At 34.4% G+C, this 115,343-nt stretch carries 91 protein-coding genes and 1 pseudogene (1 of these 92 running past the window's edge); 32 read left to right on the forward strand and 60 right to left on the reverse strand.

All coding sequences use genetic code 11. The features are described 5' to 3' along the window. Positions 1 to 7,379: fibronectin type III domain-containing protein (locus ACUSJC_RS04970; protein WP_449268449.1), on the reverse strand; the 7,379-nt coding region annotated here is incomplete at its 3' end. A gap of 163 nt (positions 7,380 to 7,542) precedes the next feature. On the opposite strand from ACUSJC_RS04970, the gene ACUSJC_RS04975 reads away from it, so the two are divergent. Beyond that, the gene (locus ACUSJC_RS04975; protein WP_449268450.1) at positions 7,543 to 8,295 is read left to right on the forward strand and encodes a UDP-2,3-diacylglucosamine diphosphatase; all 753 of its coding nucleotides are present in this window, start codon (positions 7,543 to 7,545) and stop codon (positions 8,293 to 8,295) included. Here the strand turns inward: ACUSJC_RS04975 and ACUSJC_RS04980 are convergent. Together ACUSJC_RS04980 and recJ are read right to left on the reverse strand one after the other, a co-directional pair. Continuing rightward, positions 8,292 to 9,560, reverse strand: a complete 1,269-nt coding sequence (locus ACUSJC_RS04980; RefSeq protein ID WP_449268451.1) for an MFS transporter — start codon at positions 9,558 to 9,560, stop codon at positions 8,292 to 8,294. The two genes, ACUSJC_RS04975 and ACUSJC_RS04980, sit on opposite strands and share 4 nt — an antisense overlap. Then, a complete protein-coding gene (recJ, locus tag ACUSJC_RS04985; RefSeq protein WP_449268452.1) occupies positions 9,553 to 11,253 on the reverse strand; it encodes a single-stranded-DNA-specific exonuclease RecJ in 1,701 nt (566 codons plus the stop codon). The genes ACUSJC_RS04980 and recJ overlap by 8 nt, the downstream gene beginning before the upstream one ends. 180 nt (positions 11,254 to 11,433) lie before the next feature. Here recJ and ade point away from each other — a divergent pair, with 180 nt between their 5' ends. Then, positions 11,434 to 13,056: an adenine deaminase gene (gene ade / locus ACUSJC_RS04990; RefSeq protein ID WP_449268453.1), complete on the forward strand. Its 1,623-nt coding sequence runs from the start codon at positions 11,434 to 11,436 to the stop codon at positions 13,054 to 13,056. A gap of 64 nt (positions 13,057 to 13,120) precedes the next feature. Continuing rightward, positions 13,121 to 13,444 (forward strand): GIY-YIG nuclease family protein, encoded by a 324-nt coding sequence (locus ACUSJC_RS04995; protein ID WP_449268454.1) that lies wholly within the window; start codon positions 13,121 to 13,123, stop codon positions 13,442 to 13,444. Positions 13,445 to 13,492: 48 nt separating this feature from the next. On the opposite strand, the gene ACUSJC_RS05000 is transcribed toward ACUSJC_RS04995, so the two are convergent. From ACUSJC_RS05000 to ACUSJC_RS05020, 5 genes are all read right to left on the reverse strand, one after another. Next, complete coding sequence (locus ACUSJC_RS05000; protein WP_449268455.1) at positions 13,493 to 13,831, reverse strand: HopJ type III effector protein; 339 nt, start codon at positions 13,829 to 13,831, stop codon at positions 13,493 to 13,495. 52 nt (positions 13,832 to 13,883) lie between these two features. Next, complete coding sequence (locus ACUSJC_RS05005; RefSeq protein WP_449268456.1) at positions 13,884 to 14,309, reverse strand: OsmC family protein; 426 nt, start codon at positions 14,307 to 14,309, stop codon at positions 13,884 to 13,886. Further along, positions 14,294 to 16,201, reverse strand: a complete 1,908-nt coding sequence (locus tag ACUSJC_RS05010; RefSeq protein ID WP_449268457.1) for an AAA family ATPase — start codon at positions 16,199 to 16,201, stop codon at positions 14,294 to 14,296. The genes ACUSJC_RS05005 and ACUSJC_RS05010 overlap by 16 nt, the downstream gene beginning before the upstream one ends. A 2-nt stretch (positions 16,202 to 16,203) precedes the next feature. Continuing rightward, complete coding sequence (gene rsmI, locus ACUSJC_RS05015; RefSeq protein WP_449268458.1) at positions 16,204 to 16,881, reverse strand: 16S rRNA (cytidine(1402)-2'-O)-methyltransferase; 678 nt, start codon at positions 16,879 to 16,881, stop codon at positions 16,204 to 16,206. A 94-nt stretch (positions 16,882 to 16,975) separates the two neighbouring features. Continuing rightward, positions 16,976 to 18,061 (reverse strand): hypothetical protein, encoded by a 1,086-nt coding sequence (locus ACUSJC_RS05020; RefSeq protein ID WP_449268459.1) that lies wholly within the window; start codon positions 18,059 to 18,061, stop codon positions 16,976 to 16,978. 102 nt (positions 18,062 to 18,163) lie between these two features. Between ACUSJC_RS05020 and ACUSJC_RS05025 the strand changes: the two genes are divergently transcribed. The 4 genes from ACUSJC_RS05025 to ACUSJC_RS05040 all read left to right on the forward strand — a co-directional run bounded on the left by ACUSJC_RS05025 (position 18,164) and on the right by ACUSJC_RS05040 (position 22,816). Next, the gene (locus ACUSJC_RS05025) at positions 18,164 to 18,760 is read left to right on the forward strand and encodes a thymidine kinase (protein WP_449268460.1); all 597 of its coding nucleotides are present in this window, start codon (positions 18,164 to 18,166) and stop codon (positions 18,758 to 18,760) included. Between the two features lie 3 nt (positions 18,761 to 18,763). Beyond that, the gene (locus ACUSJC_RS05030) at positions 18,764 to 21,205 is read left to right on the forward strand and encodes a bifunctional UDP-N-acetylmuramoyl-tripeptide:D-alanyl-D-alanine ligase/alanine racemase (RefSeq protein WP_449268461.1); all 2,442 of its coding nucleotides are present in this window, start codon (positions 18,764 to 18,766) and stop codon (positions 21,203 to 21,205) included. Between the two features lie 44 nt (positions 21,206 to 21,249). After that, on the forward strand, positions 21,250 to 21,651 hold the full coding sequence (mscL, locus tag ACUSJC_RS05035) for a large conductance mechanosensitive channel protein MscL (protein WP_449268462.1): 402 nt from the start codon (positions 21,250 to 21,252) through the stop codon (positions 21,649 to 21,651). Positions 21,652 to 21,826: 175 nt separating this feature from the next. Next, a complete protein-coding gene (locus tag ACUSJC_RS05040) occupies positions 21,827 to 22,816 on the forward strand; it encodes an aspartate-semialdehyde dehydrogenase (protein WP_449268463.1) in 990 nt (329 codons plus the stop codon). Positions 22,817 to 22,903: 87 nt separating this feature from the next. On the opposite strand, the gene ACUSJC_RS05045 is transcribed toward ACUSJC_RS05040, so the two are convergent. The 7 genes from ACUSJC_RS05045 to ACUSJC_RS05075 form a co-directional block, all read right to left on the reverse strand. After that, a complete protein-coding gene (locus ACUSJC_RS05045; protein ID WP_449268623.1) occupies positions 22,904 to 24,955 on the reverse strand; it encodes a prolyl oligopeptidase family serine peptidase in 2,052 nt (683 codons plus the stop codon). Positions 24,956 to 25,113: 158 nt separating this feature from the next. Next, on the reverse strand, positions 25,114 to 25,587 hold the full coding sequence (locus tag ACUSJC_RS05050; RefSeq protein WP_449268464.1) for a DUF4625 domain-containing protein: 474 nt from the start codon (positions 25,585 to 25,587) through the stop codon (positions 25,114 to 25,116). A gap of 66 nt (positions 25,588 to 25,653) precedes the next feature. Continuing rightward, the gene (locus ACUSJC_RS05055; protein ID WP_449268465.1) at positions 25,654 to 26,403 is read right to left on the reverse strand and encodes a DUF4625 domain-containing protein; all 750 of its coding nucleotides are present in this window, start codon (positions 26,401 to 26,403) and stop codon (positions 25,654 to 25,656) included. A 391-nt stretch (positions 26,404 to 26,794) separates the two neighbouring features. Beyond that, complete coding sequence (locus ACUSJC_RS05060) at positions 26,795 to 29,164, reverse strand: TonB-dependent receptor (RefSeq protein WP_449268466.1); 2,370 nt, start codon at positions 29,162 to 29,164, stop codon at positions 26,795 to 26,797. Between the two features lie 68 nt (positions 29,165 to 29,232). Then, positions 29,233 to 29,583, reverse strand: a complete 351-nt coding sequence (locus tag ACUSJC_RS05065; RefSeq protein WP_449268467.1) for a hypothetical protein — start codon at positions 29,581 to 29,583, stop codon at positions 29,233 to 29,235. 13 nt (positions 29,584 to 29,596) lie between these two features. Beyond that, on the reverse strand, positions 29,597 to 31,798 hold the full coding sequence (locus ACUSJC_RS05070) for a TonB-dependent receptor (protein WP_449268468.1): 2,202 nt from the start codon (positions 31,796 to 31,798) through the stop codon (positions 29,597 to 29,599). 94 nt (positions 31,799 to 31,892) lie between these two features. After that, the gene (locus ACUSJC_RS05075; protein ID WP_449268469.1) at positions 31,893 to 32,237 is read right to left on the reverse strand and encodes a hypothetical protein; all 345 of its coding nucleotides are present in this window, start codon (positions 32,235 to 32,237) and stop codon (positions 31,893 to 31,895) included. Between the two features lie 78 nt (positions 32,238 to 32,315). Between ACUSJC_RS05075 and ACUSJC_RS05080 the strand changes: the two genes are divergently transcribed. The 4 genes and pseudogenes from ACUSJC_RS05080 to ACUSJC_RS05095 form a co-directional block, all read left to right on the forward strand. Continuing rightward, positions 32,316 to 32,954, forward strand: a complete 639-nt coding sequence (locus tag ACUSJC_RS05080) for a hypothetical protein (protein WP_449268470.1) — start codon at positions 32,316 to 32,318, stop codon at positions 32,952 to 32,954. Positions 32,955 to 33,178: 224 nt separating this feature from the next. Then, on the forward strand, positions 33,179 to 33,409 hold the full coding sequence (locus tag ACUSJC_RS05085; protein WP_449268471.1) for a transposase: 231 nt from the start codon (positions 33,179 to 33,181) through the stop codon (positions 33,407 to 33,409). Further along, positions 33,384 to 33,542, forward strand: coding sequence for a hypothetical protein (locus ACUSJC_RS05090; RefSeq protein ID WP_449268472.1), 159 nt, complete (start codon positions 33,384 to 33,386; stop codon positions 33,540 to 33,542). The genes ACUSJC_RS05085 and ACUSJC_RS05090 overlap by 26 nt, the downstream gene beginning before the upstream one ends. A 189-nt stretch (positions 33,543 to 33,731) precedes the next feature. Further along, positions 33,732 to 34,367: pseudogene (locus ACUSJC_RS05095) on the forward strand (IS3 family transposase); the annotation flags it as partial. A 73-nt stretch (positions 34,368 to 34,440) separates the two neighbouring features. On the opposite strand, the gene ACUSJC_RS05100 reads toward ACUSJC_RS05095, so the two are convergent. The 4 genes from ACUSJC_RS05100 to ACUSJC_RS05115 all read right to left on the reverse strand — a co-directional run bounded on the left by ACUSJC_RS05100 (position 34,441) and on the right by ACUSJC_RS05115 (position 41,949). Next, positions 34,441 to 35,832, reverse strand: coding sequence for a M64 family metallopeptidase (locus ACUSJC_RS05100; RefSeq protein WP_449268473.1), 1,392 nt, complete (start codon positions 35,830 to 35,832; stop codon positions 34,441 to 34,443). A 9-nt stretch (positions 35,833 to 35,841) separates the two neighbouring features. After that, positions 35,842 to 36,867, reverse strand: coding sequence for a hypothetical protein (locus ACUSJC_RS05105; RefSeq protein ID WP_449268474.1), 1,026 nt, complete (start codon positions 36,865 to 36,867; stop codon positions 35,842 to 35,844). Positions 36,868 to 37,030: 163 nt separating this feature from the next. Continuing rightward, positions 37,031 to 39,778, reverse strand: coding sequence for a reprolysin-like metallopeptidase (locus ACUSJC_RS05110; RefSeq protein ID WP_449268475.1), 2,748 nt, complete (start codon positions 39,776 to 39,778; stop codon positions 37,031 to 37,033). A 98-nt stretch (positions 39,779 to 39,876) separates the two neighbouring features. After that, a complete protein-coding gene (locus ACUSJC_RS05115) occupies positions 39,877 to 41,949 on the reverse strand; it encodes a T9SS type A sorting domain-containing protein (protein ID WP_449268476.1) in 2,073 nt (690 codons plus the stop codon). Positions 41,950 to 42,115: 166 nt separating this feature from the next. On the opposite strand from ACUSJC_RS05115, the gene ACUSJC_RS05120 reads away from it, so the two are divergent. The 3 genes from ACUSJC_RS05120 to ACUSJC_RS05130 are packed head-to-tail and all read left to right on the forward strand — an operon-like array spanning position 42,116 to position 45,318. Beyond that, positions 42,116 to 43,054 carry a bifunctional riboflavin kinase/FAD synthetase gene (locus ACUSJC_RS05120; protein WP_449268477.1) on the forward strand — a complete coding sequence of 313 codons (939 nt, stop codon included), beginning with the start codon at positions 42,116 to 42,118 and terminating at the stop codon, positions 43,052 to 43,054. A 3-nt stretch (positions 43,055 to 43,057) separates the two neighbouring features. After that, the gene (locus ACUSJC_RS05125; protein WP_449268478.1) at positions 43,058 to 44,404 is read left to right on the forward strand and encodes an HTTM domain-containing protein; all 1,347 of its coding nucleotides are present in this window, start codon (positions 43,058 to 43,060) and stop codon (positions 44,402 to 44,404) included. Between the two features lie 50 nt (positions 44,405 to 44,454). After that, a complete protein-coding gene (locus ACUSJC_RS05130; RefSeq protein WP_449268479.1) occupies positions 44,455 to 45,318 on the forward strand; it encodes a cupin-like domain-containing protein in 864 nt (287 codons plus the stop codon). A gap of 77 nt (positions 45,319 to 45,395) precedes the next feature. On the opposite strand, the gene ACUSJC_RS05135 is transcribed toward ACUSJC_RS05130, so the two are convergent. Beyond that, entirely contained in the window at positions 45,396 to 46,784 is a 1,389-nt protein-coding gene (locus tag ACUSJC_RS05135) for a dipeptidase (RefSeq protein ID WP_449268480.1), read from the reverse strand. Between the two features lie 163 nt (positions 46,785 to 46,947). Then, entirely contained in the window at positions 46,948 to 52,128 is a 5,181-nt protein-coding gene (locus tag ACUSJC_RS05140; protein WP_449268481.1) for a GEVED domain-containing protein, read from the reverse strand. Between the two features lie 129 nt (positions 52,129 to 52,257). On the opposite strand from ACUSJC_RS05140, the gene ACUSJC_RS05145 reads away from it, so the two are divergent. Then, positions 52,258 to 52,749, forward strand: coding sequence for a regulatory protein RecX (locus tag ACUSJC_RS05145; RefSeq protein WP_449268482.1), 492 nt, complete (start codon positions 52,258 to 52,260; stop codon positions 52,747 to 52,749). Between the two features lie 154 nt (positions 52,750 to 52,903). After that, complete coding sequence (thiL, locus tag ACUSJC_RS05150) at positions 52,904 to 53,959, forward strand: thiamine-phosphate kinase (RefSeq protein ID WP_449268483.1); 1,056 nt, start codon at positions 52,904 to 52,906, stop codon at positions 53,957 to 53,959. Here the strand turns inward: thiL and ACUSJC_RS05155 are convergent. The 10 genes from ACUSJC_RS05155 to ACUSJC_RS05200 form a co-directional block, all read right to left on the reverse strand. After that, a complete protein-coding gene (locus ACUSJC_RS05155) occupies positions 53,956 to 54,684 on the reverse strand; it encodes a LytR/AlgR family response regulator transcription factor (protein ID WP_449268484.1) in 729 nt (242 codons plus the stop codon). The genes thiL and ACUSJC_RS05155 overlap by 4 nt on opposite strands. 174 nt (positions 54,685 to 54,858) lie before the next feature. Beyond that, the gene (locus ACUSJC_RS05160; RefSeq protein WP_449268485.1) at positions 54,859 to 55,317 is read right to left on the reverse strand and encodes a hypothetical protein; all 459 of its coding nucleotides are present in this window, start codon (positions 55,315 to 55,317) and stop codon (positions 54,859 to 54,861) included. 25 nt (positions 55,318 to 55,342) lie between these two features. Beyond that, positions 55,343 to 56,374, reverse strand: coding sequence for a sensor histidine kinase (locus tag ACUSJC_RS05165; protein ID WP_449268486.1), 1,032 nt, complete (start codon positions 56,372 to 56,374; stop codon positions 55,343 to 55,345). A 12-nt stretch (positions 56,375 to 56,386) separates the two neighbouring features. Then, positions 56,387 to 57,607 carry an ABC transporter permease gene (locus ACUSJC_RS05170; protein ID WP_449268487.1) on the reverse strand — a complete coding sequence of 407 codons (1,221 nt, stop codon included), beginning with the start codon at positions 57,605 to 57,607 and terminating at the stop codon, positions 56,387 to 56,389. Beyond that, complete coding sequence (locus ACUSJC_RS05175) at positions 57,604 to 58,356, reverse strand: ABC transporter ATP-binding protein (RefSeq protein WP_449268488.1); 753 nt, start codon at positions 58,354 to 58,356, stop codon at positions 57,604 to 57,606. Before ACUSJC_RS05175 ends, ACUSJC_RS05170 begins: the two co-directional genes overlap by 4 nt. Positions 58,357 to 58,359: 3 nt before the next feature. Continuing rightward, positions 58,360 to 59,568, reverse strand: coding sequence for an efflux RND transporter periplasmic adaptor subunit (locus ACUSJC_RS05180; RefSeq protein ID WP_449268489.1), 1,209 nt, complete (start codon positions 59,566 to 59,568; stop codon positions 58,360 to 58,362). Positions 59,569 to 59,574: 6 nt separating this feature from the next. Beyond that, entirely contained in the window at positions 59,575 to 60,897 is a 1,323-nt protein-coding gene (locus tag ACUSJC_RS05185; protein ID WP_449268490.1) for a TolC family protein, read from the reverse strand. 153 nt (positions 60,898 to 61,050) lie between these two features. Then, on the reverse strand, positions 61,051 to 61,629 hold the full coding sequence (locus tag ACUSJC_RS05190) for a YceI family protein (protein WP_449268491.1): 579 nt from the start codon (positions 61,627 to 61,629) through the stop codon (positions 61,051 to 61,053). Positions 61,630 to 61,749: 120 nt separating this feature from the next. Continuing rightward, on the reverse strand, positions 61,750 to 63,291 hold the full coding sequence (locus ACUSJC_RS05195) for a glycine--tRNA ligase (RefSeq protein ID WP_449268492.1): 1,542 nt from the start codon (positions 63,289 to 63,291) through the stop codon (positions 61,750 to 61,752). Between the two features lie 59 nt (positions 63,292 to 63,350). After that, on the reverse strand, positions 63,351 to 64,157 hold the full coding sequence (locus tag ACUSJC_RS05200) for a hypothetical protein (protein ID WP_449268493.1): 807 nt from the start codon (positions 64,155 to 64,157) through the stop codon (positions 63,351 to 63,353). Positions 64,158 to 64,325: 168 nt separating this feature from the next. On the opposite strand from ACUSJC_RS05200, the gene ACUSJC_RS05205 reads away from it, so the two are divergent. Both ACUSJC_RS05205 and ACUSJC_RS05210 read left to right on the forward strand, forming a co-directional pair. Next, positions 64,326 to 64,907 carry a ComF family protein gene (locus ACUSJC_RS05205; RefSeq protein ID WP_449268494.1) on the forward strand — a complete coding sequence of 194 codons (582 nt, stop codon included), beginning with the start codon at positions 64,326 to 64,328 and terminating at the stop codon, positions 64,905 to 64,907. Positions 64,908 to 64,973: 66 nt separating this feature from the next. After that, positions 64,974 to 66,575, forward strand: coding sequence for an Ig-like domain-containing protein (locus ACUSJC_RS05210; protein WP_449268495.1), 1,602 nt, complete (start codon positions 64,974 to 64,976; stop codon positions 66,573 to 66,575). A 30-nt stretch (positions 66,576 to 66,605) separates the two neighbouring features. Here ACUSJC_RS05210 and ACUSJC_RS05215 read toward each other — a convergent pair whose 3' ends face one another. The 4 genes from ACUSJC_RS05215 to ACUSJC_RS05230 form a co-directional block, all read right to left on the reverse strand. Then, a complete protein-coding gene (locus ACUSJC_RS05215; protein ID WP_449268496.1) occupies positions 66,606 to 67,370 on the reverse strand; it encodes a nitrilase family protein in 765 nt (254 codons plus the stop codon). Between the two features lie 94 nt (positions 67,371 to 67,464). After that, positions 67,465 to 68,223: a succinate dehydrogenase/fumarate reductase iron-sulfur subunit gene (locus tag ACUSJC_RS05220; RefSeq protein ID WP_449268497.1), complete on the reverse strand. Its 759-nt coding sequence runs from the start codon at positions 68,221 to 68,223 to the stop codon at positions 67,465 to 67,467. A 93-nt stretch (positions 68,224 to 68,316) separates the two neighbouring features. After that, positions 68,317 to 70,326 carry a fumarate reductase/succinate dehydrogenase flavoprotein subunit gene (locus ACUSJC_RS05225; RefSeq protein ID WP_449268498.1) on the reverse strand — a complete coding sequence of 670 codons (2,010 nt, stop codon included), beginning with the start codon at positions 70,324 to 70,326 and terminating at the stop codon, positions 68,317 to 68,319. A 15-nt stretch (positions 70,327 to 70,341) separates the two neighbouring features. Further along, complete coding sequence (locus ACUSJC_RS05230) at positions 70,342 to 71,211, reverse strand: succinate dehydrogenase cytochrome b subunit (protein WP_449268499.1); 870 nt, start codon at positions 71,209 to 71,211, stop codon at positions 70,342 to 70,344. A 290-nt stretch (positions 71,212 to 71,501) separates the two neighbouring features. Between ACUSJC_RS05230 and ACUSJC_RS05235 the strand changes: the two genes are divergently transcribed. Both ACUSJC_RS05235 and ACUSJC_RS05240 read left to right on the forward strand, forming a co-directional pair. Further along, the gene (locus ACUSJC_RS05235; protein WP_449268500.1) at positions 71,502 to 72,794 is read left to right on the forward strand and encodes an aminopeptidase P family protein; all 1,293 of its coding nucleotides are present in this window, start codon (positions 71,502 to 71,504) and stop codon (positions 72,792 to 72,794) included. 115 nt (positions 72,795 to 72,909) lie between these two features. After that, positions 72,910 to 73,395: a DinB family protein gene (locus ACUSJC_RS05240; protein ID WP_449268501.1), complete on the forward strand. Its 486-nt coding sequence runs from the start codon at positions 72,910 to 72,912 to the stop codon at positions 73,393 to 73,395. A 30-nt stretch (positions 73,396 to 73,425) separates the two neighbouring features. Here the strand turns inward: ACUSJC_RS05240 and ACUSJC_RS05245 are convergent, their stop codons facing one another. Next, on the reverse strand, positions 73,426 to 74,391 hold the full coding sequence (locus ACUSJC_RS05245) for a helix-turn-helix transcriptional regulator (RefSeq protein ID WP_449268502.1): 966 nt from the start codon (positions 74,389 to 74,391) through the stop codon (positions 73,426 to 73,428). 182 nt (positions 74,392 to 74,573) lie between these two features. Here ACUSJC_RS05245 and ACUSJC_RS05250 point away from each other — a divergent pair, with 182 nt between their 5' ends. Beyond that, the gene (locus ACUSJC_RS05250) at positions 74,574 to 75,359 is read left to right on the forward strand and encodes an alpha/beta fold hydrolase (RefSeq protein WP_449268503.1); all 786 of its coding nucleotides are present in this window, start codon (positions 74,574 to 74,576) and stop codon (positions 75,357 to 75,359) included. A 56-nt stretch (positions 75,360 to 75,415) separates the two neighbouring features. Here ACUSJC_RS05250 and ACUSJC_RS05255 read toward each other — a convergent pair whose 3' ends face one another. Together ACUSJC_RS05255 and ACUSJC_RS05260 are read right to left on the reverse strand one after the other, a co-directional pair. Beyond that, positions 75,416 to 76,564 carry a cystathionine gamma-synthase gene (locus tag ACUSJC_RS05255; RefSeq protein WP_449268504.1) on the reverse strand — a complete coding sequence of 383 codons (1,149 nt, stop codon included), beginning with the start codon at positions 76,562 to 76,564 and terminating at the stop codon, positions 75,416 to 75,418. 29 nt (positions 76,565 to 76,593) lie between these two features. Beyond that, positions 76,594 to 77,052: a DinB family protein gene (locus tag ACUSJC_RS05260; protein WP_449268505.1), complete on the reverse strand. Its 459-nt coding sequence runs from the start codon at positions 77,050 to 77,052 to the stop codon at positions 76,594 to 76,596. A gap of 169 nt (positions 77,053 to 77,221) precedes the next feature. On the opposite strand from ACUSJC_RS05260, the gene ACUSJC_RS05265 reads away from it, so the two are divergent. The 4 genes from ACUSJC_RS05265 (at position 77,222) to nadD (ending at position 79,856) form a co-directional block, all read left to right on the forward strand. After that, complete coding sequence (locus tag ACUSJC_RS05265) at positions 77,222 to 77,575, forward strand: arsenate reductase family protein (RefSeq protein ID WP_449268506.1); 354 nt, start codon at positions 77,222 to 77,224, stop codon at positions 77,573 to 77,575. 184 nt (positions 77,576 to 77,759) lie between these two features. Beyond that, on the forward strand, positions 77,760 to 78,620 hold the full coding sequence (locus tag ACUSJC_RS05270; RefSeq protein WP_449268507.1) for a YicC/YloC family endoribonuclease: 861 nt from the start codon (positions 77,760 to 77,762) through the stop codon (positions 78,618 to 78,620). Between the two features lie 47 nt (positions 78,621 to 78,667). Further along, entirely contained in the window at positions 78,668 to 79,252 is a 585-nt protein-coding gene (gmk, locus tag ACUSJC_RS05275) for a guanylate kinase (RefSeq protein WP_449268508.1), read from the forward strand. A 22-nt stretch (positions 79,253 to 79,274) separates the two neighbouring features. Then, entirely contained in the window at positions 79,275 to 79,856 is a 582-nt protein-coding gene (gene nadD / locus ACUSJC_RS05280) for a nicotinate (nicotinamide) nucleotide adenylyltransferase (RefSeq protein ID WP_449268509.1), read from the forward strand. Positions 79,857 to 79,885: 29 nt separating this feature from the next. On the opposite strand, the gene ACUSJC_RS05285 is transcribed toward nadD, so the two are convergent. The 4 genes from ACUSJC_RS05285 to ACUSJC_RS05300 form a co-directional block, all read right to left on the reverse strand. After that, on the reverse strand, positions 79,886 to 81,334 hold the full coding sequence (locus ACUSJC_RS05285; RefSeq protein ID WP_449268510.1) for a nicotinate phosphoribosyltransferase: 1,449 nt from the start codon (positions 81,332 to 81,334) through the stop codon (positions 79,886 to 79,888). A 68-nt stretch (positions 81,335 to 81,402) separates the two neighbouring features. Continuing rightward, the gene (locus ACUSJC_RS05290; protein ID WP_449268511.1) at positions 81,403 to 81,924 is read right to left on the reverse strand and encodes an NADAR family protein; all 522 of its coding nucleotides are present in this window, start codon (positions 81,922 to 81,924) and stop codon (positions 81,403 to 81,405) included. Between the two features lies 1 nt (position 81,925). After that, complete coding sequence (prs, locus tag ACUSJC_RS05295) at positions 81,926 to 82,753, reverse strand: ribose-phosphate diphosphokinase (protein WP_449268512.1); 828 nt, start codon at positions 82,751 to 82,753, stop codon at positions 81,926 to 81,928. 69 nt (positions 82,754 to 82,822) lie between these two features. Next, complete coding sequence (locus ACUSJC_RS05300) at positions 82,823 to 83,506, reverse strand: NUDIX hydrolase (RefSeq protein WP_449268513.1); 684 nt, start codon at positions 83,504 to 83,506, stop codon at positions 82,823 to 82,825. A gap of 117 nt (positions 83,507 to 83,623) precedes the next feature. On the opposite strand from ACUSJC_RS05300, the gene ACUSJC_RS05305 reads away from it, so the two are divergent. The 5 genes from ACUSJC_RS05305 to ACUSJC_RS05325 all read left to right on the forward strand — a co-directional run bounded on the left by ACUSJC_RS05305 (position 83,624) and on the right by ACUSJC_RS05325 (position 89,111). Continuing rightward, positions 83,624 to 84,784: an iron-containing alcohol dehydrogenase gene (locus ACUSJC_RS05305; RefSeq protein WP_449268514.1), complete on the forward strand. Its 1,161-nt coding sequence runs from the start codon at positions 83,624 to 83,626 to the stop codon at positions 84,782 to 84,784. A 272-nt stretch (positions 84,785 to 85,056) separates the two neighbouring features. After that, positions 85,057 to 86,052: an NAD(P)H-dependent glycerol-3-phosphate dehydrogenase gene (locus ACUSJC_RS05310; protein ID WP_449268515.1), complete on the forward strand. Its 996-nt coding sequence runs from the start codon at positions 85,057 to 85,059 to the stop codon at positions 86,050 to 86,052. 159 nt (positions 86,053 to 86,211) lie between these two features. Next, complete coding sequence (locus ACUSJC_RS05315; RefSeq protein ID WP_449268516.1) at positions 86,212 to 87,189, forward strand: TerC/Alx family metal homeostasis membrane protein; 978 nt, start codon at positions 86,212 to 86,214, stop codon at positions 87,187 to 87,189. 171 nt (positions 87,190 to 87,360) lie between these two features. Further along, complete coding sequence (locus tag ACUSJC_RS05320) at positions 87,361 to 87,657, forward strand: hypothetical protein (RefSeq protein WP_449268517.1); 297 nt, start codon at positions 87,361 to 87,363, stop codon at positions 87,655 to 87,657. A 113-nt stretch (positions 87,658 to 87,770) separates the two neighbouring features. Continuing rightward, positions 87,771 to 89,111 carry a sigma-54-dependent transcriptional regulator gene (locus ACUSJC_RS05325; protein WP_449268518.1) on the forward strand — a complete coding sequence of 447 codons (1,341 nt, stop codon included), beginning with the start codon at positions 87,771 to 87,773 and terminating at the stop codon, positions 89,109 to 89,111. Here the strand turns inward: ACUSJC_RS05325 and ACUSJC_RS05330 are convergent. The 11 genes from ACUSJC_RS05330 to ACUSJC_RS05380 form a co-directional block, all read right to left on the reverse strand. Then, complete coding sequence (locus ACUSJC_RS05330; RefSeq protein ID WP_449268519.1) at positions 89,086 to 91,473, reverse strand: ATP-binding response regulator; 2,388 nt, start codon at positions 91,471 to 91,473, stop codon at positions 89,086 to 89,088. The genes ACUSJC_RS05325 and ACUSJC_RS05330 overlap by 26 nt on opposite strands. Before the next feature lie 46 nt (positions 91,474 to 91,519). Next, complete coding sequence (locus ACUSJC_RS05335) at positions 91,520 to 94,303, reverse strand: GH92 family glycosyl hydrolase (RefSeq protein WP_449268520.1); 2,784 nt, start codon at positions 94,301 to 94,303, stop codon at positions 91,520 to 91,522. 154 nt (positions 94,304 to 94,457) lie between these two features. Then, entirely contained in the window at positions 94,458 to 94,865 is a 408-nt protein-coding gene (locus tag ACUSJC_RS05340; protein WP_449268521.1) for a hypothetical protein, read from the reverse strand. Between the two features lie 84 nt (positions 94,866 to 94,949). After that, positions 94,950 to 95,969, reverse strand: coding sequence for a phenylalanine--tRNA ligase subunit alpha (pheS, locus tag ACUSJC_RS05345; RefSeq protein ID WP_449268522.1), 1,020 nt, complete (start codon positions 95,967 to 95,969; stop codon positions 94,950 to 94,952). Between the two features lie 87 nt (positions 95,970 to 96,056). Further along, a complete protein-coding gene (locus tag ACUSJC_RS05350) occupies positions 96,057 to 97,019 on the reverse strand; it encodes a bile acid:sodium symporter family protein (protein WP_449268523.1) in 963 nt (320 codons plus the stop codon). 132 nt (positions 97,020 to 97,151) lie between these two features. Continuing rightward, entirely contained in the window at positions 97,152 to 100,256 is a 3,105-nt protein-coding gene (locus ACUSJC_RS05355) for an efflux RND transporter permease subunit (RefSeq protein WP_449268524.1), read from the reverse strand. A gap of 6 nt (positions 100,257 to 100,262) precedes the next feature. Further along, a complete protein-coding gene (locus ACUSJC_RS05360; RefSeq protein ID WP_449268525.1) occupies positions 100,263 to 101,366 on the reverse strand; it encodes an efflux RND transporter periplasmic adaptor subunit in 1,104 nt (367 codons plus the stop codon). Positions 101,367 to 101,380: 14 nt separating this feature from the next. Beyond that, complete coding sequence (locus tag ACUSJC_RS05365) at positions 101,381 to 102,676, reverse strand: TolC family protein (RefSeq protein ID WP_449268526.1); 1,296 nt, start codon at positions 102,674 to 102,676, stop codon at positions 101,381 to 101,383. A gap of 72 nt (positions 102,677 to 102,748) precedes the next feature. After that, complete coding sequence (locus tag ACUSJC_RS05370; protein ID WP_449268527.1) at positions 102,749 to 104,113, reverse strand: sensor histidine kinase; 1,365 nt, start codon at positions 104,111 to 104,113, stop codon at positions 102,749 to 102,751. Further along, positions 104,110 to 104,790 carry a response regulator transcription factor gene (locus ACUSJC_RS05375; protein WP_449268528.1) on the reverse strand — a complete coding sequence of 227 codons (681 nt, stop codon included), beginning with the start codon at positions 104,788 to 104,790 and terminating at the stop codon, positions 104,110 to 104,112. Before ACUSJC_RS05375 ends, ACUSJC_RS05370 begins: the two co-directional genes overlap by 4 nt. 10 nt (positions 104,791 to 104,800) lie before the next feature. Further along, positions 104,801 to 105,157, reverse strand: a complete 357-nt coding sequence (locus ACUSJC_RS05380) for a hypothetical protein (RefSeq protein ID WP_449268529.1) — start codon at positions 105,155 to 105,157, stop codon at positions 104,801 to 104,803. Between the two features lie 151 nt (positions 105,158 to 105,308). On the opposite strand from ACUSJC_RS05380, the gene ACUSJC_RS05385 reads away from it, so the two are divergent. Further along, the gene (locus ACUSJC_RS05385; RefSeq protein WP_449268530.1) at positions 105,309 to 105,884 is read left to right on the forward strand and encodes a CvpA family protein; all 576 of its coding nucleotides are present in this window, start codon (positions 105,309 to 105,311) and stop codon (positions 105,882 to 105,884) included. A gap of 37 nt (positions 105,885 to 105,921) precedes the next feature. Here the strand turns inward: ACUSJC_RS05385 and ACUSJC_RS05390 are convergent, their stop codons facing one another. After that, positions 105,922 to 108,489 carry an adenosylcobalamin-dependent ribonucleoside-diphosphate reductase gene (locus tag ACUSJC_RS05390; RefSeq protein ID WP_449268531.1) on the reverse strand — a complete coding sequence of 856 codons (2,568 nt, stop codon included), beginning with the start codon at positions 108,487 to 108,489 and terminating at the stop codon, positions 105,922 to 105,924. Between the two features lie 356 nt (positions 108,490 to 108,845). Between ACUSJC_RS05390 and ACUSJC_RS05395 the strand changes: the two genes are divergently transcribed. After that, positions 108,846 to 110,042: an MFS transporter gene (locus ACUSJC_RS05395; RefSeq protein ID WP_449268532.1), complete on the forward strand. Its 1,197-nt coding sequence runs from the start codon at positions 108,846 to 108,848 to the stop codon at positions 110,040 to 110,042. A gap of 4 nt (positions 110,043 to 110,046) precedes the next feature. On the opposite strand, the gene ACUSJC_RS05400 is transcribed toward ACUSJC_RS05395, so the two are convergent. The 6 genes from ACUSJC_RS05400 to ACUSJC_RS05425 all read right to left on the reverse strand — a co-directional run. After that, a complete protein-coding gene (locus ACUSJC_RS05400; RefSeq protein ID WP_449268533.1) occupies positions 110,047 to 110,811 on the reverse strand; it encodes a tetratricopeptide repeat protein in 765 nt (254 codons plus the stop codon). Positions 110,812 to 110,850: 39 nt separating this feature from the next. Further along, complete coding sequence (locus ACUSJC_RS05405; protein ID WP_449268534.1) at positions 110,851 to 111,252, reverse strand: GxxExxY protein; 402 nt, start codon at positions 111,250 to 111,252, stop codon at positions 110,851 to 110,853. 27 nt (positions 111,253 to 111,279) lie between these two features. Continuing rightward, positions 111,280 to 113,040, reverse strand: coding sequence for a BatD family protein (locus ACUSJC_RS05410; RefSeq protein ID WP_449268535.1), 1,761 nt, complete (start codon positions 113,038 to 113,040; stop codon positions 111,280 to 111,282). Position 113,041: 1 nt separating this feature from the next. Further along, positions 113,042 to 113,842, reverse strand: a complete 801-nt coding sequence (locus ACUSJC_RS05415; protein ID WP_449268536.1) for a tetratricopeptide repeat protein — start codon at positions 113,840 to 113,842, stop codon at positions 113,042 to 113,044. An 83-nt stretch (positions 113,843 to 113,925) separates the two neighbouring features. Continuing rightward, complete coding sequence (locus tag ACUSJC_RS05420; RefSeq protein WP_449268537.1) at positions 113,926 to 114,957, reverse strand: vWA domain-containing protein; 1,032 nt, start codon at positions 114,955 to 114,957, stop codon at positions 113,926 to 113,928. A 4-nt stretch (positions 114,958 to 114,961) separates the two neighbouring features. Then, on the reverse strand, positions 114,962 to 115,343 hold the end of the coding sequence (locus ACUSJC_RS05425; protein WP_449268538.1) for a vWA domain-containing protein. 626 nt of this gene lie beyond the right edge of the window; 382 of the gene's 1,008 nt are visible here — the last part of the coding sequence; its start codon lies off the right edge, out of view; its stop codon occupies positions 114,962 to 114,964.

The following is a 115,343-nucleotide window of genomic DNA, read 5'->3' on the forward strand; positions in this document are numbered from 1 at the left end:
GCAATTACATCTACAGTAAATGTTCCTGATCCATAACAAATATCATCAGGAGTAAATGTATAAATATATGTACCCGTTACGCTATTTGTTATTTCTGATGGACTCCAAGTTCCTGTCAGTATATATCCTTCATAAGATTCTAATGGAAACTCTAAAGTCGCATTGGCACAAATCTCTACTCCTTCAAAAGAAACAGCTAATTTATCTGTAATTGTGACATCTAAAGTTCCTAAGGTAGCACATTGACCAGCATCAGGAGTAAAGTCATATGTAAACATTCCTATAACAGAAGTATCTATAGCTGATACCGGGTTACCTCCTTGTGTCCAAGTTCCGGAAATACCTCCTGTTGATGGCAATGAATTATTAACTACATCTCCTGCACACAACTCTATTGGTGCAAATGTTACAGGACTCTCTGAATTAATCGTTATTTCAAAATCTGAACTACCAGCACTCATACATGAAGAAGCTAAGACAGAATATGTAATTGTATATGTTCCAGGATCACTATTTACAACATTAATTTCACCTGTAATACTATTAATATCTAGTCCTACTGCTGGAATAACAGTAAATTCTCCATTTGGTGTAAATCCTGTTGTAGATGTATCTGGCAATAAATTAGCATTATCTTCACATACAGGGGTTGTATAACTAAATGTTGTTATAGGAGTATCTCCCGTTGGAACATTAATTGTAATATCTAAAGGCTCTGAATAACAATTCGTTCCTGCATCATAAACAACTAAGGTATAATCTCCTTGAGAAACGTTACCAAATGTAGTTGTTGCTTGAGTCGTTGTTGTAGTTCCATCATTTAATATATACTCATAATTTGCAGCATATAATGTATATACCCCTACATTAGTATAATCTCCAGCTGTAGAAGTCGGATTACCCCAATCTGTAAGAATCCAATCAGCAGGATCCCAAGTTACTGAAGGTAAAGTTGTTCCTACATCAACTCTTTGATAATTATAACCAATACCTGGTGTAAAAACACTACCATCAGGAGTTCCCCAAACATCAATCTCCACATCTGTAATAGTAGCTAAAGCAATTCTATCGTTATTATTTACAGAAGCTGTACAGCTTGGGAACGATAAATCTGCCACAACACCACCTTCATCAGGTCTTGTACCATATCTGATTACAACAATATCATCATTTACTAAAGTGCCACTTAAAGCTAAATCACAAGTAGCAGTAGTGCTTCCATTAAGATATATCTTAATTTTATAATTAGATAAATCAACAGTTGCTCCTGTAGCATTATATATTTCTATATAACTTAGATATCCTGGCTGACTGTTCGTTATCTCAGATATAAATAAATCTCCAGGATAATTAATTTGAGAAATTAAAGGAGACGTCACTTCTATTGTACCTGTAGGAACAGAACAAGTAGGTTGTGTAATTTCTACTTCAGCTACAGGAACTGTAACAATTGCCACATTAGCAATCTGTCCTGAAATAGTATTTGTACAACCAGTCACAGTATTAGTTATATTCACTAAAGTGACTTGCACGTCTACTGTAGAAGGAACATTCAATGTATAATTTCCAGTTACATCTAACATAACAGATTCGTTTGCTCCCCCATTAATCGTATAAACAACTTCTGAATCAGGAGTACCTGTTATTGTAAATACTGCATCACTTCCTATACAAGCAAACAGATTCGATGAAATGCTAGCTGTAGGCAGTGGATTTACTATCACTGCTGCTGTATTTGAAACTAAAATATTACAAACTGAATTATATATATTCGATAGAGCTAAATTAATAGTACCTACTGCCGGAGAAGGAACAGTGATAGTTCCTAGACCATCAGCTCCTATAGGTACTGTTAATACTGTACCTCCATTTATTGTATATCTTACATTTGTATTAGGAGTTGCGTCAATAACAAATACTGCATCTTCTCCTACACAAATTGGCAAACTTGAAATATTATTAACTGCTAATGTATAATTAGAGATTATTACAGGGGCAGGATAATTATAAGTACATCCATTTATAAACAATTCAAAATTACTATAAGTTCCATCGTTTAATCCCGTTAAAATAACTTCTCCACTACCGTTTACTGGGTAATTAACCGAACCAACAGTTGTAGTTGTTGTCCCGTCATTATAATCATAAGTTACACCTATTTCTTCTCCATTAGGGAAACCTGATATTGTTATTGTACCATTTGAAGTATCACATTGTTCATCTGTATGAGTAAATGTTGGCACAGATTGAATTCTAAAATTAGCTATATAGTTATTACCATTATTGTTAACTAATTCAAATTCTCCACAACCAGAAGGATCTGTTGCATTTCCTTCTAATTCAAAATACACTTCAACGATATAACTTCCCGGAGCATTTTGAGTTAAATCAACACTTTGAGCCAAATCTTCCCACTTCTGATCACCTTCATCACATGTTCCGCCTGAAGGGAACGTTCCTGAAGCACAAGTATCAAGTAAATTTAGATTAACTACACTAAATGTCCCTGGAGTCGTAGATGCTTCATAAATTCTGTAATACATATTTGCAGCACATACATTTGATGCAGTTCCTTTAAAGGATTTTAATTGAGCTCCTTTTAAAAGTAGATTTCCAGAATTTTGAACATATGTTCCATAATTGTTATTAGTAAACACATTTGAAATCGGACCTATAGCATCAGTAGAACCTCCTGTCACATTAAAGAACTCTCCTGGGGTTACAGTTTCACAGTTCTCTAAATAAACTGCAGTTGCATAAGCATTATACGTACAATCTCCTAAAATTTGTACCTGATATGTTACCGGAGCTATACATAAATAACTTGGATCAGGTGTAAACACATAATCATAAATTCCTGCAGGCATTGATGTATCTATCTCTGTCACAGGATTTCCTCCTAAGGTCCAAGAACCAGTAACTCCATTTGCTGAAGTAGTATCCAAAGTTGGATTAGGTTCCCCTGAACAAAGAGGAGAAGGAAGAGAAAATGCCGGTACATCATCTTCATTATAATGAATCTCTACTGTTTTAAGCAATACAGAAGCCACTCCATCACAATCTGTATAAGTTGCCTGAGCAGTAAAAGTTGCATCCTCTGTTACACAAACTGTAATATCTGCATCTGAGCTATAGAACTCATCATTCATATACCACGCAAAATCTACTGTAGAAGTTCCGTTTGGTGTAAAACGCCATGCTTCGTTTGTTGTTGTCCAAGAACCAGTATTTCTACCCGGAGGCGTAAATGCAACTGTTCCTGCTGCATTTTGTATACCTATAACACCAACACCACCTTGCCATCCTGTACAAGGTACTCTTCGCTGTACATATATATCAATTACATTACTTGATTCATACAATACAATTTGACTCGTTTGAGGTCCTGTTGAGCCCTCACAATTATATTGATTGACACCATTAACATTAAATACAAAAACTCTACAAGGTGCTTCACCGTAAATAGCATAATTAATATCCGCATTTGGAGTCACACTTGGTCTTGGATCAATATCTTGATAAACACCATAAATAGCATTTCGTATAGGAAAATTAACATTAGGTATAGTTTGACTAAAAGACCAAGTACTGAAATCTCCAGGCTGTGTATGTTGAAAACTTATTAATCCATTAGTGGAAACACTAAGAAAATCATACTTAGCACCAAAAAAACAAAAATCAAATGGTAAATTAATATCTCCAGACCATCTGTCATCACTAGAATTAGGATCTCCAAAATCAAATTGATATGAAAGCCCTTCTCCTAAAAACCCTAAAGGAAATACTGGCTCATAAGCTATCGACTCAACTGTATAAGTTTCAGTAGTCTTAGATTGAAAATAAGTAGCTGATAAATCCACGCAATTATCATTAGGACAAACATCAATTACACCATTATTATTTGGAGTATCAATTTCAACCTCAGAACAAGCAAGTCCAGTAATAACATAAAATATGCTTGATTGTACATTCCAATCACTTACTTCAGTATCGCTACAAATAGCTCTAACATATACCTCATAGAAACCTACCGGAATGTCGAGAGTTACATTTGTTGAATTTACAATGACACTTGTACCTGTTGGAGGTAAACCTGTACCAACTTCTTGATACACTACTTCCCATTGTGTTGCAGTTCCTGTTTCTTGCCAACTTAAATTGATTGGACCATTCCCACTACCCGAAACAGTTAAACCAATAGGTGTAGGACAAGATGGTGGTGGTCCACAAGTGATTGTAGCATCCCAACCTGCTCCTACAGTAGTATTATCATCTGAAACAAATTCAAAAGTTAAACAACCTGTTAGATCACTAGAAGTCATTACAGGAGGAATACTAGTACCTGAAAAAGAACCTATTAATGTTCCGGTAGTTGAATTTCCGTTATAAACATTTAAGATATCTTCCCCTCCAAAAGTTAAAGGTTCTAAATCAAAAGTATTAAATATAACCGTTACCACCTCTCCCGGGTTAGCAGGACAAATAGTGGTCACCGTGTTTTCATTACTCGCATAGTTTCCAGTAGCTCCACCTGTATCATAAAAATGATCTCCCGCACAATAATCAGGTATTGTTGTAAAAGTTGCTTGATTAGACCACAAACTTACATCTGTTCCTGAAGGACAAATCGCTCTAACATGAACATCATAAGAAGTTACTGAGTCCAAACTTGGAAAAGTATAAGAAGTAGCATTCACAATAATTCCAGTATCTGTAGGAAGCGGACTTGGAGAACCTGCAGGTAAGATAATAACCTCCCATTGTGTTGCAGTTCCTTGTTCTGTCCAAGATGCTGTAGCCTCATGAGCATTTACTCCGGAAACAATTAAATTTATTGGCTGAGGACAAGAGGGTGGTGTAGCACAAATAATTGTAGCATCCCATCCTGAGCTAGTTCCTGATCCATTTGAAGTAAACCTGAATGTCAAACATCCAGTAGGTGCTGTTGATGTAAAGTCATTAGGTAAACTACTTCCTGTCAATGTTGCAAGCACTGGTGATGCTGTTGTAGCTCCATTAAACACTGTCAAATTATCTCCACTTTGGAGATTAAATGTATTAAATATAGCTGTAACAACATCTCCTGCATCTTCAGGACAAATAGTCGTCACTACCGTCTCATTATTCCCATAGTTTCCTGTTGGCCCTCCTGTATCATAAAAATGATCTCCTGCACAATAATCAGGTGTTGTTTGAGCCTCAGCAGGACCTGACCAATTACTGGCATCGAAAGCAGGATCGTTAGGATCTGTAGTTGTAGAACAAATTGCTCTTACCCATATATCATAAGTAGTTACAGAGGATAACCCTGTTAAAGTATAATTTGTAGTAGTTGCTATTCCGCTTAAAGCAAAAGTAGTTCCAGTTGGATAAGGAGACCCCGCCGGTAAAGCTATTACCTGCCATTGAGTTGCTCCTCCACCTGTATTATCAGACCAAGAAACAGTTGCAGAACTTGAATTTGTACTCACAAGAGTAACGTTTGTTGGCTGTTGACACGAAGCAGGTGTACAAGATACCATATTTGTATACAAAGTAGTATTCTGAAGGGCACTACTATTTGAAGGCATACTGAATATCTGACTTGATGTAGGATCTAAAATTGAAATCCCTACTTGATTAGGACTAGTCCCTCCTGAATTCCAAAACAATTCAAAAGGAATATTATTACATAAAAGCACCACAACATCAACAGGACCAGCACCAGAAGTAAAGGTAGCACCTAAAGTTGCCACAACAACTCCATTCTGAATTACATTCATTGTATTTCCTTGCCATCCATTAGATCCAGAATCTGTCATTCTAAAAGTATAAGCACATTTATCGGCCAAATCACAAATACTAGTCGTAAAAGTAAAAGGTCCTGCCCAGCCACTAAATGTTCCATCTCCACAATCAGATCGCACCCAAAATTCATATACTGTTCCGGAAGTCAAAGGCGCTCCAGAAACAGTTTCTGTCGTAACATTGTAAGCCGTATTATTATTTGTTTGCGCTCCAGCAATCGTTGGTATCCCTCCCCCTGCAGTTTGAACTATTACTTCCCAAGAAGTAGCTGAACCTAATTCACCCCAAGATAAATCTGCAGAAGTCATATCTATGTTATTTGCAAATAAATTATCTGGTCTAGGACAATTCTCTTGTTGAATCTCTAAAGTATAATCAACATTAGAAACACTAGCTATTGAAGAAATAACAATATAATAAGTCTCACCTGCCACAACATTAAATCCAGTTATTTCTCTAGGGTTATTTGTATTATCAGCAACACCTGCCATACAACTTATTCCTACGTCAGCACATGATGCATATACAAACAATGAAGAATTAGCCTGAGTAGGAGTTGAAGTAATTGTCACAGCCCCTGTAAAAGATGGTGTAAATGCATAATATACATCGTTCCCTGCTAAGTAATTAGTACTGCCTCCTGCACAACCAGCTCCCTGAGGACCAGAAACACCTGATCCGTAACTACCTGTATTATCATTAGTAATATATGGCAAATCAGTTACTGGTATTGAACTTGCACAGTTCAATCCTTCTGGAAGAGTAGAAAAATTCAAAGGCCCAATCCATTCACTTGTTCCTCCATCAGAACAAACAGATCTAATATAAAAAAGATATCCTGTATCGGGATCCAAACCGCCATGAGTATAAGGAGGATCGTCACTTACGATAATACCACTCCCAGTAGGCGTAGAGAGAGTAGGAATTATTTCTATTTCCCATTGTGTTGCAGGACCATTTGGTGTCCAATTCAAAGTAACTGACGTTGATGTCGGATTAGACGTACTTAATCCTGTCGGTTCCAAACATTTTTCAGTTAATCTTAAATTATCTATAAACCATCCATCCCCATAAACAGTTGAAGATGTTGTTGTTTTTGTATACACTTTAACAAACGCTATATATACATCCCCTACATTTGCAGACATATCAACAACTTTTTCCTCATAAACATTGTAAGTTGAATTCAATTCAAATTCGTTCCAAGATTCAATTACAGTAAATGAAGCTGGATCTGTTTGTGAAGTTGTAGACAATCTCAACTCATAAACAGTCCCTTGATCTCCGGAAATGATTTGTCTAGTAAAAAAACGAAAATCATAATCAGCAGGAATAGTAACTAAAGGAGTAACTAACCAATCTTCTGAAGTTTGTCCTTGAGTTAGATTTTCTCTGTTAACAAACGCGGATTGTCCCACCCCTCCATAAGCCAAAGCAGCTCCTGGGGTTACAGTCCAACTCTGAGCAGTACCAATCCCGTTATCAAAAGAGACCCAACCGGATGGTGGTACTGTAGTTTCAAAATCTTCGGGGAGCTGGGCTAAAGTAGCAAAGCTGACCAAAGACATGAAAAAAAGTAAAAGTTTTTTCATTATGTTAATTTTTTGTTATGGTTTGATTAATTTGCCAAATTTAACAATTTAAACCAACTAATAAATAATCTTTCCAAAAATTAACATTTACCCATAATTTTGTGACATAAGCAATTAATTATTTGTTTATTTTTGCAGAAAATACAATTAACACTTACAAAACTTGAATAAACAGAAAAAAATTTTTTTTGCTTCAGACCAACATTTTGGAGCTCCAACTCCTGATAAAAGTTTTCCTCGCGAACAAAAATTTGTTAAATGGCTTGACGAAATTAAACAAGAAGCAGAGGCTATTTTTCTTCTTGGTGATTTATTTGATTTTTGGTTTGAATACAAAACCGTTGTTCCTAAAGGTTTCGTAAGGGTTCTTGGAAAACTAGCAGAAATCAGAGATTCCGGAATTCCGATTTACTTTTTTGTAGGCAATCACGATTTGTGGATGCATGATTACTTTGAAAAAGAATTAAACATTCCTGTATATCACGACAACAAAGAATTTACTTTTAATGGAAAAACGTTTTTAATCGGACACGGTGATGGAAAAGGCCCGGGCGACAAAGGGTATAAAAGAATGAAAAAAGTATTCACCAATCCTTTTTCAAAATGGTTGTTTCGTTGGTTGCATCCTGATGTGGGCGTTCGTTTAGCACAATATCTTTCAGTAAAAAACAAATTGATATCTGGCGAAGAAGATGTTCATTTTTTAGGCGAAGAAAACGAATGGCTAGTTCAATATGCAAAGCGAAAATTAGAAACCAAACCTTATGATTATTTTGTTTTTGGTCACAGACATTTACCTATGATTATTGATGTTTCCGAAAAATCAAAATATGTGAATCTTGGTGATTGGATTGGTTATTTTACCTACGGCGTTTTCGACGGAGAAAATTTCGAACTAAAAGAGTATAAAGACTAATCTTCTTTACTCAATTCTTCCAAATCTTTTTCTAAATCCAATTGTCTAAATGAAGGCGAAACAACAGCTGTTCCAAATACTGTCGCTATAGTCATACATCCACCAAAAACTACAGCCGGCACTACTCCCATTAATTTTGCAGTCAATCCACTTTCAAAAGCCCCCAATTCATTAGAAGAACCCACAAATATTGAATTTACTGATGAAACACGGCCTCGCATATTATCGGGCGTGTGTAACTGTAAAATCGTACTTCTAATAACTACCGAAACACCATCGGCTACTCCGCTTAAAAACAAAGCAAAAACCGAAACCCAAAACATTGTAGACAATCCGAACACAATGATGCTTAATCCAAAAACGGTAATGGCAACCAATAATTTTTTACCTGCATTTCGATTCAATGGAATATGAGCCGCTGCAAACATTGTTATGATTGAACCAACAGCAGGAGCTGCCCGCAAAATTCCAAAACCTTCAGAGCCTACTTTCAAAATATCTTGAGCAAAAATCGGAAGTAAAGCAACTGCCCCACCAAACAAAACCGCAAACATATCTAAAGATATAGCACCTAAAATTGTTTTATTATTAAAAACAAATTTCACTCCTTCTTTCAAACTTTGCATTACCGGTTCACCAATTTTCGGATTTAAAATAGGTTTCTTTTCAATTTTAGTTAACCAAAGTAATGCTACTAAGGTACAAGCAAATACAAAGCACATTGACCAATGCACGCCAATCCAACTAATTAAAAATCCTGCAGAAGCGGGTCCAAACATTGCTGCTAATTGCCAAGTTGAACTACTCCATGTTGCAGCATTCGGATAATCTTTTTTAGGAACAATTAAAGCCAATAAAGAAAAAATTGTCGGCCCCATAAAAGAACGCACAATTCCACCTAAGAAAACCAATCCGTAAATAGTAAAAAGTATCGTGTTTTTAGACAATGAAGCTACTAAACTTGGAACTGTAATTAAAAATAAACCCAAACTAATTACAGAAAACCCAAATAGGATTTTCAACAACAAACCTTTCTTTTCATTTTGATCGACTATATGTCCTGCAAAAAGTGACATGGCAACTGCCGGAATAATTTCCATTAAGCCAATTATACCAAGTGAAAGCGGATTTTTAGTTAAACTATACACTTCCCATTCGATAATTACAAATTGCATCGACCATGCAAAAACTAATGCGAATCGCATAGCAAGGAAAAATCGGTATTCTTTAAAACGGAGTGCTGCGTAAGGGTCTTTTTTAGCCATCAGTAGGTTTGATATCGCGTAATTGCAGTTGCAAAGTTACAACATCTCGCCATTCATTTTCTTCAATAGAAACAATTGCATCAAATTTTGAGAAATTTTTAACTAAATCGAGTTTACTTCCCAATCCAAAACCAATTGCACTAATGGAATCTGAATTATTTTGTTTTACAAAAGCTTTTAAATGGTCTTCTTCTGAACCCAGTGTTTTAGCATAACCTGAATCCGTTAATTTTTTCACTAAAAAAAGTGGCGTCATATTTTGTGGACCAAAAGGTTCAAACTGCTTTAGAATTCGCATCAATTTTGGAGTAATTTCATCTAACTGAATTTCAGTATCATATTCTATTTCAGGAATTTGCAAATCAGGATGTAACGTATTCTGAACCACTTCTTCGAAAGCTTGTTTAAACTTTTGATAGTTTTCTTCCAAAAGTGTCATTCCTGCTGCATACATATGCCCGCCAAATTGTTCTAAATGTTCCGAACACGCTTCCAACGCATTATAAATATCAAAATCTTTTACCGAACGAGCCGAAGCTGCTAATTTGTCACCACTTTTCGTAAAAACAATTGTCGGACGATAGTAGTTTTCAACCAAACGAGATGCTACAATTCCAATGACACCTTTGTGCCAATTTTCATTATACACCACAGTTGAAAAAGACTTCTCTTCATTATTTTCTTCAATCTGAAGTAAAGCTTCTTTTGTAATTTGCTTGTCTAAATCTTTCCTATCCGAATTGAATTGTTCAATTTCCTTCGCAACTTCTTCCGCTTGTTCCAAATTGAATTCGGTTAACAAACGAACGGCATAATCACCATGATGAATTCTTCCTGCCGCGTTAATTCGTGGCGCAACGATAAAAACAACATCAGTAATGGTTAATTCTTTCTTTTTTACATTTTGAACCAAAGCTTTTATTCCTGGTCTTGGATTGGCATTAATAACTTCCAATCCAGATTTTGCCAATACTCTATTTTCTCCGGTTATCGGAACAATATCTGCAGCAATGGCAGTGGCAACCAAATCTAAATACGAAACTAAATCTTGAGTCGTTTGATTTCTATTTTTTCCTAGGGCTTGAACCAATTTAAATCCGACACCACAACCGCATAATTCGTCATACGGATACGAACAATCTTCTCTTTTTGGATCCAAAACAGCAACTGCATCCGGTAAAACCTCATCGGGACGATGATGATCACAAATTATAAAATCAATTCCTTTTTCTTTAGCATACTTTACATGGTCAATCGACTTGATACCACAGTCTAAAGCAATAATCAACGAAAATCCATTATCCTCTGCAAAATCAATTCCTTTATAGGAAACACCGTAACCTTCAGCATAGCGATCCGGAATATAAGTTGCAACATTGGGTGTAATTGTTTTTAAATAAGAAGAAACGAGTGAAACGGCAGTGGTACCATCGACATCATAATCTCCGAAAACTAAAATATTTTCGCCATTTGCAATAGCTCTTTCAATTCGATTCACTGCTTTATCCATATCTTTCATCAAGTATGGATCGTGCAAATCTTCTAATGTGGGACGGAAAAATTGTTTGGCTTGCTCAAAGGTTTCGATCCCTCTCTGAACCAATAAAGTAGCGATGATTTCGTCTACTTGAAGTGCTTTTTGTAAGGCTTGTACTTTTTCTTTTTTTGGCTTCGATTTTAACTTCCAACGCATACTTTTAAAATTTAGAATTTTGAAATTAGAATTCTGCCTCTCGTCCGCTCAAGATGAAATTGTGAATTCGATTATTTTGGCTTATATAATTGCAAATGTATATAGAAAAACTTTAATTCGATTATTCTTTTTTGTCTTCCTTTGATTTTAGTTACATTTGAATTTATAAATTCAAGAAAGATGCAAATTCAAGGACAAATAGTTGATATACAAAATAAACGAATTTATTCGGGTGAAGTTACTATTGAAAATGGCAAGATAAAATCCATTATAGAAAAAGAGCATAATGTAAAAAGCTACATTATGCCTGGTTTTATCGATGCGCACATTCACATCGAAAGTTCAATGTTAGTTCCGTCTGAATTTGCAAAATTGGCCGTTTTACACGGAACGGTAGGCACCATTTCTGATCCGCATGAAATTGCTAATGTTTTAGGAGCCGAAGGCGTTTTTTACATGATTGAAAACAGCAAAAAAGTGCCGTTGAAATTTCACTTTGGAGCGCCATCTTGTGTTCCGGCAACTTCTTTTGAAACCGCGGGCGCAGTCATAGATTCAGAAGGTATTAAAGAACTTCTGACTTCACCGGATATTCACTATTTAGCCGAAATGATGAACTATCCGGGCGTTTTGTTTGACGATGAAGAAGTGATGAAAAAAATTGCTTGGGCAAAACACTTCAACAAACCTGTAGACGGTCACGCACCCGGTTTGCGAGGCGATGCTGTAAAAAAATATATCTCCGCTGGAATTACCACCGATCACGAATGTTTTACCTATGAAGAAGCTGCCGAAAAACTGTCTTTAGGCATGAAAGTGATTATTCGCGAAGGAAGTGCTGCTAAAAACTTTGAAGCCTTAATTGATTTATTACCTGAACATTTTGAAAACATGATGTTTTGTTCGGATGACAAACACCCAGACGATTTAATCATCAGCCACATTAACGCACTTTGTGCACGAGCCATTGCCAAAGGAATGGATGTTTTTAAAGTATTACAAGCTGCCTGTATCAATCCGGTTCATCATTACAATATGAATGTCGGAATTTTGCGCGAAGGCGATTTTGCTGATTTTATCGTAGTAAAAGATTTAGTTAATTTTAAAGTGCAACAAACGTATATTAATGGCGAATTGGTCGCTGAAAACGGAACGTCTAAAGTAGCTCATGTCGATTTTGAAACACCGAATAATTTCAATACTTCTTTCAAAAAAACGGAAGCTTTTGAAGTCAAAAGTTCAGCATCGAAAATTAGAGTAATTGAAGCTTTAGAAGGCCAATTGATTACGAATGAAATGCATCATTCCTCTTTAATTCAAGACGGAAATTTGGTTTCCAATACTTCAGATGATATTTTAAAAATGACGGTTGTGAATCGTTATCAAGATGCGCCACCAGCTATCGCTTTTATTAAAAATTTCGGATTAAAAAAAGGTGCCATTGCTAGTTCGGTAGCACACGATTGTCATAATATAGTTGCCGTTGGAACTTCGGATGAAGAAATTTACAAAGCCGTTAATTTATTAATCAAAAACAAAGGTGGAATTTGTGCTGTAAATGATTCAGAAGAAAAAGTTTTACCACTTCCTGTTGCCGGAATCATTAGCGATAAAGACGGCTGGGAAACCGGCAAATTGTATCAAGAAATTGACCAAATGGCGAAAGCATTGGGAAGCTCATTAAAAGCTCCGTTTATGACACTTTCGTTTATGGCGTTATTGGTAATTCCCGATTTAAAACTTTCGGATAAAGGATTGTTTAGCGGCAATACGTTTTCTTTTGTGGATTTGGAAGTAGAGTAAATTTACTATTTGTCATTTCGAACGTAGTGAGAAATCACATAAAGAATTTAACATTTAAATCATTATGAATGAATTCAATCCACAAGTAGGCTTTCACACGTATTATGTCTATATCATCACAAACAAATATAGATCCACATTTTATATTGGAATGACAAACAATCTTAAAGAAAGACTTAGCCAACATAAAGAAAATATTGAAATTGGAAATAAAACTTTTGCCTCTAAATATAATTTAGAATTTTTAGTTTTCTATGAAAAGTTTGTATGGGTCCAGGAAGCTATTGCACGAGAAAAAGAATTAAAAAAATGGCGAAGAGAGAAAAAACTTAATTTAATTAGACAATTTAATCCCAAATTTGATTTTTTAAATCATCATTTTGAATAAACCTCAACTCTGATTATGTGATTTCTCCCTTCGGTCGAAATGACAAGGCTATTTCAACACTAAAGCATTTCCTTCAAAAGAAATTCCTTCCCAACCGGTTTGCATAAAATTTCTAATGTTTTGATGATCGGTTTCTGTTGGTGTGGCAAGAACTTTTTGATAGTGTTCACCAAATAAAAACAGTGTTTCAGATGGACTTAGTTGGTTCATTTTAGCAAACGAAAACACTTTACACGAACCGTTATTGCTATTGGCTTCGTTTGTTGCAGAACCATTGGTAAAAGTAGTTGGCGTAAATTCAAAATGCGTATCGATAACGGCAATAACCACTGAAAATTCAAGAATTTCCGAATTTTGCACAGCTTCAAGTAAATTATTAATTGTCATAAAAAAATTATCTTGATTATGTGATTTCTCCTTTGGTCGAAATGGCACATTGTTAATTGTAATGATAAATCGTTTTAATTTCGATTTTAGCAAACTGGCGGAACATTTCCATTACGCCGCAATATTTTTCTACTGATAAATCTACAGCGCGTTGCAATTTGACTTCGTTTAAATTGCTGCCATAAAAATGATATTCTACGGTAACAGCATCGTATATTTTTGGATGCTCTTCGGTTAAATTGGCAATAGTTTCAATTTTGAAATCGTCGACCTCTAACTTCATTTTTTCAATTAAAGAAGCCACATCTAAACCCGAACATCCCGCCAAAGCCGAAAGCATCAAAGCCTTTGGACGCAAGCCGGCACCTTCTCCACCGTTTTCCGGTGCTGTATTGATTAATAAAGTTTCACCACTAGGATTTGTGGATTCAAACTGCATTTTTCCTTTCCAAGTTGTGGTTACTATGTTTGTTGCCATGTTATATCTTTTGGTTTTATAAAATAATACAAATCTTCAACTATATCATTTAATTTATCATTCTCAGAAACTAGTTCTTTATATGTCGTCTCTAAATCAACAAACATTTCACAAAGTTTTGATTTATATGAAGTTTTTAACGTTTCTCCATTTCCTTCAACTTTGAATGACTTATATTTTTTAATATCATTTTTATCAAATAAATCCATTATGAATCTACCTAATCCAATTGAGAAATAATCTTCATGTTTAAAGCTAATATTGTCTATTTTTTTTAAATCTTCTTCGTTAATAACCAATAGCCTTAAAAAACTTTTAATAATTGAAACTGGCAAAAGATTTTCAATTTCCTTATAATCAGTATTTTGATATTTAAAATATTTATCAGAAGATAATTTCTCTAACTCTTGTCGTCTCATTAATTTTTTCCCCTTTGCATTATCATTGTCTGCTAACAAATAAATTTTATTTGATAATGCAAATGAGTTTATTTTATCTCTAACTTCTTTTTCAGAAAATAATTCATCAAAATCTTTATCAAAAAGATAATGCTCAATTAAATTCCCACCATATTCAAAAAAAGCAAAATCAATATCTTCTTTTAAATTTTGAAGTTTATTATGAATACAATATAACTTCAAAAACTTTGAAACATATTTTCTGTCAGTAGGACCTTCAACCCAAATGGAAGAATTTGCTAAAAATACAGACGAATTATTTACTCCCAATAAATCTAACGTTTTTTTATTTGGTCTAATATTTTTTACTCTAAATTTTTCTGAACCTTCTTTTTGAAATTGATAAACTGATATTTCTTCTGAATCTAAAGAAACATCTAAAAAATGATTAGAATGTGTGGTAAAAAAATACTTATGTTTTTTTTCTTTTAAAAAAGAGTTTTTTAATAAAGTTTCAATAAATAACCTTTGTAGACCGGGATGTAAATGAGTCTCCGGCTCTTCTATAAAAAACCAAGTATTATCTTTTGCCGTAAAAATGGGAAATAAAATTAAGATTAATTGTTGTATACCATCACCAATATTAAAAATTGGAAATTCAATTTCATTTAAAGAAAAAAGAATAGTGGTATGTTCTGGCGTATTACTAGCTGTAATTTCAACTAGTTGATTTTCAAAAAAAGTTTCAGAAAGAAACTTTTCAAATGCTTTAATTTTCTTTCTTTCATTTACAGGAGAAGTTTTTAGTTTTAACAATTCATTATATAAATCCAATCCAGTAAAAACATTAGATTTAATATTATAATTTTGCTCAATAATTTTATCAAATAGATCAGTTGAAAGATTTTGGTTTTTGGTCAAATTTCTTAAAACAGGTATATACAACTTTCTTTCCCTCTTGTTTTCATTGAAAAACAAAATTGCCTTTCTAAGTCTTTCTATATTGACATTAAGTTCAACAAAGGAATGATAAAATTCAAAATTTTCTTCTAAACTATTTATTTTTGAAAATAATAAATCATTCGATTTAAATAATTCAGAAAATCTATGTTGGTTATTCATTAAATCAAATTCAACTATTGAATCTTCTTGTAATTTATTTAAAAAAGAAAAAATCCCTTTAAAATCTTCATTATTAAAAAACTCAATTAAATCAACTTCAAACGACTTCAACTTACCCAATAAATCACCAAAAGTCAACTTATCAGTCATTGCCACCAATAAATCGTCATCAATCTTGAATAGTCCTCTTAAAAATCTACTTTTACCTGAATTATTTGACCCAACAAAAAAATTAATTCTGCTTACATTTTCAATTATAGAGTCTGCATCTTTTTGAACAAAGAGGTTTTCTTTTTCAAAAAAATATAAAAAATCAGATCCTTCATGGAACTCTTTAATTTTATCACTTGATTTTCTAATATTTAAATACATTCTCACTTAAAGTTTTTCCCACCCACACAAACCACAATTTCTCCTTTTGCAGGTTTGGCTTCGAAATGTTTTAAGACTTCTTCGGCAGTTCCGCGAACGGTTTCTTCGTGTAGTTTTGAAATTTCTCTAGAAACTGAAACCGGTCTATCAGCGCCAAAGTATTGCACATATTCCGCTAGGGTTTTGTTTAATTTATGAGGTGAAACGTAAAAAATCATGGTTCGGGTTTCTTCGGCTAAGGCCAAAAATCGGGTTTGACGTCCTTTTTTATCGGGTAAAAAACCTTCGAACACAAATTTATCGTTAGGCAATCCGCTGTTTACCAAGGCTGGCACAAAAGCTGTAGCTCCCGGAAGACATTCGACCTCAACGCCATTTTCAACACAAGCGCGGGTTAACAAAAAACCAGGATCGGAAATTGCTGGCGTACCTGCATCGCTAATCAATGCAATGGTTTCGCCACCTTGCAAGCGTTTTACCAAATTTTCAACGGTTTTGTGTTCGTTGTGCATGTGGTGACTTTGCATGGGCGTAGCAATCTCGAAATGTTTTAACAATTTTCCGCTGGTGCGTGTGTCTTCGGCTAAAATGTAATCTACTTCTTTGAGCACTTTGATGGCTCTGAAGGTCATGTCTTCTAAATTACCAATAGGTGTGGGTACAAGGAACAGTTTTCCCATGTGTTAGCGATTGAACGGTTTGTTTGAGCTCTCCCGTCTTTGCAAGGCGGGAAGCGAGTAGTGAAAGCGCGCCCTGAAAGGGAACACCCTAATTTTATAAATATCTCTTTTCTACAAATTCCAAGAAACGAAGTTCATAAGCTTCATTTCCTTCCCAATTGTTGTAATCAGGTTTCACGAAACTTTCGATGAATCCTTTGGCCTCGTCAAACGAATCGAAGGTATTTAATTGCGATAATACGCGGTTGAAATCGTCGGTGCTTCCGGCAAAAAGTTTCTTTTCGAAAGCCAATCGGTCGTTGAGACCTATGTTGATTCCACCTTTATTCAAGCGATCGTTAAGCGACATTGTTCTTGGCTCTTCAAAAACGACTTCGGGCACTTTTTCAATGACAATTTCCTGAACTTTTGGTTCTTCTACTTCAATTTTAGTTTCGAAAACAGGCTCGGGCTGCTCTTCAACAACAGGTTGTTCTATTTCCGGCTCTTGCTCGAAAACAGGCTCTTCAGCTACAATTTTCTCTTGTTCTTCGGTTTCAGCTTGAGCTACAATTTCTTCTTCTATTTCTTCAACCATTGAATCATCTACCTTTGGCGATTCTTCAAATGTTAAATCGGCAACTTGTTCTATTTCCTGCGGAATATCTTCAACTTTTACAAAATCTAACTCTTGATAATCGGCGGCAAAAACATCATCAAACAAAGCTACTTGCGGTTGCGCAATAGGTTCTGTAACCGGTTTTTCTTCTGCTTCTGGCTCAGTTAGTTCAGTTTCAACTGGTTCTTCAACAATAGGTTCTTCTTCTATAACTGACTCTTCAGCTACAATTTCCGCTGCTACATTAGATTCAAAAGCTGACTCTTCTTCTACTGTTGGCTCCTCAACTTCAATTTCGGTTTCAACTTCAGTACCAACTGTTTCTTCTATATTCTCTTTTGCTACTTCAACAACCTCTTCAATAACCTTTTCAGAAACAAAGCTTTCTAATTTTTCCTCTAAAATTTCCGGTGCAATTTCCTCTTTTACGGCTTCAAAATTTTCTTCGTAAAAACGTAAAATGGTCAATTGTTCATATAATTTTTTAGCTTCTTCCTGTAATTGTTTAGTCTCAGAACGGTTTTTTAATTTCAAAACCCTATGCGCTATACTGATTAACTCTCCTTCTAACTTTTTCTTCATAACTTTATGGAATAGAAATTGAAAATATGGATGCTTTTTTAATAAATTTGTTGAAGCTACAAATGTAGCAGAATTTAATATTAATTTCCCGAAAGATACAAAATGTTTCTCGAAAATACTGTAAACCAATCTGAACAATTTGGCTGGATCGAAGTGATCTGCGGGTCAATGTTTTCGGGTAAAACCGAAGAGTTAATCCGTCGATTAAAGCGTGCCCAATTTGCCAAACAAAAAGTAGAAATTTTTAAACCGGCCGTTGATACGCGCTATCATGAAGAAATGGTGGTGTCACACGATGCTAATGAAATTCGTTCTACTCCAGTTCCGGTTGCCGAGAATATTCGGCTTTTGGCACAAGGTTGCGATGTGGTTGGAATTGACGAAGCGCAATTTTTTGATGATGAGATTGTGGCCGTTTGTAACGATTTAGCCAACCAAGGCATTCGCGTTATTGTGGCCGGGTTAGACATGGATTTTAAAGGCAATCCGTTTGGGCCGATGCCTGCTTTGATGGCTACAGCCGAATATGTAACTAAAGTTCACGCGGTTTGCACCAGAACGGGAAATTTAGCCAATTACAGCTTTAGAAAATCGCAAGACGACAAGTTAGTTTTATTAGGCGAAACCGAAGAATATGAACCACTTAGCCGCGCCGCTTTTTTTAGAGCGATGAAGAAAAACAAAGAAAACAACAAATAACGGGTGACTTTTTCTATTACAAGCATTATTTCAGCGCTTAACGCAAAAGTTGTGGGCAGTTTTGAAGATTTCAAACCTGAAAACATTTCTATAGATAGCCGTTCTTTGCAAAATGGAAATGGCACTTTATTTTTTGCTTTAACAGGTTCGCACCACGACGGTCACCAATACATTCAACAACTCATCAACAAAGGAGTTCATCATTTTGTGGTGCAACATATTCCTAGCGGATTAGAAAACCAAGCTAATTTTTTAATAGTTGAAAACACCTTGGTTACTTTGCAACAAATGGCGACTTATTACCGAAGTTTGTTTTCTTTTCCACTGATTGGAATTACAGGAAGTAACGGAAAAACTATTGTAAAAGAATGGCTTAATTTTTTATTGAGTCCGGATTACAACATAGTTAGAAGTCCTAAAAGTTATAATTCACAAGTTGGCGTTCCATTGTCGATTTTTGGCATTAATGAAAACCATAATTTAGGAATTTTTGAAGCCGGAATTTCGCAAAAAGGCGAAATGGACAAACTGGAAAACATTATAAAACCTAATATTGGAATTTTTACCTCAATTGGTTCGGCGCATGATGAAGGTTTCTTGTCGCAAGAAGAAAAAATAGTCGAAAAAACAAAACTTTTCAACCATTGTTCACTAGTTGTTTTGGAGAAAAATCCTTTGGTTGAACCACATATTTCGCAACCCAAACTCACTTGGAGTTATACCGATGAACATGCTACTCTTTTTGTAGCCAAAAAATCGACAGAAAATACAATTACTCGTCTGACTTTGGTTTACCAAGACCAAACTTTTGAAATAACGCTTCCTTTTACAGATGAATTTTCGATTCAAAATGCTATGAGTTGCATTGGCGTTTTATTGCATTTAAACATCCCAATTGCTATAATTACAGAGCGTATTCAAAATTTATACCCGATTGAAATTCGTTTGCAAGCCAAAAAAGGAATTAACAATTGCGTGATCATTGACGATTCATACTCATCCGATTATCAATCTTTAAAAATAGCTTTAGATTTTCTAGAACAACAAAAACTGTATCAGAAGAAAACCATTATTTTATCGGATATTTTTCAAAGTGGTTTACCGACTGATGTTTTGTACCAAAAAGTTTTTAAAAGCTTAAAGAGCAATCACATTGACCGCATTATCACCATTGGCGAAACCATTTCGAGTTATTTGAGCGAATTACCTCATGTGATTTCTTTTGTTTCTACTGCCGAATTTTTGAAGCAATTCAACACGCAATCGTTCCAAAATGAAACGGTTTTGGTCAAAGGCGCAAGAAGTTTCAATTTTGACGAAATTGTTGTTTTGCTGGAAGAGAAAAAACACGAAACGGTTATGGAAATCAATTTGGATGCCATAACTCACAACCTCAATTTTTACCAATCCAAATTAAAACCGGAAACCAAAATTATGGTGATGCTGAAAGCTTTTGGTTACGGAAACGGCGGATTTGAAATTGCAAAATTATTAGAACATCATAAAATTGATTACTTGGGTGTTGCTTTTGCAGATGAAGGTGTTGAATTGAGAAAAGCCGGGATTACCACTCCGATTATTGTTTTAAACCCTGAAAATTATAGCTTCAACACTATGATTGCTTACGACTTGGAACCCGAAATTTATTCGATTAGCGGTTTGCAAAGTTTTTTAAAAGTAGCTCAGGAGAAAAATATCGCGCAATATCCTATTCACATTAAGCTTGACACTGGTATGCATCGTTTGGGTTTTGAAACAGCTCATCTTGACGAATTGATTTCGGTTTTACGAAACAATAACTTCGTTATGGTGAGAAGTATTTTTTCACACTTAGCCGGAAGCGATGACCAACAATTTGACACTTTTACACACGAACAATTTAAACGGTATCGTGAAAATTCCGAAAAACTAATAGACGCTTTACACCTAAAACCTATTCGTCATATTTTGAATACTTCGGGAATTTTTCATTATCCTGAAATGCAAATGGAAATGGTTCGTTTGGGAATTGGTTTGTATGGCATTGGAAATTCAGACTATGAGAACCAACACTTGCTTAATGTGAGCACTTTGAAAAGTATCATTTCTCAAATTAGAACAGTGGAACCGGGCGAATCTGTGGGTTACAGCCGGAAATTTATGGTTGAAAAAACGACAAGAGTTGCTTCTATTCCTATTGGCTATGCTGATGGCATTCGCAGAGCTTTGGGCAACCAAAAAAGCTATGTTCTCATTAATGACCAAAAAGCTTTTATCATAGGAAATGTGTGTATGGATACTTTGATGACTGATGTAACTGATATTGCTTGTAAAGAAGGTGATGATGTTATTATTTTTGGCGAAAACCCAAAAGTAATTGAATTGGCTAAAATCCTAAATACCATTCCTTATGAAATATTAACCAGTATTTCGCAAAGGGTAAAACGCGTTTTTTACAAAAATTAAAAGATTTTACTTATATTCGTTATTGAAAACTAAAATATTTTTTTATGCTTAAAGAATTCAAGGAATTTGCAATGAAAGGAAACCTAATCGATATTGGAGTAGGTTTTGTGATGGGTGCAGCTTTCAACAAAGTTGTTTCTTCTTTTACCGGAGGAATTGTTTCTCCATTAGTTGGTTTAATTTTTAAATCAGATTTTAAAGATTTAAAATGGACTATTATTGAAGGTGTTGCTAATGCCGAAGGTATTGTTGAAGGAGAAGTTTCTGTACTTTGGGGCGAGTTCTTAACCAACTTAATTGATTTCATTATAGTTGCTTTTGTAATGTTCATGATTGTAAAAGGAGTAAATGCAATGAAGAAAAAAGAAGCTCCTGCTCCTGCACCACCAGCCGGACCAACTCAAGAAGAATTATTAGCTGAAATCAGAGATTTATTGAAAAAATAATTGTTTCGATCACGTAACACTACACTATATATTCTAACTAACCCACACTCAAAAAGTGTGGTTTTTTTATATTAAATGTTATGAATTTAAATTTTTGTTATATTTATTTAAAAATAATTTTTTCAGGTTAAAATATATTTACCTTTGTAAAATAAAAAATATTATAAATAGACAAATGAAAGTAGCAGTAGTAGGCGCTACCGGAATGGTAGGCGAAGTTATGCTTCAGGTTTTAAAAGAAAGAAATTTTCCGGTTACGGAACTCATCCCTGTGGCTTCAGAGAAATCAGTTGGTAAAGATTTAGAATGGAACGGTAAAACCTATAAGGTAGTAGGTATGCAAACGGCTATTGACATGAAGCCGGAGATTGCTTTATTTTCTGCCGGAGGTCAAACTTCGTTAGATTGGGCACCAAAATTTGCTGCTGCCGGAACTACAGTTATCGACAATTCTTCGGCTTGGCGTATGGATGCTACTAAAAAATTAGTCGTTCCGGAAATCAATGCTAATGAATTAACTAAAGAAGACAAAATTATTGCTAATCCAAACTGTTCTACCATTCAAATGGTAATGGCTTTAGCACCTTTACATAAAAAATATAAAATCAAAAGAATTGTTGTTTCAACTTACCAATCTATCACAGGTACAGGTGTTAAAGCGGTTCAACAATTAGAAAATGAATACCATGGCATTGAAGGCGATATGGCTTACAAATACCCGATTCACAGAAATGCTATTCCACAATGTGATGTTTTTGAAGACAACGGTTACACTAAAGAAGAAATGAAATTAGTGCGTGAAACTCAAAAAATATTAAACGATAACACTATTGCAGTTACTGCAACAGCTATCAGAATTCCGGTAGTAGGTGGTCACAGTGAAGCGGTTAACATCGAATTTGAAAATGATTTTGACGTAAACGAATTAAGAACTATCCTTAGCAATACACCTGGAGTTGAAGTTCAGGACAATTTGGAAACTTTTACCTATCCGATGCCAATTCATGCTCAAGGTAAAAATGAAGTTTTCGTAGGAAGAATTAGAAGAGATGAAAGTCAACCTAATACCGTTAACCTATGGATCGTTGCCGACAACCTAAGAAAAGGAGCCGCAACCAACACCATTCAAATTGGAGAATATTTAATTGCAAACGGTTTAGTATAAATTAAAAAAAGCGACTCAATTGCACTGCCCCCAAAAAGTTAGACACTATTTGAGGGCAGTGCAAAGCGCTCTTTTATTTTTTTGGTATTATATTTTCTTTATCCCCATATTGTATAAAGCAAAAGCTTGAATATCTACTTGTTCGTTAATAATTGCTTCGGTTGATTTTCCGGCACCGTGTCCGGCATTAACGTCAATCCGAATTAAAACCGGATTTGTTCCACTTTGCTTTTCCTGTAGTTCAGCTGCAAATTTAAAACTATGTGCTGGAACTACGCGATCGTCATGATCACCTGTTGTGATTAAAGTAGCTGGATATTTTACTCCTTTTTTGATATTATGAACCGGCGAATATCCTTTTAAATAATCAAACATTTCTTGACTTTGTTCACTTGTTCCGTAATCGTAAGCCCAACCCGCACCTGCGGTAAAAGTATGGTAACGCAACATATCTAAAACACCAACTTGCGGAATGGCTACTTTCATTAAATCGGGGCGTTGTGTCATTACAGCACCTACTAATAGACCTCCGTTTGAGCCTCCTTTTATAGCTAAATAATCAGATGATGTATATTTCTCCTGAATTAAATATTCGGCAGCTGTAATGAAATCGTCAAACACATTTTGTTTTTGCATCTGCGTTCCGGCATCGTGCCATTTTGTACCATACTCACCACCACCACGTAAATTTGCTACGGCATAAATTCCGCCGTTTTCCATCCAAACCGCATTAGCAATACTAAAACTTGGAGTTAAACTAATGTTGAAGCCACCATAACCGTATAAAATAGTCGGATTTTTGCCGTTTAACTTTATTCCCTTTTTATAGGTAATAATCATAGGAACTTTTGTGCCATCTTTTGAAGTATAAAAAACTTGTTTAGACTCATAATCTTCCGATTTGAAATCTACTTTTGGTTTGTTGTAAACTTTTGAATCTCCTGATTTTGGATCAAATTCATAAATGGTTCCTGGAGTTACATAATTGGTAAATAAATAATATAAAGTAGTTTCTTCCTTTTTACCGCCAAATCCGCCTGCAGTTCCAATACCTGGTAATTCAATTTCACGAATTAATTTCCCTTCATAATCATACTGTTTAATTTGAGAAACGGCATCCTTCATATATTCGGCAAAAATATATCCGGCTCCTTTAGTAGGCGATAATACATTTTCGGTTCCCGGAATAAAATCCTTCCAGTTCTCTTGTTTTGGATTTGCTAAATCAAAAGTTACGATTCGCTTATTAGGTGCTTTAAAATCGGTTACAAGATAAAAGAGCGAACCTTTATTGTCTAAGACGTCATTATTGCTGTCAAAATTATCGACAATGGTAACAATAGCACTATTGTTGGAAAGGTCTTTAATGTATAATTCATTTCCGTTAGTAGCTGTTGCTGCTGAGATTACTAAATACTTTTCATCTTCGGTCACATAACCACCAACGTATCTCCGTTTTTCGTCTAAACCGAAAACAACTTTATCTTGTTTTTGAGAAGAACCTAATTTATGGAAGTACAATTTGTGCTGATCCGTTTTAGCTGAAAGCTCGCTTCCACTAGGTTTGTCATAACTTGAATAATAAAAACCTTCGTTTTTGTACCAAGAAATACCGCTGAATTTCACATCAACTATTGTGTCGCCAACGATTTCTTTCGTTTCGGTTTTTAAAATGATAACCTTTCGCCAATCACTGCCACCTTCTGAAATAGAGTAGCCAACTAAACTTCCGTCTTTAGTAAAACTTAAACCGTCTAAAGAAGTCGTTCCATCTTTAGAAAAGGTATTTGGATCCAAGAAAATTTCTTCGTTTCCATTCTTGTCTTTTCGGTATAAAACTGATTGATTTTGGAGACCATTATTTTTGTAGAAATAAGTATAATTACCTCGTTTAAAAGGAGCCGATACTTTTTCGTAGTTCCATAGTTGTTCCATTCGACTTTTTAAAGTAGCTCGAAAAGGAATTTGATTCAGATAGTCAAAAGTTACTTTGTTTTCTTCTTTTACCCAAGCTTCGGTTTCAGAACTTCTGTCATCTTCTAGCCAGCGATAAGGGTCTTCTACTTTACTGTTAAAGTAAACATCAGTATGCTTTACTTTTTTGGTTTTAGGATACGGAATTTTTGTTTGTGCATTCATAGTTAAGGAACAAACAATAGCAGTAATGGTTATTGTTTTTTTCATTTGAAATAAATTAATTACAAAAACAAAAGTAAAAAAATGAAATCTAAAGAATTGTTAAATAAACAAATGCTGTATCAAAACGCAACATTTATTTACTGTATAGAACTAAAATTTTATTCAGTGATTTTAATACTGATTCCTTTCATAGTAGACCAACCTTCGGCATCAGTAAGTTGAATCATAAAATGATAATCTCCTGTGTCAATATCTGTTGGAATTAAAATTTCCTGTTCTGCTATGAATTCTTGGGAATTTTCAGGAATAGAAAAAGTTAACGTGACTGTCCAAGGATTTACAGCATTTTTTATTGGGTCTAAATCACAAGAATCAACCTCAGTATCGTGACTATGATGATCAAAATTATTGTGAATATTAATGCTATAGGCTCCTAATTGTTGATTATCTGTAAAAAGAGCTTTAAAAGGGATTGTGCTTCCTTTCGAGACACTAGTACAACTGTTAGGAAAAGCATCAGTAATCGTTAAATCAATTTCTGGTTTTGTGGTGTCTTTCTCATTATTATCATCATTACTACAACTTTGTATCATGAAACCTAAGATCAAGGCGAAAAAGATTGTTTTTTTCATAATGTTTGTTTTAATTAGAAAAATGACTGCTTTCTACTATAGTAGAAGCAGCCATTTTTATGAAAGTTAGTTAATAGTTAATTCATATTCTACTGTAGAAGAATTCCCTAAACTATCAGTTACTGTAAAGTGAAAATGATAATCTCCAGCGGGTTGGCTGGCAGGAATATCTAGATGTTCATGAAAGTCTGCTGTCGTTAATCCTGCATAATTTGTATAGGTTTCTTCGATAGCAGGAGCACCAGAACTATGAATCTCTATTTCAATAGTCGCTATAGGGTTTGTTGAAACTATAGTACCTTCAATATGGAGATCACTTCCTGCATTTACAGAAGAACTACCAACAGTTCCTGTGCCTAATTCGTCAATTGTAATTTGAAACAGATCATCAGTATTCGCTAAAATCGCTACTTCTGTCTCTACAGTTTTAGTATTTCCATTTTCATCAATTACGGTTAAATGCAAATGATAATCTCCAGCGGGTTGACTAGCAGGAATATCAATATGTTTGTGAAACTCAGCATTAATCATTCCTGAATAATCTGTAAAAGATGCTACAATTTCTTCAATAGAACTATCATTTTCGTTATGTATTTCAACAGTAATTAATGAAATTTTGGCAGTTGCTACAATTTCAGCCTCAAGATGTAAATCGTTTCCAGCAGTTGCATAACCACTATTTTCTAAGCCTACTTCTGTAAGTTCTATGGATATAGAGTCTGTAGATGTAGTTGAATTGTCATCATCACTACTACATGATGTTAAAAATGAAGTTAAGGCTATAAAAAGGGCAAATTTTGTGATATGTTTTTTCATGTGATTCTTTAAATTTTTAAAAGTTTTTTAATTTTAATTCTAGTGATTAGGTTGTTTCAAAAGGTGGGGCTCTCCCTTTTTTATACATTAAGGAGATGGAATTTAAATGGTCTGTAAATGAGTATATTGCCTTGTGATTTTGTGTAACGGATAGTAACTCTTTGAATAAAGAAGAAACTTCATAAAAAGAATAAAAATGAAACTTGCATATTGGGCAATCATAAGAACTCTTTGAAAGAAGAGTTGTTGATTTTGAATCATGATTGTTTTCATGTGAAATAAAAACATAATGTAATGGTCCAAATAGCAATGAGCTACAGAACAAGAAGATTAACATTAAAATACTAATCTGAAGAATTATATTTTTATTTTGATTATTCCGCATCTTGAGTTAAAAAGGTATTTTAACTAGTAAAACAATGTTTCTTCCGGGTTCAGGAACTCCAATTAAACGATAGAAACTAGTATGATTGAAATACTTTTTATTAAATACATTTTGAATTTGAAGGTTGATGTTTATTTTTTGTTTTCCAAAATTGATGTCGCTTCCTAAACCAATATTGGTCACTTGGTAGTCAGGAGTTTTGTTTTCTGGCGGTACAATATTGTTTTGAGCAGCTACATATTTGAAGTCAATCGTAGTAGAAACACGTCCAAATTTTTGATTAAATTTTTTTGAATAGTCGATATGTAAAAGTATTGAAGGTGGCGGTGAAAAAGGTAAAGTATACCCTTTTTTAGCTCCCGATTGCTGTTCAGAATACACATATTCTCCCACAATGCCAGCTGTGTAGTGATCGTTAAATTGATAGTCTAATTTCAGTTCTCCACCGTATCTAAAAACTTTACTTTCGGTGTATTCATAAATTTGATTTCCGGCTCCGTAAGCATAATCATATTCAGGTGTGGGATTCAAGTAGATGTAATTAGAAAAATAGTTTAGAAAAGGATTGACATCTAAATAGATTTTGCCTTTTTGCCAAGTAGCTCCTAAATCCAATTGATAGGCAATCTCAGGCGATAAGTTGGGATCTCCTAGTTCATAACTAAATTGGTGATAATTGACGCCATTTGATGCTAATTCTTTTGCTATTGGCATACGGAAACTTTTGCCAATATTTGCTCTTAATAACCAATGTTCTAAGTTATGATTTACGCCAACAGACCAACTAAAGTTACTGAAGTCTTTTTTTAAAGAAACAGAGCGTTGCAGGTATTCATTATTTCCGTCAATAGGAGTTGTAAACCAATCAAAATAACGTTCTGTTTTTATCGTTCCATAATCGTAACGAATTCCGGTATGAAGTATCGTTTTCGCTCCTAATCGAATTTTATCATAAAGAAAAAATCCTAAATTCGATTGGTGATAAGCCGGAATAATAAAACCCCATCCGTCAATAGCGTTGTTTTGATGCTCTGCGTTTATTCCGGAAGTGATGGTGTGGTTGTCTAAATCAAAGCTTATTTTTCCATTAAAAGAATACACGTTTTTATGAAATCCTCTCTCTAAAGTTTCTTTTATGTTTAACGTTTCAGGATAATTTGAAGGCATATATCCATGGCTGATGTAATCGCTAAATTCTTCTCTAAAATTGTTTTGATACCCCAAATCAAATTCCAAAGTATACTTCCTAAAATCAAATTTTGTGCGATTAATTACTTTGAAGTGATTTACACTTTGCGATGGATTTTGAATATCTCTATCAGAAGCATCGTGAAGTTCAGTATTCACGTTTCGAGGTTCTAATCCATGAGCATTTGCAAAAAGTCCGGTTTTAGTATTTAAATTACTGATGTAAAAAACGGAACGAAAGTTCTTTTTAATAACTCCTGATGAAAAGTGTAGGTTGAATTCATTTCCGGCAGTATTCCGCAGTCTGTTCTTGTACAAAGGTGCTCGGTACGAATAAATTGTGATATGATCTGTCGGTACTTTATAATCACCATAACCGCTGTAAGTAATTCGAGTATCAAAAAAAACAGTTTCTTTTCTTTTGAACACATTGAGCGAAGAACCAAAAAACGAATTGTTCGTTTTTCCGGTGAGTACCAATGAACCACCTAAACTATTCTTTTTCGGGATTTTATTTTTCTCTATAGCGATAATACCTCCGATAGCATCTGAACCGTATTGCAACGAAGCCGGTCCTTTTATGATTTGAACTTGTTCTACTGCATACTGATCTATTTCTAAGCCATGATCAGAACCCCATTGTTGCCCTTCGTGCTTAATCCCGTTTTCAGTTACTACAACTCGATTGAATCCTAGTCCTCTTATGATAGGTTTGGATTGCCCTGAGCCAATAGAAAGCGTGTTTATCCCTCCGATTTTCTCCAGTGATTGCATTAAGCTTCCTCCTATATTTTTTTCAATAAAGTCCTGACTAATGATTTCAAGATCTTGCGCTGTTTCTTTTTTGGTTTTTTGTACTATTCCATCACTTTTCACAACGACTTCATTGATAAAAGAAACAGAGGGTTTCATTTTAAAATCTAAAATCAAATTTTGAGTTACAACTATTGTGGTGTCAATAGGTTCGTACCCAATATAGGAAATGAATAAGCTGTGTTTCCCTTTTGGGATGCCAAAAACAACATACTCTCCATTTTGTTGGGTAATGGTGTTTTTATTTTGAATGTGTATATGACATTCCGCTAAAGGATTGTTGTTTTCGTCTGAAATTTTTCCGCTCACAGTATATTGTGAAAAAGCAGAATAGCTGCAAAATAGCAGGACTAAATGAAGATAAAAATATCGCATTTTGTTCTGTTCTGAATTAAAAAATAGAGTTCTTCATCAAGCATAATTGCTTGACGAATTTTTAGTAATTAATACAATTGAACAGAAACAGGAGGACCTCGATGAGCAAATAAACTTCCAACAAAAAAGCTAGAAGCTTCTTTACTATTGAAAGAATAAGGAATAGCTAAAGTCGGATAAAAAAAGCTGTAAGTGAAAATTTCAGGAAAAAGAAAGCTGGTAAATTTGAAATCACAAATTGGACAATCTTCTTTTTCAGAAATCTTATGTTTGAAACTTTTTTTGTGTGTATCGGGATTTGAATGACAAACGGAAACTTCCGAATGATGATGCGAAAAGGCATGCAACGACTGATAGCTAACAGTAAAAATTACCGAAAGCATCAAAATGAAATTCAATATGGCAAGCCTTTTCTTCACCGAATGAGTTTAATTAAAAATCAAAATTGATTCCTAAAACAATATTTCGTCCCATGTTGGAAATGCCGTCACTTTTTAAACGAGACAAATGATTGACATAAGTTTTATCTAATAAATTTTTAGCATTTAAAGAAACATCAAATTTCATTTTTTGAAGTTTAATAGTTCCGCCAACACCAAGGTTAACCAACGTATAATCATTAGTTTTGGTCTCAAACGAACTGATGTTATTTTGATCAAAAGTATAATTCACTTGAAGATTAGCAAATGCTTTTTGGAACCATTTCCCCAATTCAAACTCACCTCGTACTGTGTTTTTCCATTGGTTCGCCGGAATCAAAGGTAAATAGTCGCCACCTTTTTGTTCGCCAATAACTAGTTCATAACTACTCGTAAAATGCAACCAGTCAATTGGGTGAGGATGCAGGTGAATTCCGGTTTCTCCGCCATATAAGGTTGCGTTGTTTTGTGAGTATTCGTAAACAAAATTATCGTCTAACATAGTTCCGGTTGGCGAAATAAAAATGTAGTTGTTAATGTGATTGTAGAAACCATTAATGAAATATTCAAAATGCTCGCTTTTGTATTCCAAATTCAAATCAGCTTGAAAATTTTGTTCGTTCTTTAAATTTTGGTTCCCAATTTCATAACGATTGCTTCCTTCGTGAACGCCGTTTGAAGTAAGTTCTGATAAGTTTGGAGCTCTAAAACCGGAAGCCAAATTAATCCGGCTGATGATTTTTTCTGTAATGTTTGTTTTGTAACCCAAAGCAAAATTAAAGCTGTTGAACTTTTTGTCAATCGCTTCAAAGTAGCCTTCTTCACCTAGAGTTCCGTGATTAGAAGTTGATACATTTCTATTGTCAAAACGAATTCCGGCTTGTAAAACATTGGTGTTCCATTCGTAATTCGAAGTAATAAAACTTCCAAAGTCGTTAACTGTAGCATCCGGAATCAACATTTCTTCACCAAAGTTACTATTGGTTTGATGCATTCCTTGTACACCAACAATCGTTTCCAGATTATTCCATTTTGGTAAATAGTATTTGATGTTGTAATTGCCTGTTTTTAATTTCATGTGTAAAGCAATTTCATCAATATCTTCCAACTCTTTTCTGTTGTTAAAAGTGTACCCAAAATCGGCTTCTAACTTCGAATTTTTGAAATACACTTTTTGGTTTAAACTCAAAATATGATTGTCAATATCTTGTTTGGGATACAATGGACTGCGGAATCCTGAATTTTCAATGTCTTCTTCAGGTAAACCCAAATTCAATTGGTTATAATTGTAACGAATGTCCGTTGAAAAATGAGAATTAGCATAGCCAATGCCATATTTCAGATCTTTTTCAATAGAACGCGTATTGATGATTCTGTCGCCCGAAGGAATTTTGTAATCTGTTTGCGAATTGTAATTGGCACGCAATAAAAATTTCCAATTACTTGGAGAAGATTTGATGCCAAAAGAAGTATTAGTACCTTGTGTGTTTGATGCCAATTGTTGAAAGATATTTCCTTTGGTACTATTGCTTGAGGCGTATTTTTCAGGATTAAAATACAAAACACCACCAATAGCATCTGAACCATATAGCAAGGAAGCAGGTCCTTTGATGACTTCAACGCTCTCAATTCCTGAAGCGCTTAAACCTAAGCCATGCTCTTCGCCAAATTGTTGGTTTTCCAAACGAACACCTTGCGCATAGGTTAGAACTCTATTAGAACTCAAGCCTCTGATTACCGGTTTACCAATAGACGTTCCGGTTGAAATTTGGCTTACGCCCGGAATTGTAGTTAAACCATCCATCAAAGAAACCGAACCGTTCTTTTGCAAGTCCTCCATGGTTTCATGCGAAACCTTCATCACGTTTTGCGATTGAATTTTATTAAAAGCGGTGGAAACAATGACTTCGTCTAAATGTTGTTCTTTTTCTTTTAGGGTAAAATTTTGTTCTTGTACGTCTGATGAATTGAATTTTAAGGTTTGTTGTTCGTAACCAAATAAATACACAACAAGAGTAATGTTTCCTTTAGGAACTGATTCTAATTGATAATTTCCGTCCGCATCGGTTTCTGTATAATCGTTATTTTCAACCAAATGAAGCGATACAAATGGCAAAGGAGTTCCTGATTCATTAGTGATTTTACCGGATATTTTTTGTTGGCTCAAAGCCAAAGTGCTTACCAATACTAGGGCAAGTGTATATAGATATTTCATGTTATTTGTTTTAAAATGATATAAAAGAATAATTACCCAATGTTAGAACGCAATGGGTAAGTACTGTTAAAAAATAACAGTTGCTTTTTTATAATTAAACAAATAAAACAGGAGGCCCTCTGTGAGCAAATAAACTTCCGCAAAAAAAACTGGTTGCTTCTTTAATGCTGAAAGAGTACGGACTTATTTTAAAAGGAGAAAAAAGAGTGTAAGTGAAAATTTCCGGAGAAAGAAAACTGGTGAATTTGAAATCACAAACAAGGCAATCTTCTTTCTCAGAAATTACTTTTTTAAATTTGGATTGAGTGGAATCATTGTGTTCAGCACAATGCGAAACCACTTCGTGGTGATGTGAAAAAGCATGTAAAGACTGATAACTTACGGCAAATAGCACCGAAAGCATCAAAATGATATTAAGTATTGCTAGCTTTTTATTCACGATTACAAAAGTAGTATTTTTTTTTAAACATTAAGATAATATATTTGTGCGTATAACTTTAAAAAAAACACTAAAGAAATGAGAAAATTATTTTTAATTGCTTTAATTACTGTTTTTGCTTCGTGTAGCAGTGATGATTCGAACAATAATGATAATCCTGATAATCCTATGGGTACGGTTGCATTTTTTAAAGCGACAATGGATGGAAATGCTTTTCAATATGTAGAAGAAGATATTCTTTTTCCGACACATTATCATTCTTATGGGAATGGATATAATGGAAACGGATTTGATAAGTCTTTTTATTATACAGGATATATGTTGCCAATGAGTGCAATGGCTGATTATCCATCAATTGATTTAACCATGCATAATATGTTTCAAAGTACTTCGGAAAGCGATGAAACTGCGGCTTTCTACAGTACTTTTGATGATTTGCCAAATAATTTTATTACGTATGATGATGATATGAATTGGATTAAAGGAGTTAGCTTAACATATGTTGATCAGGACGAGAATTATTATACGACATTAGCTGGTAGTCAAACAGGGAGTAGAATATCATATGCAACCAAAACTAATGCTGTCGATGGAGTATTTCAAACGGTAATTTTAACAGGTTCGATTTCATGTAAGCTTTATAATTCTAATAATCCTACTGATGTAAAAGTTATAACCAACGGAACATTCAAATTGATATTTGTAGAATACAATTAAAAAAAGCGACTCATTTTGCACTGCCTCCAAAAAGTCAGACACTATTTGGGGGCATTTTTATGGAAAGAAAAGTCAAGTATGATTATGCATTTAAACTTAAATGCGTACAATGAGTTTTAGAAAAAGGTCATTCATATGAATATGTTTCACATAAAAAAGGGGTAAATGAATCCAATATTAGAAAATGGAGTAATTTCTATAAAGAATTTAATAAACCTGGTTTGTTGCCAAGACGAAACAGAAATTATACTGTTGCATTTAAGCTGCAAGTTTTAGAATCTATTACAGAAGAATATTCATCCTTAAGTGAAGCATGTTTGAAATTTAACATCACTTCGGATTCAGTTATTCTTAAATGGCGGATAGATTTTGCTACCTTTGGATTAGAAGGCTTACATTCTAAACCAAAAGGCAGACCAAAATCTATGAGTGATTTTAAACGAAAAAAAACGTAAATCTGACAAGCCATTAACAAGAGAGGAAGAACTTTTATTAGAAAATGAAGCATTACGTTGTGAACTTGCCTTTTTAAAAAAGTTACAAGCCTTGATTCAAGCCGAAGAAATAGCCAAAAAGTGCAAGCCATAATGGAATTAAGGCACGAGTTTGATTTAAAGATGCTTTTAAATCAAACAAAAATGGTGCAAAGTAGTTTTATTACTACGAAAAACAAATCACCAGATAAATATAAAGCAATTAAAGAATTAATAACGTCAATTTATCATACTCATAAAGGACGCTACGGGTATCGATATATAACTTGATGAACTTCAAAACAAAGGAATCATTATTAATCATAAAATTGTTTTACGATTAATGAAGTTATTCGGGTTAAAAAGTATTATTCGAGTGAAAAAGTACAAATCTTACAGAGGAGAGCACGGCAAAATAGCACCAAACATTTTAGAAAGAAATTTTAAAGCTACTGCTCCCAATCAAAAATGGGCAACAGATATAACCGAGTTTAATGTCTTTGGAAAAAAATTGTATTTATCACCTATTATAGACTTATTTAACCAAGAAATTATTAGTTATGAGTTATCACGACCAGTTTTTAATCAAGTAGTAACGATGTTTAAAAAAGCTTCTAAAAAAGTATCCAATACAAACAATATTACATTACATTCAGACCAAGGTTGGCAATATAAAATGAAGCAATACCAACAACTATTAAAGCAAAAAGGTATCAAGCAAAGTATGTCTAGAAAAGAAAATTGCTTAGATAATGCTATCATTGAAAATTTCTTTGGAATCTTAAAATCTGAACTTTTTTATATAAAAAAGTTCAGAACAATAGATGAATTAAAAAAGGAAATAAAACAATATATAATCTACTATAATAACGAAAAAATTAAATCAAATTTAAACAAAATGAGCCCGATACAATATCGAGCTCATTATTGTCAAAATTAATTATAAATTTGTCTAAACTTTTTGGGCAGTCTACTTTAGAGCGCTCTTTTTATTTAACATTTGAATATAACAATTATTCAACAACAATTTTCTTAGTTACTTTTCTAGCACCATCTTCAATTGTGACTAAATAAATTCCAGCTTGCGCGTTAGTCAATTCAATTGCTTCATTCACCAAACCATTTGCCTGAACTTGTTTATTCAAGATTAGTCTTCCTCTCATGTCATAAACATTTACAGCAACTTTATCTGAAATAGCTGTTAACTGTAAATTGAATGAACCGTTATTAGGATTTGGATATAATACAAAATCAATCTCCTCTTTTACATTTACATTTAAAATTTCTTTATCATAATCAAGAGCATTTCTTCCAGAGATTCTGTATTCATTATGTAAATCTATCGTATTACAGTCCCCAACAGTTGCCAAAAAATCACTTCCGTTTTTAGATGTAAAGCCATCTGTCAACAGTACTTCATTTTGGGATAAAAAAGTAACACTAATTTCTTCTCCAATTACTGAATGTGAAGACAAACTATTACTTGCCTTTCTCCAATGCATTAAATACTGATGTTTATTTATAAAATTTTCTGTAATAGCCGAATCAGTAGGACAAAGATGCTTAATTATTGTTTCTCTTAACAAATCTTGACAAACTGAGCAAAAAGACTGATTTACGTTTCTCATTTTACAGTTATTCTGTGGTCTATACCAGCCAGTAGCAACATAATTAGCTTCCTCATACAGTCCAGGAACAGTATAAGAACAAGAAGAACCGAAATAACATGTTGGTATAGGTGTTGATGAGTCAATAAGGTATTTCCATGGAATATTACTAAGTGATGTCTGGTCTGTAACATTTCTATTATAAAACAAAGGAAAATCATCGGGGTCAACCGTTGCTGTTGTTGATCCATATTCATCACCCAGTAATCCAAATGTGTGACCAAATTCATGTATCGCAACATTATACATCATTGTATTACCACAATAGCTAGAAGTAAAAGTATACTCGCCACCTCCAGCAGTATAATATTGATTGTTAAAAACAGCAATTAAATACGATTTTTCATCATACCCTGAAATATTATTAGCAATTAAATTGTCCATTCTAGTTTTGAAGGTCGTATAATCTTCAGATCCTGTTGTATTTCCTCCAGAGCACACATAAGCAGGATCAAATTGGTTAAAAGCCTTGGGATAACCATTTGTAGCTGCCACATCTCTAACTAAAATTATTCTAAAATTAGATTGAAATTCATCAAAAGGAGTCGTTGACCAAAGTTGATTAAGAAAACCTGAAACAAATGAATTAAATTCACTCATATGAGCACTATCATACCCTTGGGAAACTAAATAAATATTTATTTGGGAATTACTAGTTTCATAATACGTTTCTAGTGTGACTTGGCTATTAACTTTCGATAAAAAAAGCATAAGAAATAGAAATATAATATTTTTCATATTCTTATATTATTTAGATTTTTCCAACAATAATTGAACTAAATCCTTTAATTCTTTAATCTGTTCTTCTTGAGATTCGTTAACTTTTTTTTGCTCAATAAGGTACAACGTAAGTTCTTCTATTTTTTCTTGCTGAATTTTCGCCATTTCTCCCAAATCTATTCCACTTTCTTTGATTTCTTTTGAACTAGGAACATTAATTAAATGCCCTTTTTCTTTAATATGCTTTTCCACCTCATTTAGAGTAGGCAGATTATAATCTTCGCTAAAAACATAATCAGCCCAATTGCTTTGTAATGTAACTCGAATTTCCTCCGCAAGAACACCCCCTTTTACAAAAAGATTGTATGCTGATATATCTACACTACCAATTGAGGTAGGATAACTTGAAAAACCATACCCAACACCAACTTTTCCATTGAACTTTAATTGATTTTGAGAAAAATCTCCAAAGATCAACGGATATGCATCTTGAGAAGAGTCTATTATTAATGAATTACTTAACGTTTGATTTTCTACAACACTCTTCCCAATTATAATATTGTTAGATCCTGTAATTTCTTTTCCTGATTCATTCCCTATCATAATATTGTCATTACCTGTTGTCTCCATTCCAGCACTAGATCCTAAAAAAACATTTCCATCACCAACTGACATTTCTCCTGTTCTGTAACCAACAAATGTAACATTATTTAAAGGCTCTGGTAAAAACATACAATTGGTTCCTACTAGAGTACATGCACGACCAGAATAAGTTCCTACAAACACATTATTCACTCCCTGATCATTTAATCCTGCCCCATAACCTATACTTACATCATAAACTCCAGCTACAGATCCTAAGCCAAAAGAGACGGAATTGTTTGAAATAATACCAGAATTAGAGTTTCCTCTTTTAAAAATTACATCATAATTATTTGAAGTACCTAGATAACTAGAAGAAGAAGTCACTGTGTTTGTACTCTCTGTTACTTGAGCTTTAAAAGAATAGCTCATAAAAATAACTAATGTGGAAAATAAGAATTTTGATTTCATAAGTATATATTATTTAATTCTTAAATATACAGTTTATGTTTAAAAATATGACAGTTTATATTAAAAAATATGAGATAAAAATCATTTTTCTTTTAAAGAAAAATGCCTAATCTTTTTAAAGATTAGGCATTTTAAATAGCATAATTATATAATATATAATTAATTATTCAACAACAATTTTCTTAGTTACTTTTCTAGCACCATCTTCAATTGTTACTAAATAAATTCCTGCTTGCGCATTATTTAATTGAATAGCTTCATTAACCAAGCCATTTGCTTGAACTTGTTGACTTAAGATTAATCTTCCTCTCATATCGTAAACATTTACAGCAACTTTATCTGAAACAGCTGTTAACTGTAAATTGAATGAACCATTGTTTGGATTTGGATATAATACAAAATCATTTGTTTCAAAAGCTTCTGCTGCTAATACAGGTACACTTTCTGTATGACATAAGTTTAATGTGATTTCCTCTATTGTACCTGTAACACCATCTCCTACATTTACATCAGTTATAAAAAACAACCAACTACCTGCTCCATTATTACCATTAAATCCTGTGAATGTATCTAAAGGTGTAGTAGCTGCACCACTAATCGTATTGCTACAATTTACAGATGATCCTTCAGAATCATACATTAAATCAATATTTGCACTACCAGAACAAGATCCAGAACTCATCCTTGTTACACCTGATGACGCCCAGGGTGGTCTAATTCCATAATATAGATTTCCAACATTAGAATGTGTAAGTACAGGATTAATATTAACGTCTGTTAAAACAAAAGAATCGTCTATAGATAATGAATACCCCGTGTACTGAGAGCTACTTTCAGGAATTGGATAACTACCAAAATTAAAAACATAATCCTCGCAAATATTCTGAGTTTGATAAGTATAATTCCCGATAGCAATATTTTTCACATTAACATTAAAGAAAACATTAGCTGAAGCTTTTACCATTACTCTACAGTTAGCTGCTGTAACGTTAGGAACTGTAATTGTTTCTGAACCATCATTGGCAGTAGCAGAAACTAAAGTTGTACCCCAAGTTTGTCCCCCATCTGTTGACAATAGAATATCAACATTTGTTGCGCCAGACATAGTATTTGTATTATTCACATCCCAAGTAATAGTCTCTGCAGTACCTGGAGTCCAAACTAAATTATCAGCATTCTGAGATGTAACAGTTAGTGGGCCTTTTGTATCATCAACTGTCACAACCGCATTATCATAACCCGTTTGTCCTTGCCCCAATACATTATCTCTAACAGTTAATCTAAAATTAAGTGTTCTAGCCACTGAACTCAAAGCTTCAACAGCTATATCATCTCCTTGAGTAGTTGTTGAACCAGCCATAATAGAAGACATTGTAGGAAAATATCTAACAGGACTTATTGTTGGGTTATAAGATCTCCAGTTAGGCCCAGTTGTTTTCGTTGCAGAAGCAGCAGAACCAGCACCCGTTCCTCCAAATCCAACATTATCATATTGCTCCCAGCAATATGTCAATGTTCCTCCACCTACATCAGTTGCAGATCCAGTCAACATAAAAGGTGTACTTTTAGGAATTGTATAATTTGCACCTGCATTTACCACTGGCGCACCATGTGTAATAGCTGTTACAGTCGGACATGTCTTGTTTGTCATATTAGCTTGAACCTGAGCAATACTTACAGCATGAAAATAATCATCAGAATGTGCTTGAACATTATAATTTGTAATTCCAGCATATCCCATAATAGTAGATCCAGAACCAACTTCCATATTCACTCCAGCTCCCTCGCTTCCATAAGAAAATGTATGATTTGCACCAAATTGGTGTCCTAACTCATGAGCAACATAATCAATATCAAAAGTATCACCTTCCGGAATATCATTTGCTGGAGACGTGTAACCACTTCCTTTTTGTCCGTTAACACAAACACATCCTATACAACCTGCATTTCCTCCTCCTCCTGAAGCACCAAATAAATGACCTACATCATAATTTGACTCTCCAATAACAGAAGTTAATGTAGACTGTAGTTCAGAATTCCAGTTCTCCATACCATCATCAACATTATTGTTATTTGTATCTGTACCGGTTAACGCAGAATAAGGATCTGTTGATGGATTATAGTAAATAACATTTGTTGTATTTGCTATAATATTCAAATGAATAGCAAAATCTTTTTCAAAAACTCCATTAACTCTAGTCATAGTCGCATTAAAAGCCGCTAAAACTGAATTAACTTGAAGTCCATTTGTTGCACCAAAATAATTTGAATATTCTGCCGTACAAGACAATGCCAACCTCATTGTTAATAACTGTCCAGAGCTAGATCGCCCTGTATTCTGCAACCTTTCCGAATAATTTTCAACTAATTCTTGCTCTTGAGTAGAACATGTAAAAGGTAATTTTCCTTTTTCTTTTCCCGCTTCATAAATAGCGTAAACAGAGCCATCCGTTGATACAGGCTCTATAAATTCACTTCTTTTACCTGCTCTAAAAACTACTGTTTGAATTCCTTTTGGATCTGAGCTCAATCTCAAAATAGCTGTCTTATCATCAATCCCTTCTCCAACATAAGATCTAATTTCAGGAAATTGTGCTTGTAACTCACTTTCAAAATTAGAAGCTTCATACATTCTGAAACGATCAAATCCTCCGTTTGCGTTAGGCAACTCAATAACTACAGTCGAATAGTTCCCTGAATTTCTTTCTGGCGCATTCGACAATTGATTTCTAAAAGATAATAAATCAAGTGATTTTGTTTTATAGCTAACAGGAAAACTTTCTCTGCTAACTGATACTTTAACTTCAACGCCGCTTTTTTTGGCCTCTGTCCACAATCTTCCATTTTGACCATGAATAGAGTTAACAAAAAGAACTCCTGAAAAAAAAGCAAATAGTAATGTTTTTTTCATTTTTATGTATGGTTTTAATATAATCTAACAAATATATAAAATAAAAAAAGCAAGAGACAGTCGTCTCTTGCTTTTTTTATTTTTTTAACTTTTATTATCTATTCCACGACAATTTTCTTAGTTACTTTTCTAGCACCATCTTCAATCGTTACTAAATAAATTCCAGCTTGTGCATTAGTTAACTCAATTGCTTCATTCACTAAACCATTTACCTGAACTTGTTTATTCAAGATTAATCTTCCTCTCATGTCATAAACATTTACAGCAACTTTATTTGAAATAGCTGTTAACTGTAGATTGAATGAGCCATTGTTAGGATTTGGATATAATACAAAATCATTAGTATCAAAAGAACTGGCATTCATTGCAGACTCAATGCCAAACGAAATTGACCATTCATCATATTCTCCACAAGTTTGCGCTACAAAAGGAGTTCCATTAACAGACAATGAAAAATATCCACCTCCCCCAGTGTATCCTTCATCGTCCAAATCAGATTGACAAATCAAACCGTCACCATAAGAATCATAAATAGTAAAGGTATAGCATTCTGACGCTAACGTAATCGTTTGCTGATCTAAATTATCTGTTATTAAAACTGAACCAATTCCTGTTCCTTCACTGTAAGGACCTCCTGAAGCGACAATTGTCCCTAAAGAATTTGTCAATTCCCAAGTTACCTCTGTACCATAATAATCTGGCTGTACCGCAATAGTAATTGAATCCGTATCTAAATATGAATTTACAATAACTGTTTCCGAATCACTATCGTTGGACGTATCATTATCCGTTACCCCGTTAACACTAGTCAAACTAACTGTAAAAGTATTACTTCCTAAAGCAAAACTTACAGTAGGTAAAATAATATCAACTGAACTTCCTGTAGCTAAAGAACCTGACCAAGTGTATGTTCCTAATGTAGTTCCGTTTAAAGCATAAGCAATAGTTGCTGATGTTAAGACAGTTGTATCTCCTGCATTTTTAAGAGTCACTACAGGGGCTGTAGATGTAGCACAATCAACAAGATCTAATGTAGTAATAGATAATTTACCATCAAAACCATAAACTGTAGCATTACATACTGTTGAAGATGCTAATGTAACTCTTCTCGGTGAATTTGCCATTACAGCAGTCATTCTAGCAACTTGATCTGCTGTAAAAGTATTCATACAAGCGTCATTAGTGTAATCCATGTAATTTTCAATCATATCATTACCTGTATCATCGGGACATGAATCAATAGTTACGCAATCATAATTAGCGTCAGATGCTGCTGGTGTATCGGGACAATAATCTTGATTACTATCTGTGGTATTAACTGAACAACTAGTATTATCACCCCATATATGACGTAATCCTAACCAATGACCTGCCTCGTGCGTTAACGTTCTTCCCATACCGTATATACCTCCATTTGGGTTTGGAGTAGCAATTGAACCAATTGAATAATATGCTACCACTACACCATCCGTTGTATCTGTACCAAAATAGTCTGTCAATCCTCCTAATCCAGATGCTGTTGGAAAAGTTGCATATCCTAAAACACCTCCACTAATATTAACGGACCAAACATTAAAATAGCTATATGGATCCCAAATAGTATTTGGCTTAATAGTACCATTAATATATGTTTGAGTAACAGTACTTCCTCCATAAGTGGTTACTCTGTCAATTCCAGGTTCTGAAAGCACATTCCCATCAGGGTCAACCGCCGCCAAACAAAACTCAATATAAGCATCTGCCGCCGCAGAAAAAGGACTTCCTGCTAAATTTCTATAATCTATATTTAACTGATCTATTTGCGCTTGAATATAACTAGCATCAACATTTGTATTTCCAGAACCACTTGTAATTACGTGAAACACGACAGGTATCGTAATTACTGTAGTTGCTGCAGATTTATTATTAGTCTTTTTCTGTTTTTCAAGCTCAATTTTTGGAGCTAACCATTCTTCGAAAGCTTGATTCATTTGATCAACCTTACGTTGACCAAACTTGGCAACAACTGCTTCTACACTTGCACATCTTACAACATCATTGGGATTTGCTTGTCTTGATTGTTCAATTAACGTATTAAATGTTTTCTGCTCTTTCTTCAAAAGTTTCTTTTCCTGAGCCATTATGCCAGATGCCATCAAAAGCACCCCTACATAAAGTAAAGTTTTTTTCATAAATTATATTGTTTTTAATGATTTGGCGAACAAGCAAATATAACAAAACAGTAGCGTTTTACAAAAAATTAACATTTTTTTTATTTTTAATTCATTTCTCATAAAAAATAATTTCCTTTAATTTCAATAAATAAACAGAAATAGTATTTTTGTTAAAAATTCCGTTTTGAAAATAATACAAAACATTTCCAATTATAAATCTTCTCCCAAAAAAACAATTTTAACTTTAGGGACTTTTGATGGCGTTCATGTTGGGCACAAATCCATCATAGACAAAATCGTTGAAGAAGGAAGAAAAAGAAATCTTGAAAGTACTGTCTTAACATTTTTCCCTCACCCCAGAATGGTTTTACAGCAAGACGATTCCCTTCGTTTATTAAACACTATTGACGAAAAAGCCGAATTGTTAGAAAAACTAGGTTTAGACACTTTAATCGTTCATCCTTTTAGTCAGGAATTCTCTAGATTAACCGCTGAAGAATTCGTTAAGGATGTTTTGGTAGAACAATTAAACATTGGAAAAATAATTATTGGACATGATCATCGTTTTGGAAGAAATCGTACAGCAACCATTGATGATTTAGCCGAGTTTGGGAAAGAATATGGTTTTGAAGTCGAACAAATTCCTGCTGAAGTAATAGACAACAATTCTGTTAGTTCTACTAAAATTAGGAAAGCATTGGAAAACGGAGAAATTGAATTAGCCAATTCCTACTTAGGCTACCCTTACTTTTTAACCGGAACAGTAATAGAAGGCAAACAATTAGGCCGTAAACTTAATTTCCCTACAGCTAACTTGAAAATTGATGAAAGTTACAAACTTATTCCAAAAATAGGTGTCTATGTTGTGGAAGCCAAAATTGAAAATGCTATTTACAAAGGAATGATGAGCATCGGATATAATCCAACTGTAACTGAAAGTAAAGAAATAAACATTGAAGTTAATCTTTTCGATTTCGATCAGATCATTTACGGAAAAGAAGTCCGCGTATATTTACTTGACCGAATTCGCGATGAAGAAAAGTTTGATTCCGTTGAAATTTTAAAAAGACAACTGGAAAAAGACAAAGAATACAGTTTACATTTTTTTTCGCAACAAAATTAATACATGCTCAAATCTACCCTTTTCAAAGCTGTTGACTCTGCTCCTCTTATTATCTTTAGGATAATTTTAGGTTTTCTGCTAGCTGCAGAAAGTTTCGGTGCAATTGCAACAGGCTGGGTAAAAAGCACATTGATTGAGCCTGATTTCACGTTTTCATTCATCGGTTTAGAATGGCTACAACCCTTATCGGGAAGCGGAATGTATTTCTACTTTTTTGCTATGGGACTTATGGGTATAGCTATTATGTTAGGTTTTCGCTATAAAATCAGTATGATTCTTTATACTATTTTATGGAGTGGGGTTTATTTTATGCAAAAAACATCATACAACAACCATTATTATTTACTGTTATTAATTTGTTTTATCATGATTTTTCTTCCGGCAAACCAAGAAAAATCTCTAGATATAAAGCTGAAGTACAAAGCAATAAAGCAAACCATGCCTAATTGGATTCGGTTGGTTTTTATGATAATGGTTGGCATTGTTTACACTTATGCAGCCATCGCAAAATTTTACCCCGATTGGCTTGACGGAACTTATACCAGAAACTTATTGGCAACTGCTCCAATTTTTGATTTTATCCCAAGAGATAGTTTTTTAGGAACTTTATTCAAACAGAAATGGTTTTATTTATTCATTGCCTATGCCGGAATTTTTTATGACTTATTTATAGTTCCTCTGCTTCTTTTTAAACGAACACGAACTATTGCTTTATTAAGTTCATTGGTTTTCCATCTTTTCAACTCTATTACTTTACAAATTGGCATTTTCCCTTATTTTGCATTGAGCTTTGCTTTGTTTTTTTATCCTCCGGAACGAATTCGAAAATTGTTTTTAAGGAATACCAAAAAGGAAGAAATCAATCCGACTTTGGATTACCAAAACCAAAGAATTTTCTATTATTTATTTATTCCTTTCTTAATTATCCAGCTTTTATTACCATTACGTCATTATTTTATTGAAGGAAATGTGTTTTGGACTGAGGAGGGACATCGATTAAGCTGGCGTATGATGCTTAGAAACAGAAGTGGTTTTATTACGTTTAAAGTCATAAATAACGCAACAAAAGCTTCTGAAATTTATGATTATAGAAAAAAACTTTCTCCTAAACAAGCCCATGCATTAACTACTAAACCTGATTTTATCTGGCAGTTCTGCCAACGCATAAAAGCGGATTACCCTAATCAGGATATTAGTATTTATATCGATTGTAAAAACGCCATCAATAACGGAAAGTATCTTACTTTAATTGATCCTAATTATGATATGGCTAAAGCGCAATGGGATTATTTTTTCCATAACAAATGGATTGTTCTTCACCCTGCCAATAAAGTTTTCTTAAAACCCTAAAAAAAATCATAACACTTTAATAACTTTGCAGTCTAATTTTTTGATAGATTATGAGCGAGCTTCAATTAACTCCAATTGAACGTGTAAAGAATATCTCAAAAGAAGATTTTTACAATAATTACTTTAAAAAGCAGAAGCCGGTAGTTATAGAAGGACTTACCCATGATTGGCCGGCATACCAAAAGTGGAATTTAAATTATATTAAAGAGGTTGCAGGAGATAAAGTAGTTCCTTTATATGATGACCGTCCTGTTTCGCATGAAGATGGTTTCAATGAAGCTCATGCTAAAATGAAAATGGCCGATTATGTAGATTTATTACAATCAAAACCGACTAATTATCGCATCTTCTTATATAATTTAATGAAAGAAGTTCCACAATTACAAAATGATTTCAAATGGCCTGATATCGGTTTACGCTTGGTAAAACAATTGCCGATGTTGTTTTTTGGCGGAGAAAATTCCAAAGTGTTTATGCATTTTGACATCGATTATTCTAACATTTTGCATTTTCACTTCTACGGAGAAAAACAATGTATTTTATTTGATCCGGAACAAACACCTTTTTTATACAAGGTTCCTCATTCGTTGATTTCAAGAGAAGATATTGACTTTGATAATCCGGATTTTGAAAAATTTCCGGCTCTTAAAAAAGCTAGAGGTTTAATCTGTCATTTAAAACATGGTGATGTTTTGTACATGCCTGAAGGTTATTGGCATTACATGAAATACTTAACACCTGGTTTTTCTATGAGTTTAAGAGCATTTCCTAGCAAACCTTCTAATTTACTCAAGGCTGCTTACAATGTTTTCATCATGCGTCATTATGATAATTTTATGCGTAAGAGGAAAGGTCAGGCTTGGATTGATTACAAGAATCAAAAAGCCATTATTGATACCAATCAACATTTATAGTTTAAAAGTTATTTTAATCCATAAAAAAAGCGCTTTGAAGACATCTTCAAAGCGCTTTTTCAATTCAATTACTAATTTTATTTATTCATTTCCGTAAAATATTTATAAAACAACGGAATGGTTTCAATTCCTTTTAAATAATTGAACACTCCAAAATGCTCATTAGGGGAGTGAATAGCATCACTATCCAATCCAAAGCCCATCATAATGGTTTTACTTTTCAATTCTTTTTCAAACAAAGCTACAATAGGGATACTTCCTCCTGAACGAACCGGAATAGGCAACACCCCGAAAGAATCGGTATAGGCTTTTGAAGCTGCTTGGTAACCAATAGAATCAATTGGCGTAACATATCCTTGACCACCATGATGCGGCGTAACTTTTACTTTAACTGCCTTTGGAGCAATACTTTCAAAATGTTTAGTAAACAAGGCTGTTATTTCTTCCCAATCTTGATTCGGAACCAAACGCATTGAAATTTTTGCATAGGCTTTGCTGGCAATAACTGTTTTGGCTCCTTCACCCGTATAACCACCCCAAATTCCATTTACATCTAAAGTAGGACGAATAGAATTGCGTTCATTGGTCACATAGCCCGCTTCACCATACACGTCTTCAATATCCAATGCTTTTTTATACTTTTCTAATGAAAAAGGCGCTTTTGCCATTTCAGCACGCTCTTCAGTTGATAATTCTTCTACTTTGTCATAAAACCCCGGAATGGTAATATGATTGTTTTCATCATGAAGTGAAGCTATCATTTTTGCTAAAACATTAATAGGATTCGCTACTGCTCCACCATATAATCCGGAATGCAAATCACGGTTTGGTCCGGTTACTTCTACTTCAACATAACTTAACCCGCGTAAACCTGTTGTAATGGAAGGTTGCGTATTAGAGATCATTCCTGTATCAGAAATCAAAATAACATCATTCGCTAGTTTTTCATGGTTTCGTTCTACAAACCAACCCAAACTTTTAGAGCCTACTTCTTCTTCACCTTCAATCATGAACTTCACATTACATGGCAAGCAATTGTTTTTCATCATATACTCAAATGCTTTCACATGCATATACATTTGTCCTTTGTCATCGCAAGCGCCACGTGCAAAAATGGCTCCTTCCGGATGAATTTCCGTAGGCTTAATAACGGGTTCAAAAGGAGGTGATGTCCAAAGTTCCACAGGATCCGGCGGTTGCACATCGTAATGTCCATACACTAGAACTGTTGGTAAATTTTTATCGATGATTTTTTCTCCATAAACAATTGGATAACCTGGAGTTTCACAAAGTTCTACGACATCGCATCCGGCTTCTTCTAATCTTCTTTTCACTTCTTCAGCTGTAGTAATTACATCATGCGCATACGCACTGTCAGCACTAACAGAAGGTATTTTCAATAAGTCAATTAATTCGTTTAAAAAACGCTCTTTATTTTCCTGAACGTATTGTTGTATATTTTCCATTCTTAGATTTTGAATAGCATCAAAAGTACAAAATTGTTTCAATAGTCTATTCTTAAAAAATGTTATAAATCAGAATATTTATCTTTAAAACACAAAAAATCAAACCTTTAAACATAAAAAAAGCGACAGTTTCCCGTCGCTTTTCATTTTCTTTATTTTTAAATTAGAAAATTACTTTTCTAACTATTCTTTCATTGTTTTCTAACACAATTTCAACAATCAACGTTTGATTTGATTTTGTAATTCCATCCACTTGAAGCGAAGTAGAATTCACTGGCCTATTAAACAACAACTGCCCTAATACATTATGAATAGTAACTTTTTGAATAGCTAAAACCGGTGAACTAATATTTAAGGTTTCAGCAGACGCAATAATAATATTACTTTCATTTGTTAACACTTCATCAATACTTAAAGTATTGGTATTTGCTGTATAACGAAGAATAAATCTCGTATTGTCTTCTTCTACAGTTGCATAAAAACTATAAGGAGCCTGACGCAAATCATGAATAACATTTAATTTCGTATCTTCTAAATAAATGTCTTGACCATTTTGGAATAATCCATCTAAAGCAGCAATAGCAATACTATACGTTCCGTTTGCCGGAGCATAATATCCCATTTGAACTTTATCTTTAGCATCAAACGGTACTGTTCTACCTTGAATTGTCATTTTATCTTGGTCAATGATAGAATAGATTCTCATATTTGTTTTAACAGCTGTAACGGCATCATACATTCTGTCTTTAGCCTCAGTAGCTCCTGTTACATATCCGACTAATGTTCTATCTGAAACATTATTCGAGTTAATGATATCTAACCAAATTCTATTTTTCTCTATTCCGTTTACAACATGACCATTCGTATTAGTAATTGCCTGACGGTAAAATTGACTGTTGTCATATGCTTTACTTCTCAAAGCGTTATTGAATGTCACATTACCAGAAGCAGCAGTCCCGTCTAACATGTTTACTAAAAATGATTGACCTCCGCCAATATAACCACCAAAACCTGCTGGTCCACTAACTGTTCCTGTTCCATTATGAGTAATATAATCATTGGGAGTATAATTCGCCACAAATGTTCCATAGAAAGGATTAGGAATCGCCGTTGAAGGCTGTGTAGCATGTGTCCACAAACGAACAGCTCCTTCAATATTCGTATTTGCCAATAAGAAATCCTCTGCACTAATAGCTGATGGGTATGGATTCCCAACTAAATTCCAGTTATCATCAAAACGTGTAATTGTAGTTCCGTTTGTACCTGCATAATCAGCTCCTTGGTATGAGCCTCTGGCAATCGTTGGTGAAATTACACCATTGCGAGGAACACCTGTAAAAGTTTTGCTTAATACATTACGCATAATAAAACCTACTCCGGCAGTCATTGAAGATCCTCCGGCAGCTACCCAATTTCCTAAGCCTCCATTAGTATTTGCAATTGTCGGATTCCAATTATAAACATATCCATTCGGAGCGTTTACTCCATCTACAGGAGAAGACCAATATACATAATCTAAAGAAGTTCCTGTCGTAATTCTTTCATAAGAGATATTGCCTGTATTTACCGCTAAATCATTAATTTGAACTAACGAACCATCATTATAAACTCTTAAAGTACCATTTACAGTGACTTCATTTTGAATATTAAAATATGCTCCAGCTGTTACTTCGGCAAGGAAGCCTGTATTAACTGTTAAATTACATGCATCAATATTTCCATGAGATGCTGTATTATAATCGCCATTAATAATTGCTGCTTTTGTTAAATCAGGTACTCCATTTGACCAAGCTGTTCCATCCCAAATAGTAGCTCCGTCTTTGATAATTGCTGCTTCAGTAGCTGTAAAACAAGTTACTGTATTTTCTCTTATTTGGCAATAATACTGATAATTATTTAATCCGCTAGTTGAAGAAATATTTAAAGCAGTTGAAGTAGCTCCACTATAAACACCACCATCACTTAAAGCTGTCCAACCTGCATTCCCCGATACATTTACATACCATTGATACACTAAACCTGCTCCTCCGGCAACACCTTCAGATCCGGCTACAGTCAATGTCGCTGAAGTTGAAGAACAACTGGTATTTACATCTACTGGATTTAATGTCACAGTAGGACTCTCCCCATTACTAACCGGAACAACCAATCCTGCGCTTGGTTCACAAACTCCAGCACCTAGAGGTGTGATACTCCAATCAGCGGCTACATAAGTAGTCCTTGCACTAAGTGAACCTGTATTTCTAACCATATAATATCCAGGACTAGGAGCATACGTATGAACATCATCAATTACAACTGTCCCAGCGGCATTTCTTAATTGAATACCATCATCCTCATTAAAACCACCACTAATCGTACCGTTTGTCGCAGCAGGACCGCAAGTAGCTGTCGAAACTTTTATCACTCCTAATGCTCCGGAAGCAATTGTTCCTGTTAAACTAGCATAAACAATCTCATTTCCATCACCATAATTACTAGTTCTCCAAATACTATAATCTACCATATTAACTGTTGCAGCAGTACCATTATAAAAAGTTATAAATCCTCCAGAACCTGTATATTCATCATGAATATCATAGATAATCAAATCTGTCGTAGTAGCGATTCCTTCACATGATGAATTGTCTTTAGTTATTACAGTAAATGAGGAATAGGACAAATTGCATCCACCTGTATCATATATGGTAATATTACCTGTAGTAGCACCTGTAGGAACTACCACCTCAATAACTGTATTAGACACTACTGTAAAACTTGCAGCAACAGATCCGAAAGAAACTGATGTAGCAGTAGTGAATCCAGAACCATTAATAGTCACAACAGTCCCCACAGGACCTGAAGTAGGCATTATTGAACTCACCGAGGTTGTAGACACACAAGCATTGATTACTTCTATTGTATAATCTTCAGTTGAACCCCATGAAAAAGTACCACAAGGAGATATAGAAGCAGCCGATCCACTCTCTTCTTGAACTATTCTCATTCTATAAAAACCTAACGGCTGAGCGGCTGGAACATTTATTGTGAAATTTTCAATAACATTTCCAGAAGAAACAGCTACATTAGCTGTACCTATAGTTTCATTAGCGTCATCAAAATCACCGTCGTTATTCCAATCAATCCAAACCCCTCCGGCTCCATCATACTGAGAGCCATTATTACAATCTCCAAACTCAACAGTTAACGTATAAGAACTTCCAACTGCTAAGTCAGCACTCATTGCTGTATAATCATTTACTCCTGTTGTACAAAAATCTGTAGTATTATTGTTAATAGAATTATTTTCTCCATTCAAGACCACATTCTCAATTTCAGAATCTCCAGTACTTGTTGATCCAGAAGCACAATATGCTATAATAGGTGTACAACTTACACTTACTCCGCTACTCCATAATAAACCATTACGTGTAAATACTTTATAATAATAAGTTGTGCCATTAGTTAAACCTGTTATGGTAACACTAGTTCCTGTACCTTTATATGCTGTATACCCCCCATCAAATGAAGCTCCCGATGTAAATGTTGTACTAGCAGTATATGCCCCTCCATTTCCTGTTGGAACAGCCGTAGTAAAAGGTGTATCACTAACAAAGACAAGCACATTATCATAACATCCGGCAGGTGCAGTCCAACTAACCGTTGCTTGTTGATTTTCGCAACTTGATGTTGCAAGTCCTGTTACATTATTAGGAGTAGAACCTATAATAGTGTGCGTTCCGCTTGCAAAAGCTGTTCCTGATTTATTACCTGAAACAAAAGTTAAGTCGGCAGTTGTTATTGCACTAACTGTTATATCGTTTGCAACAGTTGCCGCACAAGGAATATCTGTTGTAATAAAGAAATACCCAGTAGTACCACTATTAATAATTCTTGTAAAACCTGTAAATGTATGTGAACCTGCACCTAAACCTGTAGTTTCGCTATCTAGAAAAGTATCTGTAGTACTATCGAAAGTAGCATCTGTAGAATACCATAATTTAAAATTTGTAATATTAGACGCTGCATAACTTCCTGTAGTATTAAAAACTACATTATTCAATGTAGCATTTGCAGAAGAAACCGCTAAATCAAAAGCATAAATAACATGATTATTTTCCGCTTGTGTTATAGAACTTGCAGCAACAGCAGGATTATTTGAATGTAAAACAATATCTGCTAATGTTATTGGCCCACAGTAAATCTCAACATTACCAATGTGAACTCTTTTATTTGCTACTGTTGAAAAAACTAAAGTAGGATTTGCAGAAACTGAAGCAAATGTTAACTCCACCCAATCAAAACCTGCCGATGGGACATTTGTTATATTTTGTGTTTGACCGTCTAAAGTTACCGTGACTGAAGTTTCTGTTGCACTCCACCCTTTAGCTCTAAAACGTAAAGTTACGGGACCAGCAGCTACACCTGTCGCCGTTGTTGTAATACTACCAGCTGATGAACCTGATGCTAAACGAATAGTATTTGTTGGTATTCCACCCGAATCAACATCTCCAACAGAGGTAGAACCTGATGTCGAAAAAGTTGGTGCATTTGCTGAATAACAAGGACCAGAAGTTATTGTAATTACTAAAGTTTCCGAATCAGAACCATAGGTATTAGTAGCGCTAATAGTAACATTGTAGGTACCTGCCACAGCAACAGAACCTGTGATTTGTCCTGTAGTTGTATTTATTGACAAACCAGCGGGCAAACCTGATGCACTATAACTTGTTGGTGCATTAGTAGCCGTAATATCATAAGTAAAAGCAGCTCCTGTATTTGCTGAAGCTGTCAATGAACTTGTAATTATTGGCGGATTAGGAGTACTCGCCACCCCTTCAAGCTTAACATCATCAATAAAATAATATTCTCCAGAATCAAGCCCAACCGATCTAAATCTTACAGCAATTTGAACCTCGCCTGAATCAATACTTGTCGGATATGGATTTGAAGGAACTGTTGTTGGGTCTAAAGCATTTGTTGTATTAATATTTATATTTGCATTACTAAATCCATCAACCAATTTAACACTACCTGTTCCATTCCATGTTAAACCATTGTCGTAAGAAATATCCATAAATAAATCTTCTCCAGAATCTGCTCCTACAGAAGCAAAAGCAACTGAAAGAACAACACTAGTATACGAAGAAATATCTACATTAGAAAAAGTAATAGTAGTAGTTCCGCCTATCTGAAGAGATCTTGCTCCATTATGCTTATTTGCAGTTGTGACAACAGTTCCTCCACCTGAATAGCCCCACGTTGGAGTTGCAGGTGTAGATTCGAAGTCTTGGATAGCAATAGTAGCCTGCCCCCAAGAAAGAGCAGAAAAAAATACCGTTAAGAGTAGTAATTTTAATTTCATACCTTTTTTTTTACTAATTTGGTTTTTTCGATAAATAGCTTAGCTTTAAGAAAAGCTCGCAAATTTATACAAAAATATTTGAGAATCAGTCCTTTTGTTAAAAAAAGGCTTTAATAAATTGTTAAGGAATTGGAACCAAAGTCCGGAAAAACGCTTTCTTTTTCAGAAATCACTTCCAAAATGGAATACTATTGTTCCTATCAAGACCGTTGCCACAAAGAGATTGCGGAGAAATTGAAAACGTTTTCGCTAATACCCGAAGCACAGGAAAAAATTTTACTTCATTTAATAGAACACAACTTCATCAACGAGGAACGTTTTGCTAAAAGTTTTGCTCGCGGTAAGCATCGTTATAAAAATTGGGGACGAATTCGCATCACTAATGAACTTAAATTTCGGGATATTTCTTCCCGATTGATTCAGGAAGCTCTGGCTGAAATTTCGGATGAGGAATATGATACTAACTTCAACACTTTGGCGGAAAAACATTGGAACTCTATTAAGGAACAAAACAGTCAAAAGAAACGTAAAAAATTTGTGGACTATTTATTGTACCGCGGTTATGAGAGTTTTTTAGTGTTTGATAAGCTGAATGAGTTAGAGAAAAGAAAAATAGAATAGAGAGGAAAGAATATAGACAATAGAAAATAGAGGTTCTCGACTCCGCTCGAACTGACAGTTTCACTTTACTCGAACTGACCAATAGTAGTAAAAGAACCTAAAAACAAGTTCAGGTTGACAAAGATGTTACTATCTTTGCAGTAAAATTGAACGTATGTTAGAAGATAAAAATCAGGCTAAAACCAGTATTGGTTCGTTAGGCGAATTTGGATTGATTGATTATTTGACTAAAAATATTGCCATAACACAAGAGTCTACCGTAAAAAGTATTGGCGACGATGCAGCGGTTTTGGATTTTGCAGCCAAAAAAGCGGTTATTTCTACTGATTTATTAGTAGAAGGCGTTCACTTTGATTTGGCCTACATGCCGTTGAAACATTTGGGTTACAAGGCAGTTGTAGCTAATGTTTCTGATATTTGCGCCATGAATGCTACACCTACTCAGATTACAGTTTCATTGGCACTTTCTAACCGTTTTCCTTTAGAAGCCGTTGAAGAATTATACGAAGGAATTAAGTTGGCAGCTAAAATATACGATGTAGATATCATTGGCGGCGACACGACTTCGTCTCAAAAAGGATTAATCATCAGCATTACCGCTATTGGTCAAGCGAATTCGGAAGATCTTGTGTATCGAAATGGTGCTAAACCTAATGATTTACTCGTGGTTACCGGAGATGTTGGTGCTGCTTATATGGGGTTACAGGTTTTAGAACGTGAAAAGCAAGTTTTTTTGGTTAACCCAAATAACCAACCTGATTTAGATGCTTATACCTATTTAATTGAACGCCAATTGAAACCGGAAGCTCGAAAAGATGTCAAGGAACTTTTAGAAAAATTGGAGATCAAACCTACTTCAATGATTGATATTTCGGATGGTTTATCTTCTGAAATTTTGCATTTGTGCAAACAAAGTAATGTAGGCTGTAATTTGTTTGAAGAGAAAATTCCGGGCGATCCGCAATTGATTAATGTTTGTGAAGAATTCAATTTGGACATCACAACTATCGCTTTAAACGGTGGTGAAGATTACGAATTGCTGTTCACCATAAAAATGGAAGATTTCGATAAAATTAAACACAATCCCAACTTTACGGTTATTGGTCACATGACCGAGGCGAAAGAAGGTGCTCACTTAATTACGCGTGCCAATACTAAAATTGCATTAAAAGCACGTGGCTGGAATGCTTTGGAAACCACTAACGATTAATCTAAAGAATTGGTATTGATATAGGCTAAGAATTGCGGTTTGTATTGTTCAGAAACCGTAATTCTTTGTTTATTGATTATAATTTGTCCGCGTTCAATGACCTCAACATTTGGTAACGAAACAATGAACGAGCGGTGGACTCTCATAAACTTATCGGAAGGCAATACTTCTTCTAAACTTTTCAGGCTCATTAGTGTTAAAATAGGTTTCGGATTGTCTTTCAACCAAATTTTTACATAGTCTTTTAATCCTTCAATATATAAAATATCGTCAAACGCTATTTTTAGTTGTTTGTATTCTGATTTGACGTAGAAAAAAGAATTTTCTTTGATGTTTTCTTTCTTTTGATTCCAAAGCGCAAACCATTCTTTGGCTTTGTTGGCTGCGGTTAAAAATTCGGAATAGTTAAATGGTTTTAAAAGATAATCTAAGGCATCGGCTTTAAAACCGTCAATCGCGTATTGATTAAAAGCTGTGGTAAAAATTATTCGAGTTGATTTTGGAATCATTTTGGCGAATTCCAAACCGGTTAAATCAGGCATTTGAATATCAAGAAAAATAAGGTCTACATGATTTTTTTCAACATATTCCATGGCTTCAATAGCGTTGTTACATTTTTTTTCTAATTGTAGAAATGATGTTTTTAATACATATCGTTCTACCAGATCAGAAGCCATAGGCTCATCATCTACAATTAAGCATTTTAGTTTTGTTTCTTCCATCATTAAACCGGATTAAGCTTATTCAAATTTACGAAAAAAAGCCACCTCATATATTCAAGGTGACCTTTTCGCAAATGAAAAAATTAAATTAAACGTATCTACTATAAATAATGCTTGTTCTTCAAAAAACTGTCGCCGTTATATTTTTTGAATTCGTGGCTTTTATAATATATTCTATTACTCTTCTTTACCTTGAGTTTTTTTTGTTTTTACTTCTTTTACTTTTTCTTGCCCTTTATTTTCTAATTTTTTGCCTTCACTTTTTTTCTTTTCTTCCCATTTTTTGTACTGGTCTTCATTTAAGATTTTTTTCATTTCAGCATCGAAATTATCTGTTTTAGGTTTAGCGTCTTTCTTAGCATCCAATGTTTTTTTCGCTTTCTCTTTTGTCTCAGAAGTTGCTTTATCTCCTTTTTCTTTACCCGCTTTCATTTCAGCTTCTCTTTTTTCGTAAAGCGCTTTTACTTTCTTTTGTTGTTCAGCCGATAATTTTAAGTCGGTTGCCATTTGTTTTGTTTGTTCATCAGCAGACATCATTTTTTCCTGACGTGCTTCTTTTTTCTCTTGTGTACTCTTCTCTTGTGCAGTTCCTACCATCCCGGCAAGCAATACTGCTAAAAAAAACAATTTTCTCATATTTATAGTAATTTAAAATATTCTTCTAGTTTCCTAAATCTAGCACTAATATTGCCGTGAAATAATCGGCATTGTTTTCAAGTGTGAATTCGTGGTTATTTGCATACAAAAGTGCCAATCTTCTTTTCAAATTTTCTAATCCTATTCCTGAACCGCTGGTATCACTTTGGGTTTTAGGAAAATTTCTATTTTTACTTTTAAAGATCAGTTTATTGTTCTCTATTTTCATTTCGAAATCAATTTCCGAGTTTTCATTGGCTGCCACTCCATGTTTAAATGCATTTTCTATCAAGGAAATAAACAAAAAGGGAGCTATTTTTATATCTGCCATTATCTCCGGAAAAGAATAATTCACTTTTACATTTTGATTAAACCGAAGTTTCATTAATTCAATATAGTTTTTCATAAATGAAATTTCCTGATTAAGACTTACTTCTTGTAATTCGGTTTCATATAAAAAATAGCGCATCAGTTTGCTTAAACTATGAATGGCATCTTTTGCTTTTTCAGGTGAAACATCAACTAATGCATAAATATTATTTAACGAATTAAAAAAGAAATGCGGTTGCAACTGATATTTCAAATGCTTTAACTCGGATTGCAACTGCTGGTTTTGAGCTTCTTTTTGCAAAGCTTCTGTTTTTATCCATTTTTCTGTAGTTTTTAGTGCAACTGAAAAAACTATCGGAACAGTAAATGCTATAAAATCTACATAATAGAACAATCTTTTTGGTGGCGGTGCTGGCTGATTTTGTGTTGGTCTTACCATAAACAGCGATTTAAATTCGCTACTTAACCACAAAAACAATACAACCAGAGTAATATTAATGATTACGAAATAGAATGTCTTTTTAGAAAACAGAAAACGTTCAATGAAAATGAAATAATTCAGGTAAAATAGAACGATGTAAAAGCATAATGGAATCCACGAATGAACCATTACTTTTCTAAGCATTTCCGTTTGTCCTGTAGACAACAAATAGGGAAATGTAAAGAGTAATAACCATACTAAAAGATGGAATACTAAAATGCTGATTTTGTTCTTTGTTAAGTTCATCTTATTCTTGTTTTATTCGTATCGTAATGCATTGATCGGATCTAGGGTGGCGGCCTTACGAGCAGGATACCATCCAAAAAAGATTCCGGTTACAGCACACACTACAAAAGAAATTATCACTGACATACTTGTAACCGATGTAGGCCAATTTAGCACATTTTCAATAAACAAAGTGGATATCAATCCTAAAAAAACTCCGATTAAACCTCCGGTTATACTAATCATCATCGCTTCTATAAGAAACTGAATTAAAATATCTTTTTCTTGAGCACCAACAGCCATCCTTAAACCGATTTCTCTAGTTCTTTCTTTTACGGAAACGTACATAATGTTCATAATCCCTATTCCTCCTACAAGCAACGAAATACTGGCAATAGCCACTAAAAGAACGGTCAACATTTCGCTTGTTGAACTAAATGTAGAAATTAATTCTTCCATAGAGAACACATTAAAATCATCATCCTGACCTTCGCTGATCTTATGTTGTTTTCTCAATATTTCAGAAATCTCTTCTACTGCTTTGGGTGCATCGGTTTCGCTTTTTGCTGATGCCACTACTGACTGTAAATAATCAATAGCTAATATTCTCTTTTGAACGGCAGTATAAGGCGCCAGAATTACATCGTCTTGATCTTGTCCAAAGGTATTTTCACCTTTTTTCTCTAATACACCAATAACCTTTAACGGAATGTTGTTGTATCGAATCATTTTACCTATCGGATCTTCGCCACTGGCAAAAAGATTTTTTACAATTGTTTGTCCAATTACGGCAACTTTTGCAGCAGAATTTACTTCGTCTTCAGTAAAAAGACTTCCCGAACTGAGTTCCCAAACTTTAATTTTTAAATATTCGGGAGAAACGCCATAAATAGTTGTCGGCCAGTTGTTTGATCCGTTGATTGCCTGACCGTTTCCATTAACCAAAGGAGAGATGGCTGTAATATTTTGAGCATTGCTCTTAAGAACATTAAAATCGCTCATGTTTAAAGACTGCATTTCACTAGGATCCATCCGAACACCACCTCGCATATCTGCTCCGGGGCGAATGGTTATCATATTTGAACCCATACTGGAAATTTGCGCTTTAATGCTCTCTTTTGAGCCTTCTCCTATGGCTAACATGGCAATAACAGAACCTACTCCTATAATGATTCCTAACATCGTTAGGAAAGTTCTAACTTTATTCAGCACAATTGCTTTCCAAGCTATCTTAAATAAATTTAAAAATCTCATTCTTCTTCTCCATTTTTAAGTTCAGCCAACGCTTTTTCAGCCGATTGAACATTTTGATTGATTTCATCTTTTATCAAGTGACCGTCTTTAAACACTATAGTTCTTGAACTGAATGCAGCTATATCGGGCTCATGTGTCACAAAAACTATCGTTTTCCCTTGTTGATTTAATTTTTGGAACAATGCCATAATTTCATAAGAAGTTCTTGTGTCCAAATTCCCTGTTGCTTCATCGGCCAAAATAACCACCGGATTGTTGACCAACGCTCTGGCAATTGCAACTCTTTGCTGCTGACCTCCTGATATTTGTGCCGGTGTGTGGTACAATCTACTGGAAAGTCCCACAAGAGTTAATGCTTCAATAGCTCTTTCATTTCGTTCTTCAGAAGTTACTGTATTGTTATAAAATAAAGGTAACTCTACATTTTCCACTGATGTTGTTCTAGGTAATAGATTATAAGATTGAAAAATGAATCCTATTTTTTCGTTTCGTATACTTGCCAATTGATTCTTGCTTAGCTCCTCAATCGATACGCCATCAATTTCATATTTTCCTGAAGTAGGTTGATCTAAACATCCCAATACATTCAACATGGTACTTTTTCCTGATCCACTGGATCCCATGATGGTGACAAATTCTCCTTGTTTAATGGTAAAAGAAATTCCTTTTAATGCGTGTACAATTTCATCACCCATCTTAAAAGTCCGTTTCAGGTCTTCTATTTTTATGATTACTTTATCTTTTTCCATGATTTATTTCTTTTTTCCGGGAGGTTTTGGCATAAAAGGACTTTCGGCTGTACTTCCTTCGGCCTGAGCCTCAGCTTTTGAAACCTCTTTTAAATTAAACAGAACTTTTTCTCCTTCTAGTAGTCCATTTGTGACTTGTACGTTTACTCCATCACTAGCTCCTAATTGCACTTTTTTAGATACAATTTGATTTCCTTCTAAAACCCAAACTGTTTTTTCACCACTTTTATTAGAACTGTCTTCTATTGGTTCTTCAATTCCCTTTTGAATATTGTATTGTTCTAAAACTGCAGCATCCGGTGAAAAATTAACAGCTTTTGCTTCAACTGTTAATATATCTTTTAATTCTAATGTATAAATAGACACAGTAGCCGTAAGTCCCGGTTTCAGTTTTAAATCAGGATTATTAGCTTTAATCACCACTGTATAAGTCACTACATTTGAACTTGTAGTTGGGTTTAAGCGTACTTGGGTTACTTCACCTGTAAACTCTTCTCCTTGATAAGCATCAACCGTAAAGGTTACGCGTTGTCCTTTCTTTACTTCTCCTATATCTGCTTCATCAACATCAGCCTCTACTTGCATTTCTTTCAAATCTTTAGCAATGGTAAATAAGGTTGGTGTGCTATAACTAGCGGCAACTGTTTGTCCTTCATCTACATCTCTTGATAATACTACACCATCAATTGGCGAATAGATATTAGCATAGCTAAGATTGGTTTGTGCTTTTTGTAAATCGGATAGTTTTTGAACTGTTGCACTTTTTGCTGTATTGTAATTGTATAGTGCTTCATCATAATCTGAACGACTGATTACACTATTGTCGTACAATGTTTTTTGTCTTTTGTAGATCGTCTGCAAATAATTTTGTTCGTTTAATGCACTGTCGTACGAAGCCTTTGCCTGAACTAAAGCAGCCTGAAGATTCGTTTTATCTAATTCGGCTATCAACTGTCCTTCTTTTACTTCGCTATTGTAATCTACATAAATTTTCTCTACAACACCCGAAACTTGTGTTCCTACTTCTACTTGAGTTATGGGCTCAATAGTTCCTGTAGCTGTTACAGTTGTAGTAACACTTCCTTTTTTAGCCTCAATGGTTTCTGCCTTTATTTCTACTTTTTCTTTACCCATAAAAGAGAAATATGCAATTACCACTATCAGTAATGTTGCGACTAATATCCCTATCTTTTTCATTGTCTTACTATTCATGATGTCTTAAAGTTTAATTTCGTTAGTTTGGTAAAACTGTAATAATTGTGTATATAGAATACTTAAATACTTTGCCTGATAATAGTTTTGTTCGGCTGTAGTATATGTATTTTGACTTACTATTAAATCAGCAGTACTTAATGCATTTAATTCATGTTTCTTTTGAGCTAGCAAAAAGGATTCTTTAGCTGCTTCTCTTGCTGCCACCGCCTGATCTACTTGTTCTAATGATGCTTTAGCACTTTGCCAAGCTGTTTCTATCTTTTTATAGAGTTCTTTTTGTGTAGTTTGGTATTCTATTTTGGATTTCTCTATACTGATCTTAGCATTAGCAACTTGCGCTTTGTTTTGATACTTACTGAAAATAGGGATTGATAAGGACAGCCCTACCCTTTGGTTAAAATTAAAGTCTAACTGATCCGGAAAAGTTAAATTTTGTGTACTAGTATAACCGGATCCTAAACTTCCCGATAAGCTAAGTGTAGGTAAAAAACCTCCTTTTGCAATAGAAAGATCTTTTTCAGAAATATCAATTCCCATTTTTGATGCTTCTACTTCCGGCATTTGACCTAAAGCCATTTGATATACTTCATTTTTATCAGGCAATCGGTTTACTAATAAATCATTATTAATCTCTGCTATACTAAACTCGTCTTCGGGTTGTAATTCCAACAATTGTTTTAGCGTCAGCAATTGTAGATCATACGTATTCTGTGCTGAAATAAGACTGTATTTGTTAGTAGCTACTTGAGAAATTGCATCCGTATAATCTTTTTTAGCAACTGTTCCGGCTTCAAATCTCGCTTTCGAAACTTCTAATTGTTTTTCAGAAGATTCCAAATTCATTTCTGCCACATTTACACCTTCTTTACTATATAAAGCTTGCAAATATGCTTCTACCACACTTAAAACTACATTATTCTCAGCTTCTTTAACATAAAGTGAATTTTGGTCTACTTGTAATTTATTTTGCTGAATCTGATTTGTCAACTGACTTCCTTGATATAATGTCATAGATGTACTTACTCCCAGACTTGTAGAATGTATTTGTTGTGCTACATAATCACTCGTAATAGGGTCAATTGTATTACCATTAGAAAGAGTTTGTGAAGCGCTTGCACTTAAACTAGGCCATTTGGCAAATTTTGACTGTGTGTAATTTACTGTTGCAGATTCTTGATTTAATTCAGCAGTTTTTATCGTTAGGTTTTTATCCTTAGCATACTGAATACAATCTTGCAATGTCCATCCATTTTTCTTATCCGTAGTTTGCGATTGAACTATTGTGGAAAAGAAAAAAAGTAGTAATATTTTTTTTAAAGTATTCATCCTTCTTAAATTTTTATTCAAAGTTATAGTGGATGAAACAGCTATAGAAATACAATAGACTAATGACTTGTTTTACTATACCAATTCGTCTTTTTTATCGACAAAAAAAGCCCCGCATGATGCGAGGCTCTTCATAAAAATTGAACTAATTGCTTATTTTTGTTTAGCAAATTCTAGGTTAACAGCTATATTTACTTCTTTAGCTACAGCTTGTCCGGTTGGATCATAAGCCACGCCAAAATCAAAACGATTGATTGTTGTTGTTGCTTGGAAACCTACTTTTTGATTACCAAAACCGTCATTGTCAATTTTACCACCATACACCAAATCAAAGGTTACTGATTTTGTTACGTTTTTGATTGTCAAGTCGCCTACTAAACGGTATTGATCTTTTTTAACTTTTTTAATAGACGTTTGTTTGAAAGTGATTTTTCCAAATTGAGCCGCATCAAAGAAATCAGCTGATTTTAAGTGGCCATCACGGGCTTCAACTCCTGTATTGATTGAATTAACATCGATAGAAAAATCAAATTTAGCAGTCATTACGTCTTCCCCTGTCATTTTTAAAGTTCCTTGATATTGATCAAATTTACCTTCTACAAAAGAGATCCCTAAGTGTTTGATAGAAAACGTTAAAAATGAGTGCGCGGGATCAACATTCCAAGTTTGTGTTTGTGCATTAGCAGTCATAGCAAAAGTAAAAGCTATAACTAGTGTCATTAATTTTTTCATAATTTCTTTTTTAAATTTGATACAAAGTTCAGCAGAATGACAACAAAAACACTTCACCTATGTTAATAAAAAAAGCCGATACTAAAATTATCGGCTTTTCAATATTATGACATTATTTAGTTACATTTTCATCAACCAATTACGCATCGAAACTTCATTGTTGATTATTTCTCTCAATTCGGAAATAGCCACACGTTGTTGCTCCATTGAATCTCTGTGACGAATAGTAACCGTTTTATCTTCTAAAGTTTGGTGATCTACTGTAATACAGAAAGGCGTTCCTAAAGCATCTTGTCTTCTGTAACGACGTCCTACTGCGTCTTTTTCATCGTAAGCTACATTGAAATCCCATTTTAAATCTTCAACAATTTCTCTTGCTAATTCTGGTAAACCATCTTTTTTAACCAATGGTAAAATAGCCGCTTTTGTTGGCGCTAAAACAGAAGGTAAACGAAGAACTGTTCGTGTTGAACCGTCTTCTAAGGTTTCTTCTTGCAACGATTTTGAGAAAACCGCTAAAAACATACGATCTAAACCTACTGATGTTTCTACTACGTAAGGCACATAGTTTCTGTTTTCTTCCGTATCGAAATATTGTAATTTTTTACCTGAATATTTTTCGTGACTAGACAAATCAAAATCTGTACGCGAATGAATTCCTTCTAATTCTTTAAATCCGAATGGGAAGTCAAATTCAATATCAGCAGCAGCATTAGCATAGTGCGCTAATTTATCGTGGTCGTGGAAACGGTAGTTCTTTTCGCCTAAACCTAACGATTTATGCCATTTTAAACGCGTTTCTTTCCAGTATTCGTACCATTTCATTTCTTCTCCCGGTTTTACGAAAAACTGCATTTCCATTTGTTCAAATTCACGCATACGGAAAATGAATTGACGTGCTACAATTTCGTTACGGAATGCTTTTCCTGTTTGGGCAATACCAAAAGGAATCTTCATACGTCCTGTTTTTTGAACATTTAAGAAGTTTACGAAAATACCTTGAGCAGTTTCCGGACGCAAATACAAATCCATTGCAGAATCGGCAGAAGCTCCTAATTTGGTTCCGAACATTAAGTTGAACTGACGAACTTCTGTCCAATTAGCTGTTCCTGAAACCGGACAAACAATTCCTAAATCAATGATCAACTGACGGAATCCTTCTAAGTCGTTTTCTTCTTGAACACGAGTTAACTCAACTGTAATTTCATCTATTTGTTGTTGACGACGAACCACATTAGGATTGGTTTCTCTAAATTGTTTTTCGTCAAAAGCTTCGCCAAATTTAGCTTGTGCTTTATCGACATCTTTCTGGATTTTTTCGTTGATTTTTTCACGAAATTCTTCCACTAAAACATCAGCACGATATCTTTTTTTAGAATCTTTGTTGTCTACCATCGGGTCGTTGAAAGCATCTACGTGTCCCGATGCTTTCCAAGTGGTTGGATGCATAAAAATTGCAGCATCAATACCTACAATATTTTCGTGCATTTGAACCATGGATTTCCACCAATATTCACGAATATTTTTTTTCAATTCAACACCGTTTTGAGCATAATCATAAACTGCACTCAAACCGTCATAAATTTCGCTTGACGGAAAAATAAATCCGTACTCTTTTGCATGCGAAATTACATTCTTAAATAAATCGTCTTGTTTTGCCATACTGCAAAAGTAAAAATAGGAATGATATTTAGAAAAGTTTTTTAAGAAATATTAAAAACTTAATTATACTGGAAGGTTGTTGCGCCAATTTTTAGAAAATTATTGAAAATATTGATCTTATATGTTCCTTTTTCAATTTTATTTCTTTCTAAGGGAACATAAGCGCATACATCAGTATCTTTTTTGTTATAAAACGCTTCGACAAAACCACTATAATGTAGTTTAATATCGTTTTGTTCTACATACGTATTGTTAACAGAAATTGTTTCTCCATCCGGATTAACTACCTGAATATAAATTTTTTTAGTGCCGGGCATTACAAAATCGCTAGCCTCTAGGGTAAAACAAACTCTGATCTCCTGAATCTTACTCCGCTTGTTATCTTTATAAACATTAGATAAAATTTTAACTCCTCTTGCATTGACATTTACTGCATTTAGTCGATTGGGATCAATTCGCTCATCCGCTTTTTTAAAAGATTGTAATTTCTTTAAAATGTCTTTACTGTTTTGAACTTTTTTTTCTAATTCTATCAGATTTGATTCATCTTTAGTAATTCTTGTTTTAAGTACGTTAATTTGTTCTACAATACGATTACTGTCAATTTTATACTTCATAGGTTCAATGACCTTAGAAGTTGAAACTACTGTGATTACGTTTCCTTGTTCTAAAACATAATGTACTGAATCATATTTCTTAATCATTTCATCCAACTGGTTTTGAAGTAACTGACTTTCAATTGTAGCTTTACTACTCAACATTTTATATTTTTGGTAAACACTTAGATAACCAAAAGACGCAAAAACAGACAATACGCTAATAAGAAGCGTTAAGTATTTTAAATTGTTTACTGCTTTTGTAGGCATTTGTTGAAATTTTTTTATTAAATTAAGTGATTTTCAATGTGTTTCACTTTATTTATCGACAAAATGCTAAAAAATCTGTTAAAGTTAATTTTTCCGGATATCTGTACAGGTTGTAACGATCTGCTCATACTAAATGAAAAAGTTTTTTGTACTAAGTGCAAGCATAATTTGCCAAAAACTTTTCATCATATTAATCCGACTCAAAATGAATCAATCCAAAAATTTTATGGTATTTTACCCATAGAGTTTTGTTGTTCTTTTTTGTATTTCACTCATTATAATGAGGTAAAGAATCTAATACATCATTTGAAGTACAAAGGAAAAACTAATATTGGAACTGAATTAGCTCTTCTTTATTCAAGTGATATTTCAAAAATAATTTCTGAATTTAATGTTGATTGTATTGTTCCTGTTCCTTTGCACTCAAAACGATTACGAAAAAGAGGTTACAACCAAGTAGAAACCTTTGCTCAAACTTTAGCTAATCAATGTAATATTGAGTATAACAACAGTATTTTGGAACGAAAAGTTTATACTCAGACCCAAACTCATAAAAATAAACAAGACAGGCAACTGAATAAAAAAAATGTATTCGCCGTTAACTTTAGCAGTAAAGATGATGGGAAACACTATTTGATTATTGATGATGTGTTAACGACCGGAGCAACCCTTGAAGCATGTGGAAAAGCATTACTTGAAATTCCAAATAGCAAAATAAGTATTATTACCATGGCATATACCTTATCATAAATAAATTTAAAAATTTGGCATCATACTAATAATAGTTGTTATTTTGTGACGAATTATTTTTACAACATGAAAAAGATTTATTTTATTGTCATATTCAGTGTTTTAAGTTTTACTATTGTCTTTACGGGCTGTGCCAAACGAGGAACTATCACAGGAGGTCCAAAGGATACTATTCCTCCTGCAATTCTATATTCCTCTCCAAAAAACTATATGACGAATTTTAATGCAGAAGAAATCAGGATCACATTTACCGAACTGATAAAAGTAAAAGACATTAGTAAACAGTTGATTATTTCTCCTCCTATGAAAAATCAGCCTACTATTTTGCCTCAGGGAAGTGCCAGTAAATTCATTTCCATTAAAATTAAAGATACTCTTCAGCCTAATACTACGTATAGTTTTAATTTTGGTCAAAGTATTACTGATAACAACGAAGGGAATCCTTATTCTCAATACAAATATGTTTTTTCTACCGGAAGTTATATTGACTCTTTGACCATTGTTGGGAAAATTAAAGATGCGGTGGAGCAAAAACCAGATAATTTTGTTTCTGTTCAATTGTATGATGCCAAAACATATACCGATTCAACTGTTTACAAAGAAAGTCCGCTTTATGTGACTAATACATTAGACAGTTTGAAATTATTTGCACTCGAAAACTTAAAAGAAGGCAGCTATTACATTGTTGCTTTAAAAGACAAGAACAGCAACTATAAGTTTGACCCAAAAACGGATAAAATCGGCTTCCTGAAACAAGCTATTACTATCCCTAATGATACAGTTTTTGAATTGGAGCTTTTTAAAGAAACTACTCCTTTTAAAGCATCAAAACCTTCACAAGAAACAACTAATAAACTGTACATGGGATTTGAAGGTGAACCTAAAGATGCTAAGATAACTATAAAAAATACTGGTGAAGAAGTCCCTTTTCGAATGACAAAATTTCCGCAAACCGGAAAAGATTCGGTACAACTTTTTATTCCATTTGTAAAAGCTGATTCGCTTAATATTACTGTTTCCAAAGGTGATTTCACTAAAGATTTTACCACAAAGATTAAAGAGCAGAAAACAGCTGATTCACTTTCTATCGCTGCAAAACAAAAAGGAACTTTACACTTTAGAGACCGCTTTACTTTAGTGACTGAAACTCCATTAGAAAAAATTGATAAAGAAAAAATCAAATTAATTAATAAAGATTCTGTGGCAGTTCCTTTTGATTTAAAATATGATTTATATGAAAGAGAAATTGTATTTGATTTTGAGAAAAAAGAAGAAGAAAAATATAATTTAACGGCTCTTCCTGGAGCTTTTGAAGATTTTTATAATACAAAAAGCGACACCATTTCAATAAATTTTGCAACTAGCTCTTATGATGATTACGGTAACTTAAAAGTCAATTTGAAATCCGTTAAACGTTTTCCTTTGATTTTAGAAATCTTGACAAGTGACGGAAAAGTAAAAGATTCTTTGACTTCTACAGGAGAACGAACCTTATTCTTTAAAGCATTAGAACCGAGTGAATATACCTTAAGAGTCATTTATGATGACAATGGAAATGGAAAATGGGATACCGGGAACTTTTTGGAAAAACGCCAAGCCGAAGAAATAGAATACCTATCCAAAACAGTTCAAGTAAGGGCTAGTTGGGACTGGGATCAAGATTTTTAGAATAAAAAAAGCAGCTAAAAGCTGCTTTTTTTATTCTATATTGAATGTATCTCTATCATTCAAAAAGTTAAACTTCTCTCGGTTCGCCAACATTTTATCCTTATCCAGCTTAACTACTTTAATATCATCTTCTTCAAAAGGCGCAATCAATTCGTTGCCTAAATCATCTAAAGCTTGTGAATGCCCCACATAAGGCATTCCATTAGCATCAGTTCCGATTCTATTCACCGCTATTACATAACTCATATTTTCAATAGCTCTTGCTTTTAACAAAGCATCCCAAGCTTGCATTCTTGGTTTCGGCCAATTGGCAACATACAATAACAAATCATATTCTTCTACATTTCGAGCAAAAACCGGAAAACGCAAATCGTAACAAACCAACGGACAGATTTTCCATCCTTTGTATTCTACTATTAATTTTTCTTGCCCTTTGGTATAAATTTTTTCTTCTCCTGCTAAAGTAAACAAATGACGTTTGTTGTAAAACTGAAGTTCTCCATTAGGAAATACAAAAACCAATCGGTTGTAAAACTTACCTTCTTCTTGTATCACCAAACTTCCCGTAATGGCTATTTTTTTGGTTTTTGCCAAACTTTTTAACCATTGAATAGTTTCTCCATCCATTGTTTCAGCAACTCGCTCAGGATTCATGGTAAAACCGGAAGAAAACATTTCGGGTAAAACTAACATATCGAACTTTTTAGAAGTCGACAAAATTTTACTTTCCAAATTTAATCGGTTTGCAATTGGATTTTCCCAAACTAGTGCTGTTTGAACTAAAGCAACTCTCATAGTAATCGATTTTTGACAAATGTACTTAAAAAAACAAACCTGCCAGACGTAATCTAGCAGGTTGCTTTATAATTAATTTCTAAACGAAATATATTTATTTTAAACTAGCTTTTAAGAACTCACGGTTCATACGAGCAATGTTTTCTAAAGAAATTCCTTTAGGACATTCAATTTCACAAGCTCCTGTATTGGTACAGTTCCCGAAACCTTCTTCGTCCATTTGGCGAACCATGTTTAGTACACGATCTGTAGCTTCAACACGTCCTTGAGGCAATAAAGCATATTGAGATACTTTAGCACCTACAAACAACATAGCTGAACCATTTTTACAAGTAGCCACGCAAGCACCACAGCCAATACAAGCAGCAGCTTCGAAAGCTTTATCTGCATCTGATTTAGGCACAGGAATAGAGTTTGCATCAATAGTATTACCTGAAGTATTTACCGACACGAAACCACCAGCTTGCTGAATTCTATCAAAAGCACTTCTATCTACTACTAAGTCTTTTATTACTGGAAAAGCTTTACTTCTCCATGGTTCGATGTAGATAGTATCTCCGTCTTTAAATTTACGCATGTGCAACTGACACGTTGTAATTCCAGTTTCCGGTCCGTGTGCACGCCCATTGATAAATAAAGAACACATACCGCAAATACCCTCACGACAGTCGTGATCAAATGCTACCGGTTCTTTCTTTTCTGTAACCAATTGTTCGTTTAATTGGTCTAACATTTCTAAAAAGGAACTGTCTGTTGAAACATTATCTAATTTATACGTTTCCATTCCTCCTTTAGTCTTAGCGTTTTTTTGACGCCAAACTTTAAGATTGATATTGATATTTTTTGAAGCCATGATTTTTCTTTTTAAGTGATTAGTGATGAGTCCTTAGTGAGATTAGCAAATTATAAAACTAATTACTATTTACTTTTCACTAATGGCTAATTACTATTTATAATTTCTAGCTGCGATTTTGATGAACTCGTATTTAAGTTCTTCTTTGTGTAATTCCTCTTGTTTAATATCTTCACCTTTGTATTCCCAAGCTCCTACGAAAGAGAAATTAACATCATCACGAAGTGTTTCTCCTTCAGCATCTTGGTACTCATCTCTAAAGTGACCACCACAAGATTCTTTACGTTGTAAAGCATCCATTGCCATTAATTGACCTAATTCTAAGAAGTCAGCCACACGGAATGCTTTTTCCAATTCAGGATTTAATTCATCAGCTGAACCTGGAACATAAACGTCTTTATGGAACTCTGCACGTAATTTATCGATAGCTTCAATAGCTTCTTTTAAACCTTGTTCGTTACGAGCCATACCTACTTTATTCCACATGATGTGACCTAATTCTTTATGGAAATGATCTACTGATTTAGAACCGTTATTGTTCAAATATTTTGCAATTTGATCTTTAACTTTTTTCTCAGCCTCAATAAACTCAGGTAAATCTGTAGAAATTTTCCCTGTACGAATTTCATCCGCCAAATAGTTAGAAACTGTATAAGGCAATACGAAGTAACCATCAGCTAAACCTTGCATTAAAGCAGAAGCTCCTAAACGGTTAGCACCGTGATCAGAGAAGTTAGCTTCACCGGCAACGAAACATCCAGGAATTGATGATTGTAAGTTATAATCAACCCAAACACCACCCATAGTATAGTGAACCGCCGGATAAATCTTCATTGGAGTTTCGTATGGATTCTCATCTGTAATCTTTTGATACATTTGGAACAAGTTACCATATTTCTCTTCAATCCATTGTTTACCTAATTTGATAATTTCTTCTTCAGACGGATTGTGGTTACCGTGAGCATACGCTACTTCTTTTCCTTTGTTTTTAATTTCAGAAGAGAAGTCAAGGTAAACACCTTCACCAGTAGCATTGTTTTCAATACCGTAACCAGCGTCACAACGCTCTTTCGCAGCTCTTGAAGCTACGTCACGAGGCACTAAGTTACCGAAAGCAGGATATCTTCTTTCTAAGAAATAATCTCTATCTTCTTCAGCAATTTGAGTCGGTTTTAATTTCCCTGCTCTTATTGCTTCTGCATCTTCTTTTTTCTTTGGAACCCAAATACGTCCTGAGTTACGTAATGACTCAGACATCAAGGTTAGTTTAGATTGGTTTGTTCCGTGAACCGGAATACAAGTTGGGTGAATTTGCACATAACAAGGATTTGCAAAGTGAGCTCCTTGTTTGTGGATTTTCCATGCCGCTGTTACGTTACTTCCCATTGCGTTTGTAGACAAGAAGTAAACATTACCATAACCACCGGAAGCAATTACTACAGCGTGAGCCGAATGTCTTTCAATTTCACCAGTAATTAAATTACGAGCAATAATACCACGAGCTTTTCCGTCAACTTTTACCAATTCTAACATTTCGTGACGGTTGTACATTTTAACACGTCCTAAACCGATTTGTCTTGATAAAGCGGAATACGCTCCTAATAATAATTGTTGTCCTGTTTGTCCTGCAGCGTAGAATGTACGTTTTACTTGTACCCCACCGAACGAACGGTTATCTAAAGTTCCTCCGTATTCACGAGCAAAAGGAACACCTTGAGCCACACATTGGTCAATAATATTTCCAGAAACTTCAGCTAAACGATAAACGTTTGCTTCACGTGCACGGTAGTCACCTCCTTTAATTGTATCATAAAATAAACGATATGTACTATCACCATCGTTTTGATAATTTTTTGCAGCATTGATACCTCCTTGTGCAGCAATAGAGTGTGCACGACGAGGAGAATCTTGAAAACAAAATGCTTTTACATTATATCCCATTTCTCCTAATGAGGCAGCCGCCGAAGCACCAGCCAAACCAGTTCCTACAACAATAATGTCGATTTTCGGGCGGTTATTAGGAGCAACTAATTTTAAGTGATTTTTATAATCAGTCCATTTTTGTGCTAATGGTCCTTCAGGTATTTTAGAATCTAACTTCATAATAATATGTGTTGATTATTTTGTAAAGTGAATATATAAAGGAATAATAGCAAACAATAGTGGAACTATGATTGCGAAAGCTCTTCCTATCAACTTGATAGTTGGCGTAAAACTGTTGTTAATTCCTAATGATTGGAATGCACTTTGGAAACCATGCCATAAGTGAAAAGCCAAAACAGCCATTGCTAAAACATAAAATAGAGTAAACACTAACCCTAGTTTTGGATCTCTAAAGAAATCAACAGTGATTTTGTGTAAATCTTTGTAAACATTTCCGATTTTGATATCAGCCATTGCATTGTAAACTTCAGTTGTGTTTACAATTTTCAATTGTTTTGGCATCATCATATTAGTTGAATCTTTAGTTTCACTTTCTAATGCTACTTGATCCACCATATAATATTGTCCTTCAGCTGTACCCACATAAAACTCTCTTTCTGGCTGACCTTGTACAGAAACCTTTTGTTTCATTAAAGGAATGTGTTTGTCGAAATGCATTTTCGCCCAAAAATTAACCATGTGCGTTGCAATAAACACTAAAATAAGTGTACCCAAAACAGCCATATAGCGAGAAGGTAATCCACTATTTGCAGCTGCATCTGTTTTAACATAAGCAACTGGACGAGCCGCCTTGTTTTGAAATGTTAACAATATTCCATCTACAGCGTGGAATATAATTGAGATATACGTTAAGTACGATAAAATTTTTACTGCTGGATTGGTAGTCATGAACAAAGCATACTCATTAAACTGTTTTGCCGTACCAAAAATCAGTTGTAGATTTCCGGCCAAGTGACCTGCCAAAAACAAGCATAAAAATAAACCTGTAAGAGCCATCCAATATTTCTTTGCAATAGATGACTTTAAAAGCGCTGATTTTGCCATAATTTTATTTGATTGTAATAGTTTTATAAAAATCAAACAAAAATACGCTTATTTGATTTTAACTACAACCTTTTAGTCTTAATTTATAATCAATATAAAATATATCACAACTATCTGATACACTTTAAATTACAAATAAAAAAATCACAAACTAAAAGATAAAAATAAAATTTTATTGCTATTTTAGTATACATATATGTTATCTAAATTTATTTTTTAGATCCAATTAACAGCTTTTACATAATTATCTTTTTACCTTTGATACATTAAAAATCTATACTTATATTATTATGAAATATCAGGCTATAGACCGCGAATTATTTATCAAAAATCGTAAAAAGTTTGCGGCTCAAATGAAACCTAACAGTGTTGCTGTTTTTAATTCTAACGATATTTATCCGGTAAGTGCAGACAGTACTTTACCTTTTGCTCAACATAGAGATATTTTCTACTTAAGTGGAGTGGATCAAGAAGAAAGTATCTTATTGCTTTTTCCTGATGCGCCTTACGAGCATTTAAAAGAGATTTTATTTTTAAGAGAAACCAATGAGCATATCGCTATTTGGGAAGGTGAAAAATTAACCAAAGAAAGAGCTTTTGAGGTTTCTGGGGTTAAAAATGTGATTTGGTTACAAGATTTTAACAAAACCTTAAAAGAAGTATTAGCCTATGCTGATACTATGTATTTAAATACCAATGAGCATTATCGCGCTACTATTGAAACGCAAACTCGAGAAGATCGTTTCATCAAATGGTTCAAAGAAAACTATCCGGCTCATAAAGTAGAAAAATCAAATCCTATTTTACAAAAATTGCGTTCTGTTAAAGAACCACAAGAATTGGAATTGATTCAAACGGCTTGTAACATTACCGAAAAAGGTTTCAGAAGAATCTTAGGTTTTGTAAAACCCGGCGTTATGGAGTACGAAATCGAAGCGGAATTTGCTCACGAATTTTTACGCAATCGCTCTAAAGGTTTTGCTTACACACCTATTATTGCCAGCGGAAATAACGCTAATGTTTTACATTACATTGAAAACAACAAAGAATGTAAATCAGGCGATTTATTACTATTAGACGTTGGTGCAGAATATGCAAATTATTCTAGTGATATGACTAGAACTATTCCGGTTTCCGGAAAATTTACAGATCGCCAAAAAGCAGTTTACAATGCTGTTTTAAGAGTTAAAAACGAAGCCGCAAAAATGTTGGTTCCGGGAAATCTTTGGAAACAATACCATGTTGAAGTAGGTAAAATCATGACATCAGAACTTTTAGGCTTAGGCTTATTAGACAAAGCTGATGTACAAAATGAAAATCCTGATTGGCCAGCGTATAAAAAATATTTCATGCACGGAACTTCTCACCACATGGGATTAGACACGCATGATTACGGTTTATTACATTTGCCAATGGAAGCCAATATGGTTTTCACTATTGAACCGGGAATTTATATTCCGGAAGAAGGTTTCGGAATTCGTATCGAAGATGACGTAGTAATCCAGCCTAGTGGAGAACCATTTAATCTGATGAAAAATATTCCTATTGAAGCTGACGAAATTGAAAGCTTGATGAATTTATAAAATGAAAATCGGTTCTATGTAGAACCGATTTTTTTATAATCAAAAAAAAGTTACTGACAAACTGTTGTCATATTGTGTTTTTAATTTTGTTTCATAAACATAAAAAACAAACAATATGAACACTAATGCACAAGTAATCACTCCTGAACATCTGTTAAAACATTGGCAAGGTCACCGTGCCTTAACTCGTCGTGTTATTGAGGTTTTTCCTGAAAAAGATTTTTTTGATTTCTCTATTGGAGGAATGCGTCCTTTTTCTCAATTAATCTCTGAGCTTTTGGCTATTGCTGTTCCCGCATTAAAAGGAATTGTAAACAGAGAAGAACAGCTGTATCAAGAAGAACAAAGCGCATCATTAACCACAAAAGCACAATACTTACAAAAATGGGATGAAGCTACAAAAGAGATCAACCAATATTGGAGCAAACTTTCTATTGAAGATTTTGAAAAAACATTTAATCTTTTTGGGCAATATGAGTTCCCGATCATTGAAAACATTCTATACTTCATTGATAACGAAGTTCATCACAGAGGGCAAGCCTACGTCTATTTAAGAGCACTTGGACTAACACCTCCCTTTTTCTGGGAAAGAGAATTATAATAAAACTAAACCCCGAGGTTTTTTCGGGGTTTATGTTAACAAGCCTGTTTTGTAGTTCTCTAATAATTCCAATACCCTTTCTTTTAACCTTTTTGGCTCGACTATAACGGCAAAATCCATAAACATCAGTAACCATCTTGAGAAACCATTTTCAATGTCACGACTTAAAAAAGTCATTTCTATCTTGTCCTCTACATTTTTCTGAGAAATAAAACCATGGTATTTTTTCTCATTTTCAAGATATTTGGAAACCTTTTTATCTACTAAAAGCACCACTTTTGTAGTAGGATATTCTTTTTCTTTGTTTAGATATATTTCTAAAGCTTCATGTTCTTTTACAAACGGAAGTTTTGTTATTTTAATACTTTGAATCCTATCTGCCCTAAATTGGCGATAATCCTTTCTCAAATGACAAAAACCGAACACATACCAGTTATTATTATCGTGAAAGATCCCAACCGGCTCAATAGTTCTTTCCGATACTTCTTGAGCTTCAAACGCCTGATATTGTAATTTCACTTGCGTTTTATCAGCAATGCTTTCAAAAAGAACGGCCATTGCTTCCGGTACAGCATCATTAAATAACTTACTTCCTGTTCTCTGAACAATAACTTTTGACTCAATAGCTGACAACCAATCCTTGTCAGAGTTTCTCAAGACAGATTTGATTTTAAACATAGCAGAAGTGTAATGTGCTCCTAATTCTTTATCAATGAATGTCTGCATCAGTTTTTCAGCCGCAATAAAACTACCGGCTTCTTCGCGGGTAAACATTACCGGAGGCAATCGATATCCTTCTACTAATGAATAACCGACACCCGGCTCTCCATAGACCGGAACTCCGGAAGCCTCTAAAGAGCGAATATCCCTATAGATTGTTCTTAAACTTACCTCAAAACGATCTGCCAGTTCTTGTGCTTTTACAACTCTTTTTGATTGCAATTGTATGAGCAAGGCAACAATCCGGTCAAACCGCTTCGGAGAATTATCAAGCATACTAATTCGTTTTCTCAAAAATAACCATTTGTATCGGATTCCTAATCATAAATATTCACAATCTATCGTTTCTTATTACCTCTTTTACCCTTCTAAACTTCATTTCTACACTCATACTTTTCTCGAAATATAATTACCTTACTATTGCTTTCTAATCCTTACTTTTGCAAAAACTGATTCTTTTGAAAAAAGTCCATTATAAAAAAGCTATCATTAACTACACCGAAAACGGCTCAGGAAACACTGTTGTTTTACTTCATGGTTTCTTGGAGAACCTAAAAATGTGGTGTTATTTGGAACCTGAATTGGCTAAAAACTATCATGTTGTTGCTATTGATTTATTAGGTCATGGTGAAACCGAAAGTTTGGGTTACATCCACACGATGGAAGATATGGCTGATGCTGTTTTTCATGTGCTCCAACATCTAAAAATTAAAGAAGCGGTTTTAATTGGACACTCCATGGGTGGCTACACAGCATTGGCTTTTACTGAATTATACCCTGAGATGGTCAAAGGAATAGTTCTCTTGAATTCGACCACAAAAGAAGATTCGCCAACTAAAAAGAAAAATAGAGATCGAGCCAAAAAAGTGTTCCAAAAAAATCATATTGCTGCTATTTCCATGGCTATTGTCAATTTATTTAGTGAGAGCAATCAAACCGCAATGGCAGAAGAAATTGAACATGTAAAAAATGAAGCTGTCAAAACATCTTTACAAGGAATTCTAGCCACTCAAGAAGGGATTAAACTTCGAAAAGACCGCGAATTCATTCTACATCAAGCAGATTTTCCGAAATTACTGATCATTGGCGACAAAGATCCGGTTTTAGATCTTAAAGAAACTTTACAGCAAGCTGAAGGAACCAACACAACAGTACTAGTTTTTAACGGAGGACACATGAGCTACCTTGAAAACAAAGAAGAGACTAATCGTGAAATTTTAAAATTTCTAAAAACTATCTTTTAAAAGATACTGTTTAAAAAATAGACTTTTTAAACAGTATCTTTCCGGTTATTTTTAACTTATTTCAATGCTTGTTCTAAGTCTTGAAGTAAATCTTCAATATCTTCTACACCAACACTTAAACGAACCATATCATCTGTAATGCCTACTTCAGCTCGCTTTTCAGCAGGTATAGAGGCATGCGTCATTAATGCCGGATGATTTGCTAAAGATTCTACTCCTCCCAGAGATTCTGCTAAAGTAAATACTTTCACTTTTTCTAAGAATTGTATAGCATCTTCTTTTGCACCCGATTTAAATGTAAAAGTCACCATTCCCCCGAAACCGCCTTTCATCTGCTTAGCTGCAATATCATGATGAGGATGAGAAGCTAACCCCGGATAATACACCTTAGCCACAGCCGGATGATTATTCAAATATTCTGCAACTTTTTGTCCATTTTCACAATGACGTTGCACACGCAAATGCAGCGTTTTAATTCCTCTTAACACCAAATAGCTATCCATTGGCCCAAGTGTTCCTCCGGTAGCAAACTGTGCAAAATGCAATTTCTCCCCAAGAGCTGCATCTTTTACAATTAAAGCACCGGCAATAACATCTGAATGTCCACCTAAATATTTGGTAGCCGAATGCATTACAATATCAGCACCTAAATCTAAAGGACGTTGCAAATAAGGTGTTGCAAAAGTGTTATCTACTGCAAATAGAATATCGGGATATTTTTGCGTAATTTTTGCAATCTCAGCAATATCCGCTAATTTCATTAATGGATTGGTTGGTGTTTCTACCCAAACTAATTTTGTATTTTCATTAATCAAAGCTTCTAATGCCGAAAGGTTTGTCATATCTACGAAATGGAATTTGATTCCGAATTCACTATAAATACGACTAAACATACGATACGTTCCTCCGTATAAATCGTCCATAGCAATAACCTCATCGCCCGGTTTAAGCAATTTCAACACAGAATCGGTTGCTGCTAATCCCGATGAAAAAGCTAACCCTTTCGTTCCGTTTTCAATGCTTGCCAAAGCATCTTCTAATGCAGTACGCGTTGGGTTTGCCGCTCGGCTATATTCATAATCTCCAACTGGTTTTCCCGGAGACACTTGTGCAAAAGTAGAGGTTTGAAATACAGGAGGCATTACTGAACCTGTAACTTCTTCATGATGCTGCCCACCATGAATGGCTTTTGTATTAAACTTCATGATTTTAAATTTTGGACAAAGTTAGCTAATTAGACTAACTTTTTAAGTTGTAAAATAACGCCGATGTGTAATCCTTCATGAAAATTATTGAACTCGAAAGCTTCTTTCACATTGTGAATTGTAAAATTCCCTGTTTGTGTGGTATACTCAAAAAAGTTTTTAAAGATACCCAACTCAAAATCGGTTTTTTGCTGTTCTATTGTTGAGAAAAGCATTCCTTTTATTTCATTTACTTCTTCTTGTGTAACCGGAGATGTTGGTACTGTCCCTTTTTGATATTTTGCAACAATTTCATCTGAAATATACATTGGCAAACCGGATAGTTTGTATACTAAAAGTTGTTGGGTTACCACAATATGTCCTATGTTCCAAATAATGTTATTTCTAAAACCTTGCGGGATAGTATTTAACTGTTCCAAGCTAAGTTCTTCTAAAAAAGGAGCTAAAACTTGTCGGCTGGTTTGATTGATTCTAAAAGTAGTTTCCATATTTTTGATTTTCTAACGAAGTTACGAAAAGAACTTTACAAATAGACCTTTCATTTGCTCTTTAGCCCCGATAGCAGCGACACCTTGTAAAGCGGATAGCGGGAAAATGAATGGCAAACAAACTTTAACATTCGCTTCAAATTCTTACTTTTGTACTAAATACTACTTCATGAAAAAGATTTACTACTTAAAAACGTGCGATACTTGTAAACGTATTTTACAATCGATACCTAACTTAAAAGATTTTGAACTTCAGGATATAAAAGAGCACCCCATCACGGTTAAACAATTGGAAGAAATGCACAAATTGTCTAAAAGTTATGAAAGTTTATTTAGTAAAAGAGCGAAATTGTATAAAGAAATGGACTTGAAAGACGAAAAATTATCGGAAGCCGATTTTAAACGCTATATTTTAGAACATTACACTTTTTTAGCCCGTCCGGTAATTATTAGCGATGATTCTATTTTTATTGGCAACAGTCCAAAAAACTTAAAAGCATTAGCTGATTTTTTAAATTCTTAGTTGATTCAAAAAAACTTTTTCTATATTAGCTTCACAATATTTTGTTGTAATCACTAACTATAATTATAAAAGCGTTATCTTAAAGTCAGACTAATGTCTGACTTTTTCTTTTAACGACAGAATATTAAGTCTTTTTGGCTTATCCGCTTCAATTAATTACTTTTGTAGTCTATATCACGAATATATGATACAATCTATGACCGGTTTTGGTAAAGCGTTTTTACAATTACCAACCAAGAAAATTACTGTTGAAATAAAATCTTTAAATAGCAAAGGGCTTGATTTGAATGTGAGAATGCCTTCTGTTTATCGCGAAATGGAGCTTTCCCTTCGCAATACTGTTTCACAAAGCTTAGAACGTGGCAAAATCGATTTTTCGCTTTATGTTGAAATTACCGGAGAAGAAACTACTTCTAAAATAAATGTTCCGATTGTAAAAAGCTATATCCATCAAATGCAAGCAGTTATTCCTGATGCTGATGCTACGGAATTAATGAAAATGGCAGTTAGAATGCCTGATGCTCTTAAAACAGAGCGTGAAGATATTGATGAGAACGAGTGGAAGCAAATTGAAAACATCATAAGCGAAGCTCTGACAAACATCAATCAATTCAGAACAGAAGAAGGTGCGAGCTTGGAAAAAGATTTCAAATTACGCATCCAAAATATCCGCACTTACATGGATGAAGCTTTAGCTCTTGATCCGGAGCGCATACAAAACGTAAAAGAGCGTTTACAAAATGCCATTACAGAATTAGGCACTTCAGTTGACGAAAATCGTTTTGAACAAGAATTGATTTATTATCTTGAAAAATTGGACATCACGGAAGAAAAAGTTCGTTTAGGAAATCACTTGGATTATTTTCTCCAAACGATGGAAGGCAAAGAAGCTAATGGTAGAAAACTAGGCTTTATTTCGCAAGAGATGGGAAGAGAAATCAATACCATGGGTTCTAAATCGAATCACGCGGGTATGCAAAAGCTAGTCGTAAAAATGAAAGACGAATTAGAAAAAATCAAAGAACAAGTTTTAAATGTTCTTTAGTTGTCATATCAAAACTACTTAAAAAAATAACAACGCAACACTACAAAATGAGTTCAACACAAAAAGGTAAATTAATTGTTTTTTCGGCTCCATCCGGATCGGGCAAAACTACTATTGTCAGGTATTTATTAGGAAAAGAGGAATTAGATTTAGAATTTTCTATTTCATGCACTACCCGAGCACCACGCGGTGAAGAAGTAGCTGGAAAAGATTACTATTTTATTTCTTGGGAAGAGTTCAAAAAACATATTAAAGCGGAAGATTTTGTGGAATGGGAAGAAGTGTATACCGACAATTTCTATGGAACGCTAAAAACAGAAGTGGAACGCATCTGGGCCAAAGGAAAGCATGTAATTTTTGATATTGATGTAGCCGGTGGACTTCGCATCAAACGTAAATTTCCGGAAGAAACGTTAGCTGTTTTTGTGAAACCGCCCAGTGTTGATGAATTAAAACGTCGTTTAAAAGAACGTTCGACAGAAAGTGAAGACAAGATTAACATGCGAATTGCTAAAGCACACGTTGAACTAGCAACTGCCCCACAATTTGACACTATTATTAAGAATTATGATTTAGATACTGCTAAAGAAGAAGCCTATCAATTGGTTAAAGAATTTATATCTAAGAAGTAATTAGTAACTAGCCACTAATTTTATGAAAATCGGATTGTATTTTGGAACGTTTAACCCTATTCACATAGGCCATGTGATTATAGCTAATCATTTTGCTGAATATTCTGATTTAGATCAAATTTGGATGGTGGTAACACCCCATAATCCGCTCAAACAAAAAAACACTTTATTAGACGATTATCATCGGTTACACATGGTTCATTTGGCTACGGAAGCCTATGAAAAAATTAAACCGAGCGATATTGAATTCAAATTACCTCAACCGAATTATACAGTTAATACTTTAGCGCATTTACAAGAAAAGTTTCCTAAGTACGAATTTTGTTTGATTATGGGCGAAGACAATTTGAATTCGCTACATAAATGGAAAAACTATGAAGTCATTCTTCAAAATCATGAGGTTTATGTGTATCCAAGAGTGAATTCGGGAGAAATTGATGAGCAGTTTATCAATCATCCTAAAATTCATCGTGTAGGTGCTCCGGTTATTGAGCTTTCGTCTACTTTTATCCGAAAAAGCATAAAAGACGGTAAAAGCGTAAGACCAATGCTTCCTGAAAATGTTTTAGAGTATGTAGAACATAATTTATTTTATAAAAAATAGAAAGGCTAAAAATAATTCAGCCTTTTCTTTTATTGCATTCTTTTACGAATCTCGTCTAACGTGTGATTAATTAATAATTTTCCATCTCGAAAAACTTCTTGCAATTCTCCTGTTTTTTCTTCTTCCCAAGAAACCTCATCAACCAATTTATATTTATTGTTATCTGTTTCTATTTTCATCAATCCTTTAGCTGATTTTTTAGTTCCGTCATCTGTAATAGGATCTTTAAAAATAGCTCGTCCTTCTCCATTCACTTCTCCGTAAGTAGCTTTCATGGCAAAACCAAAAGTATCACGAGTATTGTATTTATAAGTAAAAGATCCTATTCCTAAAACTACATTCGTAGATGCAAATCCTTTTTCTTTCAATTTTTCACAAATTTGAGTCGCTCTATCAATGGTAATACTATCGCCATAAATTGCACCAATTTGAGGTATTAATTCTTTGTAGCCTTTTTCATTTATTCTTCCTCCGAATGTATCCCAAAGCAGTTCGACTACTCCTTTTCTTTCTTCAACTGTTTTCCCATTCGGATTGCCGCATAAAATATAAATCGGATCACCACTATCGGGACGAATTACAACTTTACCTTCACGATTAACGATTTCTTCTTTCAATTTAGGAAGATAATCTGTTAGCACTTTCCACAAATCCCAAGTATCAGAAACAATAGAAACAACCCCTTTAGGATAAACGTCACAAATCAACCTTTTAAAGGTATCATATTCTCCTTCTGTAGTTCCCATACACATTACTGAATGTTCCGTTGCTGCAACGGACCCACCAATTAATTCTTTATCCGAATCGGCATTATAATATTCTTCCAAAAATTCAATAGCCGGAATGGTATCGGTTCCTGTAAAACTCAACAAATGTCCCGCTGCAGAAATTACTGCAGCTTCAATTCCTGCCATTCCTCTCATTGAGAAATCATGTGCTTGCCAATCTACAAATTCGGGAACAGATGACGTTTCTGCCGCATACTTGTCTAACACTTTTCGATACTGTTTTGCTATTGTAGCTGAATTACAAGGCAACCACACAACAGCAGACAATAAAGTTTCAAAATAATTAGTCAACCAAAAAAAATCGGGCAATGTATTATACATGGTAAACATTGGTATGCGAATGGGTACAGAAGCACCTTCAGGAAGCGCTTTAAAAACCATTGGGATATAACCTAAGTCATGTAGTTCTTCAATATGCTTTATTCCTACCTGATTTTCTCCCAAATAATTATTGATTCGGCGCGCATATTTTTTGGTAACTTCTTCTTTTGGTTTATTAAAAAAATGCGTTTGAAAATCTTCTAAAATGTATTTTTTAATAAAATATTGTAAACCGAAGAAAACCACTTCATCTACATTTTGAATTCTTGATTTTCTTGGTGTCCAGTTCGAATATACTAAACTGGTTCCTTCCGGATACTGTCTTCTATGATCTACTTTGTATCCGTCCGTTAATAATATTGGGTTCATATTTTTATTTTTTATAACCACAAAAGGTTACCCTGTTGTTTTTTATAAAAAAACAACAAAGGATTCTTTTATAGATTAGCTTTCTCCATCAAAGCAAATCCTAACAAGTTTAATCCTTGCCACTTTTCCGGATTATGAACATCTTTATGGTCATTTGCCATTCCGATTCCCCAAATAGCATCAACCGGACTTGCTTCTACTAGTATTCTATTTTTAGTATTCAAAAGAAACTCTTTAAGCAATTGATTTTGACTAAACTTATGAAAATTACCTTCTTTTACTATTTTAAATCGGTTTTCATTCCAAATAAAATCTTCATAATTTTTAACTGCTCTTCCTAGCTTTTTAGCTTCAGCAGGAGATTCACAAATTAATATCTTTTCTAAAATCTCTTGATCTCCAAACAAATCAGCTTTTTTAGCCATCATCCAATGTTCTGCTGTTTTGTATTCTACACCTTCTACAACAAAACTACTTTCCCACCACTGACTCAAACACGTCTTGGTGATATTGCCGTCTTTAGAAGGTTGATGCCCCCAAAAGAAAAGAAACTTGTTTTCTGCATCTATATTTTCAATGGTATATTTCATATTACATTTTGATGTTGATTACTTCAACTTTATCATTTGTAATGTTCTTAAATGAGTTGGTCATAAATATTCGTTCAAAATCGTTCAAACTATCAAATCCTTTACTGAAAATTCCATGACTGACCGCCAGATACAATTTCCCGGCATTTTTATTTTTCAACTCCTTAGCCAAACCTGCGAAAGTTCCTCCACCGTCACAAATATCATCAACAATCAAACAAGACTTTTGCTGAAGGTCTTCGGCATACACTTTAAACCCGGAAAGTTTTCCCGTTTTTACATCTCTGCTTTTGCTACACTCCACTACTTCAACTCCTCCTAAATACTCAGATACTTTATAAATTTTCTTTAAAGCGCCTCCATCGGGAGAAATTAACAAAACTTCATCTCCTATTCTATTCTTCACTTTTTTTATAAACTCATGATTACTAATAACCTCACAATTATTCAACAAAGCAGGAGTCACTTCAGAGTGTGGATCAAAAACCTGTATCTTATTAAGATTTAGAGCATTTATAATATCGGTATACACTTTTACAGACAAAGGTTCACCAACTACCATTAGTCTATCTTGTCTTGCAGCCGGAAAATAAGGAATAAAGCCATTAATTGTTTTTACGCCCATTCTTCTTAAAGCATCTACAGCCAAACAAAACAATCCTAAATCATTAAATGAATTTATTCTGTGAGTAATCGTAATCACTTGATCAATATCAAAATTGAAAGTAATTTTAATATGTGGCTCACCTCCGGAAAAAGTAAAACTATTGAATTCTATTTCTTGTTGTTTTCCGAAAGGACTAAAGTGTGGGTCTAAGTTGAGAAACATAATATTTTGCGTTTATTTCACACAAATGTATATTTTATTTTTTTCTCGACAAAACTTTTTGTGTAAAATTTACGCAAATTTGATTTCAAAATGAAATCCTTCTCTTTCAAGCTTCTGATATTCAGAATATTTAAACTTATACAACTTTGCTGGTCTACCACTTTTTTTATTGGCAAACTCTTCTGTTTCTTCTATAATCCCGAAACTCAACATTTTTTTTCTAAAATTTCTTCGATCAATTTCTTTCTCCAAAATTGTGGTGTAAAGATTCTCTAATTCTGAAAACAAAAATTTTTCTGGAAGTAACCCGAACCCAATAGGTTTGTATGTTAGTTTGTCTTTTAAACGTATAATTGCTTTAGTAATCATTTCATTGTGATCGAAAGCTAAATTTGGGACGTTCTTGATTTTCGCCCAAGCAACAGTATCTGCATCAGTATCTGCTTTTAAAATTAATTTGGTCGGATCAACTAAACCAAAATAAGCAACAGAAACCACTCTATTTCTGGGATCTCTCGTAATATCATCACCAAAAGTATACAACTGTTCCAAGTAGTTAACTTTTACATTTGTTTCCTCTTGCAGTTCTCTTTTTACAGCATCTATTAATGATTCATCTTCTTTCACCAAACCTCCGGGAAGTGCCCAATATGAATTTTGACTTCCAAACTTTTGCTGAATCAATAAAACATAAAGCTCCATCTCTTTATATCCGAAAATAATTGCATCTACTGCCAGTCTTATTTCTTGCATATTTCACCTTTTGTGTAACTGATACACAAAAGTAAAGAAATAACCTTAACATTCCCTTATCAGTTGTTCTATTTTGCTTTTTGTAACTTTGTTAGACACAATTTAATAACAAGAGCTATGAACAATTTCGAATTATACAATCCGGTAAATTATGTCTTTGGAAAAGGACAAATCACAAAACTTTCTACTTTAGTTCCTTCCCAAAAGATCTTATTGACTTATGGAGGCGGAAGTATTTTTAAAAATGGTATTTACAATCAAGTTAAAGATGCCTTACAAAACGTAGAAGTAATTGAATTCGGAGGCATAGAACCTAATCCTCGCTTTGAAACGCTAATGAAAGCAGTTGAAATCATTCGCAAAGAAAACATTGATTTTATCTTGGCTGTAGGTGGTGGAAGCGTTATTGATGGGACAAAATTTATTTCTGCTGCCGTAAATTACAAAGGTGATGAAGCTGATATTCTTAGAAAACGTATTTTATTCAAAGATAGTAATGAAGTCGTTCCTTTCGGGACAGTATTAACATTACCTGCAACAGGATCTGAAATGAATTCAGGTGCTGTGGTTACTATTGAGGCTACTCATGAAAAATTAACTTTAGGCGGAAGTGCCTTGTTTCCCAAATTTTCAATTTGTGACCCAACAGTTATTGAATCGCTACCAAAGCGCCAATTGCAAAATGGTGTAGTTGATGCTTTCACTCATGTCATGGAGCAATATTTAACCTATTCCCACGATGCCATCCTTCAAGATCGCATTGCCGAAGGAATTCTACAAACCTTAATTGAAATAGGACCACGTGTAGTAGAAAATCCTACCGATTATAGTTTGGCTTCTAATTATATGTGGAGTTGTACTATGGCATTAAACGGTTTAATCAGTAAAGGAGTTCCTGCCGATTGGGCTACACACATGATTGGTCATGAATTAACCGCTTTATACGAAATTGATCACGCCCGAACTTTAGCAATCATTGGCCCAAATCTTTACAAAGTCATGTTTGAAAGTAAAAAAGAAAAATTGGCTCAATATGGAAAACGTGTTTGGAACTTAACCGGAAGTGACGATACTATCGCACATCAGGCTATTGAAAAAACAGTTGCCTTTTTCCACACTATGGGAATGAAAACCAAAATATCAGAAAACACCGAAAACTACTCGGAAACTGCCGAAATTATCGTAAAACGCTTTGAAGAACGCGGTTGGAAAGGTCTAGGTGAAAAACAAGAAGTAACACCGGAAAAAGTTCGTGAAATTGTGGAAATGAGTTACTAATTCTATTCATAGAAAACAAAAAACGGTCTGAATTTATCAGACCGTTTTTTTACCAACCAAAACTTAAATAGACTTAACCCAAAAACTATTTAAAGGTAGCAAAGCTATAAACATGAACTTTGTGATAATAACGACCTATAAAAGCTTTTAATTGTCTTTCTCCATTTTAAAAATTTGTTAAAGTTTGTATTTCCGATAAACATCGGTAACGAAAACGTTTTTTATTTCTCGACTTAATGTTATACCTTTGAATTTCCTTAATTTGTAAACAAATGGAAGAAAAACCCAAATTTGCCGTTATAGGCGGAGGAAGTTGGGCTACGGCTATAGCCAAAATGTTATGTGAAAACCAACGAGAAATTGCTTGGTATATGAGAAGCACTTATGCTGTTGAACATTTAAAGCACCAAAGACATAATCCTAATTATTTAAGTTCTGTTGAATTTGACATTAAAAAGCTTCACCTAACTAATGATATCAATGAAGCTGTAAAATTTGCAGACTATATTATTTTCGCTATTCCTTCTGCTTTTTTAGATGGTGAGCTATCTAAACTTACCGAAAGTTTAGAACACAAAGTCATTTTTTCGGCTATTAAAGGTATTGTACCTGAAACCAGTTTGATAGTAGGTCAGCATTTTCATGAGAAATATGATATTCCGTATGAAAACATTGGTGTTATTACGGGTCCATGTCATGCAGAAGAAGTAGCTCTGGAAAGACTATCTTATCTTACTATTGCTTGCGGCGATTTGAAAAAAGCTAAAATTATGGCTAAAAATCTTAGTAGTAACTATATTACAGCTAAAACTTCTGATGATATCGTAGGAACTGAATATGCTGCTATGCTGAAGAACATTTATGCCATTGCTGCAGGAATTGCTCACGGCTTAGGCTATGGCGATAATTTTCAATCGGTTTTGATGAGTAATGCTATTCGCGAAATGAAGAAATTCATTCGAAAAGTACACAAAATGAAGCGAAACATCAATAACTCGGCTTATTTGGGTGACTTATTGGTAACAGGATATTCTGTTTTTTCCCGAAATCGTATGTTCGGAAATATGATTGGTAAAGGTTACACCGTAAAATCAGCTCAAATGGAAATGAGTATGGTAGCCGAAGGTTATTATGCTACTAAAAGTGCCTACCTATTAAATCAAAAATATGGTGCCAAAACACCTATTATCGATGCCGTTTATGGAATTCTATATGAGAATAAAGACCCTAAAACAGTATTTAAAAAATTAACAGAAAAACTGGATTAAGACACGTTCTTAAGAAATAAAATTATAAAACTCTGAAAATCATTAGGTTAAATGAAATTTCAGAGTTTTTCTTTTTTTTGTAAAAAATTGAAATACAATCAGTTACCTCCAATTCTCTTGGTTCAAAAAACACATTCTATCTTTGCAAAAAATTTCTTCATGGATCACTTAATCAACCATCCTGTTATTATTACTGTTTTTACCATTACCATTTTGGCGATGTTAATTCTGGACTTAGGAGTTTTAAACAAAAAAAGTCATGCCATTTCTAGTAGAGAGGCAGCAATTTGGTCGGTTATTTGGATTTCATTAGCCATGGGGTTCAGCGGGATTATCTATTACTTCATGGGGGTTGAGAAATTTTCTCAATTTCAAGGTGCTTATTGGATTGAAAAAGCGCTTTCGGTAGATAATCTTTTTGTTTTCATTTTAGTCTTTGGGTATTTTAATGTGGCTCGAGAGCTTCAGCATAAAGTCTTGTTCTGGGGTGTTATAGGAGCCTTATTATTCCGAGCTATTTTTATATTTTCAGGCGTTTGGATTTTAAACTACACCTATTTACCTGAAATGGAACTTTTTGGTCAACCTGTAAAAATCAATTACCTTTTAACTCTTTTTGGATTTATCTTAATTATTGCCGGGTTCAAATCTTGGTTTAGTCACGGTGAGGACGAAGGTGATAAAGATTTCTCTAAAAGTCCTGGGGCACGAATCGTACATAAATTCTTCAAGGTTAGTGACAAATTTGATCAAGACAAATTCTTCACTGTTCAAAACGGAATCAAAATGGCAACACCGCTTTTTGTTGTCTTAGCCATCATCGAATTCACAGATCTACTTTTTGCAGTTGACAGTATTCCTGCCATTTTTGCCATCGCTCCTGATGATCCTTTTATTTTATATACATCAAATATATTTGCTATTCTTGGGCTTAGATCACTTTATTTTCTTTTGGCTAACTTCATGTATATGTTCGGGCGTTTGCACTACGGATTAGCTTTAATTTTAGCGTTTATAGGAGTTAAAATGATTATTGCTCCTTTTGTTCATATATCTTCTCCTGCTTCTCTGGCTGTTGTAGGAAGCGTTTTAATTATTTCTATTTTTTGGTCTATTCTGTTTCCGATTAAAAAATAGAATTAAAACCGACTAATCCTTACACAATTTTCACAGCAATTGTTACCTATTTACACAAGTCGCTTTTCATATAAAAATATAAACAACTGAAATACAAAAAATTAACAACAAAGCCATTAACTGGCACATTCTTTTCATTATCATTAATCAAATAACTAAAAAAATGTGATTATGAAAAAAGTATTTATTGCAGCTATTTTTGCTTGCACATCCGTTACAAGTTTTGCTATTGCAAACGAAATTGAAACTTTAACTACAATTGAAACTACTATTACTGATGAATTCAAAGAGATTTCAACCGCAGAAGTAGCAAAACCAGTTTTAGATGCTATTGCTAAGGATTATGCCGGAGCAACTCTTGAAAAAGCCTACATCAACGAGAATAAAGAATACAAATTGGAATTGGTGATTAAAAAAGAAGTAAAAACAGTGTACGCTGATGCTAGCGGAAATTGGATTAACAAATAAATCTTGTGGGTAGTTTATTTCTTTGAGAAGGTTGTGTTTTAAAACACAGCCTTCTTTTTTATAGAAAAATTAAGAAAAAAGTGTTTTGATTTTTCTATTTTTAAAAAAAAGAAATGCCGAAACTCTTATTAATAGAAGACGACAATACCTTTAACAACATGTTGAGTCACTTTTTAACTCGCAATCAATATGTTGTACAACAAGCTTTCTCTACCAAAGAAGCTTTAGATATTCTGAATACAAACACTTTCGAAATTATCCTATCTGATTTACGACTGCCGGATGGTGACGGAATTACACTTTTAAGCGAAATAAGAGCTAAAGGAATTCAAGCTCCTTTTGTTTTGATGACAGCTTATGCTGATGTAAAAACAGCGGTTAATGCCATGAAAAAAGGTGCTGCCGATTATATAGCCAAACCTTTTGTTCCTGAAGAAGTTTTACTTGTTTTACAAAAAGTAACTACACAACCTCAGAAAAAAACGACTGTACATGTTCAACCTAAAGGTAAAGATGAAGCGGAAAGCTCTTTCTTTTGGGGCGAAAGCAATGCAGCGTTACAACTTAAAAAATATATCGATTTAATTGCTCCAACACCTTTAACTGTTTTAATTACCGGCGAAAGCGGAACCGGAAAAGAAGTCACTTCTAAAAGTATACACGAAAAAAGTTCCCGAAAAGAAGGTCCGTTTATAGCAGTCGATTGCGGTGCCATTCCAAAAGATATTGCAGCAAGCGAATTTTTTGGACACATCAAGGGTTCATTTACCGGTGCTATTCAGGATAAAACAGGTTGTTTTGAAGCCGCAACAGGCGGAACGCTTTTTTTAGACGAAATCGGAAATCTGCCGTATGAACTTCAAATTTTGCTTTTGCGTGCCATTCAAGAACGAAAAATCAAACGAATTGGTAGCACAAAAGAAATTGAAGTCGACGTTCGAATCATTTCGGCAACCAATGAAAACTTGAAAGAAGCTGTTGCCAACGGAACTTTTAGAGAAGACCTATATCATCGTTTAAACGAATTCTCGATTGAAACACCTAGTTTGCGAAATCGGAAAGAAGATATTGAAGGTTTTGCCCGAATTTTTATGGAAAAAGCTTCCGAGCAACTTCAAAAAAGCGTCAACCAAATCAGTACGCAAGCGCTTTTAGCCTTACAACAATACGCTTGGACAGGTAATATCAGAGAATTGCAAAATGTAATGAAACGCTGTGTTTTATTGTGCCAAAGTAATTGTATTGATATCAACGATTTACCTTCAGAATTTCACACGTTTGAAAGCATCAGTCCTACACATAGTTCCTTAAACTTAAAAGAAGAAGCCGAACGAAAAGCAATTCTGGATGCGCTTTCCTTAGCTAAAGGAAATAAAAGCAGAGCGGCTGAAATTTTAGGCATGGCTCGAAAAACATTATACAATAAAATCAGCTATTTTGATATAGAAACTTAATTTTTTGTTCAAAATCAGCTAATTGTTGTTTTAGATTTTCCAACGGTTTCTTAAAATCATCCATTTCGGGATTTTTTAGCAATTGCTTTTCTATTGTTTTTAATTGGTTGGCCAATGTTGTTTCTTGTAACTGATGAATCATCGTTGCCATTTTGTGACAAGCTTGAGCCACTTGTACCGCATTTTTATCTTGTATAGCGGTATTTAATTTTTCGTTATCCGATTTAAATTCCGTGAGATATTGTTCTAGAAACTGATGGACTAACTCTTTATCATCTCCTAAAAATCGAACTAAGACTTCTTTCAAATCTTTAGGTTCCTCATGAGTTTCTAAATGTTCTTTATGGGCTAAAGTTGTAATAATTCCCAGCAATTCTTTAGCACCAAAAGGCTTCGGTAAAAAATAGTCGAATCGCGAACTGGATTGGTATAACTCTTCCGAAAGATAATTTCCGCTCGTAGCGATTACGGGAATCAACTGGTTTTCTTTAGTTTGTCGAAATTGAGCCAAAAAAGTATAGCCATCGAGTAGTGGCATCTGAATATCGGTTACCACAATCGAAGGCCTTTTGGTTTTCCCAAAACGCAATGCTTCATTAGCATCAAAAAACGTATATACTTCTTTAAAATGAGGTTTTAACAATGATTGGTTTAACTTCAATTGAGATAAATCATCATCAATAAGAAAAGCCACGTCAAGAGCAATCTGTTTCGGCTTTTTAGTCAAATCAGGTTTCAAAAGCGGGATTTTCACCAAGAATGTAGCTCCTTCATTTATTTTACTTTCCACCGAAATAGTCCCGTTGAGTAATCCTACCAAACGTTTGCAAATAGAAAGCCCCAAACCGGTTCCGCCATACAAAATTTCGACTTGGTTATTTTCTTGTGTAAATGGCTTAAAAATAGTTTCGTAAGCTTCTTTGGAGATTCCGATTCCGGTATCTTTAACCCATAAAGTCACTGTATCATTCGTCTTTTGGGTTTCAATTGTTACGCTGCCTTCTTGCGTAAATTTAAACGCATTTCCGATTAAGTTATATAAAATTTGGCGTAGTTTGTTATAATCGCTGTAAATGAAAAAACCTTCTGTTTGCGACAATTTGAACACCAAAGAAACTTTGTCTTTCTGACTCAAATCGGCTATGTTTTGTGCGCTTTCTTCAATTAATTCGTTCAAATCAAATTGCGTGTGAATCACTTGAATTTTCCCCTTTTCCATCCGAACATAATCCAACAAACTTGAGACCAACTGCTGAATGTAATTGGTCGCCGATTTAATCTTGATTAACTGCTCTCGATTAGCGAACTCATGTTCTCGTTCCAATAATTGTTCGCTATAGCCTAAAAGCGACTGTAAAGGGGCTTTGATATCGTGACTCACGGTTGTCATTAACTGCTCGCGCGATTCTAATAATTGCTCGGTTTTTTGCTTCTCTATCTCCAATTTCTCGCGATACACTTTGTTTTTGAAGAAATCTACCGAAAGGAGAAAAAAGAAGAAAACAACGACAATAGCACAGGCTAAGGCCGCTTTTTGTAAAAGAACAAATGATTTGTTTTGGTTATCTAGTTTAGCTTTTTGGAATTTAAGTTGCTCCAATTCTATGGATTCTCGCAACTGATTAATCACATTAGACAGTTTTTGCGTAATAGCAAGCTCATTTTGAAGAAGTTGAATTTCTTTCGTCTTGATTAAAATGGACTTCTCATCTTTCTTTTTTTGAGCGGTTTCCAATATTGTTTTTGAAGCCGTTAACAACGAATCTGCCTCTTGATGGGAAATCGAATTAGAAGGATCTCTGGGTACATTGGCATTCAAGTAATCTACATATTCCTGAGCCACTCTGCGCTGATAATCGGTCAATTCATCTAAATTCTGAACAAAGTTTTCTAAGGTAAGTTTTCCTTTCTCCTGCTCTAGGTTTTTAATGCCTTGCAAAGCTTCTCCTATGGGTGAAGTTGCTCTGGTATTTTGAAGTCTTCGCAATTCTACAATATTATGCTCTTTTACACTCAAATACTGCTTAATGGTATCCAGCAATCCTTGTTCAGAATCCAAAACTGATGTTTTAAGAGAATCTATATAAGTTATGATTTCTTTATTCTTACTTATAAAATCTCTTTGGGAAACTTTATCGCCTTTGCGGATAGCTACTTTAGCATAATTATCGGCTTCGTATAAATCACGAATAAGTTCCGCATAGGCTAATTGTTTGCTGTTGGTTTTTTCGTCTACTTTAAGCGATTTATTGAGATTGGATTGCTGCTTGAACAGAAACCAAACCGTAGAAGACATTAAACCTAAAAGCAACAGGTAACTGACTAATAATTTTAATGGAGTGTAGCGTGAAAAAGACTTCATTTGATAAAAATACCAAAACAGAATGAAACCTTTTTAAGTTTAACAACTATTTATTAATCTCTATTTCATCTATAAAAATAAAAGCATCGCTGCCTGAACCTTGATGCCATTCGGGCAATTTGCCGAAATTTCGAGCAATTACTTTAACATATTTGGCTTGAGTAGAAACCTCAACTTTTAGTTTTTCTGTTTGTACTTTATCTTGTTTAGGATCAAGAGTGGTTTTAATTTCGGCTACTTTTTCAAAAGTCACATTATCTTTTGATACATAGAACTCCACTTGAGTAGGCATTAGAATCCAAGCGCGAGAATCTTGTAAAAAATCTGCGGTAATACTTGAAACTTTCATTTCTTTTTGCAAATCGATTGTAGCTTCAAAATCTTGTCCTTGATACCCTTGCCAATCTCCTTTTCTCCAATTGGTTACCCCAAAAATTCCGTCTATTAAACCTTCTGGACCGCCAGCATGATATTGTGAATTGTATATTGATTTAATGCTAATCGTGTAATTATTTGGTTTTTTGAAAAATTGCGCGGAAATAGTGTCGCTTAAAGTGTTACCGTATTTTACAAAAGCTTGAATTGTTGCCGTTTGTGCTATTTCAAAAGGCTTTGTGTATTTAACAAACATCTTTTTTACCAAATAATCATCTTTATCATAGATAATGTAATAAACCTCACCATTTGAATTTTGAGATTTAATTTCAATATTCAATTTATCCTCAAATGATTTACTTTCCGCTTGAATTACTGGAACTGGGATAATTGGAAATACATTTTTGCTTTCAGATTTGGCCAAAACTTCTTTTAAATAACCTTTAAAACCTTTTTTGGTAATGGTAAGTTGTTCTTTATTTTCGAAATTAATAGTTGCTTTTTCAAAATAAGGAGTTGTTTTTGCCCATTCTGCGTTTCCTGGTGTAACCGAATAAATTCCTATCGAACTCAACACATACCAAGCACTCATTTGACCACAATCTTCGTTTCCTATTAAACCGTCGGGTGCATTTTTGTAGAAATTTTCTAAAATGAACTTTATTTTTTCATTCGTTTTTTCGGGTTTACCAACATAATTATACAGATACGCCATGTGATGACTTGGTTCGTTTCCGTGTGCGTATTGCCCAATCAAACCGGTAACATCTGCTTGATTACGGCCGGTAGTTTTACTTTCACTATTGAACATTTCGTCTAACTTGGTTTCAAATTTCACTTTTCCACCATAGGCTTCGATCATTCCTTGAATGTCTTGTGGCACAAAAAAAGTATATTGCCACGCATTACCTTCGGTAAAATTATTATTGATTTCTTTAGGATCAAATGGTGTTTCCCAGCCTCCATTTTTCTTTGGACGAATGAAACCGGTTTCCCAATCGAATAGATTTTTCCAATTTTGAGAACGCTTCATGAAATACTGATAATCGTCTTGTTTCCCTAAAATCACAGCCATTTGGGCAATACACCAATCGTCGTAAGCATATTCCACAGTTTTAGAGACACTTTCGTGCTCGTCATCAATTCCTATGAATCCTTGTTTTTTATAGACATCTAAACCTAAAACATCGCGCATGGCGGAAGCCTTACTTGCTTCAAAAGCTTTTTCATAATCAAACCCTTTAATGCCTTTTGCCATTGCATCGGCAATTACCGAAACGGAATGATAACCAATCATACAATCGGTTTCGTTTGACGCTAATTCCCAAACAGGCAATCTTCCGCCTTGTTCGTATTGTTTTATGAATGTATTAATATAATCGGCTGTTCGTTTTTTATCAATCAACGTGTACAACGGATGCGCTGCCCTAAAGGTGTCCCAAAGTGAGAAAACCGTGTAATAATCAAATCCTTCTGTTTGATGAATTTGGTTGTCGCGACCGCGATATTTTCCATCGATATCTTGCGCAATATTGGGTTGCATCATAGTATGATACAACGCCGTGTAAAAAATCGCTAATTTGTCTTTGTCTTCAGAAGTGACTTCGATTTTTGATAATTCTTTGTTCCAAGCGGCTATAGCATCTGTATGAACCTTATTGAAATCCCAATGTTGTATTTCTGTAGAATTTATTTCTGTTCCATCAAAACCAGTGTTTGACAGAGTAACTTTTAATCTAATCTTTTCTCCTTTTTTTACATTTCTTGAAAAAGATAACGCTAATTCAGTTCCCGTAAATTTTCTTCCTTTTTCACCATTACATTTTACCTTTGAAATATCTATTGGCTTTTCAAACTCAATTAGCGCAAAAACATATTGATCTCTAGCCCAAGCTTCACTTCTACGTAACACTTCAATAGTTTTATCATCAATTACTCGAATTTCGCCTTCTAACAATTTATCGCGATGGTTTAAATCCAAAATAATATTGGCTTGTCCGGCTTTATTAAACGTATATTCATGAAAACCAACACGGGTTGAAGTGGTTAAACGTACATCAATCTTGTGTTTGTCTAATTTCACGGAATAAAATCCGGCAGACGCTTTTTCATTGGCATGCGAAAAAGGAGAAGAATACTCTTTATTATCAAATGAAGATTCGCCCATCGTTGGCATCAACATAATATCACCATAATCAGAAACACCGGTTCCGTTCAAATGCGTATGCGAAAATCCGTAAATTACCGAATCAGAATAATGATAACCCGAACAACCGTCCCAACTGCCATCAATTCTTGTATCGGGTGATAATTGCACCATTCCATAAGGAACCGTTGCGCCCGGAAAAGTATGCCCGTGACCGCCTGTTCCAATAAATGGATTGACATGATTTGCAACGTCTTGTGCAAAAATAGAGTTGGCAATTAAAAGTATATTAAAAAGAAAAATCCTCATTTTACAGTTTGTTTAGAATCGTAAATTTGAGGATTTTATATAAATTCTACAATTAACTATGTGGAAATAATTGAATTTGTGATTAAATGTATTGACTAAAGAGACTTCTCGACTCCGCTCGAAGTGACATTCTTTGGCTTACTCAGAATGAAAATTAAACTGCTAAAACTCCACGACGCCCAATAACCGGCAAATCAGTTTGTGCTTTTTCGTTAATGCTATTGGTTCTAAAAATGAATTTCTTATCGTATAATTTTCCATCTAAGAAATAGCTCAACATAAACTCATTATTCAACTGTAAAACATTGTTTTCTAACAATTCTACTTTTACAGCCGTTTGGGGTTCCACTTCGTTAAATGCATGACGGAAAGTTGCCGTTTTTCTATTTTCGCCATTAATCAATCCGTAAGCTCTTGAAACCACGATAGCCATTTCTAACTTTTGGTCGGTTTCATTTAACAAATACGCGTACCAAGAATGTTCTTGAAAATCGTCGTTCCATTCTTGAATTGCCACAATATGAACGCCTTCTACTTTTGGGATGATAATGTCTTTTTTCATGATACTTAAAAGGAACGAATATTTCGTCCCTTATTTATTGATAGTGTAAGATTCCGAAACGAGTTCGGAATGACAAAAACTTGATTATAAACTTGATTTGAATTGTTCTAAGAAACGTACATCATTTTCATAGAACATACGAATATCTCCAATTTGGTACAACAACATTGCAATACGCTCTACACCCATACCAAAAGCAAAACCTGTATATTCATCTGCGTTGATGTTACAGTTTTTCAAAACGTTTGGATCTACCATTCCACAACCTCCAATTTCTAACCAACCAGTTCCTTTGGTAATACGATAATCAGTTTCGGTTTTTAAACCCCAATAAATATCAATTTCAGCACTTGGCTCTGTAAAAGGAAAATACGACGGACGCAAACGGATTTTTGATTTTCCGAACATTTCTTTGGTGAAATACAACAAAGTTTGTTTTAAATCGGCAAAAGAAACATCTTTATCAATATATAAACCTTCTACTTGGTGAAAAATACAGTGCGAACGCGCAGAAACCGCTTCGTTACGAAATACTCTACCCGGAGAAATGGTTCGGATTGGCGGTTGATTGTTTTCCATATAACGAACCTGAACTGATGACGTGTGCGTACGCAACAAAACATCCGGATTCGTTTGAATGAAAAAAGTATCCTGCATATCGCGCGCCGGATGGTATTCCGGAAGATTCAATGCCGTAAAGTTGTGCCAGTCGTCTTCGATTTCCGGACCTTCAGAAACATTAAAACCTACGCTCGAAAAAATATCAATGATTTGATTTTTCACTATAGAAATAGGATGACGCGACCCTAAAGTTACCGGATCACCAGGACGCGTTAAATCGCCATAAATTCCTGTTGCTACTTCTTTACTTTCGATTTGATCTTGTAAAGCCGCTACTTTTTCTTCAGCAATGGTTTTCAACTGATTAATCACTTGCCCAAACTCTTTTTTCATTTCATTCGGAACGGTTTTAAAATCAGCGAATAGTTCTTTTAACAAGCCTTTGCTTCCTAAGTATTTGATACGGAACTCTTCAATTTTCTCCTTGTTATCAGCATGAAAAGCTTTTACCTCTTCAATGTGATTTTTAATCTTGTCAATCATTGCAAATCTTAAATTGACCGCAAATTTACGAATTAAATTTTTTTTGGTTTGATTTAATTGTAAAGTTTCTCATTTTATGAGGAAAAACTACTTTTCGTCTCTTACTCCAAGCTTTGAAGCGATAACACTGATAATAAAAATTTGAGCTGCGTGAAACAACATCAATGGCAGTAGAATTACACCTGTGGGCATTGTCGCCGGAAATAGAATTTTAGAAAAAACAGTCCCGTGAACCAATGATTTTTTAGTTCCGCAAAATTGAGCGGTAATTTGGTCTTCGTGGTTAAATTTTAATTTTTGGGCTAAAAACCCAATGAGATAATACACACCAAAAAACAACAAAATGTCTGCTGCGAAAATAAAGATCAGATCAGTTAGTTTAACAGATGTAAAGACTTTTTCTTCGAAAGATTCCGAAAAACTTTTGTAAATAATGATGAGAATAATCGTTTTATCAAATAAGGCTAACTCTTTATTATACTTAGCGGTATATTTTCCTAAAAAACGCTGCAACAGCAATCCAAGAACAACAGGAACCAAAATTTCGGTTAACAATTTGATATAAATAGCACCCAAGTCAAAATCGGCTGCCGATTGTTTCAAAAATAAACCCATCCAAAGTGGCGTTATGGCAATCCCAATTAATCCTGAAATACTGGCATTAAAAATGGCTGCCGGAATGTTTCCGTTAGCAATAGAAACCATGACAACCGAAGACGAAACTGTAGAAGGCAAAGCCGCCAAAAACAAAAATGCCAACCAAATCATTTCGGTATGTTCTGAGGAAGCCAATGGTCTGAATAGTAAAACCACAACGGGAAACAACAAAAAAGTAGCCAACTGAACCACAACGTGTAATTTCCAGTTTTTGAGTCCGCTTTTGATTTTATCAGGATGCAGTTTTAATCCGTAGAAAAAGAAAATTAAAGAAATTCCTAAACGCCCTATGATATCTAAAGGTATTGGACTTCCTTTTGACCCCCATTGCGGGAACAAATATGCCAACAAAACAACACCTATTATGGCTAAAACAAACTTATCTATTTTCATTCTTTTTCATTTTTTACCCCAATAACGTTTCCCTGAATTGAGGGAAACGTTATTTTTATTTTTTACAAAATTGAAAAAAATAAAAGAATAATTGGGGCAAAAGGCTACTTTAACCAACTAAAGATGCCGTAATTAATAATCTGAACTATGTTTTTTTTCTCTTAAAGCATAATAATACACTTGAGGCAGTACTGTAATTGACAAAATCATACACACAATTAGTCCACCTACAATCATAATAGCTAAAGGTCTTTGTACTTCAGAACCCATTCCGGTTGATAAAGCTGCCGGAAGTAACCCCATAGAACCCATTAAAGCAATCATTAAAACCGGGCGAATTCTCGCATAAACACCTTTTGAAATCGCTTCTTTCAACGACATTTTTTTATTCAGATTTTGCCTGATGTTTCCGATTAGCACAATTCCGTCAATGGTAGCTACACCAAAAAGAATGATAAATCCAATTCCTGATGAAATTCCGAAAGTAGTGTTGGTCACAAATAAAGAGAAATAACCTCCTATGAATGCAAATGGCAATACGATAAACGAAACCAACGTATCTTTTTTATTCCCTTGGAAATTCATCCACAATAAGAACATGACTAACAACAGCGAAATGGGAACAATTGTGATTAACTGTTTGGTTGCTCTTTCTTTAGATTCAAATTCTCCTGCCCATTCCATTTTATACGAATCGGGTAATTGAACTGCCTGTGCTACTTTTCGTTTAGCTTCGGTAATAGTACTTCCCAAATCGCGCCCTTCAATACTAAAACCAACAGCAATGTAACGACTGCTTCCTTCACGGTAAATAAATGTTGGCCCAGTCAAATAAGAAATAGTTGAAATCTCTTTTAATGGAATTTTACGGTTGTCTTTCGTTGGAATTAATATCTCACCAATTTTTTCCTCGTTATTTCGGTATTCTTTGGAAAAGCGAATTCGTACGTCAAACATTCTATCGTCTTCATAAAAAGTTGTAGCCGCTCTACCACCAATAGCCATTTCTACAACCGCTTGTGCATCGGTTTTGTCAATTCCGTAGCGTGCCAATAAATGATCGTGCAACTGAATTCTCAATTCGGGTAAACCAATATTTCGGTAAACGTTCAAATCCTGAATTCCTTCCACATCTTTGATACTTCCTGCAACTTGATTGGCATATTCTTCTAATTGGAACAAATCATCACCAAAAATTTTAACAACCAACGAACTTTTTACACCAGCAACATATTCTTCCACATTATCTTGAATCGGCTGGCTAAATCCGAAAACAATTCCGGGATAGGTTTGTAAAGACGAACGCATTTCTTCAATTAATTCGTCTTTCGAAATCTTCTTTTTCCAATCGCCTTCCGGTTTCAACTGAATGTGAAATTCGATATTGAAAAAACCTGTTGGATCCGTTCCGTCATTTGGTCGCCCAACCTGATTCAGCACAAATTTTACTTCTTCAAAATCGAGTAATTTGGTTTTCATTTCGAGTGCCAAACGTTTCGATTCTTCCAAATTGACGCTATTGGGCAAAGTGGCGCGAACGTAAATAGCACCTTCGTTTAACTTGGGTAAAAATTCTGTTCCGTGATTTAAAATTCCGACAACACTCGCAACAAAAATTGCAACAAACGTAACTATTGTTCCTTTTTTATGACGTGCCGTAAATTCATACAACTTAAACAAGCCGTTACGGAAACTTCGCGTGATAAAATTCTCTTTCTCAACAATATTTTTGGTCAACAACACTTTACACATTGCCGGAACATAGGTCAAACTCAACAACAACGAACCTAGTAACGCAAAACCTAAAGTATAAGCCAAAGGCGAAAACATTTTACCTTCTACTTTTTGGAACGAGAAAATAGGCAACAACGCAATAATCAAAATGAATAAGGCAAAAAAGATGTACGAAGCTACGCTAGTGGCACTCTTTTTAATGATCCCTGATTTTGAAATTCGGTTGAATTTTTCCATTCCGAGTTCGTGGGCTTTTTGTTCGAGCCCCACAAAGACGACTTCGGAAATAACCAAAGCACCTTCGAGCAACAAACCAAAATCGAGCGAACCCATCGAAATTAAGTTGGCCGGCATTCCTTTGATGCGCAACATCACAATGGCAAACAAAAACGCTAATGGAATAACTGAAGAAACGATTAATGTCAGACGCCAATTGTTCAAAAAGATAAATACAATAAGTGATACTAAAATTACGCCTTCAACCAAGTTTTTAGTTACTGTGTGAACCGTAGTTTCCACTAATTCTGTTCGATCGATAAACGGTTCAATTTTTACATCTTTGGGTAAAATTCGCGTGTTGAGTTCTTCGATTTTATCTTTTAAAGCGCCAATAACATCCGCCGGATTTTCCCCACGCAACATTACGACTATACCTTCCACCAAATCATCTTTATCTTGTAAACCCACAGAACCTAATCTTGGTTTTGCCGAAATTTTGACCTCAGCAACGTGTTTCACCAAAATAGGCGTTGTTCCTTTTACTTCGATTAAAATATTTTCGATGTCTTCGATTTTATCCAACAAACCAACTCCTCGCACAACATAAGCTTGGCTTCCTCTTTCAATGACATCACCACCCACGTTGATATTACTTTTGGAAACCGCCTCATAAACATCAAGCGGCGACAAATCGTAATTGGCTAACTCCGTTGGATTAATTTTTATCTCATACGTTTTTTCTTCTCCACCAAAACTTACCACATCGGCAACTCCGGGAACAGAAACCAATTCTCTTTCGATAACCCAATCGTGAAGTGCAGTTAATTCTTTTATTGGTCGGTCGCTTTTTAAAACATAACGGAAAATTTCTCCTGTTGCTCCATAAGGCGGTTCAATTCCTGCATCGGCACCTTCAGGTAAATCCACATTTTGCAAACGATTTGAAGCATATTGCTGCGCGTAAAAATCTTCTACATCATCATTAAAAATGACTGTTACAACCGATAATCCAAACAAGGAAATCGATCGCACTTGCGCTTTTTTTGGAATGGTATTCATTTGCTTCATAATGGGAAGCGTAATGAATTTTTCTACTTCTTCGGCACTTCTTCCTGGCCATTGCGTAATCACTCGCGCACGCGTATTGGTTACATCGGGGAAAGCTTCAATTGGTGTGTGAATGTAACTGATGATTCCCGCGATTAACAATACCGCTGTGAGAAAGAAAACGACAATGTGATTCTTTAGTGAAAAAGCAACTATTTTTTGTACTAACTTTTGCATTGTTTCTTAGTTCTGGAAATTCTTAAGTTGTTCGAAAATCAAAAGCTGATTCTTGGCAATTATTTTTTGTCCTTCCTGAAAATTATTGGCTACATAAATCGTTTTTTCATGTTTTGAAATGACATCAATTTTCACAATTTTCACATCGCAATCGTCGTTATAAAGCACTACAAAATTTTCATTATTATCGAAAATAATAGCGTCAGTAGGCACGCTTAAAGCTTCGATGTTTTTGAGTTCTATAGCCACAACATCAACAAGCATTCCCGGTTTCAAACGACCATCGGCATTATTCAAAACTACTCGCGCTTTTAATACGCGCTCTTCGTTGTCATAGACTTGCGAAACCACTTTTATTGTTCCGTTGAAAATTTCTCCCGGATACGACAATGTTTTAATATTAACCGGCATTCCTTCTTTAATATTCTGAACATTACTAGCGTGAATGTTCACCATTGCCCAAACTTCGTTTAAATTTGAAATGGTAAATAACGGTTCTCCTTCGGCAGTGATTTGCGTTCCGGCAGAAATCGTTTTATCAGTTATAATTCCAGATGTTGGCGCTTTGATTTGGAACACACCTTTTTCGGCACTTGCGCTATACAATTGAAGATTGGAACTTATTTTAATTTTGTCTGCTTTTAAAATTGCTAATTCGCTTTGTGCTTGCAATAATTCTTTTTCCGAAGAAATTCCGTCGTTAAACATAGATTGAACCGCTTGTAAACTCTTTTCGGAAACTTTAATTTGAGATTCAACCGTTTTTAATTCGGCTTGCATGCCAATCAATTCTGTACTTCTCAATTCGGCTAAAATCTGACCTTTTTGGACTTTATCGCCCAATGAAAAATAGGTTTTGGAAATCACTCCGTTTACCAGACTGATAAAATGCACAACTTGATCCGGATTGGCTTCAACAGCACCCGTTAAATGAATGGCATCAGTAACTTTCTTTTTAACAATAGTATCAAATGCAATTTTAGATTTTAAACTGCTGCTGATACAATATTTTTTGGATACCGATTCATCTGCTTTTGGTACTTGTTTGGTACAACTTACGGTAAACAATAAACCTATAGCGAATGCTCCGATTTTCTTGATATGAAACATTTTATTCCTTTTTTTTAATTAATAATATCTTTTCCAACTGCAAAATTGAGTTCTTCTGCTTTTTCGTTCACTTCTTTAACCGCTTCTAAAATGGCTTGTTTGTTTTCCAAATACGTATCAAAAAAGTCGAGAAATTCAAGTAAACTGATGTTGCGTAATCTGAAGTTTTGCGTGTAACTCGTCAACATCGCATCGATTGTTTTTTCGTAATCGGGTTCGATGTGCGTTAAGAATTCGAACGAACGATTGATGTTTTGGAACGCCAAAATCACTTCGTTTTCAACGGACAATTCTTTTTCCTGAAATTGGAATTTAGCTTGTTCCTGACCAATTTGCGCCATTTTGATGTTTCCTTGATTTCGATTGAAAAAAGGCAAATCGAATGACAATCCAAAACCGACGAAGTTGAGCATGGTACTTCCGTTTCTGTCATACAACGCTTTGAACGTAACATCCGGTGTTTTTTGAGCGCGTTCGTACGCAACCTTTTTATCGTAATAGGTTTGTTCCAGTTCGGCGAGTTTAAAATCGGGACGAGATTCTTTAGCTTGATCCACTAAATTTTTTACGTCTAAAAAGCCAATGTTTTCGTTACTTTTTTCAAAACCTTCCGGATTGAGTTCCAAAACGACAGTTGGATTGAGTTTCATTAAGTTTTTCAACTCTTTTTGCGATTCATGCAGTTCTTTATCAATCGAATTAATGCTTTTAAAAACTTCAATTTGAAGTGCTTTCAACCGAATGTATTCGCTTTTGGAAACGTTGCCTTGCGTTACTTGATTTTGGTAAGCCGCAATCAACTTATTTAGCGATTCTACTTGGTTTACATACACTTTTCGGTATAACTGCAAGTATTGTAAATTGGTTAATTGATTACGAAATTCAACTTTTAAACCTCGTAATAAATCTTCGAAATATTGTTTGGATTTTTCCACGCCTACTTGCTCAATGGCAACTAGTTTTTTTCGTTTTCCAGCGGTGTAAATCAACTGTTCTAGTTCAGCACTAAATTGTAGGTTTCGACCAAAATCTCCAACCAATGACGGCACCACTTCTTGATGTTGGCGTTGTGAAGGTGTTGCCCATAAATTCACTTGATCTAGTGTAAAAGTAGGATTGGGCCACAGTTTAGCCTGAATTACCTCGGCTTCGGCCTTGTTGATTTCTAATTTTTCGGAAATTAACGTTAGATTTTCTTTTAGAAAAATAGCTTCACAATCTATTCTGCTTAAACGAAGGGTGTCTTGCGCAGTGATAGATGAGATGAAAAAACAGGAAATCCATACGATTTTCCAATATTTTAAAGTCATTTTTGTTTCATTTAAAATTGAGTAGCAAAAATGACCACAACAACCTTAAAATAACCTTAAAGGAAATAAAATTTAGCTTAAAGGAAGTCTTACAGTAAAAATATTAGTTTGATTTTCAATGAATTGATATTCAATTTTCCCTTTATGCAGTTGAACAATTCGATAGATGAAAAACAATCCTAAACCTAAACCGGAAGCTTTGTTACTGTTTTTCCCTCTAAAATAATGTTGAAACATTACCTTTTGTTCCTCTTCGGTTAAGCTGCTTCCTTTGTTGGAAAAAGTAAGTTCTAATTCATTTTCATTTGAAGTTGAAATACTGATATTCGCTTTGTTTTCGCTTGCATATTTAACCGCATTTACCATCAAATTAGTCAACATTAACTTGATTAAGTTTTGATTAGCTTCCAGATTTAAAGCATTTTCGTCTTCAATGGCAACATATTCGACCGCAAAAACAAAATCAGGATACAACAAATTCAAATCGGCAATGGTATCGTAAATTAAATCGTCGATTCTAAACTTAGTTATCGCTCTTTTTTGATTGCTTTCTGACTTGGAAATTTCGAGTAAAACCGAAATAATTTCGCTTAATTTTTTAGTATTGTCTTTTTGTTCCTGAATCAACTTTTGGAGTAAAGTAACATTTTGCTCTTTTTCCATTTGTTCAAAATTGGAAACCAAAATAGCAATAGGCGTTTTGAGTTCGTGCGAAATATGTTGGACTGCATTTTTTTGAAAAGCAAACGACTGATGCAGACGATTGGTCATTTCTTCAAACTGTTGTTTAAGTACACTCACTTCAGCAATTGAAGAATCGGTAGTGGAGAAATCAATATTGGAATCCAAATCAAAATTGCTGATTTTTTGGGTCATTTCAACCAAAGGAAAAGAGACTTTTTTGGACACATAATTCACGACCAAAATGACAACAATGGAAATGAAAATAAAAGTCGCCAACAGAATATATTTCAAGAAATTCAGTTTGGTATACCCATACGTATCGTACGCTTTTGAAATTCCGTAGTAAGAAGCATCACCTCTTTTTACATAAACGCCCACGACATCGTACAATTTGTCTTTTCCTTCGTACCAATTCTTGTTTTCGGAAAGTGTTTCTAAGATTTTAGCGGAATAATCGATAGGAGTATCGTCAATACTGGAATACACCAACTTTTTATTGGCGTCAAAAATCAACAGTTTTTCATCATACAATTTATCGACATCTGTTTTTCCCAATTTTTCCAAAATCGTATTATCGATATCTTGAAATTCACTCAAAAAACGAAGCGTAATGTAGATTTTATCTTTTTGGCGTTGTTGAAAATCTTCTTCGCGATAGGCTGCAAACAAGAAATAAATAATCGCAAGCGTAAAAGCGAGCAACAAAATCGTCACCGCCGAAAAGTACGTTTGCATTTTATTTACAATCTTCATTTTTCCAGATAGTAGCCAAAACCGACTTTTGTTTTAATAGTATTTTTATCGAAAGGTTTGTCTATTTTTTTTCGCAAGAAATTGATATATACTTCAATCGTATTTGTATTTGCATCGAATGATTTTCCCCAAATGGTTTCGATTAAATCGGTTTTAGAAACGAAATCGCCATTCGCTTCAATCAATTTGACTAAAATTTGGTATTCGCGAAGCGTGAGTTCAATGGCAACGGAATTTCTAAAAACAGTTTTGGATTGTAAATCAATTACAATGTCATCGAAAAATATCTTGGTTTCTTGATTTTCTTTGGACAAATTTGCTTTTCGTTTCGCCAAAGCATTTAAACGCAAAATAAGTTCGCGCATTAAAAACGGCTTGGTCAAATAATCATCGGCTCCGGCATCATAACCTTGCACTTTATCTTCAATATCATCGAAAGCAGTAAGTAATAAAACCGGCGTTTCAGTGTTCCACAAACGGAAACTTTTACACACTTCAAAACCGTTTTTACCCGGAAGATTGACGTCTAAAACAACAACATCAAACGTGTTATTTTTAAGTAGTTTTTCGGCTAAAATTCCATCATAAACCACTTCTACTGAAAATCCTTCTGCTTGAAGCACTTCGCCAATGTTTTTGTTTAATGTAGGATCGTCCTCAACCAGTAGAATTTTCATTTGGTGGTTTTTATTTTATCAACTCTTTCTCTAAAAAATAATTCACAACAGCTTCTTTCATTAAAACGGCTTGTTCTCCTGCTTTAAGCGTTGGCAATTGTTCTTTTACTTTGTAATGTGGCCAACCGTCGTTATCGAAATGTTCGAATTCATAATACCCATACGGTTCTAGTAAACGGCAAATGGCAATATGCATTAGGTTTACTTTTTCGTCTTTCTTGAAAGCTTGTTTAAATTTACCCAATTCTTGAATTCCAATTAGATAGATAATCCCATCTAAATCGAGTTCGTCACCATCCGCAAATTTATCGGATACTATTTTGACAACGCTTTCCCAGCGCTCTTTTAATTGTTCGTCTCTGGACATAGTTCTTTTAAAAATAGAAAATAGAGAAAAGAATAAAGACTTCTCAATCTATTTAAATTAAGCTGCAAAGATACTACTTCTAGATTTTCACAGGTTTAGTTCTCCCAAATAAAATCTATTATCTTTGTTCTATTCTCTTTATTCTTCAAACATGAGTTTTATTGATATTGTATTCGCCGTATTCTTGAGTTATGCTTTATATAAAGGTATTAAAAATGGACTTTTTGTAGAATTGGCTTCGCTTATCGCCCTAGTGGCCGGAATTTTTGTAGCTATAAAATTTTCGTATGTTTTAAAATCGGTTTTGGAAACCAAAGTAAGTTGGGATCCCAAATACATTGAGATTTCAGCTTTTGCGTTGACCTTTTTAATTGTTGTTATAGTTATACATCTTTCAGCGAAACTATTGACGAAAATAGCTGATTTTGCTTATTTAGGTTGGATGAATAAATTGGCCGGTGCTTTTTTCAGTGCTTTAAAAACCATTTTGATGTTAAGCGTTGTGATTCTACTTTTCGAAAAAATGAATGTGAACAAGATGCTGGTTGAACAAGAAACGCTAGACGAATCAATTTTTTACAATCCAACGAAAGAAATCTCTGCTTTTTTATATCCGAAAATTGAAGAATGGTATGAGAATAGTGTTCAGTCTTCAGTTGATAGTGAACAGTCAACTGACTTAGAAAACGAAAATACCGAATCTGGTAGTGAACAACAAACAGAATAAATCCAACAAAAAAGGAGCTTTAAAGCTCCTTTTTTATTTATCCGCATTTAGACGAACCGCAATCTTTACAAGTCAAACAACCTTCTTGATACATTAAATGGGTTCCACCGCAATTGCCACATTTTTGTCCGCTTGCCGTTGTACCATCCGGAATGTAACGTTTTAACGCGCGTGCTACTCCGTTTTTCCATGTATTAATCGATTCGTTATCGAGTTGTAATCCGTTAATTAATTCTACTACATTGTCTATTTCTAATCCATGACGTAAGGTTCCTGAAAATAATTTGGCATAATTCCAAAACTCAGGATTGAATCGATACGACAAACCTTCAATCGTCGTTTTGTAACCTCTTGGATTTACATATTGGAAATCATAACGAGAATTTCCTTTTTCGTCTCTGTTTTTGATAATGAAACCATCGTTTACCCAACGCGGCAACAAAATTCCGTCTTCATCATCGGCTAAACCTGTGAAAATTTCATAGGGTTGCTCATCAATTTTTCCGATAAAGGCAATCCATTTTTCTTTATTATTTTGGAAACGAACAACATCAGCTTCCAAAATTTGTGGCCGTTTCGTTGGAAATACACGTTTGAACGTTACATCCATTTCTTCCACCTCTTTTTCCTTTTTCTCGTCTTTAGCAATTAAAACGCCCGAACGCGAACCATCGCGATAAACGGTTACGCCTTTACAACCCACTTCCCAAGCTTTCAAATACAATTGGTTTACCAATTCTTCTGTAGCGTCATTTGGAATATTAATCGTTACCGAAATCGAATGATCAACCCATTTTTGAATAGCGCCTTGCATTTCTACTTTGCTCAACCAATCCACATCGTTTGATGTTGCTTTGTAATAAGGCGATTGTTCGATGATTTTATCTAGCTCTTCGTTAGAATAATTTACAGAAGTATCGATTCCGTTTACTTCCATCCATTGTTTGAATTTGTGGTGGAACACGATGTATTCTTCCCAAGAATCGCCTACTTCATCTACGAAATCTACGCGAACATCTTTATCATTTGGATTCACTTTTCTTCTTCTTTTATACACCGGCATAAACACAGGCTCAATTCCTGAAGTGGTTTGCGCCATTAACGAAGTCGTTCCGGTTGGTGCGATGGTCAACAACGCAATATTTCTACGACCGTATTTTTGCATGTCTTGGAACAAAGCTCCATCAGCTTCTTTAATTCGTTGCACAAACGGATTATTAGCTTCTCTTTGTGCTTCAAATATGGTAAAAGCACCACGTTCTTTTGCCATTTCTACTGACGAACGATACGCCGCTAATGCCAATGTTTTATGAACGTTTACTGAAAATTCGTTTCCTTCTTTGCTTCCATAGCGAATTCCTAAAGCAGCTAACATATCGCCTTCAGCGGTGATTCCTACTCCGGTTCTACGACCTTCTTTCGCTTTTTTACGAATTTCTAACCAAAGGTTACGTTCTGTTCTTTTGATTTCTTCTTCTTCCGGATCTTCATCAATTTTAGCCAAAATAGCATCTACTTTTTCCAATTCTAAATCGATAATATCGTCCATCATGCGTTGTGCATAACCCCCGTGTTCTTTGAATAATTCGAAATCGAAATACGCTTCGCTTGTAAATGGATTTTGTACATACGAAAACAAGTTAATCGCCAACAAACGACACGAATCGTAAGGACACAATGGAATTTCTCCACACGGATTGGTAGAAATGGTTTTATAGCCTAAATCGGCATAACAATCGGGTAATGATTCACGGATAATGGTATCCCAGAATAAAATTCCGGGTTCAGCTGATTGCCAAGCGTTGTGAACAATCTTTTTCCATAAATCTACAGCATCAATTTTTTTAGACACTACCGGACTTGGACTGAACGTTGGATATTTTTGCGTGTAAGCTTTACCACTTTTTACCGCCTGCATGAAACCGTCGTCAATTCGAACGGAAACATTGGCTCCCGTAATTTTTCCTTGCTCTAATTTGGCATCGATAAAATCTTCTGCATCGGGATGATTGATAGAAACCGACAACATCAAGGCACCACGTCTTCCATCTTGCGCAACCTCGCGAGTAGAATTGGAATAACGCTCCATAAACGGAACCAAACCTGTTGATGTTAACGCAGAATTTTTAACCGCAGAACCTTTTGGACGAATGTGAGACAAATCGTGTCCCACTCCACCACGGCGTTTCATTAATTGTACTTGTTCTTGGTCAATTTTCATGATTCCTCCATAAGAATCACTTTCGCCTTTGTTTCCAATCACAAAACAATTAGACAAAGAAGCTACTTGATACGGATTTCCGATTCCTGTCATCGGGCTTCCTTGCGGAATAATGTAGGTAAAGTTTTTAATTAAATCGTACACTTCTGTTTCAGAAAGTGGATTCGGATATTGTTTTTCGATTCGGGCAATTTCAGAAGCAATTCTACGATGCATATCTTCCGGCGACTTTTCATAAATATTCCCGTCAGAATCTTTTAACGCATATTTATTTAACCAAACTCTAGCGGCCAAATCATCTCCTTTAAAATACACTAAAGAAGCTTGATACGCTTCTTCATTCGTATAGATTTGCTTTTTTTGAACTTCTAAACTTGTATCCATATCTTTACTTTTTTATCATTACAAAAGTAAAAAATAATTTTTTTAAAATTACTTAATTAAAAAAAGTTAACAAAAATTATTATTTAAACAATTAATTAATAATACATTAAAAATTTTAAAAACTTAAAAAGTTTACAACTTTTAAAATTTAATTTCAACAAACAATAATTTTATTTCATTTTATTAATAACCATAAAAACGAATAAATAACAGTTTAATTATCAAATGCTAAATTTTAACCGAAAAAATATCTCATAATCATAAAAATCATTTTACCTATTAAATCTCTTATCTTAAACAAAAAGAAATTTAGTAATACGTCTTAAATTTGCATTTTAATTACGGTTTCTATACTCATGTCTTCCAACACCCTTTTATCTCTAAAATTCAACAATTCTAAATTGCAGATCATCAGTTATGTTTCACTAACTTTTTTTGGTTATTTGTGTATTGGTCTTCCTTTAGCAGTACTTCCTGTTTTTATTCATAAAACGCTAGGATTTAGCGAAATTGTTGCCGGAATCATTATCAGTTTACAATATATCGCTACTTTTTTAGTAAGAGGATTAGCCGGAAAAATGGTTGATACCAAAGGACCGAAGTTAGCTGTTTTGATTAGTATGAGCAGTTTTTTCATAAGCGGAATTCTAATGTTCATTGCTTTCCGATTTGAAGAAACCCGAATGATGAGTCTTTTGCTTTTGGCCATTACTCGTTTGATAACAGGTTGTGCAGAAGGAATGATTGGAGCTAGTCCAATTAATTGGGCGATGTTGGTAGCCGGAAACGAACATACTGCGACAGCTATTTCTTATAATGGAATTGCAAGTTATGGTGCTTTAGCTGTGGGTGCTCCTCTTGGAGTTATCATCAGTAAAAATTTAGGAATGGAATATATTGCTGTTGCTATTATAGTAACTGCTTTACTAGGATTGGTTTATGTCGGCTTTTTAAAAGCTGCTTACGGTAATTTTACTTCAGAACCAATTCCATTTTTAAAGGTATTGCGAATCGTAACACCGTTTGGCATTTGTTTAGGATTAGCCGGACTTGGATTTGGTGGTTTGTCTAACTTTATAACGCTTTACTATGACTATTTCAATTGGAATAATGCGGCTTTATGTTTGAGTGTTTTCAGCACATTATTTATCTTAGGACGAATGTTTTTTGCCAATCAAATCAATTCAAAAGGAGGTTTAAAAGTAGCTTTAATTTGTTTGATTACCGAAGCTGTTGGTTTATTTCTATTATTCTTAGCTCCAACTGCAAGTCTTGCTTTAATTGGTGCAGCCATTACTGGTTTAGGTTTTTCTCTTATTTTTCCAGCTTTAGGTGTTGAAGCTGTTAAATTAGCTCCCGCGTCTAATGCAGGTGCTGCTTTAGCGGGTTATGGTCTTTTTATTGACCTTTCTTTGGGTGCCACAGGTCCGTTAGAAGGAACAGTTATCAATGTTTTTGGAATGAAATATTTATTCCTATTTTGCGCTATTATGGTCGCAATAGGTGCGTTTATCGTCCTAAAATTGATGAAGAAAAAATCTTTGAAAAAATAAAGGATTACTCTTTAAGTTCTTTAATAGCGTCTTCTTTAACCCAACCCTCAGTTTTATCGGTTAGTTGAATTCGTTTCCAACTGTCTAAGGTTTCTTTCACATAAACTTTAGTCCCTTCATGCAATTCAAATGCATTTTCTGCGCTATTTTTAGGTTCAGACTTGGCAAAAACACTTTCTGCAAAAACAATTGCCGGTTGAATTTTTTTATCGAAACTTTTTTGTAAAAAAGCACTCATCGCTGTGATTCCTAAAACTCCCAAAACAACGAACATCCCGACGAAGAATGCGCGTTTTACATTGGTAATTACCGAAAAATAATACCCGACAAAAAACAACAAGAATAGTACAGAACAAGCCACTGCAAACCATGCCCATCCGTTATAGCTAAGTAACGAGGTGAAATTGTAAACCCATTTAGAAAAGCCTACTTCCGGCGTCACTTTAATATCATCAATTGCTAATTTTTGAGCAAAATGCAAATTGGTTTCGATAGCCGAGTCGTTAGGTTTTAGCAATAATGCTTTTTCGAAATTATAGATTGAAGGAGCTACTTTACCTAATTTGTAATAACAATTTCCTAAGTTATAATACAATTCGGCTGAAGCTACTTTTTGATCTTGTAAAATAGACTCATATTGCTGAGCTGCAACTTCATATTTTTCGTTACGGTAATTTTCATTGGCTTTTTCAAAAATAACTTGCGCTGCATCTTGAGCCAAGATCATATTGGAAATAAAAAATACGATATAAACGATTACTTTGTTCATTTTTAACCACAAGGACCACTAAGAAAGGCACTACGAACACTATAAATATCCATTAATAACTCTCTTTACTCCTTCTTTTAAAAGTTTAACATTAAAATTAATTAACAAACCGAGTTTACAATCTGTAAGTTTTAAATACATTAGCAATTGTGCTAAATGCACATCACTTATAGCTTCAACAGACTTTATCTCAACTATGAATTTATTCTCAATCATCAAATCCACCCGACAGCCAACATCTAACTTCACGTCTTCATAAATTAAAGGAAGCGATTTTTGTTTTTCAACTAAAAGATTGGTTTTCTTCAATTCATAAAACAAACATTCTTCATAAGCACTTTCTAACAAACCAGGACCAAGTGTCTTGTGAACTTTTAAAGCACAATCAAAAACAATTTTTGAAATCTCTTGTTCACTATTTTCTTCGTGCTCTTTGTTCATACTTGGTGGCAATCTATTGCTAGTGGTCTAATTTATTTGTTTTTCCAATTCAGAGATTAAACTTACCGCTTTATCATAATCCTTTTGCATCGCCACATCTGATGAAGGCGTATAACGTGCAAACTCACAGTCGTTCATCAATTGGATGAAATTAGATACGGTTTCTTGATTTGCTTTTCTATCTAACAACAATTCCTGAATATTTTCTTTACTCATTTCGGAAGTTTCTAAATGTAATTTAGCCTTCAAGAAATTATGCAATGCTTTTTCCATAGCCATATAAAACGGAACTTTGTTGCCCATTTGTTTTTTAGCTTCCGAAAGATATTTTTTAGCCAATTTATTATTTCTTCTAATTCGGTTTCCAAATTCATCGGCATCTATTGCCTGTTTTTTCTTTCTTGCCAAAACAATAACCGGAATAAAGGCAAAAGGAAGTAACAAATACAAATAATAGCGAGATGTCCCAAAGAAATCTTCTTTCACCAAAGGTTCAAAAGTAGTGTTCAACTTAATGAATTGGAACGTGTCATTTTTAGCTACTGTTTGTTTAGAAGCCACTGCATTATTTCCTCCCGAAGGATTTTCGGCACCTTGCGTTACATTAATTTCAATTTCTTTTGACGTAATGGTTTTATATTTTTGGGTTGCCAAATCAAAGTACGAAAATGAAATAGGCTTAATAGTATATTTCCCTTTAAATTGCGGCACAATGGTATACGTATCTGAAATTTTGCCCGACATACCACTCAATGGCGTATTGACATTTTCTTGATGTTGCGGATCAAAAGCTTCAAATGCACTTGGGAATTCTGGTTTAGGCAAGTTGAATAACTTTAAGTTACCGTTTCCTGTTACACTAATTTCCAAATCCAGTGATTCACCGCTTTTTAATTCGTTTTTAGAAGGTTTCACCTGAAAATCAAAACTTCCTACTGCTCCGGTAAAATCAGCTGGTTTTCCGGCTTCCGGTAAAGCTTTTACCGTAATACTTTTGGCACCGGCCGAAACGGTTTTAGAAGTCGTTTCATAATCCATCATTTCGAAGAACCCCCCCATTCGTTTGCGAACCGGGATATCGACATCTAATTCGATTTTTAACGGTTCTAATTGTTTTACACCCGTTTCTTGCGGATACAACAAAACTTTTCGCCAAACTACCATCGCATAATCTTGTCCGTTGTACGTTCCGGGAACCGCTTGTAGTTTATCAATATCGATATGTTGGCTCCAAAAACCATTGTACTTCGGATTTTCGACTTCACGAACATTGCGAACTGAAAAACGCGGGTCGAAATACAACTTATATACGACAGTTATCGGTTCGTTCAAATATGGATTTCCTTTAGAAACCTCAGCGACCAGATGAATTCCTTCTCCAGCTTTATAATCGGGACTATTGGGATCTTTAGGAATTTCAACAGCATTGGTTACCGTTACTTTGATTGGCTGTGTTTTGTAAATCTCACCATCGTATTCAATGGCTGCCGACTTAATGGTTAGTGTTCCTTTTTGTTTGGGTTGCAAAACATAAGAATAACTTCTATTGAATGACTTTACCCCGTTGATCCAAGAGAAATTAGTAGACTGAAACGGTCCGCCCACCACTTGAAAACCATCAAATGAAGGTGGCACAAAATTGTCTCCATCTTGATTGATAGAGAACGTAACCTGAAGTTTTTCGTTTAGCCCTAAAGATGATTTACTCAATTTGGTTTCAAATTTCACCTCTTGAGCAAATACTGCAATTTGAAATAATACTAATATGTAAACAAATAGTTTTTTCATTTTACCAATCTTTTCCATTTGTAGCAGGCTGTGCCTTTACTTTCTGTTCGTTTAGTTTATCTTGAATTTTCTTTTCGGCATTATTAACCGCTTCTAATAAATTTTCTATTTGTTGTTTATTGGCTCCAGAAGGCTTCGGTTGATTTTGTTGGTCTTCTTTATCCTTTCCGTCACCTTTATCTTTTTTATCGTCGCCTTTATCGCTCTTATCTTTTTGGTCTCCTTTGTCCTTATCGTTTTTATCCTTGTTATCACCCTTGTCTTTGCTGTCTTTGTTGTCTCCTTTATCTTTGTCTTTTTGATTTTGTTGGTTTTGCTGATCTTTGTTATCATCACCACCTTTTTTGTCTTTGTCGTTATTTCCTTGTGGCGGATTTTCTTTTAATTTTTGTTTTGCCAAAGCATAGTTATAACGGGTTTCTTCGTCATACGGATTGTTACGCAATGCATTTTTATAAGCTTCAACAGCTCCTTGATAGTTTTCTTCTTTCATAAAAGCATTTCCTAAATTGTGGAATGCTTTGTGCTTTTGCTCTTTGCTTTTAGCCGCTTCAACAGCCTTGTAAAATTTGTATTTGGCTTCGCCTGGATTATTTTGACGGTAAATACTATTCCCTAAGTTGTAATTGGCTACTGCTTTTTCGTTTGCATTGTTCGATTGTGAAACTCTGAAATCAGCCTCAGCATCCACATATTGTTTTTGGTCAAAGGCTACAGTACCATCATAGAGTTTTTGATCTTTGTTTTGTGCAAAAATCATTGATGATAGCAATACAACTAAATATGTTATTATTTTGTTCATTCGTTTATTCTAAACCTTTATTTTTTTAGATTCCGAAACAACACTTCGACTCTGCTTAGTGTGACATTCGGAATGACACAAAATTATCTTTCGTTAAATAAATTCAGTTTTTGTAACCAACTTGTTTTTCGTTCCAAAAAGAAAATATCTAGTAACAATAGCACAAATGCTATGCCAACAAACCACTGATATTGCGTTTGATATTCGGCAATTTGTTGTGTTTCAAACTCTGTTTTTTCAATATTATCTAACGCATTTTTGATTTGCTCTACCACTTCTTTGGTTGCAGTCCCCGGAATATATCCTCCGTTAGCATCTTCGGCTATTGCCTGAAGTGTTTCAGGATGCAATTGGGTAATTACCGTTTCACCAGTGTTATCCTTTTTATATTCAGTAATACGACCGTTTCTATCTTTGATCGGAATAGGACCTCCTTTTTCAGTTCCTACACCAATGGTAATAATCTTAATTCCTTTTTCCTTGGCAATTTCACTCGCTTGTTCTGCGCCTTCGCCGTGATCTTCACCGTCAGAAACCAAAATAATCAGTTTGCTTGTATCGACTGCATCAAAATAATTGGTCGCCATATTAATAGCATCGTTCAAAGCAGTTCCTTGCGAAGAAACCATATCGGTATTCATATTTTGCAAGTACATTTTAGCAATACTATAATCGGTTGTCATAGGCAAAACCGGATAAGCGCTTCCGGCATAACCAATAATCCCTATTCTATCATTTCCTAAACTATTGATGATTTGACTGATCAATTGCTTCGATTTCTCTAAACGATTAGGAGCTACATCTTCTGCCAACATACTTTTGGAAACGTCCAATGCAAAAACGATATCGATTCCCTGACGCTTTACAGTTTCCATTTTGGTTCCTATTTTCGGGTTAACCAAAGCAATTACTAAAGCGATAAGAGCCAATGCTAGGGTTACAAATTTTAAAATAGGTTTAAACACAGAAGCATCAGGCGCTAATTGTTTGAACAAATCATCATCGGCAAATTCTCGACGTTTTTTTCTTTTCCAGAATAACTGAATAAAAAACAAAACGGCTACTAGTGCTACTAATAGTAAAAAATATAAATATTTTGGTTCTTCTAATTGCATAACTTTATAAAAAACCTCTGAAAACGGTGTTTTTTAATAACATTTCTAATCCTAACAAAACAAGAGCAAAAAAGACAAACGGTTTGAACTTTTCGTCGTAATTGAAGTATTTTTTTTCTTCAATTTCGGTAGTTTCTAACTTGTTGATCTCCTTATAAATCTCTTCTAATTTTTTATTGCTCGTTGCTCTAAAATATTTTCCTTCGGTTGTTTTTGCGATTTCTTTCATTAAGTTTTCGTCGATTTCAACCGGCATATTGCGAAACAAAAACTGTCCGTTTCTTGGATCTTTTGCATAAGGAAATGGTGCTGTTCCATTGGTTCCGATACCAATCGTATAGACTTTTATTCCATATTCTTTAGCAATATCAGCAGCCATTCTCGGA

This window comes from Flavobacterium sp. U410 (assembly GCF_053570605.1).

Bases quoted from the DNA above. Each gene is read 5' to 3' on its own strand.
- ACUSJC_RS04980 (WP_449268451.1), bottom strand. From the start codon at position 9,560: ATGGCTAAAAAAGACCCTTACGCAGCACTCCGTTTTAAAGAATACCGA.
- recJ (WP_449268452.1), bottom strand. From the start codon at position 11,253: ATGCGTTGGAAGTTAAAATCGAAGCCAAAAAAAGAAAAAGTACAAGCC.
- ade (WP_449268453.1), top strand. From the start codon at position 11,434: ATGCAAATTCAAGGACAAATAGTTGATATACAAAATAAACGAATTTAT.
- ACUSJC_RS04995 (WP_449268454.1), top strand. From the start codon at position 13,121: ATGAATGAATTCAATCCACAAGTAGGCTTTCACACGTATTATGTCTAT.
- ACUSJC_RS05000 (WP_449268455.1), bottom strand. From the start codon at position 13,831: ATGACAATTAATAATTTACTTGAAGCTGTGCAAAATTCGGAAATTCTT.
- ACUSJC_RS05005 (WP_449268456.1), bottom strand. From the start codon at position 14,309: ATGGCAACAAACATAGTAACCACAACTTGGAAAGGAAAAATGCAGTTT.
- ACUSJC_RS05010 (WP_449268457.1), bottom strand. From the start codon at position 16,201: ATGTATTTAAATATTAGAAAATCAAGTGATAAAATTAAAGAGTTCCAT.
- rsmI (WP_449268458.1), bottom strand. From the start codon at position 16,881: ATGGGAAAACTGTTCCTTGTACCCACACCTATTGGTAATTTAGAAGAC.
- ACUSJC_RS05020 (WP_449268459.1), bottom strand. From the start codon at position 18,061: ATGAAGAAAAAGTTAGAAGGAGAGTTAATCAGTATAGCGCATAGGGTT.
- ACUSJC_RS05025 (WP_449268460.1), top strand. From the start codon at position 18,164: ATGTTTCTCGAAAATACTGTAAACCAATCTGAACAATTTGGCTGGATC.
- mscL (WP_449268462.1), top strand. From the start codon at position 21,250: ATGCTTAAAGAATTCAAGGAATTTGCAATGAAAGGAAACCTAATCGAT.
- ACUSJC_RS05040 (WP_449268463.1), top strand. From the start codon at position 21,827: ATGAAAGTAGCAGTAGTAGGCGCTACCGGAATGGTAGGCGAAGTTATG.
- ACUSJC_RS05045 (WP_449268623.1), bottom strand. From the start codon at position 24,955: ATGAATGCACAAACAAAAATTCCGTATCCTAAAACCAAAAAAGTAAAG.
- ACUSJC_RS05050 (WP_449268464.1), bottom strand. From the start codon at position 25,587: ATGAAAAAAACAATCTTTTTCGCCTTGATCTTAGGTTTCATGATACAA.
- ACUSJC_RS05055 (WP_449268465.1), bottom strand. From the start codon at position 26,403: ATGAAAAAACATATCACAAAATTTGCCCTTTTTATAGCCTTAACTTCA.
- ACUSJC_RS05060 (WP_449268466.1), bottom strand. From the start codon at position 29,164: ATGCGATATTTTTATCTTCATTTAGTCCTGCTATTTTGCAGCTATTCT.
- ACUSJC_RS05070 (WP_449268468.1), bottom strand. From the start codon at position 31,798: ATGAAATATCTATATACACTTGCCCTAGTATTGGTAAGCACTTTGGCT.
- ACUSJC_RS05080 (WP_449268470.1), top strand. From the start codon at position 32,316: ATGAGAAAATTATTTTTAATTGCTTTAATTACTGTTTTTGCTTCGTGT.
- ACUSJC_RS05100 (WP_449268473.1), bottom strand. From the start codon at position 35,832: ATGAAAAATATTATATTTCTATTTCTTATGCTTTTTTTATCGAAAGTT.
- ACUSJC_RS05105 (WP_449268474.1), bottom strand. From the start codon at position 36,867: ATGAAATCAAAATTCTTATTTTCCACATTAGTTATTTTTATGAGCTAT.
- ACUSJC_RS05110 (WP_449268475.1), bottom strand. From the start codon at position 39,778: ATGAAAAAAACATTACTATTTGCTTTTTTTTCAGGAGTTCTTTTTGTT.
- ACUSJC_RS05115 (WP_449268476.1), bottom strand. From the start codon at position 41,949: ATGAAAAAAACTTTACTTTATGTAGGGGTGCTTTTGATGGCATCTGGC.
- ACUSJC_RS05125 (WP_449268478.1), top strand. From the start codon at position 43,058: ATGCTCAAATCTACCCTTTTCAAAGCTGTTGACTCTGCTCCTCTTATT.
- ACUSJC_RS05130 (WP_449268479.1), top strand. From the start codon at position 44,455: ATGAGCGAGCTTCAATTAACTCCAATTGAACGTGTAAAGAATATCTCA.
- ACUSJC_RS05135 (WP_449268480.1), bottom strand. From the start codon at position 46,784: ATGGAAAATATACAACAATACGTTCAGGAAAATAAAGAGCGTTTTTTA.
- ACUSJC_RS05140 (WP_449268481.1), bottom strand. From the start codon at position 52,128: ATGAAATTAAAATTACTACTCTTAACGGTATTTTTTTCTGCTCTTTCT.
- thiL (WP_449268483.1), top strand. From the start codon at position 52,904: ATGTTAGAAGATAAAAATCAGGCTAAAACCAGTATTGGTTCGTTAGGC.
- ACUSJC_RS05155 (WP_449268484.1), bottom strand. From the start codon at position 54,684: ATGATGGAAGAAACAAAACTAAAATGCTTAATTGTAGATGATGAGCCT.
- ACUSJC_RS05160 (WP_449268485.1), bottom strand. From the start codon at position 55,317: ATGAGAAAATTGTTTTTTTTAGCAGTATTGCTTGCCGGGATGGTAGGA.
- ACUSJC_RS05165 (WP_449268486.1), bottom strand. From the start codon at position 56,374: ATGAACTTAACAAAGAACAAAATCAGCATTTTAGTATTCCATCTTTTA.
- ACUSJC_RS05170 (WP_449268487.1), bottom strand. From the start codon at position 57,607: ATGAGATTTTTAAATTTATTTAAGATAGCTTGGAAAGCAATTGTGCTG.
- ACUSJC_RS05175 (WP_449268488.1), bottom strand. From the start codon at position 58,356: ATGGAAAAAGATAAAGTAATCATAAAAATAGAAGACCTGAAACGGACT.
- ACUSJC_RS05180 (WP_449268489.1), bottom strand. From the start codon at position 59,568: ATGAATAGTAAGACAATGAAAAAGATAGGGATATTAGTCGCAACATTA.
- ACUSJC_RS05185 (WP_449268490.1), bottom strand. From the start codon at position 60,897: ATGAATACTTTAAAAAAAATATTACTACTTTTTTTCTTTTCCACAATA.
- ACUSJC_RS05190 (WP_449268491.1), bottom strand. From the start codon at position 61,629: ATGAAAAAATTAATGACACTAGTTATAGCTTTTACTTTTGCTATGACT.
- ACUSJC_RS05195 (WP_449268492.1), bottom strand. From the start codon at position 63,291: ATGGCAAAACAAGACGATTTATTTAAGAATGTAATTTCGCATGCAAAA.
- ACUSJC_RS05200 (WP_449268493.1), bottom strand. From the start codon at position 64,157: ATGCCTACAAAAGCAGTAAACAATTTAAAATACTTAACGCTTCTTATT.
- ACUSJC_RS05210 (WP_449268495.1), top strand. From the start codon at position 64,974: ATGAAAAAGATTTATTTTATTGTCATATTCAGTGTTTTAAGTTTTACT.
- ACUSJC_RS05215 (WP_449268496.1), bottom strand. From the start codon at position 67,370: ATGAGAGTTGCTTTAGTTCAAACAGCACTAGTTTGGGAAAATCCAATT.
- ACUSJC_RS05220 (WP_449268497.1), bottom strand. From the start codon at position 68,223: ATGGCTTCAAAAAATATCAATATCAATCTTAAAGTTTGGCGTCAAAAA.
- ACUSJC_RS05225 (WP_449268498.1), bottom strand. From the start codon at position 70,326: ATGAAGTTAGATTCTAAAATACCTGAAGGACCATTAGCACAAAAATGG.
- ACUSJC_RS05230 (WP_449268499.1), bottom strand. From the start codon at position 71,211: ATGGCAAAATCAGCGCTTTTAAAGTCATCTATTGCAAAGAAATATTGG.
- ACUSJC_RS05235 (WP_449268500.1), top strand. From the start codon at position 71,502: ATGAAATATCAGGCTATAGACCGCGAATTATTTATCAAAAATCGTAAA.
- ACUSJC_RS05240 (WP_449268501.1), top strand. From the start codon at position 72,910: ATGAACACTAATGCACAAGTAATCACTCCTGAACATCTGTTAAAACAT.
- ACUSJC_RS05245 (WP_449268502.1), bottom strand. From the start codon at position 74,391: ATGCTTGATAATTCTCCGAAGCGGTTTGACCGGATTGTTGCCTTGCTC.
- ACUSJC_RS05255 (WP_449268504.1), bottom strand. From the start codon at position 76,564: ATGAAGTTTAATACAAAAGCCATTCATGGTGGGCAGCATCATGAAGAA.
- ACUSJC_RS05260 (WP_449268505.1), bottom strand. From the start codon at position 77,052: ATGGAAACTACTTTTAGAATCAATCAAACCAGCCGACAAGTTTTAGCT.
- ACUSJC_RS05265 (WP_449268506.1), top strand. From the start codon at position 77,222: ATGAAAAAGATTTACTACTTAAAAACGTGCGATACTTGTAAACGTATT.
- ACUSJC_RS05270 (WP_449268507.1), top strand. From the start codon at position 77,760: ATGATACAATCTATGACCGGTTTTGGTAAAGCGTTTTTACAATTACCA.
- gmk (WP_449268508.1), top strand. From the start codon at position 78,668: ATGAGTTCAACACAAAAAGGTAAATTAATTGTTTTTTCGGCTCCATCC.
- nadD (WP_449268509.1), top strand. From the start codon at position 79,275: ATGAAAATCGGATTGTATTTTGGAACGTTTAACCCTATTCACATAGGC.
- ACUSJC_RS05285 (WP_449268510.1), bottom strand. From the start codon at position 81,334: ATGAACCCAATATTATTAACGGACGGATACAAAGTAGATCATAGAAGA.
- ACUSJC_RS05290 (WP_449268511.1), bottom strand. From the start codon at position 81,924: ATGAAATATACCATTGAAAATATAGATGCAGAAAACAAGTTTCTTTTC.
- prs (WP_449268512.1), bottom strand. From the start codon at position 82,753: ATGTTTCTCAACTTAGACCCACACTTTAGTCCTTTCGGAAAACAACAA.
- ACUSJC_RS05300 (WP_449268513.1), bottom strand. From the start codon at position 83,506: ATGCAAGAAATAAGACTGGCAGTAGATGCAATTATTTTCGGATATAAA.
- ACUSJC_RS05305 (WP_449268514.1), top strand. From the start codon at position 83,624: ATGAACAATTTCGAATTATACAATCCGGTAAATTATGTCTTTGGAAAA.
- ACUSJC_RS05310 (WP_449268515.1), top strand. From the start codon at position 85,057: ATGGAAGAAAAACCCAAATTTGCCGTTATAGGCGGAGGAAGTTGGGCT.
- ACUSJC_RS05315 (WP_449268516.1), top strand. From the start codon at position 86,212: ATGGATCACTTAATCAACCATCCTGTTATTATTACTGTTTTTACCATT.
- ACUSJC_RS05320 (WP_449268517.1), top strand. From the start codon at position 87,361: ATGAAAAAAGTATTTATTGCAGCTATTTTTGCTTGCACATCCGTTACA.
- ACUSJC_RS05325 (WP_449268518.1), top strand. From the start codon at position 87,771: ATGCCGAAACTCTTATTAATAGAAGACGACAATACCTTTAACAACATG.
- ACUSJC_RS05330 (WP_449268519.1), bottom strand. From the start codon at position 91,473: ATGAAGTCTTTTTCACGCTACACTCCATTAAAATTATTAGTCAGTTAC.
- ACUSJC_RS05335 (WP_449268520.1), bottom strand. From the start codon at position 94,303: ATGAGGATTTTTCTTTTTAATATACTTTTAATTGCCAACTCTATTTTT.
- ACUSJC_RS05340 (WP_449268521.1), bottom strand. From the start codon at position 94,865: ATGAAAAAAGACATTATCATCCCAAAAGTAGAAGGCGTTCATATTGTG.
- pheS (WP_449268522.1), bottom strand. From the start codon at position 95,969: ATGATTGACAAGATTAAAAATCACATTGAAGAGGTAAAAGCTTTTCAT.
- ACUSJC_RS05350 (WP_449268523.1), bottom strand. From the start codon at position 97,019: ATGAAAATAGATAAGTTTGTTTTAGCCATAATAGGTGTTGTTTTGTTG.
- ACUSJC_RS05355 (WP_449268524.1), bottom strand. From the start codon at position 100,256: ATGCAAAAGTTAGTACAAAAAATAGTTGCTTTTTCACTAAAGAATCAC.
- ACUSJC_RS05360 (WP_449268525.1), bottom strand. From the start codon at position 101,366: ATGTTTCATATCAAGAAAATCGGAGCATTCGCTATAGGTTTATTGTTT.
- ACUSJC_RS05365 (WP_449268526.1), bottom strand. From the start codon at position 102,676: ATGACTTTAAAATATTGGAAAATCGTATGGATTTCCTGTTTTTTCATC.
- ACUSJC_RS05370 (WP_449268527.1), bottom strand. From the start codon at position 104,113: ATGAAGATTGTAAATAAAATGCAAACGTACTTTTCGGCGGTGACGATT.
- ACUSJC_RS05375 (WP_449268528.1), bottom strand. From the start codon at position 104,790: ATGAAAATTCTACTGGTTGAGGACGATCCTACATTAAACAAAAACATT.
- ACUSJC_RS05380 (WP_449268529.1), bottom strand. From the start codon at position 105,157: ATGTCCAGAGACGAACAATTAAAAGAGCGCTGGGAAAGCGTTGTCAAA.
- ACUSJC_RS05385 (WP_449268530.1), top strand. From the start codon at position 105,309: ATGAGTTTTATTGATATTGTATTCGCCGTATTCTTGAGTTATGCTTTA.
- ACUSJC_RS05390 (WP_449268531.1), bottom strand. From the start codon at position 108,489: ATGGATACAAGTTTAGAAGTTCAAAAAAAGCAAATCTATACGAATGAA.
- ACUSJC_RS05395 (WP_449268532.1), top strand. From the start codon at position 108,846: ATGTCTTCCAACACCCTTTTATCTCTAAAATTCAACAATTCTAAATTG.
- ACUSJC_RS05400 (WP_449268533.1), bottom strand. From the start codon at position 110,811: ATGAACAAAGTAATCGTTTATATCGTATTTTTTATTTCCAATATGATC.
- ACUSJC_RS05405 (WP_449268534.1), bottom strand. From the start codon at position 111,252: ATGAACAAAGAGCACGAAGAAAATAGTGAACAAGAGATTTCAAAAATT.
- ACUSJC_RS05410 (WP_449268535.1), bottom strand. From the start codon at position 113,040: ATGAAAAAACTATTTGTTTACATATTAGTATTATTTCAAATTGCAGTA.
- ACUSJC_RS05415 (WP_449268536.1), bottom strand. From the start codon at position 113,842: ATGAACAAAATAATAACATATTTAGTTGTATTGCTATCATCAATGATT.
- ACUSJC_RS05420 (WP_449268537.1), bottom strand. From the start codon at position 114,957: ATGCAATTAGAAGAACCAAAATATTTATATTTTTTACTATTAGTAGCA.